The organism is Bradyrhizobium sp. USDA 3311, assembly GCF_054062495.1.
In genome coordinates this window covers 7,273,117-7,386,897 of the sequence record NZ_JBSSFI010000001.1, presented here as the reverse complement: position 1 = coordinate 7,386,897, position 113,781 = coordinate 7,273,117, and the positions used below count along the sequence as shown (strand labels likewise).

Annotated in this window: 106 protein-coding genes (2 of these 106 cut by a window edge); 60 read left to right on the top strand and 46 right to left on the bottom strand. The window is 64.7% G+C overall.

The genetic code is table 11. The annotated features are described in order from the left end of the window. The 7 genes from ACVWW6_RS35445 to ACVWW6_RS35415 form a co-directional block, all read left to right on the top strand. A protein-coding gene (locus tag ACVWW6_RS35445; RefSeq protein WP_456682348.1) for a xanthine dehydrogenase family Fe-S subunit crosses the window boundary here: on the top strand, positions 1-667 show its 3' portion. It extends 539 nt beyond the left edge of the window; only the last 667 of its 1,206 coding nucleotides appear in the window; its start codon lies beyond the left edge, outside the window; its stop codon occupies positions 665-667. A gap of 75 nt (positions 668-742) precedes the next feature. After that, a complete protein-coding gene (locus tag ACVWW6_RS35440; RefSeq protein WP_456682347.1) occupies positions 743-1,897 on the top strand; it encodes an ABC transporter substrate-binding protein in 1,155 nt (384 codons plus the stop codon). A gap of 69 nt (positions 1,898-1,966) precedes the next feature. After that, complete coding sequence (locus ACVWW6_RS35435) at positions 1,967-2,839, top strand: branched-chain amino acid ABC transporter permease (RefSeq protein WP_456682346.1); 873 nt, start codon at positions 1,967-1,969, stop codon at positions 2,837-2,839. After that, positions 2,836-3,882 (top strand): branched-chain amino acid ABC transporter permease, encoded by a 1,047-nt coding sequence (locus tag ACVWW6_RS35430; protein ID WP_456682345.1) that lies wholly within the window; start codon positions 2,836-2,838, stop codon positions 3,880-3,882. The genes ACVWW6_RS35435 and ACVWW6_RS35430 overlap by 4 nt, the downstream gene beginning before the upstream one ends. Next, positions 3,882-4,664 (top strand): ABC transporter ATP-binding protein, encoded by a 783-nt coding sequence (locus ACVWW6_RS35425; RefSeq protein WP_456682344.1) that lies wholly within the window; start codon positions 3,882-3,884, stop codon positions 4,662-4,664. The genes ACVWW6_RS35430 and ACVWW6_RS35425 overlap by 1 nt, the downstream gene beginning before the upstream one ends. Beyond that, entirely contained in the window at positions 4,657-5,361 is a 705-nt protein-coding gene (locus tag ACVWW6_RS35420) for an ABC transporter ATP-binding protein (RefSeq protein WP_028172051.1), read from the top strand. The genes ACVWW6_RS35425 and ACVWW6_RS35420 overlap by 8 nt, the downstream gene beginning before the upstream one ends. Next, on the top strand, positions 5,354-5,704 hold the full coding sequence (locus ACVWW6_RS35415; RefSeq protein WP_456682343.1) for a Rieske (2Fe-2S) protein: 351 nt from the start codon (positions 5,354-5,356) through the stop codon (positions 5,702-5,704). Before ACVWW6_RS35420 ends, ACVWW6_RS35415 begins: the two co-directional genes overlap by 8 nt. A gap of 106 nt (positions 5,705-5,810) precedes the next feature. On the opposite strand, the gene ACVWW6_RS35410 is transcribed toward ACVWW6_RS35415, so the two are convergent. The 3 genes from ACVWW6_RS35410 to ACVWW6_RS35400 form a co-directional block, all read right to left on the bottom strand. Then, positions 5,811-6,671 (bottom strand): alpha/beta hydrolase, encoded by an 861-nt coding sequence (locus tag ACVWW6_RS35410; protein WP_456682342.1) that lies wholly within the window; start codon positions 6,669-6,671, stop codon positions 5,811-5,813. A 123-nt stretch (positions 6,672-6,794) separates the two neighbouring features. Continuing rightward, a complete protein-coding gene (locus ACVWW6_RS35405; protein WP_456682341.1) occupies positions 6,795-8,330 on the bottom strand; it encodes a glucosamine inositolphosphorylceramide transferase family protein in 1,536 nt (511 codons plus the stop codon). Positions 8,331-8,359: 29 nt separating this feature from the next. Beyond that, entirely contained in the window at positions 8,360-9,550 is a 1,191-nt protein-coding gene (locus ACVWW6_RS35400; RefSeq protein WP_456682340.1) for a glycosyltransferase family 4 protein, read from the bottom strand. A gap of 278 nt (positions 9,551-9,828) precedes the next feature. Here ACVWW6_RS35400 and ACVWW6_RS35395 point away from each other — a divergent pair, with 278 nt between their 5' ends. Then, complete coding sequence (locus tag ACVWW6_RS35395; protein WP_271556071.1) at positions 9,829-11,925, top strand: GumC family protein; 2,097 nt, start codon at positions 9,829-9,831, stop codon at positions 11,923-11,925. A gap of 7 nt (positions 11,926-11,932) precedes the next feature. On the opposite strand, the gene ACVWW6_RS35390 is transcribed toward ACVWW6_RS35395, so the two are convergent. Further along, the gene (locus ACVWW6_RS35390; protein WP_028172046.1) at positions 11,933-13,279 is read right to left on the bottom strand and encodes a lipopolysaccharide biosynthesis protein; all 1,347 of its coding nucleotides are present in this window, start codon (positions 13,277-13,279) and stop codon (positions 11,933-11,935) included. Positions 13,280-13,712: 433 nt separating this feature from the next. Here ACVWW6_RS35390 and ACVWW6_RS35385 point away from each other — a divergent pair, with 433 nt between their 5' ends. Continuing rightward, entirely contained in the window at positions 13,713-14,936 is a 1,224-nt protein-coding gene (locus tag ACVWW6_RS35385) for an FAD-dependent oxidoreductase (RefSeq protein ID WP_404523003.1), read from the top strand. A gap of 30 nt (positions 14,937-14,966) precedes the next feature. Here the strand turns inward: ACVWW6_RS35385 and ACVWW6_RS35380 are convergent, their stop codons facing one another. Then, positions 14,967-16,103 carry a GNAT family N-acetyltransferase gene (locus ACVWW6_RS35380; protein ID WP_404523000.1) on the bottom strand — a complete coding sequence of 379 codons (1,137 nt, stop codon included), beginning with the start codon at positions 16,101-16,103 and terminating at the stop codon, positions 14,967-14,969. Positions 16,104-16,325: 222 nt separating this feature from the next. Here ACVWW6_RS35380 and ACVWW6_RS35375 point away from each other — a divergent pair, with 222 nt between their 5' ends. Together ACVWW6_RS35375 and ACVWW6_RS35370 are read left to right on the top strand one after the other, a co-directional pair. Next, complete coding sequence (locus ACVWW6_RS35375; RefSeq protein WP_456682339.1) at positions 16,326-17,612, top strand: O-antigen ligase family protein; 1,287 nt, start codon at positions 16,326-16,328, stop codon at positions 17,610-17,612. 20 nt (positions 17,613-17,632) lie between these two features. Beyond that, the gene (locus tag ACVWW6_RS35370; protein ID WP_456683218.1) at positions 17,633-18,655 is read left to right on the top strand and encodes a glycoside hydrolase family 5 protein; all 1,023 of its coding nucleotides are present in this window, start codon (positions 17,633-17,635) and stop codon (positions 18,653-18,655) included. A 103-nt stretch (positions 18,656-18,758) separates the two neighbouring features. Here ACVWW6_RS35370 and ACVWW6_RS35365 read toward each other — a convergent pair whose 3' ends face one another. The 21 genes from ACVWW6_RS35365 to ACVWW6_RS35265 form a co-directional block, all read right to left on the bottom strand. Then, positions 18,759-19,385: an FMN-dependent NADH-azoreductase gene (locus ACVWW6_RS35365; RefSeq protein WP_456682338.1), complete on the bottom strand. Its 627-nt coding sequence runs from the start codon at positions 19,383-19,385 to the stop codon at positions 18,759-18,761. A 3-nt stretch (positions 19,386-19,388) separates the two neighbouring features. Further along, positions 19,389-20,963, bottom strand: coding sequence for an isochorismatase family protein (locus ACVWW6_RS35360; RefSeq protein WP_456682337.1), 1,575 nt, complete (start codon positions 20,961-20,963; stop codon positions 19,389-19,391). Positions 20,964-20,983: 20 nt separating this feature from the next. Continuing rightward, on the bottom strand, positions 20,984-21,832 hold the full coding sequence (locus tag ACVWW6_RS35355; RefSeq protein ID WP_456682336.1) for an N-acyl homoserine lactonase family protein: 849 nt from the start codon (positions 21,830-21,832) through the stop codon (positions 20,984-20,986). 31 nt (positions 21,833-21,863) lie between these two features. After that, positions 21,864-22,748 (bottom strand): amidohydrolase family protein, encoded by an 885-nt coding sequence (locus tag ACVWW6_RS35350; RefSeq protein WP_456682335.1) that lies wholly within the window; start codon positions 22,746-22,748, stop codon positions 21,864-21,866. Beyond that, positions 22,745-23,866, bottom strand: a complete 1,122-nt coding sequence (locus tag ACVWW6_RS35345) for a vWA domain-containing protein (protein WP_456682334.1) — start codon at positions 23,864-23,866, stop codon at positions 22,745-22,747. Before ACVWW6_RS35345 ends, ACVWW6_RS35350 begins: the two co-directional genes overlap by 4 nt. Beyond that, positions 23,863-24,744, bottom strand: a complete 882-nt coding sequence (locus ACVWW6_RS35340; protein WP_011086157.1) for an AAA family ATPase — start codon at positions 24,742-24,744, stop codon at positions 23,863-23,865. The genes ACVWW6_RS35345 and ACVWW6_RS35340 overlap by 4 nt, the downstream gene beginning before the upstream one ends. 10 nt (positions 24,745-24,754) lie before the next feature. Continuing rightward, complete coding sequence (locus ACVWW6_RS35335) at positions 24,755-25,777, bottom strand: xanthine dehydrogenase family protein molybdopterin-binding subunit (protein WP_456682333.1); 1,023 nt, start codon at positions 25,775-25,777, stop codon at positions 24,755-24,757. Next, entirely contained in the window at positions 25,778-27,364 is a 1,587-nt protein-coding gene (locus tag ACVWW6_RS35330) for a xanthine dehydrogenase family protein molybdopterin-binding subunit (protein WP_456682332.1), read from the bottom strand. A gap of 11 nt (positions 27,365-27,375) precedes the next feature. Continuing rightward, a complete protein-coding gene (locus ACVWW6_RS35325; RefSeq protein WP_456682331.1) occupies positions 27,376-27,852 on the bottom strand; it encodes a (2Fe-2S)-binding protein in 477 nt (158 codons plus the stop codon). A gap of 17 nt (positions 27,853-27,869) precedes the next feature. Next, positions 27,870-28,688 carry an FAD binding domain-containing protein gene (locus ACVWW6_RS35320; RefSeq protein ID WP_456682330.1) on the bottom strand — a complete coding sequence of 273 codons (819 nt, stop codon included), beginning with the start codon at positions 28,686-28,688 and terminating at the stop codon, positions 27,870-27,872. Continuing rightward, on the bottom strand, positions 28,679-29,134 hold the full coding sequence (locus tag ACVWW6_RS35315; RefSeq protein WP_456682329.1) for an SRPBCC family protein: 456 nt from the start codon (positions 29,132-29,134) through the stop codon (positions 28,679-28,681). The genes ACVWW6_RS35320 and ACVWW6_RS35315 overlap by 10 nt, the downstream gene beginning before the upstream one ends. A 5-nt stretch (positions 29,135-29,139) precedes the next feature. Further along, positions 29,140-29,577, bottom strand: coding sequence for an SRPBCC family protein (locus tag ACVWW6_RS35310; RefSeq protein ID WP_011086163.1), 438 nt, complete (start codon positions 29,575-29,577; stop codon positions 29,140-29,142). Positions 29,578-29,588: 11 nt separating this feature from the next. After that, positions 29,589-32,489 (bottom strand): flotillin domain-containing protein, encoded by a 2,901-nt coding sequence (locus ACVWW6_RS35305; RefSeq protein ID WP_456682328.1) that lies wholly within the window; start codon positions 32,487-32,489, stop codon positions 29,589-29,591. Positions 32,490-32,516: 27 nt separating this feature from the next. Beyond that, complete coding sequence (locus ACVWW6_RS35300; protein WP_456682327.1) at positions 32,517-33,350, bottom strand: phosphoenolpyruvate hydrolase family protein; 834 nt, start codon at positions 33,348-33,350, stop codon at positions 32,517-32,519. Positions 33,351-33,353: 3 nt separating this feature from the next. Further along, positions 33,354-35,570, bottom strand: a complete 2,217-nt coding sequence (locus ACVWW6_RS35295) for a Tm-1-like ATP-binding domain-containing protein (protein ID WP_456682326.1) — start codon at positions 35,568-35,570, stop codon at positions 33,354-33,356. Continuing rightward, the gene (locus ACVWW6_RS35290) at positions 35,563-36,345 is read right to left on the bottom strand and encodes an ABC transporter ATP-binding protein (RefSeq protein WP_456682325.1); all 783 of its coding nucleotides are present in this window, start codon (positions 36,343-36,345) and stop codon (positions 35,563-35,565) included. Before ACVWW6_RS35290 ends, ACVWW6_RS35295 begins: the two co-directional genes overlap by 8 nt. Further along, positions 36,338-37,420, bottom strand: coding sequence for a branched-chain amino acid ABC transporter permease (locus tag ACVWW6_RS35285; protein WP_456682324.1), 1,083 nt, complete (start codon positions 37,418-37,420; stop codon positions 36,338-36,340). Before ACVWW6_RS35285 ends, ACVWW6_RS35290 begins: the two co-directional genes overlap by 8 nt. 1 nt (position 37,421) lies before the next feature. After that, complete coding sequence (locus tag ACVWW6_RS35280) at positions 37,422-38,432, bottom strand: branched-chain amino acid ABC transporter permease (protein WP_011086169.1); 1,011 nt, start codon at positions 38,430-38,432, stop codon at positions 37,422-37,424. A gap of 190 nt (positions 38,433-38,622) precedes the next feature. After that, positions 38,623-39,450 carry a helix-turn-helix domain-containing protein gene (locus ACVWW6_RS35275; protein WP_011086170.1) on the bottom strand — a complete coding sequence of 276 codons (828 nt, stop codon included), beginning with the start codon at positions 39,448-39,450 and terminating at the stop codon, positions 38,623-38,625. A gap of 123 nt (positions 39,451-39,573) precedes the next feature. Beyond that, positions 39,574-40,824 carry an ABC transporter substrate-binding protein gene (locus ACVWW6_RS35270; RefSeq protein WP_011086171.1) on the bottom strand — a complete coding sequence of 417 codons (1,251 nt, stop codon included), beginning with the start codon at positions 40,822-40,824 and terminating at the stop codon, positions 39,574-39,576. Between the two features lie 237 nt (positions 40,825-41,061). Next, on the bottom strand, positions 41,062-41,820 hold the full coding sequence (locus ACVWW6_RS35265) for an SDR family NAD(P)-dependent oxidoreductase (protein WP_456682323.1): 759 nt from the start codon (positions 41,818-41,820) through the stop codon (positions 41,062-41,064). 168 nt (positions 41,821-41,988) lie between these two features. Between ACVWW6_RS35265 and ACVWW6_RS35260 the strand changes: the two genes are divergently transcribed. From ACVWW6_RS35260 to ACVWW6_RS35235, 6 genes are read left to right on the top strand one after another with little or no spacing between them, the layout of a single operon-like run. Further along, positions 41,989-43,248: an extracellular solute-binding protein gene (locus ACVWW6_RS35260; RefSeq protein WP_456682322.1), complete on the top strand. Its 1,260-nt coding sequence runs from the start codon at positions 41,989-41,991 to the stop codon at positions 43,246-43,248. A 2-nt stretch (positions 43,249-43,250) separates the two neighbouring features. After that, positions 43,251-44,192 carry a carbohydrate ABC transporter permease gene (locus ACVWW6_RS35255; RefSeq protein WP_011086174.1) on the top strand — a complete coding sequence of 314 codons (942 nt, stop codon included), beginning with the start codon at positions 43,251-43,253 and terminating at the stop codon, positions 44,190-44,192. Beyond that, a complete protein-coding gene (locus ACVWW6_RS35250; protein WP_028172026.1) occupies positions 44,185-45,033 on the top strand; it encodes a carbohydrate ABC transporter permease in 849 nt (282 codons plus the stop codon). Before ACVWW6_RS35255 ends, ACVWW6_RS35250 begins: the two co-directional genes overlap by 8 nt. Positions 45,034-45,055: 22 nt before the next feature. Next, positions 45,056-46,153 (top strand): Gfo/Idh/MocA family protein, encoded by a 1,098-nt coding sequence (locus tag ACVWW6_RS35245; protein ID WP_161535570.1) that lies wholly within the window; start codon positions 45,056-45,058, stop codon positions 46,151-46,153. A 10-nt stretch (positions 46,154-46,163) separates the two neighbouring features. After that, the gene (locus ACVWW6_RS35240; protein WP_018643025.1) at positions 46,164-46,808 is read left to right on the top strand and encodes a ThuA domain-containing protein; all 645 of its coding nucleotides are present in this window, start codon (positions 46,164-46,166) and stop codon (positions 46,806-46,808) included. Next, the gene (locus tag ACVWW6_RS35235) at positions 46,805-47,854 is read left to right on the top strand and encodes a LacI family DNA-binding transcriptional regulator (protein WP_011086178.1); all 1,050 of its coding nucleotides are present in this window, start codon (positions 46,805-46,807) and stop codon (positions 47,852-47,854) included. The genes ACVWW6_RS35240 and ACVWW6_RS35235 overlap by 4 nt, the downstream gene beginning before the upstream one ends. A gap of 56 nt (positions 47,855-47,910) precedes the next feature. Here ACVWW6_RS35235 and ACVWW6_RS35230 read toward each other — a convergent pair whose 3' ends face one another. Beyond that, positions 47,911-48,789, bottom strand: a complete 879-nt coding sequence (locus tag ACVWW6_RS35230) for an IclR family transcriptional regulator (protein WP_049832418.1) — start codon at positions 48,787-48,789, stop codon at positions 47,911-47,913. A gap of 173 nt (positions 48,790-48,962) precedes the next feature. Here ACVWW6_RS35230 and ACVWW6_RS35225 point away from each other — a divergent pair, with 173 nt between their 5' ends. From ACVWW6_RS35225 to ACVWW6_RS35170, 12 genes are all read left to right on the top strand, one after another. Then, on the top strand, positions 48,963-50,597 hold the full coding sequence (locus ACVWW6_RS35225) for an MFS transporter (protein ID WP_456682321.1): 1,635 nt from the start codon (positions 48,963-48,965) through the stop codon (positions 50,595-50,597). A gap of 60 nt (positions 50,598-50,657) precedes the next feature. Beyond that, positions 50,658-51,623 carry a nitrilase gene (locus tag ACVWW6_RS35220; protein WP_456682320.1) on the top strand — a complete coding sequence of 322 codons (966 nt, stop codon included), beginning with the start codon at positions 50,658-50,660 and terminating at the stop codon, positions 51,621-51,623. Between the two features lie 7 nt (positions 51,624-51,630). Continuing rightward, entirely contained in the window at positions 51,631-52,248 is a 618-nt protein-coding gene (locus ACVWW6_RS35215) for a flavin reductase family protein (protein ID WP_456682319.1), read from the top strand. A gap of 118 nt (positions 52,249-52,366) precedes the next feature. Continuing rightward, a complete protein-coding gene (locus tag ACVWW6_RS35210) occupies positions 52,367-53,317 on the top strand; it encodes a PDR/VanB family oxidoreductase (protein WP_456682318.1) in 951 nt (316 codons plus the stop codon). Between the two features lie 17 nt (positions 53,318-53,334). Beyond that, complete coding sequence (locus ACVWW6_RS35205; RefSeq protein WP_456682317.1) at positions 53,335-54,675, top strand: Rieske 2Fe-2S domain-containing protein; 1,341 nt, start codon at positions 53,335-53,337, stop codon at positions 54,673-54,675. Then, positions 54,672-55,148, top strand: coding sequence for an aromatic-ring-hydroxylating dioxygenase subunit beta (locus ACVWW6_RS35200; protein ID WP_028172018.1), 477 nt, complete (start codon positions 54,672-54,674; stop codon positions 55,146-55,148). Before ACVWW6_RS35205 ends, ACVWW6_RS35200 begins: the two co-directional genes overlap by 4 nt. A gap of 7 nt (positions 55,149-55,155) precedes the next feature. After that, entirely contained in the window at positions 55,156-56,772 is a 1,617-nt protein-coding gene (locus ACVWW6_RS35195) for an ATP-dependent acyl-CoA ligase (RefSeq protein WP_456682316.1), read from the top strand. Between the two features lie 20 nt (positions 56,773-56,792). Continuing rightward, positions 56,793-57,521, top strand: a complete 729-nt coding sequence (locus ACVWW6_RS35190; RefSeq protein ID WP_011086187.1) for an SDR family NAD(P)-dependent oxidoreductase — start codon at positions 56,793-56,795, stop codon at positions 57,519-57,521. 746 nt (positions 57,522-58,267) lie between these two features. Continuing rightward, positions 58,268-58,924 carry an antibiotic biosynthesis monooxygenase family protein gene (locus tag ACVWW6_RS35185; protein WP_271613344.1) on the top strand — a complete coding sequence of 219 codons (657 nt, stop codon included), beginning with the start codon at positions 58,268-58,270 and terminating at the stop codon, positions 58,922-58,924. A gap of 17 nt (positions 58,925-58,941) precedes the next feature. Next, a complete protein-coding gene (locus tag ACVWW6_RS35180) occupies positions 58,942-60,051 on the top strand; it encodes a D-alanine--D-alanine ligase family protein (protein WP_456682315.1) in 1,110 nt (369 codons plus the stop codon). Between the two features lie 167 nt (positions 60,052-60,218). Next, entirely contained in the window at positions 60,219-60,701 is a 483-nt protein-coding gene (locus ACVWW6_RS35175) for a GNAT family N-acetyltransferase (protein WP_271613342.1), read from the top strand. Between the two features lie 128 nt (positions 60,702-60,829). Further along, on the top strand, positions 60,830-61,711 hold the full coding sequence (locus ACVWW6_RS35170) for a DMT family transporter (protein WP_456682314.1): 882 nt from the start codon (positions 60,830-60,832) through the stop codon (positions 61,709-61,711). Between the two features lie 137 nt (positions 61,712-61,848). Here the strand turns inward: ACVWW6_RS35170 and ACVWW6_RS35165 are convergent, their stop codons facing one another. The 4 genes from ACVWW6_RS35165 to ACVWW6_RS35150 form a co-directional block, all read right to left on the bottom strand. Then, a complete protein-coding gene (locus tag ACVWW6_RS35165) occupies positions 61,849-62,331 on the bottom strand; it encodes a MarR family winged helix-turn-helix transcriptional regulator (protein ID WP_011086192.1) in 483 nt (160 codons plus the stop codon). Beyond that, complete coding sequence (locus tag ACVWW6_RS35160; protein ID WP_161535558.1) at positions 62,331-62,825, bottom strand: MarR family winged helix-turn-helix transcriptional regulator; 495 nt, start codon at positions 62,823-62,825, stop codon at positions 62,331-62,333. Before ACVWW6_RS35160 ends, ACVWW6_RS35165 begins: the two co-directional genes overlap by 1 nt. A gap of 155 nt (positions 62,826-62,980) precedes the next feature. Further along, positions 62,981-64,546 (bottom strand): indolepyruvate oxidoreductase subunit beta family protein, encoded by a 1,566-nt coding sequence (locus ACVWW6_RS35155; protein WP_456682313.1) that lies wholly within the window; start codon positions 64,544-64,546, stop codon positions 62,981-62,983. Further along, positions 64,543-66,702, bottom strand: a complete 2,160-nt coding sequence (locus ACVWW6_RS35150) for a thiamine pyrophosphate-dependent enzyme (protein WP_456682312.1) — start codon at positions 66,700-66,702, stop codon at positions 64,543-64,545. The genes ACVWW6_RS35155 and ACVWW6_RS35150 overlap by 4 nt, the downstream gene beginning before the upstream one ends. Positions 66,703-67,066: 364 nt before the next feature. On the opposite strand from ACVWW6_RS35150, the gene ACVWW6_RS35145 reads away from it, so the two are divergent. The 4 genes from ACVWW6_RS35145 to ACVWW6_RS35130 are packed head-to-tail and all read left to right on the top strand — an operon-like array spanning position 67,067 to position 70,288. Beyond that, positions 67,067-68,173: a cupin domain-containing protein gene (locus tag ACVWW6_RS35145; RefSeq protein WP_456682311.1), complete on the top strand. Its 1,107-nt coding sequence runs from the start codon at positions 67,067-67,069 to the stop codon at positions 68,171-68,173. A 44-nt stretch (positions 68,174-68,217) separates the two neighbouring features. Beyond that, a complete protein-coding gene (locus ACVWW6_RS35140) occupies positions 68,218-69,126 on the top strand; it encodes a fumarylacetoacetate hydrolase family protein (RefSeq protein ID WP_456682310.1) in 909 nt (302 codons plus the stop codon). Then, entirely contained in the window at positions 69,126-69,569 is a 444-nt protein-coding gene (locus ACVWW6_RS35135; RefSeq protein WP_456682309.1) for an acyl-CoA thioesterase, read from the top strand. Before ACVWW6_RS35140 ends, ACVWW6_RS35135 begins: the two co-directional genes overlap by 1 nt. Further along, entirely contained in the window at positions 69,566-70,288 is a 723-nt protein-coding gene (locus tag ACVWW6_RS35130) for a hypothetical protein (protein WP_011086199.1), read from the top strand. Before ACVWW6_RS35135 ends, ACVWW6_RS35130 begins: the two co-directional genes overlap by 4 nt. A gap of 2 nt (positions 70,289-70,290) precedes the next feature. On the opposite strand, the gene ACVWW6_RS35125 is transcribed toward ACVWW6_RS35130, so the two are convergent. The 4 genes from ACVWW6_RS35125 to ACVWW6_RS35110 form a co-directional block, all read right to left on the bottom strand. Further along, positions 70,291-71,178: an alpha/beta fold hydrolase gene (locus tag ACVWW6_RS35125; RefSeq protein WP_456682308.1), complete on the bottom strand. Its 888-nt coding sequence runs from the start codon at positions 71,176-71,178 to the stop codon at positions 70,291-70,293. Between the two features lie 101 nt (positions 71,179-71,279). Then, the gene (locus tag ACVWW6_RS35120; protein ID WP_456682307.1) at positions 71,280-71,735 is read right to left on the bottom strand and encodes a carboxymuconolactone decarboxylase family protein; all 456 of its coding nucleotides are present in this window, start codon (positions 71,733-71,735) and stop codon (positions 71,280-71,282) included. A gap of 76 nt (positions 71,736-71,811) precedes the next feature. Continuing rightward, complete coding sequence (locus tag ACVWW6_RS35115) at positions 71,812-73,146, bottom strand: epoxide hydrolase family protein (protein WP_456682306.1); 1,335 nt, start codon at positions 73,144-73,146, stop codon at positions 71,812-71,814. Between the two features lie 47 nt (positions 73,147-73,193). Beyond that, on the bottom strand, positions 73,194-73,871 hold the full coding sequence (locus tag ACVWW6_RS35110) for a VOC family protein (RefSeq protein WP_028172004.1): 678 nt from the start codon (positions 73,869-73,871) through the stop codon (positions 73,194-73,196). 149 nt (positions 73,872-74,020) lie between these two features. Here ACVWW6_RS35110 and ACVWW6_RS35105 point away from each other — a divergent pair, with 149 nt between their 5' ends. Then, positions 74,021-74,527: a MarR family winged helix-turn-helix transcriptional regulator gene (locus ACVWW6_RS35105; protein ID WP_231166677.1), complete on the top strand. Its 507-nt coding sequence runs from the start codon at positions 74,021-74,023 to the stop codon at positions 74,525-74,527. A gap of 54 nt (positions 74,528-74,581) precedes the next feature. Here the strand turns inward: ACVWW6_RS35105 and ACVWW6_RS35100 are convergent, their stop codons facing one another. Continuing rightward, a complete protein-coding gene (locus ACVWW6_RS35100) occupies positions 74,582-75,088 on the bottom strand; it encodes a peptidoglycan-binding domain-containing protein (RefSeq protein WP_304552235.1) in 507 nt (168 codons plus the stop codon). A gap of 482 nt (positions 75,089-75,570) precedes the next feature. On the opposite strand from ACVWW6_RS35100, the gene ACVWW6_RS35095 reads away from it, so the two are divergent. After that, positions 75,571-75,813 (top strand): hypothetical protein, encoded by a 243-nt coding sequence (locus ACVWW6_RS35095; protein ID WP_028172001.1) that lies wholly within the window; start codon positions 75,571-75,573, stop codon positions 75,811-75,813. A 397-nt stretch (positions 75,814-76,210) separates the two neighbouring features. Here ACVWW6_RS35095 and ACVWW6_RS35090 read toward each other — a convergent pair whose 3' ends face one another. The 4 genes from ACVWW6_RS35090 to ACVWW6_RS35075 are packed head-to-tail and all read right to left on the bottom strand — an operon-like array spanning position 76,211 to position 80,921. Further along, positions 76,211-76,924 (bottom strand): ABC transporter ATP-binding protein, encoded by a 714-nt coding sequence (locus ACVWW6_RS35090; protein WP_011086207.1) that lies wholly within the window; start codon positions 76,922-76,924, stop codon positions 76,211-76,213. Continuing rightward, positions 76,921-78,690, bottom strand: a complete 1,770-nt coding sequence (locus ACVWW6_RS35085; RefSeq protein ID WP_456682305.1) for a branched-chain amino acid ABC transporter ATP-binding protein/permease — start codon at positions 78,688-78,690, stop codon at positions 76,921-76,923. The genes ACVWW6_RS35090 and ACVWW6_RS35085 overlap by 4 nt, the downstream gene beginning before the upstream one ends. Then, positions 78,687-79,730, bottom strand: coding sequence for a branched-chain amino acid ABC transporter permease (locus ACVWW6_RS35080; protein ID WP_161535551.1), 1,044 nt, complete (start codon positions 79,728-79,730; stop codon positions 78,687-78,689). Before ACVWW6_RS35080 ends, ACVWW6_RS35085 begins: the two co-directional genes overlap by 4 nt. Positions 79,731-79,772: 42 nt before the next feature. Next, on the bottom strand, positions 79,773-80,921 hold the full coding sequence (locus ACVWW6_RS35075) for an ABC transporter substrate-binding protein (RefSeq protein ID WP_060911386.1): 1,149 nt from the start codon (positions 80,919-80,921) through the stop codon (positions 79,773-79,775). 631 nt (positions 80,922-81,552) lie between these two features. Between ACVWW6_RS35075 and ACVWW6_RS35070 the strand changes: the two genes are divergently transcribed. The 8 genes from ACVWW6_RS35070 to ACVWW6_RS35035 are packed head-to-tail and all read left to right on the top strand — an operon-like array spanning position 81,553 to position 88,943. After that, positions 81,553-82,344 carry an aspartate/glutamate racemase family protein gene (locus ACVWW6_RS35070; protein ID WP_456682304.1) on the top strand — a complete coding sequence of 264 codons (792 nt, stop codon included), beginning with the start codon at positions 81,553-81,555 and terminating at the stop codon, positions 82,342-82,344. Positions 82,345-82,365: 21 nt separating this feature from the next. Beyond that, positions 82,366-82,794, top strand: coding sequence for an organic hydroperoxide resistance protein (locus tag ACVWW6_RS35065; RefSeq protein ID WP_456682303.1), 429 nt, complete (start codon positions 82,366-82,368; stop codon positions 82,792-82,794). Between the two features lie 25 nt (positions 82,795-82,819). Then, complete coding sequence (locus tag ACVWW6_RS35060; RefSeq protein WP_456682302.1) at positions 82,820-83,998, top strand: thiolase family protein; 1,179 nt, start codon at positions 82,820-82,822, stop codon at positions 83,996-83,998. Then, positions 83,995-85,236 (top strand): SDR family NAD(P)-dependent oxidoreductase, encoded by a 1,242-nt coding sequence (locus ACVWW6_RS35055; RefSeq protein ID WP_456682301.1) that lies wholly within the window; start codon positions 83,995-83,997, stop codon positions 85,234-85,236. Before ACVWW6_RS35060 ends, ACVWW6_RS35055 begins: the two co-directional genes overlap by 4 nt. Positions 85,237-85,270: 34 nt before the next feature. After that, complete coding sequence (locus ACVWW6_RS35050; RefSeq protein ID WP_161535548.1) at positions 85,271-86,053, top strand: cyclase family protein; 783 nt, start codon at positions 85,271-85,273, stop codon at positions 86,051-86,053. Positions 86,054-86,110: 57 nt separating this feature from the next. Next, the gene (locus tag ACVWW6_RS35045; protein ID WP_028171993.1) at positions 86,111-87,268 is read left to right on the top strand and encodes an ABC transporter substrate-binding protein; all 1,158 of its coding nucleotides are present in this window, start codon (positions 86,111-86,113) and stop codon (positions 87,266-87,268) included. A gap of 9 nt (positions 87,269-87,277) precedes the next feature. Then, a complete protein-coding gene (locus tag ACVWW6_RS35040) occupies positions 87,278-88,561 on the top strand; it encodes an AMP-binding protein (protein WP_456682300.1) in 1,284 nt (427 codons plus the stop codon). A 25-nt stretch (positions 88,562-88,586) separates the two neighbouring features. Further along, on the top strand, positions 88,587-88,943 hold the full coding sequence (locus ACVWW6_RS35035; RefSeq protein ID WP_456682299.1) for an AMP-binding enzyme: 357 nt from the start codon (positions 88,587-88,589) through the stop codon (positions 88,941-88,943). 13 nt (positions 88,944-88,956) lie between these two features. On the opposite strand, the gene ACVWW6_RS35030 is transcribed toward ACVWW6_RS35035, so the two are convergent. After that, entirely contained in the window at positions 88,957-89,463 is a 507-nt protein-coding gene (locus ACVWW6_RS35030) for a MarR family winged helix-turn-helix transcriptional regulator (protein WP_011086218.1), read from the bottom strand. A gap of 291 nt (positions 89,464-89,754) precedes the next feature. Here ACVWW6_RS35030 and ACVWW6_RS35025 point away from each other — a divergent pair, with 291 nt between their 5' ends. From ACVWW6_RS35025 to ACVWW6_RS35015, 3 genes are read left to right on the top strand one after another with little or no spacing between them, the layout of a single operon-like run. Continuing rightward, a complete protein-coding gene (locus ACVWW6_RS35025) occupies positions 89,755-92,073 on the top strand; it encodes a bifunctional salicylyl-CoA 5-hydroxylase/oxidoreductase (RefSeq protein ID WP_456682298.1) in 2,319 nt (772 codons plus the stop codon). A 16-nt stretch (positions 92,074-92,089) separates the two neighbouring features. After that, a complete protein-coding gene (locus tag ACVWW6_RS35020; RefSeq protein WP_456682297.1) occupies positions 92,090-93,268 on the top strand; it encodes an acyl-CoA dehydrogenase family protein in 1,179 nt (392 codons plus the stop codon). Positions 93,269-93,286: 18 nt separating this feature from the next. After that, positions 93,287-93,727, top strand: coding sequence for a RidA family protein (locus tag ACVWW6_RS35015; protein ID WP_456682296.1), 441 nt, complete (start codon positions 93,287-93,289; stop codon positions 93,725-93,727). Positions 93,728-93,738: 11 nt separating this feature from the next. On the opposite strand, the gene ACVWW6_RS35010 is transcribed toward ACVWW6_RS35015, so the two are convergent. From ACVWW6_RS35010 to ACVWW6_RS35000, 3 genes are all read right to left on the bottom strand, one after another. Beyond that, positions 93,739-94,038, bottom strand: coding sequence for a hypothetical protein (locus ACVWW6_RS35010; RefSeq protein ID WP_456682295.1), 300 nt, complete (start codon positions 94,036-94,038; stop codon positions 93,739-93,741). A gap of 68 nt (positions 94,039-94,106) precedes the next feature. Beyond that, a complete protein-coding gene (locus tag ACVWW6_RS35005; protein WP_456682294.1) occupies positions 94,107-94,601 on the bottom strand; it encodes a flavin reductase family protein in 495 nt (164 codons plus the stop codon). A 55-nt stretch (positions 94,602-94,656) separates the two neighbouring features. Beyond that, positions 94,657-95,739, bottom strand: coding sequence for an LLM class flavin-dependent oxidoreductase (locus ACVWW6_RS35000; RefSeq protein ID WP_456682293.1), 1,083 nt, complete (start codon positions 95,737-95,739; stop codon positions 94,657-94,659). A gap of 123 nt (positions 95,740-95,862) precedes the next feature. Between ACVWW6_RS35000 and ACVWW6_RS34995 the strand changes: the two genes are divergently transcribed. Continuing rightward, entirely contained in the window at positions 95,863-96,780 is a 918-nt protein-coding gene (locus ACVWW6_RS34995; RefSeq protein ID WP_456682292.1) for a LysR family transcriptional regulator, read from the top strand. Between the two features lie 12 nt (positions 96,781-96,792). On the opposite strand, the gene ACVWW6_RS34990 is transcribed toward ACVWW6_RS34995, so the two are convergent. After that, positions 96,793-97,677: an SMP-30/gluconolactonase/LRE family protein gene (locus ACVWW6_RS34990; protein ID WP_456682291.1), complete on the bottom strand. Its 885-nt coding sequence runs from the start codon at positions 97,675-97,677 to the stop codon at positions 96,793-96,795. A 109-nt stretch (positions 97,678-97,786) separates the two neighbouring features. Here ACVWW6_RS34990 and ACVWW6_RS34985 point away from each other — a divergent pair, with 109 nt between their 5' ends. Then, entirely contained in the window at positions 97,787-98,461 is a 675-nt protein-coding gene (locus ACVWW6_RS34985; protein ID WP_011086227.1) for a TetR/AcrR family transcriptional regulator, read from the top strand. 26 nt (positions 98,462-98,487) lie between these two features. Here ACVWW6_RS34985 and ACVWW6_RS34980 read toward each other — a convergent pair whose 3' ends face one another. Continuing rightward, the gene (locus ACVWW6_RS34980) at positions 98,488-99,465 is read right to left on the bottom strand and encodes a tripartite tricarboxylate transporter substrate binding protein (RefSeq protein ID WP_456682290.1); all 978 of its coding nucleotides are present in this window, start codon (positions 99,463-99,465) and stop codon (positions 98,488-98,490) included. Between the two features lie 188 nt (positions 99,466-99,653). Between ACVWW6_RS34980 and ACVWW6_RS34975 the strand changes: the two genes are divergently transcribed. From ACVWW6_RS34975 to ACVWW6_RS34920, 12 genes are all read left to right on the top strand, one after another. Continuing rightward, positions 99,654-100,424 carry an enoyl-CoA hydratase/isomerase family protein gene (locus tag ACVWW6_RS34975; RefSeq protein ID WP_271613332.1) on the top strand — a complete coding sequence of 257 codons (771 nt, stop codon included), beginning with the start codon at positions 99,654-99,656 and terminating at the stop codon, positions 100,422-100,424. Position 100,425: 1 nt separating this feature from the next. Then, positions 100,426-102,558 (top strand): acetate--CoA ligase family protein, encoded by a 2,133-nt coding sequence (locus tag ACVWW6_RS34970; protein ID WP_456682289.1) that lies wholly within the window; start codon positions 100,426-100,428, stop codon positions 102,556-102,558. A 62-nt stretch (positions 102,559-102,620) separates the two neighbouring features. After that, the gene (locus tag ACVWW6_RS34965) at positions 102,621-103,835 is read left to right on the top strand and encodes an ABC transporter substrate-binding protein (protein ID WP_456682288.1); all 1,215 of its coding nucleotides are present in this window, start codon (positions 102,621-102,623) and stop codon (positions 103,833-103,835) included. 57 nt (positions 103,836-103,892) lie between these two features. Next, positions 103,893-105,104: an acyl-CoA dehydrogenase gene (locus ACVWW6_RS34960; protein WP_456682287.1), complete on the top strand. Its 1,212-nt coding sequence runs from the start codon at positions 103,893-103,895 to the stop codon at positions 105,102-105,104. Positions 105,105-105,150: 46 nt separating this feature from the next. Then, complete coding sequence (locus ACVWW6_RS34955) at positions 105,151-105,921, top strand: SDR family NAD(P)-dependent oxidoreductase (protein ID WP_456682286.1); 771 nt, start codon at positions 105,151-105,153, stop codon at positions 105,919-105,921. 39 nt (positions 105,922-105,960) lie between these two features. Beyond that, a complete protein-coding gene (locus tag ACVWW6_RS34950) occupies positions 105,961-106,986 on the top strand; it encodes an acyl-CoA dehydrogenase family protein (RefSeq protein WP_456682285.1) in 1,026 nt (341 codons plus the stop codon). 11 nt (positions 106,987-106,997) lie between these two features. After that, a complete protein-coding gene (locus ACVWW6_RS34945) occupies positions 106,998-107,771 on the top strand; it encodes an SDR family NAD(P)-dependent oxidoreductase (RefSeq protein ID WP_011086235.1) in 774 nt (257 codons plus the stop codon). Positions 107,772-107,784: 13 nt separating this feature from the next. Beyond that, positions 107,785-108,600 carry a carboxymuconolactone decarboxylase family protein gene (locus tag ACVWW6_RS34940; protein ID WP_456682284.1) on the top strand — a complete coding sequence of 272 codons (816 nt, stop codon included), beginning with the start codon at positions 107,785-107,787 and terminating at the stop codon, positions 108,598-108,600. Next, a complete protein-coding gene (locus tag ACVWW6_RS34935) occupies positions 108,597-109,064 on the top strand; it encodes a tripartite tricarboxylate transporter TctB family protein (RefSeq protein ID WP_456682283.1) in 468 nt (155 codons plus the stop codon). Before ACVWW6_RS34940 ends, ACVWW6_RS34935 begins: the two co-directional genes overlap by 4 nt. A gap of 12 nt (positions 109,065-109,076) precedes the next feature. Beyond that, a complete protein-coding gene (locus tag ACVWW6_RS34930; RefSeq protein ID WP_456682282.1) occupies positions 109,077-110,576 on the top strand; it encodes a tripartite tricarboxylate transporter permease in 1,500 nt (499 codons plus the stop codon). A 152-nt stretch (positions 110,577-110,728) separates the two neighbouring features. Continuing rightward, the gene (locus ACVWW6_RS34925; protein ID WP_028171974.1) at positions 110,729-111,820 is read left to right on the top strand and encodes an AI-2E family transporter; all 1,092 of its coding nucleotides are present in this window, start codon (positions 110,729-110,731) and stop codon (positions 111,818-111,820) included. A gap of 64 nt (positions 111,821-111,884) precedes the next feature. Further along, positions 111,885-113,781, top strand: partial view of a TerB family tellurite resistance protein gene (locus ACVWW6_RS34920; protein WP_304552271.1) — the 5' portion only. 323 nt of this gene lie beyond the right edge of the window; only the first 1,897 of its 2,220 coding nucleotides appear in the window; the start codon lies at positions 111,885-111,887; its stop codon lies off the right edge, out of view.

Genomic DNA, 113,781 nt, shown 5'->3' with positions numbered 1-113,781 from the left:
TCAAGACCAGCAGTCGCTGCAGCCTATGCGACAGGCGTTAGCGTCGGGCTCAGGGAGCGCCGCACCGGGCACAATCCCGGATTTCACCCCGGCGACCGTTCTCGATCAGCGCTTCACGCTGCCGCACGCGCCGGCAAAGGTGTTTGCGATGTTCGATGACATCGCGGGCATCGCAGCCTGCCTTCCCGGCGTATCGCTCGCGGCGCCGCCAAGGCCCGAGCGTGTCGAAGGCGTGATCCGCGTCAGGCTCGGGCCGATCGCAGCAAGCTTCGAGGGGGCCGCGCGCGTCGAACGCGATCCCGCGACGCTCTCCGGCCGCATCGTCGGCATCGGCACCGACCAGCGCAGCCATTCGGCGACGCAAGGCGAAATCCGCTATCGCCTGATCCCGCTCGATGGCGGCGCGGCGACCGCGGTCGACCTGTCGATCGGCTACACGCTCACGGGCATGCTGGCGCAGGTCGGCCGGCCGGGCCTCGTGCGCGATCTCGCCAGACGCCTGGTCGCTGAGTTCGCGGGAAATCTCGACCGCCACATGTCGGGCGCGCCGTCGGGGGCGGCGGCCCCGGCGGAGCTCAGCTTCTGGTCGCTTGCATCGGACGTTTTGCGTGCTCGGCTCGCGCGCATGTTTGGCCGCGTCTTCACTGGAAAAGGTGGCGCGGAATGATCGGCGCGCTCGCGCCGCGGAGTGACGAAGGCTGGACTGCCTAGAGATCAACAGCGTTGGATTTGGAGAGACAACATGAAACGAGCACTCGGACTGGTTCGGACAATCGCGCTGGCGACGGCCTTGTTCGGCGGCGCGGCAGGGGCGCAGACCATCAAGATCGGCGTCAACGAGCCTCTTACCGGCGCCTTCGCGGCCTCCGGCACCTACGTCGTCAACGGCGCCAAGATCGCCGCCGACGAGATCAACGCCAAGGGCGGCATTTTGGGCAAGAAGATCGAACTGGTGATCGAGGACAACAAGAGCAACCCGACGGAAGCCGCCGCCGTCGCGGAGAAGCTCATCACCAGCGACAAGGTGCCGGTGCTGATGGGCGCCTGGGGCTCGAGCCTGACGCTCGCGGTGATGCCGAAGCTGATGGAATACGAGACGCCGATGGTGGTGGAGACCTCGTCCTCGGGCAAGATCACGACGACCGGAAATCCCTTCATCTTCCGCATCTCGCCGCCCTCGGCGGTCGAGGCCGCGGCGTTCAAGGGCATCGTCGACAAGCTCGCCCTGAAGAAGGTCGACTTCCTCGTCATCAACAATGACTGGGGCCGCGGCACCGCCGAGGACTTCAGCAAGATGATGAAGGACAAGGGCATCAGCATCGGCTTGGTCGAAACCATGGACCAGGGTGCGCAGGACATGAGCGCCCAGCTCTCCAAGATCAAGAGCTCGGATTCCGAGACGGTCATCGTCACGACCGCCGTCGACCAGTTGACGCTGATCTTCAAGCAGGCCGCTGCGCTCGGCCTGAAGAAGCGCATCATCACCACCGGGGGCTCGCAGAACCCCGACCAGATCATCGCCCAGGCGGGAGCCGCCGCCAACGGAACCATGCATCTGACGACCTTCCTGCCGTGGTTCCCGGACAAGACGCCGAACCCCGAGGCAACCAACTACTTCATCACGGAATGGAAGAAACGCGGCTTCGAGTTCGCCGGCTGCACCGAAAGCTTCCGCGGCTATGACGGCATCCGCACCGCGGCGGCCGCGATCGAGAAGGCGGGCAAGGCCGAGCCGGCAGCGATCAAGGCTGCGTTCTGGGACATCAATATCAAGGGGCTCAACGGCGACATCGTGTTCCGCAAGTCCGGCCCTGAGGGCAAGGAGAGCGGGCAGAGCCAGCCGAACGTCTATCTCATCGAGATCAACGACGGCAAGGTCGAGATGAAGACACTCTAACGCGTTCATTCGGGGGCGAGGGCGGCGCACCGCCGCTCTCGCCGCATTGCGGGTCATACGAGAACGGCTTTGAGCGAGTTTCTCCAGCATCTGATCAACATGCTCGTGCTCGGCGGCACCTATGCGCTGCTTGGCATCGGGCTGACGTTGATCTTCGGCATCATGAACGTGGTGAATTTCACGCATGGCGTGCTCTACACGTTCGGCGCCTACATCATGTTCATCGTGGTGCAGCAGGTCGGGCTGAACTTCTTTCTGGCGTTGCCCGTCGCCGTGCTGGCCGGATGGCTATTGGGGGCGGCTATCGAGCTGACATTGCTGCGGCCGCTGCGCGGCTCCGACATCGACACCACGATGCTGGTGATGATCGGCGCCTGGATCGCGATGCAATCCGGCGCGCTGTGGATCTGGGGCGGCGTTGCCAAATCGGTGGCGACGCCGTTTCCCGAGGCACCGCTGGTGCTCGGACCTGTCTCGGTGTCCTGGCTGCGGCTGTTCGTGCTTGCCGCCGCGGCATTGCTGATCCTGGTGACGTATCTCCTGATCAACAGGACGAGCCTCGGCCGCGCGATGCGGGCGACGTTCCAGGACCACGACACGGCCTCGCTGATGGGCGTCAATGTCGACATGATCTACACCTCGACCTTCGCGATCGGCTCCAGCCTTGCCGCCGCGGCGGGGGCTCTGCTCGGGCCGGTCTACGTGATCTTCCCGCAAATGGGTGATCTCGCCGCCGTCAAGGCCTTCGCCATCGTCATCCTCGGCGGTCTTGGCAACATCACGGGTGCGGTGATCGGCGGCTTCATCCTGGCGCTCGCCGAGGAGCTCGGCGCGGGCTACGTCTCATCAGGCTATCGGGACGCGATGGGCTTCGTGATCATCATCGCGGTTCTCATCTTCAAGCCGACCGGCCTGTTCGCGCGCGCGGAGCGCGTCGGATGAGAATAGCCCTCACCATTCTCGCCGTCGCGGTCCTTGCCTCGGTGCCGCTTTGGCTGCGCGATCCCTATCTCCTGAATGCGCTGATCACGACCGGAATCTTCGTCATCGGCGCGATGAGCCTCAATCTTCTGCTCGGCTTCACCGGTCAGCTCAGCCTCGGCCACATCGCCTTCTTCGGCATCGGCGCCTATGTCAGCGCGCTGACATCGCTCGGTTTCGACATCGGCCTGCCCGGGGACCTGCGTCTGGTTCACGCGCCCTGGCCGCCCATCGCGGGCTTCGTGCTCGCGATCCTGGTTGCCGGGCTGTGCGGTTATTTCGTCGGACTGCTCTCGTTCCGCGTTCGCGGCGCCTATTTCGTCATTGTCACGATCTCCTTCGCCGAAGTCGTGCGGCTGGTCGCGCTGAACTGGGTCGAACTGACGCAAGGCCCTCTGGCGCTGACCAATATTCCCTCCATCGCACTGCCGTTGCCCGGCCTCGGCGAGCTGACGCTGCGCACCAAGTTGCAAAACTACTATCTCGTGCTGGGCGTGGCTCTCATCGCCTATCTGCTGATCGCGCGTCTCGTTCATTCCCATTTCGGCCGCGCGATGCGCGGATTGATGGAGAATGAGACGCTCGCGGTCTCCGTCGGTATCGACGTGACGAAGACGCTGACGCTGGCGGCGGTGATCTCGGCCGCGATCGCTGGCGCCGCCGGCAGCCTCTATGCACACTACATCCGGATCATCGATCCCGAAGTGTTTGCCTTCATCAACACCGTCACCATGGTCATCATGGTCATCAGCGGCGGCAAGGGCTCGCTGGCCGGTCCCGTCGTCGGCGGCCTGATCTTCGGGCTGCTGCCGGTCGCGCTGCGTCCGGTCATGGCGCCGGAGGCGCAGTGGATCGCCTATGGCGGCGTGCTGATCGCCATCCTGTTCGTGCTGCCGCGCGGCATCGTCCCCTCGCTCGCGCAGCGATTTCGCAGGAGACGGAACGGCACGACGGCGCTGGCGCCGGTGGCGCTCACAGAAACCGCCGTCAAGGAGCGGGCGTGATGACGGCACGCAGCGTTGCCATGACGATCGAGCAGGTCGCTGTCCGTTTCGGCGGGCTCGTCGCCATCTCCGACATGAGCTTCACCGTGGGCGAGGGCGAAATCGTCAGCCTGATCGGACCGAATGGCGCCGGCAAGACCACGGCCTTCAACATCATGACCGGTTTCCTGACGCCGAGCGCAGGCCGTGTCACCTATCAGGGCACGACGCTTACCGGATTGAAGCCGCACGAGATCGCCGATCTCGGCCTGATCCGCACCTTCCAGCGCACCAGTGTGTTTCCCAACGACACCGTCTACGACAATCTCCTGATCGGCCTGCATCGTCAGGGCCGGGTCCGGCTGCTCGACGCCATCCTCGGGCTGCCGGGCGCGCGCGCCTCGGAGCGCAGACTGCGGCAGCGGGCAAGCGAGCTGATCGAATGGGTCGGTCTCGAACGCCGTGCCCACGATGCGGCCGGCTCGCTCTCCTACGGCGAGCAGCGCCTGGTCGGCGTTGCGCTGGCGCTCGCGGCGGAGCCAACGATGCTGCTGCTCGACGAACCCGTCTCCGGCATGAATGCCTCGGAAACCCACCGGTTCGTCGAGCTCATTCGCGACATCCGCGGTCGCGGCATCACGATCCTTCTGGTCGAGCACGACATGCCGATGGTGATGACCGTCTCGGACCGCATCGTGGTGCTCAACTACGGCCGCATCATCGCCGAGGGGACGCCGGACGTGATCCGCAACGATCCCGCCGTGATCGAGGCCTATCTCGGACATGGAGCGGCGCGTGCTTGAGATCCGCGACATGGTGTGCGGCTATGGCGGCGTCACCGCGCTGCGCGGCATTTCGCTCGACGTGAAGGCCGGGCAACTGGTGGCGCTGATCGGGGCCAACGGCGCCGGCAAGAGCACGACGCTGCGCGCGATTTCCGGACTCGTGCCGCCGCGCGCAGGGCAGATGCGGTTCGAGGGCATCGACATCACCGGGGCGAGGCCGCCGCGCGTGCTGGCGAGCGGGATCGCGCATTGTCCGGAAGGGCGGCGCGTGTTTCCGCACATGAGCGTCGAGGAAAATCTCGACATGGGGGCTTACCTCCGTCGCGGTTCAGGCGAGATCGCAGCCGATCGCGATCGCATCTATACGGAATTTCCGCGGCTCGCCGAGCGGCGCCGGCAGGCGGCGGGCACGCTGTCCGGTGGCGAGCAGCAGATGCTCGCGATCGGGCGTGCGCTGATGTCGCGGCCGCGGCTGATCATGTTCGACGAGCCTTCGCTCGGCCTTGCCCCCAACATCGTCGAGCGCACCTTTGCGATCATCCGCGGCATTCGCGATGCCGGCACCACGGTACTGCTGGTCGAGCAGAACGCGTTCGCCGCGCTCGAGATGTGCGACCACGCCTATCTGCTCGAGAACGGCCGCATCGTGTTGTCCGGCGCCGGCACGGAGCTGATCGAGAACGAGCATGTGCGGAAGGCCTATCTCGGTGGATGACGAGGCTGTCCATTCGGACGAGCCGGCGTGGATTCCGGTCTGTGACCTCAGCCGCCTGAAGGCAGAGATCATCGTCCGCGTTGCCGGGCGCGATATGCTTGTGATCTGGAACGAGGGCGATGTCGTCGCGTGCGACCGTGCCTGCCCCCACGAACAGGCCGATCTTGGTCTTGGACAGGTGACAGCGGGGCGGCTGCAGTGCCCGCGCCATGCCGCATCATTCGATTTGCGCGACGGGGCGATTACAGCGGGCTGGCCAGGTCCGCCATTGCGGCTCTATCCGGTCAAGGTCACGGGAGAGCAAATCTGGGTTGAAGAGCCTGAGCGGCGATCGGGGCGATGATGTCATCATGCCCCTGTTTTGCCCGACGAGTCAAAGCGAGGCGCGCCGTAGATTTTGCCTTTGGAAACAACGGCGTTCTACTGTGCATGGGGTTGTTTTCGCGTTTTTAGTCCAGCAACCGGCGTGCAGCCGCCACCAGAACGCCGTCAGGGCGACGCAGCGCCTCGAGAATGGTGAAATGGTCGGCGCCTGCGACCGGAATGAGCTTGCCGGGCGCCTGCGCGGCCGCACGCTTCTCATGAAGGTTGATTGAATCCAGCACCAGGGCGGGGAGTTCGTTGCTGCCATAGGCGATGTCGAGCCGCTTCTGTGTCACGGGCAGGCGAAGCGGCGAGAGCTTGGCGATTTCTTCGTCCGTCAGCTTCAGCGCGCTGTTGAGGCCGGTATCGCGGATCGGCGCCAGATCGTAGACGCCTGATATCGCAAGCCCCGCATGGACGCGCGGATGGTCCAGCGCCATCGCCACGAGATGGGCGCCGGCGGACCAGCCCGACAGCACGACCGGCCCGCCGATGCCATAGGATGCGCCATGCGCGGCCAGCCAGTCGAGCGAACGCGGGATTTCGGCGACGATGTCGGTGAGGGACACTTCAGGCGCCAGCGAATAGCCGGGAATCGCAACCGACCAGCCATGGGCGGCAACGCCTTCGACCAGCATGGCGAACAGTTCACGCGAATTGCGCTGCCAATAGCCGCCATGCACGAACACCAAGCAGGGCGCATCGGGCTTTGCGGCGGGGTAGAGATCGATCTTGTTGTTCGCCCGCTCGCCGTAAGGCAAATCGAGATGGGACTTCAGCGTACCGCGCAGCCGGCTGGAAGCTTCGTTGCGCTCCGCGATCAGGGCAGGGCTGTTCTTGACCGCCGCATTGTTGTCATAGGCGGCGCTGCGTTCCGCCTGGGACAGTTCGGCCCATTTGCTGCGGGGATCGAGCGGCCGATGTGTCGAGCTTGTGTTGTTGACCATGGAGTCTCCGAGCGGCCGATCGTGGCAATGACCGGCGTCGCTCGCTCCTGTCTGCCACGAATCCCGCTCGAATTGCAGATCGCTCGTGCTCAGACGAGGGATGCGCCGATCGCGGAACTTGTTTCAGCTGGCGATGGATGGACGGGTCCGGGGCGGCAAAGCCGGCGATGGAAATTGACGCGCAAAGGCGCTGGTCTTCGGCTGAACACGCGATCCGTCGATCACCTCCAGCCGGCCGCAGCGGTTCAGGGTGTGCAGCTTTCGGCCGGGCCATGCGGGTCCCGGCTTCAGAGAGTGGCGGACGATCTGCTTGAATGTCGTGGGCGACAGTTCGATGACCTCCGCCAGGGCGAGCGCCGCGCCGTATCCGTCGGCACAATTCTGGACCGGGCGCCACAGTCTTTCGTTGATGGTGACGAAATTCCCGGCCGGTCGCGTACTCGCGCGATCGATCAGGACCGGGTTGCTGGCATGAGGCAGCCAGGGGCCGAGCAGGTGGTCGGCGTAGTAGATCGCAAGCGAATCCGAATAGCCGCCGGCTCCGTCGCGCCAGGCGCCAAACAGGTAGTTCAGGCCGTTGTGCCGCGTGATCGTCGCGTCGGCGAGCTCCAGGCCCGAAAGCAGCGTCGCATGCCGCTCCCATTGGTCCGGAAACCGAACGCATTTGTAGAGGGCGACGTCCCCGTTGATCGAGCTCTCCGGGATCATCCACAACTCGCCGTCGCCCTCGATCAGGAACGGATAGGAAAGGTGCCAGGGCTCTTCCAGCACGGGCATGACGTCGCCGACTGGACCGGTGTCACCGAACTCGATCGCTGAAATGATTCCCTTGCCGACCCGGTGATCGAGATCTTCAAAAAAGACGAACGTTCGTCCACGCCAGGTGACGGGAAAGGGATCGGCGTAGAAGTGGTTTCCGGGATCTCCCAGAACGTTCCAGCGAGGCCCGGATAGATCTCCGGTCTGCCAGACGCCTGCGCCGTCATTGAAGCGCCATCCGATATGCCAATGCGGGGCGTAGCAGCAGAGGCGATAGATCTCCTTGGCGATCGAGACGGCGAGGCCGCGCACGACGTAGCCAACAGGTCCACGTCGGTTCGTGGCGCCGGCAGGACGCGACAGCTGTGGCAGAATGCGCGGCCGTCCCGACAGGATTGCCGCCACCATGGTCAGGGTTCGCGCCATGACCGTTTCGAGCGCGCCGCTCAGGCCGGCTGCAGTTTCTCCCGACGGGTGGCCGCGATCGAGGACGGCGCCGTCGATCTCGTTGACGATGTCGATCACCGGCATGTCGCCGGCAAGAATGGCGGCGAGCGCGGCGTTTTCTCCTGCAGTTCCGTTGAACAGCGGGCGCAGATACAGCGAAGCCGAGCAGTCCCGATCGCGCGCGCCGCCTGTGAAATCGACGATCACGTCGGCCGTGCCGGTGCGAGCTAGCGTCCGCTCGGGAATGATCTTCAGCCCGTCGGCACCGCCGGGTTTGCCCTTGTGCAACACCATGCGTTCGAGCGCGAACAGCGCGTCGAGACCCGCAGGCCGTGACTCCGCCGTCGCCGTCCAGGCGATCTGGACCGGAACGTCCCGCCCGTCGACCGACAGCGTCTCGCGGTGCATCCACCGCCGCGCATGCTCACGTTCACAGCGAAACTCGATGATCATGTCGAGCCAATCTATTCCAGCGGATCAGGTCAAATGACTTGGCCGAGAATTCGAACGTATTCCTCAACCATGGAGTCCACCGAATACCGCAACCTCAGGCCTTTGGCGTTTTGTCGCAGTTCGTCGCGCAGGGTTTGGTCGGTCAGGAGCTTCGAGACGGCGGCCGACAGCTTCGCATGATCGGAGGCATCCACGAACAGTGCTGTCGGTTTGCCTTCGAAGGACAGCACCTCGCGCAGGACGGGAAGATCGGTGACGACGGAGGGAACGCCGGCGTTTGCGGCTTCGACCGCGGCAAGGCCGAAAGTCTCGGCTTGTGTCGGAAATACGAACACGTCCAGGCAGGCGAGAAAGTCGGCCATCTGGCGCGGGGTGATTTCCCCGAGCAGATGCAGTCTGTCCGAGACTTTCAAATCATCCGCCAGCTGCCTTAGCCGAACCTCGTCGGCACCCTGGCCGGCCAGTGCGAGATGCCAGGACGGTTGATCCGGCAGCAGGCGTATCGCTGCATCGAGCCGCTTGTGCGGGTGCAGCCTGGCTGCGCAGCCAAGCAATATGCGGTCCGGCGGAAGATTGAACTTCTGTCGCGCAGCTTCCTTCGGCAGGGTGAGGGCCTTGTCGTCGAAGCCGTGCGGGACATGCACCATGCGCGACCGGTAGGCCGCAGGGTAGCGCGAATATTCGCGCTGCATGTCCAGCGAGTTCAGCGTGATGCAGTCGAAGAAGCCGAGGCTGCCCATGACGATGTCGGCCGTGCGGATCGGCCAGCTCATCGACAGTGCGGACGACACCTGATTGGCGATGACGGGCGCGCGGCAGACGAGGCGAGACACGCCCGCGCCGATGACGTTGCCGAAATGCTGAAAGGTCAGAACGGCGTCGGGCCTGGTGGTCCTGATATGACGGCCGAGCGTCCACAGCATTTGCAGCAGGGCCAGTGGATGTCCCGGCCGGCGCGATGCGCAGTAGAGCGTATCGGGCGGCTCGTCGAATGAATCCGATTTGCGGAAGAAGAACAGATTGGTGACCCGATAGCCGCGCGCGGTCAGGCCGGCGCCGAGTAGCCTGGAAATCTCCTGGGCGCCCGCATTCTCGGCTTGCGTCTGGACGAGAAGCACGTGCGGCTTCGGTCGGCCGCTGCCCCGACTTGCGAGTGCTGCCGCGGTCGACGGCAGCTTCGGTGCCTCGCCCAGTTCTGCGCCTGGCTGGTAATGCAGCACGGATCCCGACCCGCTAATGAAACGTTCACCTTCTTAACGCCGTACCTATCATGCGAGCGTCGCGCGGACACCGGCTAGCAACAAACGGAGTTAATGCCCTGTCCGCCGGAACGGCATCGTTCACAGGAGAATGGCAGCGGTTTGCGGACGGTGCGAAGCGAGCGCGTTAACCAATTGGTCATCTTCGCGCGGAGGCGGGTAACCGCGGATTAACCATAGATATTTACGGTGGCGCAGGCCACTGAACAGTGCTTGCCAGTTGAATCCGAGTAAAGTCCATGACGTTCGGTCGCCGCGCAGACCCGACAAGTTCCGGATCGACCGGTGTCTCCGCGTCGTGGCAGACTCAAGATGCGTCGAACGGTGAGGCTGGCGGAGCCGCAGCCCGCCTTGGCGGTGTGCTCACTGCCGCAGGCGCGCTCTCCTTCATTCGGGACAATGCTCGCCGTATCCTGGCGCTCGCTCTTGCGATCTTCGCCCTCGGCGTCATCGTTCTGCTGGTGATCCCGGTTCGATTTGCGGCGACCGCGCTGGTCGTCGTCGATCCCCGCGAACAACGCGTGACCGCGGATCAGGACGTTCTGCCGGGCATAGGGCAGGATAGCGCCGCGCTGCAAAGCCTGGTCGAAGTGGCGAAGTCCGACGGCTTTCTCAAGCCGCTGATCGAGCAGCTCAAGATTCGGGATGACGAGGACATTTCCGGGGGACATACCGACCCCGCGCGCCTGCTCGAGAGGTTCCGCAACCGTCTCGACATTTCCCGCCGCGGGCTCACTTACGTCATCGCCATCCGCTTCACGTCGAACCGGCCGGAGCGGGCGGCCTATTATGCGAACGCGATAGCCGAGGCGTTCGTCGCGAGCCAGAGTCGCAACCGCACCGATGCGACCGACGAGGCGGCCGACTGGCTCAGTGGCCGGCTCAAGACATTGAACGACCGGTTGAGGGCGTCAGAGGACGCCGTGGCCACGTTCAAGCTCGAGCACAGGATCGTCAACGCCGGCAAGGATTCCACGACCCAGCAATTGCGCGTGACCGAGCTGTCGCAGCAGGTCGCCGCCGCGCGCGCCCGGGCCGAAGAGGCCAAAGCCCGCTACGAGCAGGCGCAGCGCGACGTCAAGGCGAATGTCGAGGGTCCGGCCAAGCAGGATCTCCTGAGCGCGCTGCGCGCGCAGCGGTCGGCGCTCAATGATCAAATCGCGCAGAAGCGCGCGGTGTTCGGCGATCGCCATCCCGACCTCGTCATGTCCTACAGCCAGCTGAACGATCTCAACAGGCAGATCGAGGTCGAGCGGGCCAAGAGCATCGACACAGCAAAGTCGGAGTACGAGGCCCAGCGCGAACAGCAGAAGGCCCTCGAAGGCCAGATGAAGGCGGCTGAATCGCAGCTCCTGGTCGACGGTCAGGCTCTGGTCAGGCTCCAGGAGTTGCAGCGCGACGCCGAGGCGAACAGAAACATCTACGAACAATTCCTGTCGCGCTCGAAGACGACGAACGAGCAGCGTCTCCTGCAGAGCTCCCAGACCAAGATTGCGTCGTCCGCCATTCCGCCGCTTCGCTCGACCCTTCCGCCGCTGCCCTTGCTGCTTGCCGCGCTCGCGATCGGCTCGCTGCTGACATCGACGGCGGTCGTTGCCGCTACGGGACGCCGATCGGACAAGCCCGTCGAAGACGTTCGTGCCCCCGATCCGGCTCCGCGCCAGCCCGCGTCGTGGCCACGCCCGCCCGTGTGGGCCCGCATTCCCGACTTGCTGCCGGGCGATGTGCCCCGAAACATCTGGCAAGGTCCGGTCTCAGCGACGGCTGCGCTCGATCTCAGTCCACATTTGCGCCCGCTGCTCGACCGGCTGGAGAAATTGCCGGGAGCCCGGGGCAAGGTCGCGCTCGTGATGTCAGTCGGCAAGCGGGCCGGCGGCAACACCGTCGCGCGGTCGCTGAACCGGTGGGCGGTGAACAAGGGGAAGTTGAGCGTCCTGATCCGGGTCGAGCCGGACCTCGGTGGTGCCGCGGTTAGCCTCGTCAAGGAGCAGGCGGACGGCATGACCACGGCGGACTTTCGCAGCGTCGACGCGCTTCTGGGCGCCGGCAAGCGGCCCGAGGCGTCGCCCGCGGATGACATTCGTTCGGAGTTCGATCTGATCGTCGTCCACGCCACCTCGCTGGCCTTGCAGCCGGAGGCGGCGGCGCTCGCCGCTCACGCTGATCTGGTCGTCCTGGTCGCTTGCGAAGACGCGGTCGATTCCGCTGCAATGCGCAGGGCAATGGCGGCGCTGTCCCGCTTTGGCAGCGTGCCGACCGGGCTCGTCATCAATCGTGTCCCGCCCGATCCGTCGGCGGCGCGTCGTCGGGGCGAAGTGTTGGGCCTGGCCGGTTGATCGACGCCTAATCGCCGGAGTCGGCACCGCGGACCGCAAAGGCGCCGCGTTTCGATGCCGAGAAGCGCAGAAGCACGAGAATTGAAGGGTCGACTCCGGTTCGCCGGCGACAGAGGATGTTGAGCGCGATGGTCGCGAACGCCAGCGACACGGTCGCCGAGATCGCCGCGCCAAGCACGCCGAGCCAGGGAATCAGGACGAGAAATCCGACCAGCCGCAGTGCGACGTTCGCCGCGACGACGGGGACATAGATGCGCTCATGGCCGGTCAGCTGCAGGATCGCGGCGGATGGACCGCCCGCCGCCTGGAAAGCGGTGCCGATCGCGAGCACGATCAGGACCCAGTGCTGTGCGGCGAAATGAGGCCCGAACAGGTTGAGAAGATGGGGGCCGCCGATCCAGATCAGGAGAAGTCCGCTGGCCACGCAAAGTGCGGTCACTTCCGCCATGAGCCGCAACGTTCGCCCGAACTCCTGGTGGTTCTTGCTGAAGTACAGCGAAGGAAGCCGACGCGCCCCGAAACTGTACAGCGCCGCCGACAGCATGGCGAAGATGTTGGCCAGGCGCGAGGCGGCGAAATAGATTCCAGCGGTCGCCGGATCCAGCATCCAGTAGACCAGGATGACGTCGAAATACTGGTTGGCCGCTTCCAGGATGGAAGCAACCCAGAAATGGAGCGCGCTGGCTCTCCAGCGAGAGGTCTCGTAACGCGCCGCCGTGCTGCGCAAGTCCGGCAGGGCTCGCGCAATGGCAACGACCTGCGCGACAAGGCCGACCGACATGGCGATCGTCATCACGGCGAACAACTCGGCGGGATCGAGCTGCCGATGGCCGAACAACATGGCAAGCAGAAACAGGACGACGATGACCCGCCAGAAGAGCTCCCGGTTTCCTTCGCCCATGAGAATGCTGACCAGCGAGCGGGCGATCTGGCTGCCGAGCATCAGTCCGGCATTCACCGCCGTGTAGGCCGAGAGAGCAAGGATCAGCAGCCACCAATCGCCCCTCAAGCTCGCGGCCAACGCGACCGCGGCGATCGCGATCAGCATCGCGACGGAGGTCATCTTGAAGCTCGACAGGAGGACCCCTTTGGTGAGGTCGGGCCTGTCTTCGACCTGATACTCGTTCAAAAATCGCACCAGAAGCGACTCCTGGCCGACCAGCCCCACGACCGCTGCGATCTGGGCAACGGAAAGCCAGGTCGCAAAGATGCCGAATCCATCAGGCGACATCGTTCGCGCCGCCAGCGAGAACAACGCAAACGCAAGCGCGCCGCTGCCAACCTTGAGGAGGATGGTCCCGACAACACCGCGCGTCACGTCGCGCCGCAGGAACTGGACGATGGATTCGATCATGGACGTTGAGGGACGACTTTCCCCTGGAGATACGCGCTGCGATGGCGGTGACAGCCTAGCATGGTGAAAAACCGCGAGTGTTAATGGGGCCTCTGGAGTCCTGTTGGTTGCGGCCGATGTCGGCGAAACATCCGCTGCGTCACGGTGGGACACCTTCGTTCCGGCTGTCCCAGTTAGAGCGCAGGCCGGCTTCGTCGAAAAGCGACGTGATGTCGCTCTGACGAGAAGCAGCCATGCGTTCCGCCGTGGCGTCGCCGAACACCGGTTCTTGTCGAACATCCCGAGCAAGACGCGTGCCGAAACATCGTCCGGCCAGATCGAGTCTTCGGTTCGTTAACCTCGATCGACGGAAATGATCGCGTTCGGTCCTGCGATGCGACATCAGGCGGGATAATTGCACATGGAACCACCGTTAACCGTGGGAGCCTGGACCATGACGGCGGATAGCACCGTGACTGAGCCGATCGCCGCAGCTGCGACCACGACGATCGTTGCGGACGTCGCGATTGTCGGAGGTGGCCTTGCAGGTTCGCTCGCGGCTGCTGTCCTTGCGCGGGCAGGGCATCGCGTCGCGCTGGTGGACAAGCGCGCGGTCTATCCGGACGAGTTTCGGGTCGAGAAGATCGGAGGCCCGCAGCTGGAGATGTTCCGCAGGCTGGGCTTCATCCGCGGCCTCGCGAGCGTCGCTTGTCCATACGATCAGGTGCTCAATGTCAGGGAAGGCAAGGTGGTCGATGTCAGCGTCGGCCAGGCTTACGGGCTTCCCTATGCCGGTCTCGTTGCCATGGCGCGCGGCCAGATACCCGATCCGTCCAGCCTCATCGTCGACGAGGTCACCGCAGTCACCTGTAGCGACGACGTCCAGCATCTGGAGCTTGCCTCCGGGCGCCGCCTCAATGCGCGTCTTGTCGTTCTGGCGACGGGCATGGCCGGAGCCCTCGGCTACAAGCTGGGCATCAGGCGGCGCGTGCTGGCCGCAGGCCACTCGGTCTCGTTCGGCTTCACGATCGCGCGCCGGGACGGCACGCCGTTCGATTTCAAGGCGCTGACCTGTTACGGCGAGCGCATTTCCGACGGCGTCGATTATCTCAGCCTGTTTCCGGTACCCGCCGGCATGCGGGCCAATCTCTTCATGTTCCGCGACCCGACCGATCCGGTCATGCGTGATCTGCGTCGCGACACGGAAGCGACGCTCCTGCGGCTGCTGCCGGGATTGCAGCCCTATCTCGGCGATTTTGGCGTGACGGACCGGGTCCAGAACTGGGTGATGGATCTGTCCGTCGTCGAAGGACACCTCCAGCCCGGCGTCGTGCTGATCGGCGATGCGTTTCAGACCAACTGTCCCGCCGCCGGAACGGGCGTAGCCCGCCTGCTGGTGGACGTCGAGCGTCTCTGCACCGAATATGCGCCGCGGTGGCTTGCGACCGAAGGCATGGGCAAGGAGAAGATATCGGAGTTCTATTCCGATCGCGACAAGATCGCCGCGGACCAGCAGTCACTGAAGATGGCGCGCTTTCGCCAGGCGCTGACGTCCCGCAACGATATCAGTTGGGACGTGCGGCGACGGTTGCACTTCCTGCGGCGAAGCATCACCCATCGGGTCGATCAGATGCGGCCGGGCTGGCTCGCGCAGGTCCGCAGCGCGCTGCGCGCCTGAGGGCCGCGGCCCTCCAGGGCCTCACGCCGGTCACTGCGTGGGCGTCGAGGTGCGGGTCGGCGAGAGCCTGAACTCCGAAATTCGCTTGGCGGCAAGTTTGAGCCAGGGCGCCTGCTTCAGCGCGAACAGGGATATCGCGCCTGTGGTGCTGCCGGCCTGCGTGACCGCCCACATCGGCGAGGCCTGCGCGCCGAACGATTTCTTGTATGGCTCGTCACCAATGGTGAAGTCGAGCATCTGATCCCCGCGCTCGATGCAGTCCTTCGCCACCTGCTCGAACATCAGCGCACCCAGGGACTGGCTCTTGTATCCGGCAATGTCGAAGGCACTCATGATGACGAGAAAGCTGTCGCGGTGCTGCAAGCCGAGCACGGCGGCGATCACCTCGCCATCCATCTTCATGGCATAGAGCCGCGCAAGGGAGCCGAGACCGCGGACCGCGACGTCGGAATAGAAGTCGTAGTATTCGGGGCGCTGGAGCAGGTCTCCGTCGCCCTGCGACTGGAACCGCGGACCGCGAAATTTCCTCATTACGTCCAGCGCCTCGAGGACGGCGGCGCCGTCGCTGCAGCACGAGAAGCTCAGCGCGCCCTTCTTCTGGAGCTGCCGATACTTCTTTGCGAGCTCCTTCTGATAGGAACGATCCATCGCACTGGCCCGCCATTGCTCGAATGGGGCGACGAGAACGGTCGCGTAGGCACTCGTGTCCATCGCGACGCGGCGGGGCGCGGCCAGAAGGTTCTCGATCGGCAGCCGCCCGTCCGGCAGCTTGGTCATGCGGAGCAGGTCGAAAGGGCGAACGAGGCGGCGAATCTCGGCGCATGCCTCCGCATCCCCAAGCAGTTCGGAAAACACCGTCGGACTGCAAACCGGCGCCAGATAGTCGGAGACGCGGAGATCTGCGAATTCGACGGTCCGTATCGGACCGCGCCGGATCCGGAGCAGGGGCAGCACCATCGCAAGGGCGCCCGTCGCGCGGTAGCGAACCACGACAACCAGAGGAGTTGCTCCCGCATGAGATGCAAGCCTGCTGTAGAGGGTGTGCAGCCAGAGCGGATGCTGGAACGCGGTGGCGGCCGAGTGGTCGAACAGCTCTGCATAGTCCGCCGACAGGAAGTCGAATGCCGGCTCGACGGCGATATCGAACGTGTTGCCAGGCGTGTTCATGCGTAACCAGGGAGGCCAGGGAATTCGGGAGTGCTCGATCGAGCTGAGGGCTTATAGCAGGGGAGTGACGGTCGAGATACCGAGGTGGTACGATTTGCATCAAATGGACTGAGCCGGGTTCGTATCGTTACCGAAGTCTTAAGGTTTCGCGGCCGCGGAGGCTGCGATGTGGAGACCTGGCCGCGCTAGCAAATAATTAACCGCGTTTAAGGAAGGTCAATCATGGCTAGCCTACAGACCGAGGTGGACTCCGGGGCTCCCGGGAGCGCGATCTGGAAGACGCGCAGCGTTGGCGTTGAGAAGATTGCCAGGGCCGCGATTGGCTGTTCGATCACCATCAACGTCGTCGCGTCGATGGGCACCTTCAACACCGGGCTGTTGCCGGCGGAGCTGACCTATCTGCAGCAGGCTGTCGCGGTCCTGATGTGGGGCGTCCTGATCTACGCCAGCGCATTCGTGCGTCCGCGGCTGCGTTTGCAGTTCAATCCCGATCTGATCGTGCTGGTCGCATTCTACGCCTTCGCCGTCATCTCCGTGTTCTGGACCAGCCTGAATGCTGCCGCGATCATGAAGAGCCTGGCGCTCGCGATGACGACCTTCGGTGCCTTCTGTCTCATCACGCGCATCGATATGGACGAGGTTGTCAGGGCCACGGCGTTGGGCCTTTTCATATTGGTCGCCGCGTCGGCCTTCGTTGCGCTCGCCGTACCCGATATCGGGGTAGACCACAGCTGGATGCATAACGGTCAATGGCAAGGCGTCTATGAATCGAAGCAGACCCTCGGTTTCGTCGGCGCGTATCTGATGTTCTTCGCCTGCTATCTGAAGATGAAGGGGCAGGGGTGGCCGGCTTTCCTCCTGACCTTCGTTCTGGCGTCCACATGTGTCCTCGCGTCGGAATCGCGGGGCGCCGGTGCCGTTGCCCTGGCCGCATGCGCATTGCTGTTGACCTCGATGTGGTCGGTCATCTGCATGAGACTCTATGCAGTCCTGCCGTTCGTCATGTGTTTGCTGGCCGGCGCGCTGATCTTCTATTTTTACGCGACGGAGTATGACGCGATCCATGTCGGCGACGCGTCCATCGATCTGACCGAACGGACGTTCATCTGGCACTACGCTATCAGCCATTTCGACGACGCGCCGCTGCTCGGCTTCGGGATCAACGGCTTCTGGACCATCCCGTCGATATACGACTATTTCGAGCAGAACCATGGCTGGGTGCTCGACAATTATCACAGCGGCTATATCGCGATCCTGATGGAGACGGGGTTTCTCGGCTACACGCTCTTCGCCGCGAGCATCCTGCTGTTTTCGAGCAAGGTTCTCCATCTGATTTCGGCCCGCGCGATCGACCGGTCGCATTGCGCGCTCATCATCGGATTTGTCGTTCTCAGCTTTCAGACCAATTTTACCGAGACGACGTTCCTTCGTTCGACGATGTTCACGTCGGTGCTGCTGGTAGCGTTCTTCTTTGCGACGTGCAGGCCTGTGCCGCAGACCGATCTCTAGTTTCAACGAATGGAAGCAAGATGAGAGCTATCCGCGCTCGCTGGACGAGAAGCTTCAATCTTGCGGCAACGGCAGTTTTCCTTGCGTCGTCTTGCTTCCATGCCCATGGGGCCGGGCAGGCTTCCCGTGACCTGCCGAAATTGGGGCGCGGAATCAATATTCTCGGCTATGACGGGATCTGGGAAGGCGGCCGGAACGCGCCATTCCGCCTGGACAATCTGACGGCAATCAGGAAGGCCGGATTTTCGCACGTCAGGATCAACTTTTTCGGCTTCAAGTTCATGGGCCCGGGGAACGTGCTGGACGAGATCGTTCTGAGGCGGCTCGATGCCGTCATCGAGGACGTCCTTGCAAGAAACCTCATTCCGATCGTTGACGAGCACGACACCCATATCTGCCAACGCGACGTTTCCGAATGCGGCGAGAAGCTCAGGGCATTCTGGCGGCAGATCGCCGAGCGCTATGCCGGAAAATATCCCGCGCTGGTCTTCGAGGTCCTGAACGAGCCTGGCGGGCAAATGACGTCCGGCGACTGGAATTCGCTCCTCAACGAATGTCTTGAAATCATCCGCCGCACCAATCCGGCGCGGCCGGTCATTGCCGCGGTTCTCAATACGGACGACATCCCCGTCGACGACCTGGCTCTGCCGGCCGACGACAGGAACCTGATTGTCACGTTTCACTATTACGCGCCGATACGATTCACGCATCAGGGCGCACCGTGGTCCCCGACGTTTTCGCGGATCGGGCCGCTGGATTGGGGCAGTCCCGACGACGAAGCCAAGGCTGCTGCTGACTTCGGGAAGATGAATCTCTGGGCGGAGAAGGAGAAGCGCCCCGTCTATCTCGGCGAATTCGGGGTGTACGAGCGCGCGCCATCCGACAGCCGCGCGAGATATTTGTCGTTCATGGCGAGAAGCGCCGACAGGCTTGGCTGGTCATGGGCCTATTGGCAATTCGACCATGATTTCGCGGCCTTCGACAGCGCGCGTCAGGCCTGGAAGCCGGACATCCTGCGTGCGCTGATTCCGCCGCAGCGTTGAAGCGGAAGTCGCGATTACGCTGCACGGTCCTGTCGGCCGTCGCCGCGAAATCTGCAGCGCTCTCGCCGTTCGCAATCGCCTAGCGTGGCGCGTCACCAGTCGATCAAAACCATGTGGCGATCTCCCGGAGGCGTCGATACGCCGTCTCGCGCGCGGTGAGGATCGGGTCCGCCGGGCCGGTGGTCGGCCCGATCGGCACGAAGCGCACGTCGCTGATGCCAATGAAGCGCAGCGCCTCGCGCAAATAGGGTGTCGCCATGTCGGTGCGGCCGCGGTTCATGCCGGTGACGAAGTCGCTGCCGCTGGCGAGAATGACGAGGGTCGGCCGGTCCTTGAGCAGCGGGAGGTATCCCGACGCCGGGTCGTACCGGAAGGTAAGCCCGGGCTGGACGATGATGTCGAACCACTGCTTGAGCTTGTAGGGGATGCCGAAATTCCACATCGGCGTCGAGATCAGCACGCGTTCGGCGAGCGACAGGCGCGTCGCAATGCGCTCGGCCTCGGCAAAGCTGTCGCGCTGGGCGTCGTCGAAGGCCTGGGCCTTCATCCGCGCATATTTGGCCTCGACAATCGGCCCCGCGAACTCCGGCATCCGCTCCCGCCAGAGATCCATGACGTCGATGTCCCAGTCGGGACGCGCCTTGTGAAATCCGTCAAGGAAGACGCGCGCGCCGGCGCTCGACTCCGAGTCGGGGCGCGGCGAGCAGGAGAGGTGCAGGAGCTTTGCCACCGCTCATCCCAGCGCTCTGATGACGGCATCCGCCCGCGTGACGATGGCGACGTTCTGCATGGCAAAATTGATCGAGGCCGAGTGCCAGTCGGCATTCATGGTCGAGCAGCAATCCTCCGGCACGATCATGAAATAGCCCTTGTCGGCGCCGGTGCGCGCGGTGTGCTCGACCGACATGTTGGTCCAGGCGCCGGTGTTGATGATCATGTCGCGGCCGGTGGCCTTCAGGATCGTCTCCAGCCGCGTGCCCTCCCAGGCACTCATCCGCATCTTCTCGACGACGAAATCGCCGGGCCGGGGCTCCAGGCCCGAGACCGGTGCCGCGCCCCAGCTGCCGCGTACCATCGCCTTGCTGTCGACCAGACCCTCGAACAGCGGCGCGTTCAGCGTCACGCCGGGGGCGCCGGGCTCGACCACGAACCAGACATGGATGATGGCGACGCCGCGCGCCCGCGCGGCCTCGGCAAGACGCCGGACATTCTCGACCACATGCTGCTGCTTCGCGTGAGCGGGCGCGCCAGACCCGTCGAATGCGCCGCCATCCATGATGACGTCGTTCTGAAGATCCTGGATGATCATGGCGCAGCGCTTCGGATCGAGCCGCATCTCGCCGTCGGTGAGGATGGGCGCTGCGGCCGCGGGGCCGGCGCTTGCGCCTCCGCCGCCGCGCCTGCCGCTCATATAGGGCTCGTGGCGCGGTCCCACCTTGGTCGGGATGGCATAGACCGAATACGTCGAGGTCAGATAGAGCGTGCGGAAATCCGGCCCGCCCCAGGCGAGGTTGGCGACGAGTTCGGGTACACGAACCTTGCCGAGCAGTTCGCCGCGTGGCGAGTAGACCCAAACGCCGCCGGGTGCGGTGACCCAGACATTGCCGTGCTGGTCGCACTTCATGCCGTCGGGCAGGCCAGGCTCGAGCTCGGACTTGATGCTACTTGCGAACACCCGCGCATTCGAGAGCGTGCCGTCGGCATTGACGTCGAATACGCGGATCAGCGCCTGCACGGTGTCGTTGACATAGAGCAGCCGTTCGTCGGGCGAGAAGCACAGTCCGTTCGGCTGGTCGAACAGATTGCGATCGACGACGAGCTTCGGCTCGCCGCCGGGCATGACGCGATAGACGCCCTGGAAGCCGAGCTGCCGCGGCCGCTCGACGCCATAGACCGGCATACGTCCGTACCAGGGATCCGAGAAATAGATTCCGCCCGAGGAGTGCACGCACACGTCGTTGGGGCTGTTGAGCTCCTGGCCCCCGAAATGCGAGGCCAGCACCTCGCGCCGGCCGTCCGGCCGCTCGCGGATCAGCGACGAGGTGGCGTGCTCGCAGACGATCAGATTGAGCTCGGCGTCGTACGTCATGCCGTTGCATTTGTTCGACGGGCGCTTGACCTCGGCCACGCCGCGCCGTGCGTCCCAACGCCGCCGAACGTCGCCAGGCATGTCCGAGAACAGGAGGTAGTGATCGATCGGATGCCAGATCGGGCCCTCCGTGAAGTCAAAGCCCGTTCCGACCTGCGCGACCGGCGCATAGGGATCGATCAAGGTCTCGAATTCGCTTCGCAAGGTGACATGCGTCATCGGTCGATCCTTCGAGCGCGTCAGGCCGGGAACCAGTTGCGCGGGGGCAGCGACTGCACGATCGGGCCGGGGACCTGGTCGTGCAGACGGCCGACGACCATGCCGCCCTCGATCTTGGCCGGCCTGTCGTGTACCGGCAGCAAATAGCGCGAATTGCTCAGCAGCTTCTTGATCGAGGCCTTCTCCGCCCGCTTGCTGGTGCCGTGGTTGCCGGTCGTCCGCGGCTCCCAGTCGTGAATCTCGTTGAACGGCGTGACGATCTGGTCGTTGAAATCGTAGATCACGTCCCCGCAGATGGTGGCGATCCCGTCGGCGGTCTCGACGATGACGTTCATGGAGCCCTCGGTGTGGGCGTTGGCGGCGTCGCAATAGACGCCGGGCATCAGCTCGATCGGCCCGGTGATCTCCAGATCGAGGAAACGCAGCGCGCTCTTGGTGTGCAGGCGGTCGATCAGGTGCTTGATGTCGGGCGCCGGATATTGCGGATGCATCAGGCCGGAGACCGAATATTCCAGCTCCTTGCGGTTGAGGACGACGGTCGTGTTCATCGGAAACAGATCGTCCTTGCCGGCGTGGTCGATGTGCAGATGGGTGTGACAGACAAAGCGCACGTCGCCCATGCGCACGCCATGGCGGGCAAGCTGGTTCTCGATCATGTGCTCGTGGTACTGCAGCCCGCGCATGCCCAGCGTCTCCATGATCTGGTTGGAGCGGTAGCCCGTGTCGACCACGACCGGATATTTGCCGCCGAGGATCAAAAAGCCGAGCGTGAGGACGCGGCGGGTGCGGCCGCAGTCGCGGCCGAGAACCAGAAAGCTCGATTCCAGCTCGATATCGCCATAGTCCAGGATCTTGATCTCCAGCGCCATCCGTGTCTCTCCCTGTCTCGTTTCTTGTCTGTCAAAGCCGGTAGACGCGCGCTGCGGTGGTCCTGAAGATCGCGTCCTGTTGCCCGGTACTCAGCGGAGCGGCCGCCGCGCGAAACGCGTCGACGAGCTCGCGATAGCTGGTCCACAATTTCTCGATAGGGAAATTCGATCCGAACAGGCAACGCTCGGCGCCGAAGATCGCGACCGTGTCGGTCAGTACCGCGGCGATATGCGCGGGATCGTTGCGGTGGATGAACGTGCCGAGCCCGGACAGCTTCGACACCACGTTCGGGCATGCGGCGAGGCGCGCCATTCCCGCGCGCCAGGCGGCGCGGCCTGCCGGCGAAAGATCCTCCAGCATCCCGGCGTGCTGGAGGATGAAGGTCACCTTCGGGCAGGCCTCGGCCATATGCGCGGCATCCGGCATCTGCGGTGTGAACACCTGAAGATCAAAACTCCAGCCGTAGTCGGCGAGGTATCCGACGTTGCTGCGGATCAGGGGGTCGAGACAGAGATCAGGCCGGGTGGCAAACCGATAAAGCGGGTTCTCGTGCCAGTGCAGCTGCATCCGCACGCCACGCACGAGCGGGTAACGCTTGAGGCGGTCGAGCTGCGGGCGGACGTCGTCGACGGCGAAATTGGCATAGGCGACGATGGCGTGGGGCCAGCCTTGCTCGTCCGCGGTCTGCTGCACCCAGGCGGCCTCGTCCTCGAAACGATCGTTGGCCCAGTTGGTCTGGACGTAGACGGAGCGATTGACGCCGGTGCCCTTGAGATCGCCGAGATATTCCTGGATCGGATAGTCGCGCCGGATCGGCTCGTAGGGTCCGAAGATGCGGGGCTGCATGGGGCCGATCAGCCAGGGCAGGTCCGCCTGCCGCCAGATGTGATGATGGCCGTCGACAATCTCGGTCACGCAACTCTCCTTCGTCCCAGTGCCAGGACATGCGCGACGATCGATGCGCTCGACCCGCCGTCGACGAGATCGTCAACGAAGCGTTCGATGGCGACGAGCGCTTCGGTCTGGGGGCGAAAGCCCGGACCCGTTGCGAGCGGCGTCAGCCAGCTCATGCGCCAGGCCCGCCGCGACAGTCTTGCCACGGCGTCGCGCAGCGCGTCGGGTGGGCCGCGCTCCAGCCCGTCCGAGACGACGATAACCGCCGCCCCGCGCGCATAGCCGCCGAACCGCGGCACCGCGAGAAAGGCTTGCAAGGCATCGCCGATCCGGGTGCCGCCGTCCCAGTCGCTGACGAGATGAGCGGCCGCGCTCAGCGCCTGTTCGCGCCGCTTGAGCCGCAGCGCGCGGGTGACACGGGTCAGGCGCGTGCCGAAGGTGAAGACCTCGACATTGGGCGCTGCCTGCACCAGCGCGTGGGCGAGCTTCATGTTCTCCTCGGTGCGGCTCTTCATCGAGCCGGAGACGTCGATCAGCAGCAGAATTTTTCGCGGGCGCTGCCTGCGCTTCAGGTGGCCGAGACGCAGGACCTCGCCGTCGCTGCGCACGGAATCGCGCAAGGTCCGGCGAAGATCGGCGAACGGACCGCGCCGGGCCTGCATGCGCCGGTGGCCGCGTCGCCTGGGCAGACGCCGCGGCGCTTCGCGGGTTAGGCGGCGCAGCGCATCGCCGGGAGAGAGTTGCGCAAAGCGGCGGTCGACCAGCGCCTCGGTACGGGTCGCGGTGAGGCCGGATTCGTTGGCGTCGTCGGAGAGCAGAGGCTCCTCCTCGCCGCGGCCTTCTTCCTGAAGCCGGACGGTCTCGTCGTCCTCGCCGTCGTCATCGCGCGTGACGGCCTCGCTGCCGCGGAAATGGAGGTCGAACAGCCGGTCGAAGGTCGCGCGGCGTTCGGGCGGCGGGGCGAGGGTGGCCAGCGCCGCCTGACGGATATCGCCGAGGTGGCGCGGGCCGAGCAGCTCGATCGCGGTGAGGAACGCGGTGGTCTGCTCCGGGGCGACGGCAAAGCCGTTGGCGCGCAGCAGTGCGACGAAGGAGACGAACACGCGCGCCGCCTGCGGCAGTTGCAGTTCGGGACTCATGCGGTTGCCTCCGCAAGCATCGCATCGAGCCGGGGTGAGATGAAGTGCAGGTCCTCCTCGTCCTTGAGCGCCACGCCGATCGAGCGCCTGAAGGCATCGGGCCAGCGCGCGCCGCCCTTGTGCAGCAAGGTCGCCGCCTCGGCCCAGTCGACGGCTTCAGCGATGCCCGGGGCCTTGCTGAGCGGCTCGCGTCTGAGCTTGCCGACGGCGGCAACGACGGCGCGTGCGGTTGCCTCCGCAACGCTGGAGGCGCGCAGCATCACGATGCGCGCCTCGCGCTCTTCGGTGGGATAGTCGATCCAGTGATAGACGCAGCGGCGGCGCAGGGCCTCGTGCAGGTCGCGCGTCCGGTTCGAGGTCAACACCACGACGGGACGCTCCGCCGCGCGGACCGTGCCGCGCTCGGGGATCGAGATCTGGAAGTCGGACAGGAATTCGAGCAGGAAGGCCTCGAACTCCTGATCGGCGCGGTCGATTTCGTCGATCAGCAGCACGGTGGAATCGGGCGCACGCAGTGTGGCGAGCATCGGCCGTTCGATCAGGAACGTCTCGCCATAGATGTCGATGCTCTCGTCGCCGGCCTGGCGGATCGCGAGCATCTGGCGCGGGTAGTTCCACTCGTAGAGCGCCGCGGACGAATCGATGCCCTCATAACATTGCAGCCGGATCAAACGCCGCCCCAGCACGGCGGCGATGGCCTTCGCCGCCTCGGTCTTGCCGACGCCCGGCGCGCCTTCGAGCAGCAGGGGCTTGCCGAGGGCGAGGCCGAGATAGGCTGCGGTCGCGAGTCCCTCGTCGGCGAGGTAATAGGCCGCGCGCAGCGCCTTCTCCAGCGCTTCGGGGCTGTCGATGCCGACGATGTTGCTGCGAACCGCCATTCCAGGACCTCTAGCGCCGTGCCTGCGGTCGCGCGCCGCCCTGGGATTTGATGGCGCGCAGCACCTTTTCCGGGGTGATCGGCAGATCGTCGATGCGGACGCCGACCGCGTTGAAGATCGCATTGGCAACCGCCGGCAGCACCGGATTGGCGCACATCTCGCCGGGGCCTTTGGCGCCGAACGGGCCATCCGGCGCAGGGCGCTCCAGCACGGCGACGTCGTGCGGGCAGATATCGCCGGGGCCGGGCATCAGATATTCGACGAAATCGCGGGGGCCGTGAACGGGATCGGGATAGTAGGGCTCAGGCGTCTCGTAGAGCGCGTGGCTGACGCCCATCCAGGCGCCGCCGACCAGCTGCTGCTCGACCAGGCGCGGATTGAGCGCGCGGCCGAGCTCATAGGCGGAGTCCATGCGCACCATCGCGACCTCGCCGGTCTCGTCGTCCACCTCGACCTCGGCGACAAGGCAGGCATGGGCGTAGCAGGTTGCCGGCGACATCTCGCCGGTTTCCGGATCGACGTTGGAAAGAGGGACGAGGAAGATGCCGCGGCCGGAGATGGTCTTGCCCTGCTTGAACTGCGCGGCGATCGCGACGTCCTTGGTCGAGATCGACCGGTGCGGCGCGCCCTTGACGTGGATGTTGCCGCGCCCGTCGGTCTCGAGATCGGCGGCATTGACCTCCAGCTCCTCGGCGGCGGCCTCCATCATCACGCCGCGCGCCTCGCGGGCGGCGGCCATCACGGCGTTGCCGACGCGGTGGGTGCCGCGCGAGGCGAACGAGCCCATGCAGTGCGGGCCGGTGTCGGAGTCGGCCGTGTCGACATAGACGTCCTCGACCGGCACGCCCAGCGTCTCCGCGCAGATCTGCCGTGTCACCGACTTCATGCCCTGGCCGAGGTCGATCGACGACAGCGCGACGGTGAACTTGCCGCTCGGATTGGAGTGCACCAGCGCCTGGCTGGGATCGCCGCCGAGATTCATGCCGATGGGATAGTTGATCGACGCCATGCCGCGTCCGCGATGCCGGGTCATCTAGCGCCTCCTGGTGCCGAAAACGGAGGAGAAACGGGTCGCGCCATGCGAGGGCGCAGCGGGCCGCGGGGGAGGCGGCGCCGGTGGTGCCGGCTCGCGCGGCGGCTCGCGGGTGACCGTCGGTGGAAGCCGGTCATAGGTCGTGCGCTGCTGCGCGGCCACAGCCGGCCTTGGGTGCGAATCCGTCGGTGTCGGCGGAATCACGGCGCGGCTGCCGCCGCCGTCCTTGCGCGAGGACGCGCGCTTGAACTCGTCGCGGATCGGCCATTTGGCCTTTTCGGCCGCGACCTGGACGCACTCGATCAGCGCGGTGTTCTTGGCTTCGCGCCTGTGCGCCTTCATGTCGCCGTCGCGATAGGCGTTCAGGATGCGGAACTCCATCGGGTCCATGCCGACGAGGTTTGCCAGCTTGTCCATCTGACACTCGATGGCAAAATCCATCGCGGTGACGCCGAAGCCGCGCATGGCGGTTGCAGGCGTCCGGTTGGTGAAGACGCAATAGACGTCGCCATAGACGTTCGGGATGGTGTAGGGGCCGGGCAGGTGGGCGGCGCATTTCACGGCGGCGTAGCTGGACAGCCGCGTATAGGCGCCGCTGTCGAAATAGGCGCGGATCTTGCGCGCGACGATGCGGCCGTCGCGCATCACGCCATCCTTGATGTAGATGCGCTCGGCGCCGCGCGGCGGGCCGTATTGCATCTCCTCCTCGCGGCCGAACACGTAGCGCACGGGCCGCCCGGTCAGCATCGCCCCCAGGATCGCGAGCGGTTCTGTCAGCGTGTCCACCTTGCCGCCAAAGCCGCCGCCGACGGTGCCGCCGATGAAGTGGAAGGTGTTGGAGGGCACGTCCAAAATCTTGGCGCAGGTGTCGACCGAGAAGAACAGCGCCTGCGTCGAGGTGTAGACGACGTAGCGGCCGTTGGTGTCGGGCGCGGCGATCGCGCCGTTGGTCTCGGTCGGCGCGTGCTCGATCGGCGACATCTGGTAGCGCTGCTCCAGCACGTGATCGGCGGTCGCGAGCGCCGCATCGGCGTCGCCGAATCGCAAGCGCTGGTGATCGTAGACCTCGTGATAGGTGAATGTGTTCTTTGGGTAGGTCTCGTTGACCACGGGCGCGCCGGGCTTGAGCGCGTCCTCGACGTCGAACACCGCCGGCAGCACCTCGTAGTCGACCTTGACCTTGGCAATCGCCTCGAACGCCTCGCGCTCGCTGTCGGCGACGATGGCGACGATCGGCTCGCCCTTGTAGCGGACCTTGTCGACCGCCAGCGACGGCTCGTCGTCCTTGCCGAAATTGATCAGGCTCAGCAGCGTGTTGAGATTGACCGGCACATCAGTGCCGCGGATGATCCGGCGCACGCCGGCCGAGCGCTCGGCCTCGGTGGTGTCGATACGGCGCAGTCTCGCATGCGCCTCGGTCGAGCGGACGACCTTCAGGTGCAGCATGCCCTGAAGTTTGTGGTCGTTGAAATAGCTCGACGTGCCCGTGACGTGGCCGAGCATGTCCTGGCGCTGCGTCCCCTTGCCGATCTCTTTCAAATTATCGTCGCGCTCGTCGGCGAAGATGTCCTTGCGCAGTTCCAGCATGATGGGGATCCTCAGGCACTCGCTCGGCTGCCGGAAGCAGCGAGGATGGCGTCGACGATGGGCTCGTAGCCGGTGCAGCGGCAGATATTGCCGGAGATCGCCTCGACGACCTCGGCGCGGCTCGGGGCGGGGTTGCGGTCGAGCAGGGCCTTTGCGGCCATCAGCATGCCCGGCGTGCAATAGCCGCACTGGGCGGCAAAATGGTCGGCAAAGGCGCGCTGGAGCGGATGCAAATTCGGGCCCTGCTTCATGCCGTCGAGCGTCTCGACCGCGCGGCCCGCGACGGTCTCGGCCAGCGTCAGGCACGAGAGGTGCAATTCACCGTCGATCAGCACGCTGCACGTACCGCAGCCACCCTGGCCGCAGCCGAATTTCGGCGTCATGTCGCCGATCAACTCGCGCAGCGCCACCAGCAGATTGGTGCCGCCGTCGACGAAGATCGCGACGTCGCGGCCGTTGTGACGAAATTGCAGGGGTATCTTGGACATGACGACCTATTCCCTGTCTATTCCTGGCCGGACAGCAGACGCCGCAGATGGACGCCGACGATTTCGCGGCGATACCAGGCGCTGCCGAGCGCGTTGTCGGATGGCGATGTTCCTTCGGTTGCTGCGGATGCGGCGGCCGCGATCGTCGCGGCATCGAGCGAGCGGCCCTCGAGCGCTCGCTCGGCGGCGCGGGCGCGGATCTGCGTCGGCGCCATCGAGCCCAGCGCGATGCGGGCGCCCGCGATCCGGCCGCCGCTGACCGGCAGATGCGCGGCAAGGGTGATGACCGAGCCGCCCTTCGGCTTGATGCGCGCGATCTTGCGATAGCGGAAGGCCTCGCTGCTGGCCGGCCGGGTGCAGGACACCGACAGCACCAGCGTCCCGGCCTGGCGGTCGCGCGTCTGCAAGAACTCTTCGATCGGGACGTCGCGCGCGCCAAAGCCGCCCTGCACGGCGACGGTGGCGTCAAGCGCCAGCAGCGCGACGGTGAAATCGCCATAGGGATTGGGGGCAAAGAGGTTGCCGCCGACGGTGCCCATGTTGCGCACGGCGGGACCGCCGATCGAGCGGGCAGGGGCATGCAGGAAGGCGAGGTCCCGTTCGGCGAGGATTCGCGCGAAGGTGACGCCGGCCCCGAGCGTCACGCGCGGGCCGGATGCGTCGATGCGGGTCAGCGCCTGGTCGTGGGCGCGAACGACGGTCGAGATCGTCACATCGCCCTCGTTCAGCGCGCGCATCACCAGTGTGCCGCCGCCGAGATAGCGCGCGCTGCGGTCCGAGGACAGCGCCCCGGCCGCCTCGCTGGCGCTGGTGAACGTCTTCACTGTCACGGCCATGATGATGCGGCCTCCTTCAGATGCCGGCGGATCGCCTCGAACCCGGCCTGATAAATGTCTTCGGCGACCATGTGGGTGATGCGATCCCTGTCTTCCGGCCTGGTCGTGAAGCGCGACTCCCAGTGCCAGAAGGTGCGGTCGCCGTCGGTGACCGGCAGTAGCCGGACATGGGCGACGTAGTTGAACATCGGCACCGGCGTATCGAGCAGGCAGTAGCTGAAGGACTGTTCCAGATCGGACAGCGCCAGAAGCTGCTCCCGCAGCTCGGAGCCGTCCTTCAGCTTGAAGCGCCTGACACAGCCGATCTTGTCGGAGGGCTGCGCACGCTCGATCGTGGAGGTCGCAACCGCCGGGTGCCAGCGGTCGTGCCCGTTGAAATCGCGCAGCACGGACCACGCCGTATCGGTCGGCGCGTCCAAAATCGTGCTTTTGACGATATGCGGCACGGGTGTCAGCCTCCGAACACGCGCTTCAGCGCGTCAAACCCGCCCTGGAACACGCCGCCGCCGATATTGTTGACGAGCTCCGTCTCGCGCTCCGGCGCGCAGTCGAACTCGGCGGTCCATTCCATGAACGTCTGGTCGCCGTCGGTGACGGGCGTGAGCCGCAGGGTGGCGACGTAGTTCTCCACGCCCATTGGCGATTCCAGGATCGAATAGGTGCAGAACATGTCGTAGTCGGAGAGGCCGAGCAGCTTCTCGCGGATGCGGTCGCCGTTGCGCAGGCGAAAATCCCTGACGCAGCCGATCTTGTCCGAGGGCTCGCCGCCCTCGATCCGGCTCTCCGCGATCGCCGGGTGCCAATTCGGCAGGCCGTTGAAATCGCGCACCCGCGCCCAGACGCGGTCGTTGCGGGCGTTGACGACGGTGGAGACGTAGACGCGGGCCATGAACGCGATCCTCAGCTCTTCTTCCGCGGCCCGCGCTCGGCCGGCGGTTCACCGCCGCCCTCAGTCGCAGGCGGGGAGGCGGCTGGCTTGTCGCCGCCGCCCTTGCGCGCTGACTCCTTGATGCCCTGCATGTCACGGGCTTCGCGGATCAGGCCCGGCATCTTGGCGAGGCTGCCGCCCTCGACGCCGATGTCGGCGAGGATCGAATCGATCAGCGGCGCCTGGACGCGGTAGCGCAGCGCCGAGTCGATCACCTCGTCGGTGGCGCTGCGGCCGCCATTGCCGCCATGGCCATTGCCGTTGAGCCCGTCGACCTGGAGGATGCGGATGCCCTCGATCTTCTCCATCGGCTTGACGCTCTCGCGCACGATGCCTTCGATGCGGTCGAGCAGCTTTCGTCGGAACAGCGAGTAGCGCGCCTGATCCGTGAGGACGTTCTCGGCCTCGTTGAGCATCCGCTGCGCTTCGGCCTCGACGGTGGCGCGGACACGCTCGGCGTCGGCCGCGATCCGGGTTTCCTCGGCCTGCTTCTCGGCGAGCAGCACCTCGACCGTCTTGCGTCGCCTTGCGATCTCGCTCTCGCGCGCGGTGATGACGCGCTCGGTGGCTTCCGTCGCATGGATGCGGGCTTCCTCCGCAGCAGCACGCGCTGCGGATTCTTCCAGCGACTTCTGATGAATCGCGATGGCCTTCTCCATCAGCACCGTCTCGACGTCCTTTTCGCGGTTGACCTCGAGCTTGCGCAGCTCGCGCTCGCGGCCGATGCGCGCCTCATCGAGGCCGCGGTCGGACGCGATCCGCGCGCGCTCCACCTCTTCGCGCGCGGCAATCTCGGCTTCCTGCAGCGACTGGACGCGGGCGACCTCGAGCTGCTCGATGGCGCGGCGGCGCTCGATCCGCGCCGCTTCCAGCGCCTGCTCGCGCGACACGTCGGTGGTCTCGACGTCCTTGCGCGCGACGATCTCGGCCTGCTTGACCTGGCGATCGGCGTCGATCCGTTCCGAGCGCTTGGTGGAGAGCGCGATGACGCGGTCTTCGTCCGCGATCTCGATCGCCTTCTTCTGCTCGATATTCAGCACTTCGCGCTTCTTGGACGAGTTGATTCGCTCCGCCTCGAGCGCGAGATCGACCCCGATGCGCTGGCGCTCGATCGCGTCGCGCCGCTTCAGCTCGGCCGCCTCCAGGACGCCGGTGCGCTCGATTTCGAGCGCGCGGGTTTCGCGCTCGGCCTGGATGCGCTCGGCCGCAACGGTCTTCTCCTGCGCGATCCTGGCGGCCTCGATCGCTTCGCGCGAGGCGATGTCGGCCTCCTCGACGGCGCGGTTGCGGGCGATCTCCAGCGAGCGCACCCGTTCCTCCTGCGCGATGCGGGAGGCTTCGGTCGCCTCGCGCGCGGCAATTCCCGCGACATCGAGGGTCTGGTTGCGCTCGATCTCGAGCTGCCGCGTGTTCTGCTCGGCGGCTATGCGCTCGGCGGCCAGTGTCCGTTCGCGGGCGATGCGGGCGGCCTCTACCGCGCGCTGCGCCTCGATCTCGGCCTCCTGGATGGTGCGGACCTGCTGGATTTCCAGGGCGCGGGTCCGCTCGTCCGAGGAGATGCGCTCGACATTGACCGTCATGGTCTGGGCGATGCGCGCCTTCTCGGTGGCTTCGCGTGCGGCGATCTCGGCCTCGTCGACGGCGCGGGTGCGCTCGATCTCGCGGCGCCGCGTCTCCTCCTCGTTGGCGATGCGGGCATCGGTGACGGCGCGGTCCTGCTGGATGCGGGCCTTCTCGATCGATTCGCGTGCGGCGATCTCGGCCTCCTCGACGGTGCGCATGCGCTCGATCTCGCGCTGGCGCACCTCGCGCTCCGAGGCAATGCGGGTGGTGTCGATCGAGCGCTGGTTGGCGATCCGGGTCTTCTCGATTTCCTCGCGCGCCAGCAGCTCCTTTTCCTCGATGGTGCGGGTCCGCTCGATCTCCTTCTGGCGGGTCTCGCGCTCCGAGGCGATGCGGGCCTCGGCAATGGCCTGGTCATTGGCAATCCGCGCGCGCTCGATGGACTCGCGGGCGGAGATCTGGGCCTGTTCGGCCTCGGTCTCGCGCAGTGCGCGTTCGCGGGCGACTTCGGTGCGCTGGAGCGCGCGGCGCATCTCGATGTCGCGTTCCTGCTCCAGCCGCGCCGTCTCGCTCTCGCGCTCGATCTCCAGCGCCTGCCGTTCGGCCTCGAGATTGCGGGAGCGGATCTTGATCATCGAGTCCTGCTCGATGTCGTTGCGCAGCTTGCGCTTGGCCTCGATGTCCTCCATCAGGCGGGTCAGACCTTCGGCGTCGAACCGGTTCGACGGGTTGAAGAATTCGAGATCGGTCTGATCGAGATCGGTGATCGCGACGGACTCGAGCTCGAGTCCGTTCTGGGCAAGTGCCTCCGCCGCATTGGTCTTGACGCGCACGACATAGTCGCCGCGCCGCTCGTGCATCTCCTCCAGGGTCATTTCGGACGCGACCGACCGGATTGCGGAAATGAACTTGCCGGCCAGCAGCGCGTGGAGCCGTTCGGGTTCCATGGTGCGGCGGCCGAGTGTGGCAGCCGCGATCGAGACCGCCTCCTTGGTGGCCTGGACCCGGACGTAGAAGTCGGCCTCGATATCCACGCGCATGCGGTCGCGGGTGATCACGGCGTCCTGGCGGGAGCGGACGATGCCCATCGGCAGCACGTTCATGTTGACCGGCGTGTAGTCGTGGATGAACGGCAGCACGAAGGCGCCGCCGTTGATCACCACGCGCTCGCCGAGGAAGCCGGTCCGGACGAACGACGTCTCCTTGGAGGAGCGATGGTAGAGCCAGTTCACGATGTAGACGGCCACGACGATCACGATGATCGCGACGATCAGCCAGAGGATCAACTCGCCGACCAATATCCCTGACATCTTGTCCTCCCTCGAACCTTAAAGGCGTTATCGCGCGCCGATCGCCTTGAATTGACGTACCTGTTCGGTCAGGGCCCGCTCCACGGGCAGTCGCTCCATCGAGGACGCGCCGTAGAAGCCGTGACAGTGGCGGGTGTTCTTCATGATGAAATCGGCGTCGGCGGGATCGGCGATCGGCCCGCCATGCGCGAGCACCAGAATCTCCGGATTGACGCTGAGCGCGGCCGAGGCCCAGGTGTCGATGCGCGCCGGGCAGTCCTGCAATTTCGGCGCGGTCTGCGCCCCGATCGTGCCGCCGGTGGTGAGCCCGAGATGGCAGACGATGATGTCGGCCCCGGCTATCGCCATCGCGGCGGCTTCCTTCTCGCTGAAGACGTAGGGCGTGGTCAGCAGGTCCTTCTCGCGCGCCTTCGCGATCATGTCGATCTCGAGCGCGTAGGACATCCCGGTCTCTTCGAGATTGGCGCGGAACACGCCGTCGATCAGGCCGACGGTCGGGAAGTTCTGCACGCCGGCAAAGCCGAGCGCCTTCAACTGGTCGAGGAACACGTCCATGTCGCGGAACGGATCGGTGCCGTTGACGCCGGCGAGCACCGGCGTCTTGCTGACGACGGGCAGCACTTCGCCGGCCATCTCCAGCACGATGGCGTTGGCATCGCCGTACGGCATGAGCCCCGCGAGCGAGCCGCGGCCAGCCATGCGGTAGCGGCCGGAGTTGTAGATGACGATGAGATCGACGCCGCCGGCCTCCTCGCATTTGGCCGAAAGCCCGGTGCCGGCGCCGCCGCCGACGATCGGCTCGCCCCGCTTGGCCATGCCGCGAAACCGCCTCAGGAGTGCTGCGCGCTCAAACCTGGCCATCGGTCACCTCGCTAGTCTCCGGCGCGCCCCGGTGCGGCCGAACAGCGTTCGGAACGCAGCTGCGATGGTCGAGGCGAACTCGGGATCGTTGATGTTTCTGGGGACGCGAATGAGCTGACGGTTGCCAGTCTGCCGCACGGTGCGTTCCAGGGTGCGGAACAGCGCGGCGTCGGCATCCGGATCCCAGAACGGCTGACCACGGGTATCGAGCGCGGAGACGCCGCCCTCGGGCAGGAAGAAGCGCACGGGCCCGTCAATCTGGTTCAGCTTTTCGCCGATCCAGCGGCCGATGCGCTCGTTCTCCTCGGCGGTGGTCCGCATCAAGGTCACCTGCGGATTGTGAACGTGGAACTTGCGGCCCCGGTAACGCTCCGGGATGGTGTCGGGCGCGCCGAAATTGACCATGTCGAGTGCGCCGACCGAGCCGACATAGGGCGCGCGCGTGCGGATGATCGCACCGAAACGATCCTCGGTCGCGGGAAACACGCCGCCCATCAGGAGGTCGCAGACTTCGGTCGTGGTCAGGTCTATGACGCCGGCGAGCTGGCCGGTCTCGACCAGCTTCTCCATCGAGCGGCCGCCGACGCCGGTGGCGTGGAAGACGAGGCACTCGAAATCCTCGCGCAGATCGGCGGCGATTCTCTGCACGGCCGGCGTCGTCACACCGAACATGGTGATGCCGATCGACGGCAGGCTGGCGGCGGTCGCGCGCTCCCTGGCTTCGCGCTGATCGAGGCGCGCCTTCACCATGCCGGCGATGGCATTCGCACCGTTCGAGAGCACCGCGCGCGAGATCGCGTTGAGCCCCTGCACGTCGGTGACCGAATACATCATGGTGATGTCGGCGGGCCCGACATAGGGCCCGACATCGCCGGAGGCGACGGAGGAGATGATCAGCTTCGGCACGCCGACGGGGAGGGTACGCATGCCCGGCGCAACGAGCGATGCCGCACCCGAGCCCCCGGCCGTGATCACGCCGGCGATATTGCCTTGCCGCCGCAGCCAGTTGGCGAACGCATCCGCCATCGCGGTGACGGCGGCGCCGCGGTCCGGGCCGAACACGGCCGAGCCGCCGCGTCCGTGGTTCAGCGCGATCTCCTGCGCGGAGACATCGCAGCTCGCGTGCCTGCCGCTGGTGGAGACGTCGACCAGGCGTGTGCGCAGGCCGCTTCCCGTGATGATGTCGCGGATGAAGCGCAGCTCGGCGCCCTTGGTGTCGAGCGTGCCGACGACCAGCACCACCGGCGGTCCGGATGCCTGCGCGGTCGCCGGCTCGCGCTTGCGCCGCGCGGTCTCGTCGAGACGCGAAACCTGCGTCGAAAGCGTGCGTGCGGCCGCTTCGATCCGCGCGATCGGGACCGGCTGCGACCAGCGTGTCGGCAAGGTGGGGTTGGAGATGTAGATCCGGATCGGCCCGCTCGGGCGCGAGGGCTGCGGGGCCGGCCTCGGCTCACTGCCGGCAGCGGCCGCGTCGACATCCGGCTCGAGGGCCGCATGCAGTCCGACACCGAGCAGGCGCTGCTGGAGCTCGCGATCGGCGGCAAGCCGTGCCGAATCGATGATGCGGTTGATGCGGCCGTTGACCATGATCGCGACATTGCGCGAGATCGCGGTGGCGACGCCGATGTTCTGCTCGATCACCAGCACGGCCATGTCGCCGTCCTCGCCGAGCCGCAGCAGCATTTCCTCGACCTGCGCCACGATGACGGGCGCAAGCCCCTCGGTCGGCTCGTCCATGATCAACAGATGCGGATTGGTGAGCACTGCGCGCGAGATCGCGAGCATCTGCTGCTCGCCGCCGGAGAGCTGGCCGCCGCCATGGTCCTTGCGCTCGGCGAGGCGCGGGAAGGTGTCGTAGATGCGCTCGACGGTCCAGGCACCGGATCGCATGCTGGCGGCGAGCCGCAGGTGCTCGTCGACGCTGAGCGAGCGCCAGAGGCGGCGGCCCTGCGGCACATAGCCGACGCCGAGGCGGGCGATGTGGGCCGGCGAGCGCCGCGTGATGTCCTCGCCGCGGATGCGGATCGACCCGCCGCTGACCGGCACCAGTCCCATGATCGCCTTGCACAGCGTGGTCTTGCCCATGCCGTTGCGGCCGACGACGGAGAACACGCCGCTCTCCAGCGCGAGGTCGACGCCTTGCAGCGCGTGCGAGTGGCCGTAGTAGACGTCGAGGCCGTGGACCTCGAGCGCGGCGGCTGTGCGGCGGGCCTCATTCATGGCCGCCTCCGAGGTAAAGCTCCTGCACCTCGGGATCGGACTCGATCTCCTGCGGCAGGCCTTCCTTGAAGACGCGGCCGTTGTGCATCATCGTGACGCTCTCGACGACGCGCAAGGCGACGTCCATGTCGTGCTCGATGATGATGTAGCCGATATGGGCGGGCAGTGAGGTCAGGATCTCGATCAGCTCCTGCCGTTCGGTCGGCGACAGGCCCGCGGCCGGTTCGTCGAACAGCACGAAGCGCGGGGCGCCGGCGAGCGCGAGCGCGATCTCGAGCTGGCGCTGCTGGCCATGCGCGAGCTCGGCGACGCGCTGGTCCTTCACCGCGGTCAGGTGCACGGCCTGCACCAGGTCGTCGGCTGCGTGCATCAGGGCGTCGTTCTGTCCCGGGCGCAGGAACGAGAAACGTCCGCGCGAGATGCCGCGGCAGGCGAGATAGACGTTGTCCTGCACGGTGAGGCCGGGGAACAGCGCCGAGATCTGGTAGGTCCGGCGCAGCCCGCGGCGGATGCGTTCATAGGGCGGGAAGTGCGTGACGTCCTCGCCGAAGAAGCGGATGGTGCCGGAGGAGGGCGGGAAGTCGCCGGTGATGCAGTTGAACAGCGTGGTCTTGCCGGCGCCGTTCGAGCCGAGCACGGCGCGCCGCTCGCCGGGACGCACGGTGATGGTGACGTCGGTCAGCGCCGCCAGCGCGCCGAACAGGCGCGTCACGCCGCGCAGCTCGAGCGCGGCGCCGGCGCCGACGGCGGAGAGGCGCTGGGCGACGCTATCCATGGCCGCTTGCTCCGCCCGAACGGCCCGTCGTGGGGCGATGGCTCTGGCGCCAGCGCTGCCACAGGCCGATCACGCCGTCCGAGGACCAGAACACGATGGCGAGGAAGCCGAGCCCGATCAGCAGCCGGAAGCGGTTGCCGTCGAGCCCGAACTTGATCAGGACATCGAGCGCGAAGGTGCGCAGCAGCACGAAGATCAGCGCACCGATGAAGGGACCGATCGGGCGCGTGATACCGCCGACCACGGCGATGATCAGCACGTCGATGCAGGCGCCGACGCTGACCGAACCCGGCGAGATCTGGCGGTAGTTCCAGACCTGGAGTACGCCGGCGAGCGCGGCGACGAAGGACGCGAAGGCGTAAGCCGCGACGCGATGCGCATTGACGTTGAAGCCGAGCGCGGCCATGCGGCGGGGATTGTCGCGCACGCCTTGCAGCGCCAGGCCGAACGGTGCGCGGGAGATGTAGTCGACGGCGAAGTAGCACAGCGCGGCGACCGCGAGCACGATGTAGTAGAAGGGAATGTCGGCGCGCCAGTTGACGCCCCAGAAATGCGGCGTCGCGACGGTGTTGATGCCGGTGTGGCCGTTGAAGATCGCCCAGTTCTGGTTGGTGAAATAGTAGAAGGCCGCGCCGATCGCGAGCGTGATCATGATGGTGTAGATGCCTTCGGTGCGGACGGCCAGCGCGCCGCCGAGCGTGCCGAAGACGGTCGCGAGCGCGAGCGCCATCGGGACCGCGAGCCACCACGGCCAGCCGAGGCTGATATTGGTGTTGGCGCTGACGCCGAACACGGCGACCATGTAGGCCGCAAAGCCGGCGATGGTGAGCTGCATCAGGCTGACCATGCCGCCGTAGCCGGCCAGGAACATCAGGCTCAGCGCCATGGTGCCGAGGATCAGCGTGGTGGCGAAGATCTCGATCAGGAAGAAGCCGTTGGCGATCAGCGGCATGATCAGGAGGAGGACCGCGACGATCCAGGCGGCGGGATTGTCGATCTCCGGCCATGCCCGCGCGGAACGCTCCGCCACGGCGGCGGGGCGGACGGTAACGCGGGCGTCGTGGGCGAGGGACATGTCAGCGCCTCGCCAGGAGGCCCTGCGGCCGGATTGCCAGCACCAGCACCATGATCAGGAAGGTCACGACGATGGCGTAGGTCGGGATGTAGACCGAGCCGAGCTGCTCGGCGAGGCCGATGATGAGCGCGCCGAGCGCCGCACCGGGGATCGATCCCATGCCGCCGACGATCACCACCACCAGCGAGGCCAGCAGGAAACGGATGTCCTCACCGGGGGACAGCGACTGGAACGTGCCGCCGACGACCCCGGCGATGCCGGCAAGCCCTGCGCCGAACGCGAACACCAGCACGAAGACGAGCTGGATGCGCACGCCGGTGGCGGCCAGCATGTCGCGATCGTCGACGCCGGCGCGGATGATCATGCCGATCCGGGTGCGGTTGAGCGCGAGCCACATGCCGACGCCGATCACGACGGACGCCGCGAAGATCACCAGCCGCACCACCGGATATCGGAGATAGACCGGCTCGCCCGAGGATTTCACCGCCGTGATCAGCGGCAGGTCCACGGGCCCGATCAGCCAGCTCGGGGTCTGGATCTGGTAAAAGTCGCCGCCGCAGGCCCAGAGCATCAGGTCGGCAAACACGATCGAGAGCCCGATCGTCACCATGGTCTGCCTGAGGTCCTGGCCTTCCATGCGCCGGAACACGATCACCTGAAGCAGCACGCCGACCAGCGCGGTCAGGACGAAGGCAACGATGAAGCTGAGGAGCCAGGAGCCGGTGGCTGTGCTGATGGCGTAGCCGACATAGCCGCCGAACAGATAGAGAGAGCCGTGCGCCAGGTTGACGTTGCGCATCAGGCCGAAGATCAGCGTGAAGCCGCTTGCGACGAGGAAGTAGAGCCCGCCGAGCGTGATGCCGTTGAAGACGGCGTTGAGGAAGACGCGCTTGCGGCCGATCGCCTCTTCGAGGCCCGGCGGCCAGACCGCGAAGATCAGCCAGAGCGCGATGGCGATCGCGATGATCGAGATCAGCGCCCAGGCGGGATGGCGTTCGATGAAACGGCTCATGTGCGCCGCCCGCTTGTCCAGGCGGCGCGCCGAAGCTCCACCGAATGCAGGTCAGACAGCCTTGCAGCGGCTGCTCGCCTCGCCATGAACGTGCGCTCCCGTCGTCGCGACCATCTGGGGGTCGCGTTGCGCTCATCCTAGCCGGGCTTTAAGTGCGACATTTGATCGTGAGTATCTTTTCGCGCGGCGGTCAGGCGCGCAAGACCTTGGCGGCGCGACGATAGTCGGTCGGAGCCATCCCCACATTGGCGGCGAAGAAGCGGGTGAAGCCGCTCTGCGAGGAGAAGCCGAGATCGAAGCCGATATCGGCGATCGGTGCCTCGCTGGCGACCAGCGCTTCGAGCGCCTGTTCCATGATCAGCGTGTTGAGATAGAGGTTCGGCGTGACGCCGGTCTGGACGCGGAACAGCCGGTAGAAGTGAGGTCGCGACAGGCCGGACTCGCGCGCGATGGTGTCGAGCTCCATCTCCGCCCCCGGACTCTCGGACATCAGCTTGATGCATTTGCGCACGCGGAAGTCGGTCACGGCGCCGCTCGCCCGCGCATCGCGTACGGTCTCCGCCTGTTGCCAGCTTTCATCGTAGCAAATGTCGATCAGCCGCCGGAGCTCGGAATCGAGGCTGGAGAGCGATGGTGCGCCGCACACCAAGGCGGCTGTTCGCCGGATGTGCTTGTCGAGCGCGACAGTGCGCTTGAACTGCGTGCGGCCGAAGCGCAGCCGGTCGGTGCCCGATGCATCGGGCGCAAACCATTCGGGATTGACATAGAGCACGAAGAAGATCGCGCCGCCGTCGAGGTCGGTCGGCAGAAAATTGTGCGGCTCCCAGGGATTGACGGCAACGACCGAGGTTTCGTTGAGATCGTAGTGGCCGGCGGAGACATCGATGCATGCGGGCATGCCGCCGACATGGAAGATCAGATGACCTTCACGATGCGCGTGGATATTGAAAGGGCGGTTCAACTGATAAACCGTCGCCCGACCGAACCGGCCGTGGAAGACGGCGAGCGCACGGCTCATGCCTTCCCTCCCGAATGTTCTTGTCTTTTCAGCCAGCGTTCAACAACGCCGCCGAGATTGCAAGAGCGGAGAGCGCCCGCGTCAGCAAGTCGCTCCCCGCTCGTCTGCTGCCGATGTGATGCGTCAGTATTTCTTACATTCCGGCACGGTGCGGCTCGGCAGCCCGATCTTCGAGAACACGGCCGGGTCGTAGCCGAGCGTCTGGTTCACGTTCGGGATCACCTTCACGACCTTGCTGAACAGCGCGCCCTTGCCATCATCGACGACTTCGGTGACGAAGTTGGTGCCGATCGCCTGACGATTGGAGTCGAGCTTGATCTTGCCGTTCGGCGCGTCGAGCTCGATCTTCGCGAGCGCAGTCCTGAACTTCGATTGGTTGTCGCTGAGATCGCCATTGACCTCGCGCAGCGCCAGGATCAGGGCCATTGTCGAGCCATAGTAATTGGTCGCGAGCAGTGACGGGCTTGGAAAACGCTTGTTGGGCGGGAAGGCGTCCTGATAGGCCTTCACGAACTTCTGCCAGCCCGGATCCTCCCAGGTATCGGCCTGGCCGCTCGCAGCGATGGTGCCGATCAGCGCGTTCTTGGCATTCCCCTTTGACGACAGGATGGTCTGGTCGATCATGATGGAGCCTCCCATCAGATGCGCCTTGCCGCCGGCCTGCTGATACTGATTGAGGAAGTTGACGGCGTCCGCCCCGCCAAGCCCGAGATAGATGGCATCGACGTCGTCGGGCAGCGCGGCGATGACGGAGGCAAAGTCCTTGGTGCCGAGCGGAACCCATTGCCGGTTGGTGACCTGGCCTCCGGCGCCGCAGAACTCGAGCACGAGGCCGAACACCTGGGTGTAGATGAAGGAGTAGTCTTCGCCGACGGTCGCGATCTTGCGATACTTCTTGTCGTCATAGGCGTATTTGCCGAGGCCGACCTGCCACTGCGCGCCGTCCATGTTGTAGCGGAAGAAGTTCGGGGCAGGATCGACATAGGTCGTTTCCTGGGCGCCGGATGCCGCATTGATGAAGGTCAGCTCGGGATGGGTCTTTGCAAAGTTCTTCACCGCGATACCCTCGTCGCCGGAGAGCGGCGACAGCAGGATCTGCACCTTGTCCTGCTCGATCAGCTTGCGGACGGCGCGCACTGCCGAATCCGGCGTCGCGTCGGTCGATGCGACGATGAACTCAAGCTCCTTGTCGCCGATTTTCTTGCCCAGCACGTTGAGTGCCGTCTGGTGGCCGCGCATGCCGTCCTCGCCCAGCACCGTGTAGGTGCCTTCGAGGGTTGCGGTCACGCCCACCTTGATCTTTTCCTGGGCGATCGCCGCGCTCGAAAGAAACAGGCTGCTCAGCGCAAGCAGTCCCACACCGCATTTCGACATTGTGCTCCTCCCTGTGTCGTCGCTTTGTTGCCGCGCCGAACCGGGCGCGACGCCCGTGGCTCTCGAACGGCCCCGCGGCTTTGGAGGGAAGCTAGCTGAAGTCGAATGCGGTGCCTGCGTGGGCGCCTCGTCCGGTTTGACGGGCAGTCTCATTTTTGAATGTTGCGGCGCAAGTGATTTTGCAGTGCAATCGGCGGCTGTGCCGCGCCCTGATGCGCCCGCCAACCCTAGGGCATCTCACACCCAGCCGCCATCCACGACGTAGTGCTGCGCGGTGCAGGCGGAGGCCTCGTCGGAGGCGAGGAAGACAGTGAATTTCGCGACCTCGTCCGGCACCAGCCGGCGCTTCAGGCACTGTCGCTGCTGCAGTTCGATCTCGCCCGCCGGCGTCATCCATTTCTCGAGCTGGCGCTCGGTCATGATCCAGCCCGGCGCGATCGCGTTCACCCGAATATTGTAGGGACCGTAGTCGCGCGCGAGGGAGCGCGTGAGGCCGACGACGCCGGACTTGCTGGCCGTGTACGCCGCCATGCCGCCTTGTCCGGCCATCCACGACACCGAGCCGAAATTGATGATGGCGCCGGCCTTCGCCGCCTTCATGTCCGGCAGCACGGCTTGCGCCGCAAAGAACTGGTGCTTCAGGTTCACCGCGATGCGGTCGTCCCAATATTCCGGCGTCATCTCCTCGGTGTTGTGCCGTTCGTCATGTGCGGCATTGTTGACGAGGATGTTGATCGCGCCGTGGGCGTTGCGCGCCTCCGCGACGCCGGCGCGCAACGCAGCGATATCGGTCAGGTCGACGCGCTGGAAATGCGCAGCCAGATCCTGATCCGACAGCTCGCGTGCCAGGCGTTGGCCCTCGTCGGCCTTGATGTCGAAGAACACGACATTGGATTTCTGCTGCGCGAAGCGCCGCACGATTGCAGCGCCAATCCCCGATGCGCCACCGGTGACGAGAACGACCTTGCCGGCAAGGTCGGAATAAACGGCGGCCATGGGCACCTCTTTTTCTTGTGTTGCGGGCGGTGCAAGGCACCGCCCGGTTGTCCCGCCAACCTTAGCCGCTTCCGCCGTGAGGTCCATAGATCAGAATTTCAGTTGCGTACCTCAAAAATCGAAGGCAGGATTGCAGCCAAAGAATAAGAGCCGATCGGGAGGGATGTGATGAGACTGCTCGGGAAGCTGGGACTCGCCGCTGCCGCATGCCTGCTTTGGGCCAACTCTGCCGCAGCCGACACGACGGTGAAATGGCTCCACATCGAGGCCAATCCGGCCCAGGTGAAGATCTGGGAGGAGGTTGCGCGCGCCTATGAGGCGTCGCATCCGGGCGTCAAGGTCGAGATGCAGTTCCTCGAGAACGAGGCCTACAAGGCCAAGCTGCCGACCATCCTGCAATCCAAGGATCGGCCCAACATCATCTACAGCTGGGCCGGTGGCGTCCTGAAGGCGCAGATCGAAGCCGGCGTCCTCGACGACATCACCGATTCCGTGAAGGGTTACAGCGACAGCCTGACGCCGGCAGCGCTCGCTGCCTTCACCAGCAATGGCCGCGTCTATGGACTTCCGACCGCGCTGTCGCAGGTCGGCTTCCTCTGCAACAGGGAGCTGATGGCCAAGGCGAAGGTCGATCCCGCGGGGATCAAGAGCTGGGATGACCTGCTTGCCGCCGTCAAGACGTTGAAGGCCGCAGGCGTGACGCCGATCGTGGTCGGCGGCGCCGACAAATGGCCGTTGCACTTCTATTGGACGCATCTTGCCGTGCGCATCGGCGGCAAGCCGGCCTTCGACGCGGCGCTGCGCGGCGAGAACGGCGGCTTCGCCGGCGAAACCTTCCAGAAGTCCGGCGAGCTATTCAAGCAGCTCGTCGATCTTCAGCCGTTCCAGAACGGTTTCCTGGGCTTCAAGAATCCGCAAGCGGTCGGTTATTTCGGCGACGGCAAGGCCGCAATGACGCTCGCCATCAGCACCGTCTATCATCTGCAGCGCGCGCTCGCCGCCGACAAGGTGGGCCTCTCCGAGGACAAGATCTGCTGGTTCGACTTCCCGGTCGTCTCGGGCGGCAAGGGCGCGCCGACCGACACGCTCGGCGGCATCACCGGCTGGCTGATCACCAAGGGCTCGCCGAAGGAGGCGGTCGACTTCCTGAAATACTTCGTCTCCAAGGACGTGCAGACGCGGCTTGCGGCGGGCAATTTCATCATCCCGGTGGCGCAGGGCGCGGATGCCGGCCTCAACAATTCCTTCATGAAGCTGATCGCGGCCAATCTGGCGAAGTCGAACTATCACCAGAACTTCTACGACCAGAGCCTCGGTCCCTCGGTCGGTCGCGTCGTCAATGACGTTACTGCCGAAATCGCCGGCGGCAGCATGAGCCCGCAGGACGCCGCGAAAGCGATCGAGGCGGCCTGGAAGCAGGGTAACTGACGGTGGCGCGACCGATCGCGAGCGCGCCGGCGATGAGCGTTGCGCAGACATCGGTCTCGCCGACGGCGGTGCGCGGTCCCGGCTGGGACGGCCGCTTCACGGTGCTGATCCTGTTCCTGCCGCCGGCGCTGCTGTTGTTCACGCTGTTCGTGGTGGTGCCGATCGGCGAGGCGGCCTGGTACTCGGCCTTCAACTGGAACGGCTTTGGCCGGCCGACCAACTGGATCGGCTTCGACAATTACCGCTTCGTGCTGGAGACGCGCGCCTTCTGGCTCGCGCTGCGCAACAACGGGCTGATCATCGCGGTCTCGCTGCTGATACAGCTGCCGCTGGCGCTCACGCTCGCCTTGATGCTCGCCGAGCGCTTTCGCGGGGCGGTGGCGCTGCGCATGCTGTTCTTCATGCCCTATATCCTGGCCGAGATCGCAACCGGGCTGATCTTCTCGTTCGTCTACGACGGCGACTACGGCCTGGTCGCCTCGATCTGGCGCACCTTCGGCGCCGAGCCGCCGCATCTGCTGGCCTCGACCGACACGGCGATGCTGGCGGTGCTGATCGTCATCGTATGGAAGTATTTCGGCTTCCACATGATGCTGTTCATCGCCGCGCTTCAGGGCCTCGACAAGAGCCTGGTCGAGGCGGCCACCATCGACGGGGCGACGCGGTCGCAGACGCTCCGCCATGTCGTCATCCCGTTGCTCTATCCGACCATCCGCCTCTCGGTGTTCTTCGCCATCATCGGCTCGCTCCAGCTATTCGACCTGGTGATGCCGCTGACGCGCGGGGGACCTGCGGATTCCTCCAACACGATGGTGAGCTTCCTCTACAACAACGGCATCTCCCGCATGCGCGTCGGCTATGGCAGCGCCATCGGCGTCATCCTGTTCGTGATCTGCGTGACCTTTGCCTTCACCTACAAGCGATGGTTCATGCGCGATGAGTAACACTGAGACCACCCGTACCGCGTTCGATCCCACCGTGCTGTTCAAGGCGCTGTTCCTCGCCGTGATCGCCGTCTTCGTGCTGGTGCCGCTGCTCGCGACCCTGCTCGGCGGCTTCAAGTCGCTCGGCGAGCTGCGCGTCAATCCGTTTGGCCTGCCAAGGCACTGGGAATGGCAGAACTATGCCGACATCCTGTTCTCGGCGCGCTACTGGCAGCTGCTCCGCAACTCGCTGGTCATCTCGACGCTCGCGGTGGCGCTGACCCTGATCGTGGCCTCGATGGCCGCGTTCACCTTCGCTCACGTCAGGTTCTACGGCTCATCGATGCTGCTGAGCTACCTGACGCTCGGCCTGCTGTTTCCCGCCGCGACAGCGGTGTTGCCGCTCTTCATCAAGGTGCGCGATCTCGGGCTGCTCGATACCTATTTCGGCGTCGCACTGCCGCAGGTCGCATTCAGCCTGGCCATGAGCGTGCTGCTGCTGCGGCGCTTCTTCAAGGACATTCCGTATGAACTGCTCGAAGCCGCGCTGGTGGACGGCTGCAGCTACATCAAGTTCTTTCGCTACGTGACGCTGCCGCTGTCACGGCCGATCCTTGCCACCGTCGGCACCATCACCTTCGTCAACAGCTGGAACGCCTATCTGCTGCCACTGGTGATGCTCAACACCGATGCGCTCTATCCCTGGCCGCTCGGCATCATGGTTTATCAAGGCGAGTATTCGTCCGAGTGGCACCTGATCCTTGCCTTCATCACGCTGACCATCCTGCCGACGGTCATTCTCTTCCTTCTGGCGCAGAAGCACATCGTCGCCGGCCTCACCGCGGGCGCGGTCAAGGGATGAACGGAATCTCACGGAGATCACAATGAGAAGAATAGGCGTCGGAATCATCGGCTGCGGCAACATCAGCACCGCCTATCTGAAGGCGGCCCAGCGCTTCCCGGTCATGGAGGTCAAGGCGCTCGCCGACATGCGCAGCGATGCCGCGGAGCGCCAGGGCGCGGCCTTCGGCCTGCCGGGGATGCGGGTCGATCAGTTGCTGAGGCGCGACGACGTCGAGATCGTCATCAATCTCACGGTGCCGCTCGCCCACACCGACGTCAGCCTCGCCGTGCTCAATGCCGGCAAGCATGTCCATTCCGAGAAGCCGCTCGGCATCAACGTCGCGGAGGCGCGCAAGGTGATCGATCTCGCGGCGCAGAAGAACCTTCGCGTCGGCTGCGCGCCGGATACGTTCCTGGGCGGTGGACACCAGACCGCGCGCAAGCTGATCGACGACGGCGCGATCGGCACGCCGGTTGCGGGCAGCGCCTTCTTCGGCTGTCCCGGCCACGAGCGCTGGCATCCGGCGCCAGGCTTCTATTACCTGCGCGGCGGCGGGCCGATGCTGGACATGGGGCCATATTACATCACCGATCTCGTCCAGCTGCTCGGCCCGGTCGCGAGCGTGATGGGCTCGACCGCGCGTCCGAAATCCGAACGCGTGGTGACCAGCCAGCCGATGAACGGCACGCTGATTCCGGTCGAGGTCTCGACCCATGTGGCGGGCACGCTCGAATTCGAGAGCGGGGCGGTCGTCTCGATCGCCATGAGCTTCGATGTGCCGAAGCACCGGCACGCGCCGATCGAGATCTATGGCGACAAGGGCAGCATGCTGGTGCCGGACCCGAACCGCTTCGGCGGCGAGGTGCAGGTCGCGAGGACCGGCGGTGAATGGGAGACGGTGCCGCCGACGCACGGCCATGTCGACGGTGAGTTCCGCTCGATCGGCGTCGCCGACATGGCTGCCGCGATCCTGAACAACCGGCCGCACCGCGCCAGCGGGGCGCTCGCCTTCCACGTGCTGGAGGTGATGGAGGCGTTCCAGACCTCCGCCGACGACGGGCGGCGCGTCAAGATCGAGAGCCGCGTCGAGCGGCCGGCGATGCTGCCGGCCGGACGCGAAACCGGACAGATCGACTGAGGACAGAAACATGCGCAAGGCAATGATAGTTTGGGGCGGCTGGCCGGGACACGATCCGGATCTCTGTGCCTCGATGATCCGCGGCTGGCTGAAGGCGGAAGGCTTCGAGGTGCGGATCGAAACCACGACGGCGGCGTTCGCCGATCCCGCGATTCACGATCTGTCGTTGATCATCCCGATCTACACCATGTCGAAGATCGAGAAGGCGGAAGCGCTCAATCTCTGCGCGGCGGTGCGCAGCGGCGTCGGGCTCGCCGGCCATCATGGCGGGATGTGCGACGCGTTCCGTGATTCGGTCGACTACCAGTTCCTGTGCGGCGGGCAGTGGGTTGCGCATCCCGGCAACATCATCGACTACAAGGTCGACTTGACGAAGCCGGACGACCCCATCATGAAGGGCCTGAAGAGTTTCGAGCATCGTTCAGAGCAGTATTACATGCATGTCGACCCCGCCAACGAGGTGTTGGCGACGACGACCTTCACCGGCGAGCACGCGCCCTGGATCGAGGGCGTGGTCATGCCCGTGGTGTGGAAGAAGCGCTACGGCGCGGGCAGGGTGTTCTACTCCTCGCTCGGCCACCGTGCCTACGAGCTCGACGTGCCGGAGATCCGAACGCTGATGACCCGCGGCATGCTGTGGGCGGCGCGCGAATGACAGCCGGCGCGGCGCAGCCGGTGCTTCGCGCGACGCTCGAGGATGTCGCGCGCGCGGCGGGCGTTTCGCTCGCCACCGTCGACCGCGTCGTCAACCGGCGCGAGGGCGTGCGCGCCAAGACGGTTGCGCGTGTCGAGGCCGCGGTGGCAAAACTCGGCTATCGTGCCGACGTCGCGGCCGCGCGGCTTGCCCGCGGCCAGACGTTCCGTTTCGCGTTCGTGCTGCCGACCGGCAGCAACAGCTTCATGACCAACCTGACCGAGCAGGTCCAGCGCACCGCGGACTGGCTCGCCGGCCAGCGCGGCTTCATCGATATTCTCCATGTCGACGTGTTCGATCCGGACGTGCTGGCCAGCGCGCTGGAAAACCTGTCGCCGGCCTATCAGGGCGTCGCCGTCATCGCGCTCGACCATCCGAGGGTACGCGCCGCGATCGACGAGCTCGCAGGCCGCGGGGTCGCCGTGGTGACCCTGGTGTCGGACGCGCCGAGCTCGCGCCGCCTGCACTATGTCGGTATCGACAACCCGGCCGCGGGGCGGACCGCGGCCACGCTGATGGGACGCTTCCTCGCCGGCAACGAGGGGACGGTCGCGGTGATCGCGGGATCGTTGTCGCTGCGCGATCACACCGAGCGGCAGTTCGGCTTCCACCAGATCCTGTCCAGCGAGTATCCGGATTTGCGCGCGCTCCCGGTCATCGAGGGCCGCGACGACAGCGACCGAACGCGGAAGCTCACGGCCGCGCTGCTGGCGCGCCATGCCGATCTCCGCGGCATCTATTGCTGCGGCGCCGGGAACCGTGGCATTGCTGATGCGCTCGAGGCCTCGGGACGGGCGCGCGAGGTGGTCTGGATCACCCATGAGCTGACTCAGTATACGCGGCGCTTCCTGGTTCGCGGCACGCTCGACGCCATCATCAACCAGGACCCCGGCCACGAGGCGCGGTCCGCAGCGCGCGTCCTGCTCGCGCATTGCTCGGGTGAGCCCATCAGCCCCGACCAGGAACGCATCCGCATCGACATTTTTCTGCGGGACAATCTGCCGTAACTGCGAGCTCTGATGCGCGGCCGCTGCTCTCGCCCGATCGAGCCGGCGAGGGCGGTTCAGCCTCCGCCTTGCCAGCCGGCGGTCGCGGAGAGGGCGCGCGCGTGGGCGCTCAGGGCCGTCGCTGTCGGACCTTTCAGGTCATCGTCGAGAATACCGATGGGTCCCATCATCGTGATGGCCGCGATCATGAACCCGCCCTGGTCGAAGATCGGCGCGGATAAGGAGGTGAAGTTCGGCAGCAGCGCGTCACGACAACGGCTGATGCCGTCGCGCCGGATCGTGTCCATCATCTCCTCCACCTCGGCCTTGGTGGTTGGCGCGTCATCGACCCGCGTCTCGCGCGAGCGTTCCTCCTTGAGCTCCTGATCCAGCATCTCGCCCGTCAGCGAGCGCGGCAAATGTGCAAGAAAGTTTCGCCCCAGCGCGGACCGCAGCAGGCTCAGGACGCTTCCGACGCGCAGCTCGATGATGGGCCGGCTGGCTCCGCCCTCGACGCGATAGATGATGGTCGGTCCGCGATTGCCCCACACGCCGAGAAATACGGTGTGGCCGATCGTCGTTGCGAGTTCGGTCATGGCCGGCCGCGCGACGGCGAAGACGTCGAATTGCTCGATGGCCGCCATGCCGAGCTTCAATGCGTAGGGGCCGAGGGCATAGCAGCCGGTGTCGCTCTCCTGTCGGACGATGCCCACCGCCTGAAAGCTCACGAGATAATAGTGGACGTTGGCCGCGGACATTCCGGTGTTGGCGGCGATCATCTTCAGCGGCACGGGCCGCATTTCGGTCCTGAGGTAGTCGAGGATCTTGAAGCCGATCTCGATCGACTGAATGCCGCGCCGTCCGGGCCGTTCCGCCTTGGTGATCTTGCCGGGTTTGGCTCCTCGTGCGGATGCGGGCGCCGGATCCGGCGGACGGGGTCGGCGCGGCTTCTTCACTGAAAATCCTTATAGATCAGGGTGTTATGGCGGGTGTCGTGCTGGCGCATTATTGGGCGCGTCGCGCCGGATATTCAAGCTTGCTGTATTTGACGACATCATATGTATATGACTAAATAAAATTACTTGAAGCGGGGCTGGGTTTGGCCGCGGGCGCAAACAGGGGAATGACGATGGATGCACGAGCGACGGCGGTACCCGCCGACCAGAATCTGACGCGCAGCGAGGAGCGGCAGGTCGTTCTCGCCTCGACCCTCGGCACCGTGTTCGAGTGGTACGACTTCTTCATCTACGGCTCGCTGGCCGTGTTCATGAGTTCGGTATTGTTTCCGCCGGACAACCCGACCGCCGCCGTGCTTGCGTCGCTCGGTGCTCTTGCGGCAGGCTTCGTGATCCGGCCGATCGGCGCAGTGGTCTTCGGCCGCATCGGCGATCTGGTCGGTCGAAAATATACCTTCCTCATCACCATCGTGATGATGGGCGGCGGCACGGCCTTGATCGGCTTCCTGCCCACCTATGCCAGCGTGGGTCATGCCGCATGGATCTCGCTGGTCATGCTGCGATTAATCCAGGGCCTCGCGGTCGGCGGCGAATATGGCGGTGCCGTCATCTACGTTGCGGAGCATTCGCGTCCGGACCGGCGCGGGCTTCTGACCGGCTGGATCCAGATCACATCGTCGGTCGGGCTGGCGCTCTCCATCGCGGTCATCATCGGCACGCAGAGCGTCATGAGCGAGGCCGATTTCAAGGCCTGGGGATGGCGCGCTCCCTTCATCATCTCGATCGCGATGCTGGCGTTCTCGATCTACGTCCGAGCCAGGCTGCATGAATCGCCCGTCTTCACGCGTCTCAAGGCCGAGCGTCGCCTGTCCAGGAGCCCGGTCAGAGACACGTTCGCCCGGTGGTCCAGCCTTCGCCTGGTGTTGATCGCGCTGTTCGGTGTGACCGCGGGGATGGGGTCAACCTACTTCACCGGCCAGTTCTACGTGATGATCTTCATGCAGCAGATCGCAAGGATCGACCTGCAGACATCCTATACCCTGATGGCCATCGGCCTCGTCATCGGTGCGCCGGCTTTCGTTTTCTTCGGCTGGCTGTCCGATCGGGTCGGACGCAAATGGCTGATGATGACGGGTCTCGTACTTTCGGCGCTGTGCTACCGGCCGATGTTTTCGTCGCTGCTGGAGGCAGCAAACCCGCAGCTCGTGGCTGCGACGCGCAGCGCGCCGGTGACGGTGCACGCCGACACCACCAGCGAAGCATGCCGGTTCGGCCTTGCGGCCGCATTGCTGAGCTCGCATGGTGATCACGGCAAGCCTTGCGTCCAGGCCAAGAAGCTGTTGATCGGAAGCGGCATCAACTTCAGCTATGCCGCCCCGGTCGACGGCCAGGCCGTAGCCATGACGGTCAACGGCAAAACGATTGCCGGATACGATGCGGCGGCTTACCGCAAGGCCTTGTCCGAGGCGGGTTACCCCGCCAAGGCGGATCCCGCGAAGGTGTCGTCAGCCTACATCGTCTTTCTGCTGGTCGTCATGACCGTCATCGTCGCGATGGTCTATGGGCCGGTGGCGTCGTTCCTGGTCGAGGTGTTTCCGGCCAACATCCGATACACGGCACTTTCGTTTCCCTACCACATCGGCGCCGGCATCTTCGGTGGCTTCCTGCCGTTCTTTGCAACCTATCTTTCGCTCGCGGTCGGCGACGTGTTTGCGGGGCTCTGGTATCCGGTCGTCATTTGCACGGTCGTCGCCGTGATCGGATCGATCATGCTGCCGAACAGGCCGCAAATCGAGACGGATCACTGAGTATGACATGCCGGCGGGCCGCAGCAGCGGCCCGCTCTCCGTTTCCGTGCCCGGGATGACATGATGGATAGCAACCGACCGAACACCTACAAGGCGGCCGTCGTTCAGGCCGCGTCAGATCCGACAAGCTCGCTGGTGTCGGCGCAAAAGGCTGCAGCCCTGATCGAGAAGGCCGCTGGTGCCGGCGCCAGGCTGGTCGTTTTCCCCGAAGCCTTCATTGGCGGCTATCCCAAGGGAAATTCGTTCGGCGCTCCCGTCGGCATGCGCAAGCCCGAAGGACGCGAGGCGTTCCGTTCGTATTGGGAGGCGGCCATCGATCTCGATGGCGTGGAGGTCGAGACGATCGCCGCGGCGGCGGCCGCAACCGGTGCCTTTACAGTCATCGGCTGCATCGAGCGAGAGCAGGGCACGCTCTACTGCACGGCCCTGTTCTTCGACGGGGCGCGTGGGCTCGTCGGCAAGCACCGCAAGCTGATGCCGACTGCGGGCGAGCGGCTGATCTGGGGGTTCGGCGACGGCTCGACCATGCCGGTGTTCGAGACCTCGCTTGGCAATATCGGCGCCGTGATCTGCTGGGAAAACTACATGCCGATGCTGCGCATGCACATGTACAGCCAGGGCATCAGCATCTACTGCGCTCCAACCGCGGATGATCGCGATACCTGGCTTCCGACCATGCAGCATATCGCCCTGGAGGGACGCTGCTTCGTCCTGACGGCCTGTCAGCATCTCAAGCGCGGCGCCTTCCCGGCGGACTACGAGTGCGCGCTGGGTGCCGATCCCGAGACCGTGCTCATGCGCGGCGGCAGCGCCATCGTCAATCCGCTCGGCAAGGTGCTGGCGGGCCCATGCTTCGAGGGGGAGACCATCCTGTATGCCGACATTGCGCTCGACGAGGTGACGCGCGGCAAGTTTGATTTCGACGCCGCGGGGCACTATTCCCGTCCGGACGTTTTCCAGCTCGTCGTCGACGATCGACCGAAGCGGGCAGTATCAACCGTCAGCGCCGTTTGCGCGCGCAATTGAGGGACCGATGCTCTTCGATATGGGCCACCTTCCGGCGGATGTCCGCTACAAGATTCTCACCGCGACCGTTACGCCGCGCCCCATCGCGTGGGTGACGACCCGCTCCCGAGACGGCGCCGCCAATGCCGCGCCCTTCAGCTTCTTCAACGTCCTCGGGCATGAACCGCCGACGGTCGTGCTCGGCCTGCTGCGCCATCCGAACAAGGGCTTGAAAGACACGGCGCAGAATATCGTCGAGACGGGCGAGTTCGTCGCTCACCTGGTGTCGCACCAGATGGCTGAAGCCATGAACGCGACGGCCGTCGATGCTCCGGCGGGTGTCGACGAGATGGAGATCGCGGGACTTCAAACATGTCCTTCGCAGATGGTTGCGCCTCCGCTCATCGAGGGGTGCCCGGTGGCGTTCGAATGTCGCTCCCTCTCGGTTCACGAGACCGGGCCCCGGCAGATCGCGGCGATCGGCGAGATCGTCTGTGCTCATGTGGCCGAGCAGTTCGTGATCGATGCACAGAGAGGCTATATTGATACGGTCGGCCTCGATCTCATTGCCCGCATGCACGGGTCGGGCTGGTATGCGAGGCCCCGCGATCTCTTCCAGCTGGTGCGGCCGGCGCCGATCGAATAGGCGGCCGGCGCCGGGGCCTCCGGCCATGCCCGCCCATGGCGCCCCCTTGCGGCCGATTGACATCCAATTATTACATGTCTAAAAATATGCAAATTCATATAATTCGTGAGATGCCTGAATGGACGCGCATCCGCTCAAGCTCAGGGTCAGGTCGTATGCCGCGGAGACGCCGTTCGTACGGAGCCTTGTGCTTGGCGTGGAGGACGGCCCCGTGCCGCCATGGCGGGCAGGCGCACATATCCGCGTGTCGCTCCCGAACGGAGGGGACCGTCCGTACTCGCTGATGGCCCTGCCGGGTCTTGCCGAGGATGCGCTGGCGCTCGGGGTGCTGCGCGAGGAGGCCTCGACCGGCGGCTCGCAGTTCATGCATGCGCTGAAGATCGGCGATGTCGTCAAGGCAAGCGCGCCGGTGAACAATTTTCATCTGCACGAGGGGCCGGCGCCCGCGCTGCTGTTTGCCGGCGGCATCGGTGTCACGCCGATCCTGTCGATGGCGGCAGAGCTCACCGCCCGCGCAAGTCCGTTTCGCCTGCATTACGCCGGCCGCACGAAAGGACTTCTGGCGTTCCTGCCGCATCTGCGGGAGGTCTGCGCCGATGGCCTGTCCGTTCATTACGACAACGGCGAGTCCCGTCTGGATCTTGCCGTGGCGCTCAGGGGAGCAGCCGCGAACGCCCACATCTACGTCTGCGGTCCGGCGGGAATGATCGACGCCGTGAAGGCGGCCGCGCTTGCCGAGGGCGTCCCGGCGGACCGCATTCACTACGAACTCTTCAAGTCGGAGCAGCCGTCTTCACTCGACCTGCCGTTCGAGGTCGAGATCAGATCGACCGGACAGGTCGTCGGCGTCGCAGCCGGCCAGACCATTATCCAGGCGCTGGAGGCGGCGGGGCTCGACGTGCTCTACGATTGCCGGCGCGGCGATTGCGGCATCTGCCAGTGCGGCGTGGTCGCGGGGGTGCCCGACCATCGCGACGTCATCCTGAGCGACGACGAGAAGGCCTCCAACAAGGTCATGCAGATCTGCGTGTCGCGCGCGAAGTCGGAACGTCTGGTGCTGGATTTGTGAGGGAGGCGAGGGACGCCATGGCGAAATACGGAAGGGATGCCCACGCGATTGCCGCGCTGGTGCGCGAGGCCGAGGTTCATCGCGACGTCTATGTCGACCCCGAGATCTTCGAGCTCGAGATGGAGCATCTGTTCCCGAACAGCTGGGTCTATGTCGGGCATGCCAGCCAGTTGGCGAAGCCTGGCGATTTCATCACCGCCACGATCGGCCGCCAGCCGGTGCTGGCGAGCCGCCATACCGACGGCTCCATCCATGTGTTCTACAATCGCTGTCCGCACAAGGGCGTGAAGATCGCCTCCGAGCCCTGCGGCAACACCGGAAAGTTCTTCCGCTGCCCCTATCACGCCTGGTCCTTCAAGACCGACGGCTCGCTGCTCGCGATCCCACTGAAGAAGGGCTATGAGGGCACCGGCTTCGGCGACACCCAGGCGAATGAGGGGCTGTCCAGGGTCAAGAACGTCGTGATCCATCGCGACTTCATCTTCGCACGGCTCAGCGAAAGCGGCGTTTCCTTCGAGGACTATTTCGGCGAGAGCCTTTCGACCATCGACAACATGGTCGACCGCTCGCCAGAGGGCAAGCTCGCCGTCATGGCGACGCCGATCCGCTACATGCACACCTGCAACTGGAAGATGTTGGTCGAGAACCAGACCGACACCTGCCATCCGATGGTGGCGCATGAAAGCTCGGCCGGCACTGCGGTCAAGGTCTGGAAGCGCGAGCAGGGCGATTCCACGGAAACGCCGATGGCGGTGCAGCTCTACGGTCCCTTCATGAGCCCGTACGAATTCTACGAGCAGAGCGGCATCAGGATCTGGCCGAACGGCCACGGCCATACCGGCGTCGCCAACTCCATCCATTCGAACTACTCGGATGTCCCGGGCTATCTCGACCAGATGGTCGCGGCCTACGGCGAGAAGCGGGCGCACGAGATCCTCGGCGAGGTCAGGCACAACACCGTCTATTTCCCCAACATCATGGTCAAGGGTGCCGTCCAGATCCTGCGCAACTTCATCCCGATCGCGGTCGACAAGACCCTGGTCGAGAGCTGGGTCTATCGCCTGGTCGGCGCGCCCGACAAGCTCTACGAGCGGGCGCTGATGTACAACCGCTTCATCAACGCGCCGACCTCAATCGTCGGACACGACGACCTCGAAATGTACGAGCGGGCGCAGGAAGGCCTGAAATCCAACGGCAATCAATGGGTCAATCTGCGGCGGCTCTACGAGAGCCATGAAGAGCAGGACGTCACGGCGGTGATCAACGGCACCTCCGAGCGGCAGATGCGCAACCAGTTCCACGCCTGGGCGAAATTCATGACCATGGATATGGACAAGCGTGTCGAGGCCGCCGAATGATCACCGAGAAGACGATCACGGACTTCATCTATCGCGAGGCCGAGCTGCTCGACACGATGCAGTGGCAGGCCTGGCTCGATCTGTTTCACCCCGAGGGGCGCTACTGGATGCCGCTCGAATGGCAGCAGCAGGATCCGGTGCTTCAGCCGTCGCTGATGTATGAGGACCTGCTGCTCCTGAAGGTGCGGGTCGAGCGTCTGGCCGGCGAGCGCACCTTCAGCCAGAAGCCGAAGAGCCGTTGCCATCATCTTTTGCAGGCGCCGCAGATCGTGGCGTGCGACACGGCTGCCGGCGTGTTCAAGGCGCGGACGTCCTACATCTACACCGAGACGCGCGGCGACATGCTGGAGCGCTATTCGGGATGGGCCTCGCACGATCTCGTCCAGGTCGGCGATGCCCTGAAGATCAAGCTCAAGCGCGTCGATCTCGTCAATTTCGACGCGCCGTTCGGCAACATCCAGCTCTTCATGTGAGACGAATTTGACCGCTGCGACCACAGTCTACGCCCGCTTTCGCGAGACCGCGCTTCGCCGCGGCGAGGCGGGCTTCCTCAACGTGCTGCCGGAGACGGCCGCCATCTACGGCATCGCGGCGGGCGAGATCACCTATCGCGCCATGCTCGAACGGGTCGAGCGCTGGCGCGCCGCGTTCGCGGGCCGCGGCTACGGCGAAGGCCACAGGGTCGGGCTGCTGCTCCAGAACAGGCCGGTGTTCGTCGAGCTGTGGTTCGCGCTCAACGCGCTCGGCGTCTCCGTGGTGCCGATCAATCCGGATTTGCGGCTGAGCGAGCTGGAATACATCATCGCGCATTCCGAGATGAACGCCGCGTTCGTGCTTGTCGAGCGGCGCGACGAGGTCGAGACGGCGGCGCGCCAGGCCGGTCGGCCGATCCCCGTCGTGACCAGCGAGGACGACGTGCCCGCGCCATTCGGCGGCGTGCGGCCGGCGAGCACGGGTGACGGCTCGACCGAATGCGCGCTGCTCTATACGTCGGGGACGACAGGTCAGCCCAAGGGCTGCGTGCTCACCAACACCTATTTCCTGCATTCCGGAAACTGGTATCGCGACGTCGGCGGGCTGATCGCGCTCAAGCCCGACGGCGAGCGCATGATCACGCCGCTGCCGCTGTTCCACATGAACGCGATGGCGGTGTCGCTGATGGCGATGCTGTCGGTCGGCGGCAGCCTGACCATGCTCGATCGCTTCCATCCGCGCAGTTGGTGGGCTTCCGTGCGCGACAGCCGCGCGACCTGCCTGCATTATCTCGGCGTCATGCCCTCGATGCTGATGAGCGCGCCGCCGTCGGAGCAGGACCGCGCGCACACCGTTCGCTTCGGCTTCGGTGCCGGCGTCGACAAGCTGCTGCACGCGCCGTTCGAGGACCGCTTCGGCTTTCCGCTGCTGGAGGCCTGGGCGATGACCGAGACGGGCAGCGGCGGCGTCATCGCCGCCAACGTCGAGCCGCGCAAGATCGGCACCAGCTGCTTCGGGCGACCCGCACCCGAAGTTGACGTTCGTATCGTTGATGACAGCGGCAATGACGCCCCAATTGAGACGCCGGGCGAGCTCCTGGTGCGGCGGGCAGGCGCCGACCCGCGCTACGGCTTCTTCCGCGAATATCTGAAAAACCCGGAGGCGACCGCCGAGGCGTGGGAGGGCGGCTGGCTGCATACCGGCGATATCGTGTCGCGCGATGTGGATGGCGATCTCCATTTCGTCGATCGCAAGAAGAACGTGATCCGCCGTTCCGGCGAGAACATTGCCGCGGTCGAGGTCGAGTCCGTCCTCAACCGCCACCCCGCGATCCGGCAGGCCGCGGTTGCGGCGACGCCCGATCAGGTGCGCGGCGACGAGGTTGCCGCCGTCATCATCGCCGAGGAGGCCGGCGCCGGCCGCGCGCTCGCCGAAGACATCGTCCGCTGGAGCCTGGAGCAGATGGCCTATTACAAGGCGCCGGGCTGGATCTGCTTCACCGACAGCCTGCCGCTGACCGCAACCGAGAAGATCCAGCGCGGCGGGCTGAAGGATTTTGTCGCAAGGTTGATGCGCGATGGCGCTTTCTTCGACCTCCGCGACCTCAAGCGGCGTCAGGTCTGACGCGGGGTAGGGAATCGATCATGAGCGAGATCCGCACCACACTCATCACCGGCGGCAATTCGGGGATCGGCGAGGCGCTGGCGAGAAAGCTCGTCGAGAAGGGGCAGCGCGTGGTCTCGGTCGGGCTGGAGAAGCCTGATTGGACCCATGATCTGCTCGCGGCCTATCGCGCCGATCTGACCGACATCGCGGAGACGCGCGCGATCGCGCAGGAGATCGGCCGGAATCACGCCATCGACTGCCTCGTGCACAATGCGGGCGTCATCCTGCCGAATCTGCTGCCCGACGCGAAGCCGGAAGACATTCTGATGCTGGCGCAGTTGCACCTCGGCGCGCCGATGCTGCTGACCCAGGCGGCGCTGGAAGGGATGCTGTCGCGTCGCTTCGGGCGCATCGTGTTCGTCTCTTCGCGGGCGGCGATGGGCGCGGTGACGCGCTCGGCCTATTCGGCGACCAAGGCCGGCGTGCATGGCATGGCGCGGACCTGGGCGCTGGAGCTCGCCGCGAGCGGCATCACCGTGAACGTGGTCGCGCCGGGGCCGATCCTGACCGACAATTTCTGGGGCGTCATTCCCAAGGGCTCCGAGCAGCAGGCGCGGATGGCGCGCAACGTCCCGGTCGGGCGGCTCGGCTCGCGCGAGGACGTGGCGCACGCCATCACCTTCTTCCTCGACGAACGTTCCGATTTCGTCACCGGCCAGGTGCTCTACGTCTGCGGCGGTACCAGCCTCGTGGGCCTGGGGCCGTAAGCGCTATTCGGCGGGCAAAATTGGACGCCGCCGATTGACGGTCATCTAGCGGGAGCTATCCGGCCGACACTCCGCGCTGCATGACGGCCCCGCATTGTGCACGTCAACGGATTATCCGGTCGACAACCCGTGTGGCACGGTCGATCTCCCTCTCATTCCATGCCGCAAATCCAAGAAACAATCCTCGCTCTTTTGATTTGTGAAACAGCTTGCCCGACAACCGGCGATATTGCGCCAGCCTCGAAGAGTTGTGCCGTAAGTTTCCCCGGCTTGAAGGGCGTGGACGCCATCGGCGGCCAAGCTGCGCGGCACATGGAGGCGTTGGCCGGTGGTCGGGCGTCCGCTCGTAATAAGCGTCCTCACCCCCCAGACAGTTGCAGCAACAAGGTCTGCTCACTCCCGGCGACAAGAGCAGCGTCCCCTCCAGCAAGAGCATCTTTCTGGCTCTCTGTATTTTTTGGAACTGGCCCTTTTCATAGAGCCACCTGAAACCTTATGCAAAATGCAAATTTGGTCGCGCTATTTGAGCGGAATGTCCCAGGGTTTACTTGCGATTCCAGACGTTGGCATCATGAGCACCGCCATCAGCCTCAATGACCCCCTTGAGCCATCGTAGTTTCTGGCAATGGGCCTAATCATCGGCGGGATCGCTCTTGGCGCATCAAGAACGGAACTCAGAGTGATGATATGCGGTCCCACCTCCAACCGCGCGGTGCATGCAGACCCGACAATCTAGTGGAGCGGATATGATTGGATTGTTCTTCGAAGTTATGCCGCGACCAGGACACGAGCAGGCCTATTTCGATATTGCCGCCGGTCTACGACCCGAATTGGACAAGAATCCCGGCCTTCTGTTCATTGACCGCTTCAAAAGCGTCGGTCGGCCAGGCATCGTGCTTTCGCACTCTCACTGGCGCGATGAGGCAAGCCTTGCCGGATGGCGTACCCACGCAAAGCATCATGCCGCGCAAATCGCGGGAAGAAAGCTGCACTTCGAGGACTATCGCCTGCGCATCGGCCAGCTCGTCTGCGAGTGGACTCCTCAAGCCGGCGCTCCGCGTCAATTCGAAACCACCAACAGCTACAACGACCCGGTTCTGCGGCCAGAACGATTCATGATCGTTTCTACCGCCAACTCGCCCATCCAAGCGGGCGTTGAAGGTGACATTCTGGCGAGCATTTCTCGCGAGCGAGAATACATCGTCCTGGCCCTGGCATCGTCGCTTGCAGACGGGCTTCGAATGGCAGAGGAATTCTTGTTGGCAGGCGTCGTGACATCGATCCGATTGTATCTCGTGTCTCGCGACTACGGCATGTTCGATCGAAAGGAGGCGCCTCAATATTATCCGCCCGTGACCCAGGTTCAAGAGCTTGGCTCGAAGCCGACTGATGCTGGTTTGTGACAGCATACGGTGGAGAGATGACGAAAGAGCGACGTAAGATTACTGTCGGGCTGCTGTTTGGAGGGCGCTCGGCTGAGCACGAAGTCTCCAGGGCATCCGCTGCCAATATCCTTCGAGCTCTGAACAGCGATCGCTATGACGTTTATCTCATAGGCATATCGCGAGATGGTCGCTGGTTTGCCTGCGATTCAGGGAATGGCGCGGGAACGGGTTCTAAGGCGCTCACAATTTCGGACGAGGCACCGGAGATCGGCCTTGTGCCGGGCGGGCGAGGCCGCCTCGTTCATTGCGACGGACCAACAGGAAGTGACGCGGGGAGTATCGACGTTGCATTTCCGATCTTGCACGGGCCGAACGGAGAAGATGGGACGGTGCAGGGAGCACTGGAATTAGCCGACGTGTCGTTCGTCGGTTCGTCGGTGACGGGTTCTGCCGTGGCGATGGACAAGGAAGTTTCCAAGCGGCTGATGCGCGACGCTGGCCTTCCCGTGGTGCCGTTCCTAACAACGACTGCCTCGTCCCGAATCGAATACGCTGCGGCAGTTGCCGCGCTCGGGACGCCGGATTTGTTCGTAAAGCCCGCCAATCTGGGATCATCGGTCGGCGTCTCCCGCGCGCGGTCCGAGGAGGAATTCGCAGCGTCGTGCGCTCTCGCGTTCCGCTACGACCGCAAGATCCTGGTCGAGCAAGCTCTGAACGGAGCGCGGGAGATCGAGTGTTCTGTCCTGGAGGAATCGACAGGTGAAATTCGAGCGTCTGGGCTCGGCGAGATTGTTCCCGCGAGCGAGCACGGCTTCTATTCGTATCAGGCAAAATATATCGACGCCGATGGCGCCGCTCTGCACATCCCGGCAGACCTTCCCCTGCTACAGGCTCGCCGTCTTCAGGAACTTGCCGTTGAAGTCTTCAACGTGCTCTGCTGCGAAGGTTTGGCCAGAGTCGACTTCTTTGTCCAAGGCGATGAAGTCTTTGTCAACGAGGCGAACACGTTGCCAGGGTTCACATCGAGCAGCATGTACCCCAAGCTTTGGGAAGCAAGCGGCTTGTCTCAAACCGACCTCATGGACAAGCTAATCGCGCACGCGTTTGCGCGCCACGAGCGACGTCGTGCCTTAAGCTTCGGTTGACAAGAATGCGGCGGATAGGACCCAACCAAGGAGCCCTCTGATCTCGCCGCGGAACCAGAGCGACGCGTTACATCTGCATCCGCGTGTTGCCGGCTGGGGAGTCACGCCGAGGGGAAATATGAGGAAGACGGTGTGACGCACGATCTATTTGAAGGCATGGACCGATGATGAACCTTAAGATCGAGCGCGCGTTCAAGACGGATTTGCCATTCGTGATGATGACCGAACGGTCGGAAGGATACCATACACTCGTCGGCCGGTGGGACGAGGCGCGGCATCTGGCGGCTATCGATGACAATCACTATGCCTATTTCATTGCCAGGGATTGCGCGGCTTCTGTTGGATTCGCCATTGTCCGGGATTGGGGGGCTCCGGAGAGAGTGACCTGTCTGAAACGGATAGCGGTGTCGAACCCTGGCAAGGGGCTAGGGAGGCGGCTTGTTCGCGCGGTTGTTGGCACCGTCTTTCGGGAAACCGAAGCTCACCGTGTTTGGCTAAGCGTTTTTCCAGAAAATGAACGAGCCCGCAGAGCGTATGAAGCTGTGGGCTTCAAGGCAGAAGGCATCGCACGTGGCAGCGCCTATTTTGGAGGAATCCATCGCGATGAATTGATAATGGCCGTCCTCAGAACGGAGTGGACTGCGGTTTAGGCAGGCGACGTAGCCCCATGATCGACTTGCCGGGGGATCTCCATACTCATTTCAAACGCAAAGAAACGCTGATCGAGAATGGGTAATCGTCATCTTGGCCTGCAGCCCGGCCCCCCGAGGTTTCTGCAATGACCACAGCGAAAACCCGCCTTGCATACATGGGCGCCGGCGTCGCCGTCGTGATCTGGGGAGCTACTCCTGCAGCAACCGCCATCGTTGCCCGCGAATTGTCACCTGGGTTGATCGGGTTGGCGCGGCTATTGTTATCGGCCACCATTCTCATCTCCATCGCCGTCTCATTGAAGCCAGAACTCCCGAGCGACCGGGGTGGTTGGATCGCGCTGCTGATCAGCGCCCTGGTCGGGTTCGCCGGATCATTCGTCCTGCAGGGCGTCGGCATTGCACGCACCAGCACCTCGCACGCCGCCCTCGTCCTTGCCTTGGCTCCGATCTTCACGGCGACCGTCCATTTCCTGCTTTCCCGCTGCTGGCCAAGGCCGCTCTGGTGGCTTGGAAGCGCGATCGCGCTCATGGGCGTGGCAATTCTCATTCCCGGCCGCAACCCTGCCGGAAGCGTGGCAGCGCCGACGCTCTTCGGCGACCTTCTTGTTCTTGCCGGTACGGTCACGGTCAGCGTTGGCTATGTCGCAGGCGCACGGCTCTCAGCGCGGATCGGCCTGTTCGCGGCGACCTGCTGGTCGCTTCTTCTCGCTGGGTTGATCACTCTTCCCGCATTTCCGGCCTTGGCTTCCGCTCTTGGTCAACTCTCGTTCGCCGTCTGGGGCGCGCTTGGTTTCCTGGCCGTCTTCTGCACGCTCATCGGTTTTGCAGTGTGGTTTTGGGCGCTTGAGCACGGTGGCGTCACCTCGATCGCCCCGCTTCAGTTTGGCCAGCCGCTGGTGAGCCTCGTGATCGCCGTAGCTTTCCTGTCCGAGGATATTTTCCCGGCGACCTTGTTGGCGTTGAGCCTGGTCATCCTCGGCGTCCATTTATCACGTCGAGCTGCTTGATCCTGCTCCACTTTCTGGAGAGGAAGGCTGTCAAAACGAAGCTGGATGTATCCATCAGGGAAACCGCGTCCCCAACCGCTGGCTTTCCCCGCGACAAACGCGGAACGCGATTGCGCGGAGATGCTCAAGCAACAACGTCAGATCTGGTTCTGGCGGATGTTCTCGACCATCTTGGCCAGCACCCGCGCGCAGACCTCGATGTCGTCAGGGGCGATGCCTTCGATCAGCTTGTCGTAGTTGTTCGCCATGACCGGCCAGATCTTGCGCAGCAGCGCTTCGCCGTCAGGCGTCAGACCCACGACGCGGCGGCGCTGGTCCTCCTCCGCGATCTCGCGCTTGACGAGGCCCGACGTCACCATGGATTCGACCATGCGGCTCGCCGTCGACTGCTCGGTCACCGCGAGAACGGCGATCTCGTTGACGGTGAGGGTCTTGTAGATGAACAGCACCGACAGCGTCCGGAACACGACATTGTTGACGCCGTGCTCGCTCAGGTCGCGGTTCTGGTCGAGATTCCAGCGATTGGCGAGCCGGTTGAACAGATACGGGATGTAGGTCTGCAGCTGGTCCCTGGTCCTCGGCGGACCCGACTTCCATCTGCTCTTGGATTCTCTGGCCATTATCTCTTGCGACTTTGCTTCTTGCTGTCGGTGTGGAGTTTTGAAGAAAGGGACTTCAGCACGGACAGCGCGGTATCCAGCTCCTGGGCCGAAACGTTCTCGAGCCGTTTGCCGAGATGCTTCTTGTGGATTTCGGCTGCCTTCCTGAACAGCGCTTCGCCTTTCGGCGTCAGGCGCACGATGAAGGACCGCCGGTCCTCGCTCGACATCTCCCTGCTGATGAGGTCGTCGGCGAGAAGACGCTGCACGAGGCCCGACACATTGCCGCCGGTCACTTTCAGGTTTTGCGACAACTGACCGAGCGCAAGCCCATCCCGGTAGCGATCGAGCTGGGCCAGCACGTCGAATTTTGCGAGCGACAGGCCGAACTCGGAGTTCAGCATCGAATTCAGCGAGGCGAACAGCTCGCCATGCAGCGACAGCAATTGGAGCCAGAGCCGGGTTTCAATCTGCCCGGGGACGGGAACAATGTTCTCTTTGAGTGCTGCCGGCATCGCATGACCATCGAGGACAAGGTGTCTCGTCAATTGGAGGGATTATCGCGGGTCTTTCGCTCCGATTAGCAACCTGAGAATCGCAGTCAAGCCGTTTGATCCTGACGTTCTCCGGTCCGAACGGCAATCCAATCCTGTGCTGGGCTCGACCCGCATCACGCAAAAGTCTTGATGGTCTGGATCACGCCGTCGAGCTCCTTGCCGGCGCTGTCCTTCAGCGCAGCCTCGCGCAGGCGCCGCGCCCAGTCGGCGGCATCCTCGCGTCGCTCGACCAGCTTGATCGCCGCCAGCGTCTTGTCGAATTTCGACAGCCCCCGGCTGTGAGTATCGGAATAGCCTTTCACGAGGCGGCGGCATTGCAGGATCTCGACACCGAGCTGGTAGTTGGTGCCGACCGCGTCGGTGGCGGCCTTGAGCCATCCGTCCCGGTGCGCCGTCTCGATGGCGTGCCGCAGCGAGCGGCGGCGCAGGCCGCGTAGGCCGCCCACGAGATAAAGCGCCAGGAACCAGGGCAGCGAGTAGGTCCGCACCCGGCGCCCCCGGTTGACGCGGCGATCGAGCCAGCCGAGCAAGCGCGGCCTTTCGCCAAGCCAGCGACCGAAGCCCGCGGGAAGCACGCCCATGACCTCCTCCATGCGGGGATGCATGAACTCGGTGGTCTGGAGCACCTGGCCTTCCGACATCTCGAGCTCGCTCTCGATGCGCGCGCGGCGGCCGGCGCGCGTCTTGAGGTCGGCGACGCGGATGACGTCGTCATAGCTCATGGCGTTGGCGAGGTACTTTGCCGCGGCTTCCGTGAAGGCATAGGTCCGGGCCGCACCGCCGGCGCTGCGGTCGGCCGCGTGCAGCGTCCTGAGAATGTCGAGATACTCGGTGCCATAGGCGACGTCCTGGAAGTCGACCACCTTCTTCAGGCCGGCGCGGGCCATGGTGAGCGCGGGCTCGGGCAGCTCCTGCGTCAGCCTTGCGACAAGCCCGGCGAGATCCGGATCGGGCGTTGCGGGAGAGGGGATATTGCCGGCCTGTTTCGGTTGCGGCGGCGCCACAACGTCGGGTGAGCCGGTCTTGACCCGGTCGAAGGCGGCCTCGAAAGTCCCGATGCTGGCCTTCGCGCCTTTCCCACCCGCGCGGATGACGTCGAGATAGCTGTCGCGGCTGAAGGGCAGCACACCGGCCGCCGCGAGCGCGCCGAACATCGCGGCCGAGATGACGCTGCCATGCGCGATCGCCAGCGCGTTCAGGTCGAAGATGATCTCCGTCTTGGCGGCGATCCCGATGGCGCCGGTGACGGCGCCGCCGTCGGCGATGCCGTTGCCCGGCGCGATCTTCTCGCCGATCGCAAAGGACCGGTGGTTGGATGCGATCAGCGTGGTGCGGTCCGGCGTCACAAGGCCGCGCAGGATCGATCGGCCGGCCTCCATGAATTCCGCCGCCATCACCACGTCGACGTCGCCGGGCGTCGGCATCAGCGACAGGATCGGCTTGCGGCCGTCGAGCGGCGGCATCGTCTCGATATAGTAGATCGTGGCGCCGGTGCGCTGCGCGACGCCGGGCACCGAGGTCGACTGCGCGACCCAGCCGTGGTTCTCGGCAAGCTGGACGATCCAGTCGGTCAGGACGCCGCCGCCCTGACCGCCCATCGCGACAATCGCGATCGAGATCGGCCGCTCAGTTGCCTCGCCCGCGGCGGGGAGGGCCAGCCGGATCGTCTCGTCCCTCATGCCAGTGCCTCGAGCGCCGGACGCCGGCGATCGCGCCGCCGTTGCAGCCAGCCGATCACGGCCATCGCGACTTTGGATTTGAACATGTCCCAGCGGGTCGGATTATGGATGACGTCGGCGCGGTAGAACGAGGGGCAGAGCACGGCGGCCTCGGAGACCTCGCCGCAATTGCCGCAGCCGACGCAGGAATTGTCGATCGCCGCGACCGGATCATCGCGCAAGGGATCGTCGAGCTGCTTCACCGACAGCGACGGGCAGCCGGAGAGCCGGATGCAGGCGTGGTCGCCGGTGCACACGTCCTCGTCGACGCCGAAGCGCTCCTTGACGGTGCGCACCCCGTCCTTGATCGCCTTGTTGATCTGCGGCTTCACGCGGCGCTGCTTGTTCAGCATGCATTCGGAGGACGCGACGATGACCTTGGGACCTTCGTCCTTGGTCGTCAGCGCTTCCTTCAGCGTGTCGCGCATCTTGCCGACGTCATAGGTGCGGTCGATCTGACGCACCCATTGGCCGCCGATGCCCTTCACGGCCTGCACGATCGAATTGTTGGTCTTGCGCCGCTTGTTGGTCGCGCGCGACGACAGGATGTCCTGACCGCCGGTCGCCGAGGTGTAGAAATTGTCGACGATGACGAACACGCCGTCATGCTTGTTGAACACGGCATTGCCGATGCCGCTGGTCAGTCCGTTGTGCCAGAAGCCGCCGTCGCCCATCACCGCGATCGAGCGCTTGTCGGCCTTGACGTTGAAGGCCGAGGTCGAGGCCGGGCCGAGGCCGAAGCCCATGGTGGTCGCGCCGATATTGAAGGGCGGCAGGATCGAGAACAAATGGCAGCCGATGTCGGCGGAGACGTGGTGCTGGCCGAGCTCTTCCTCGACCAGCTTCATGGCGGCGAAGATCGGCCGCTCCGGGCAGCCGGTGCAGAGCCCGGGCGGGCGCGCCGGCACGACCTGCTTGAGCTTCTCGACCGCGGGGTGATTGAGCACGGGCGCGGCATCCGGCGCCGGCGGCCGGTTGCCGAGCAGCCGCGGCTCGGTCTTCTCCAGGAATTCCCTGACGCCGCCGAGCAGGACCTGCGCGGTGTAGTCGCCGCCCATCGGCAGCACGTCCTTGCCATGGATGCGCGCCTGGATGTCCCTGCGGCGCAGCACCGTGTTGATCGCCTGCTCCAGATATTCCGGCTGGCCCTCCTCGACGATGAGCACGGCATCCTTGTCGACGCAGAACTCCGCGACCTCGGTGTCGATCACGGGGTAGGTGACGTTCATGACGTAGAGCGGGACCTGCGTGCTGCCATAGGCATCCGACAGCCCGAGATATTGCAGCGCGCGGATCACGTTGTTGTACATGCCGCCCTGCATGATGATGCCGACCTTGCCGTGCTTCGGTCCCATCCACTCGTTCAGCTTGTTGTCCCGGATGAAGCCGACAGCCGCGGGCATCCGCGTCTTGATCTTCTCCTGCTCATGCTCATAGGCCGCCGGCGGCAGCACGATGCGGTTGACGTCGCGCCTGGGATTGTTGAGCGCGTCCTTGATGGTATGCGCCGGCTTGACGTTGTCCTTGCAGGCGAAGGTGCCGTGCATGTGACAGGCGCGGACGCGAACCTCGAGCATCACGGGGGTGTTCGAGACCTCGGAAAGCTCAAAGCCCTTCTCGATCAAATTGACGATGCATTCATGGTCGGGGCGAGGGTCGAGCAGCCACATCTGCGACTTCATCGCGAAGGCGTGGGTGCGCTCCTGCATGATGGAGGAGCCTTCGCCGTAGTCCTCGCCGACGATGATCATGGTGCCGCCGGTGACGCCGCCCGAGGCCAGATTGGCCAGCGCGTCGGAGGCGACGTTGGTGCCGACGGTCGACTTCCACGCAACCGCGCCGCGCAGGGGATACATCACCGAGGCCGAGAGCATCGCCGCCGCGGCCGCCTCGTTGGCGGAGCTCTGGAACACGACGCCGAGATCGTCGAGCACGTCCTTGGCGTCGGCGAGCACGTCCATCAGGTGCGAGATCGGCGAGCCCTGGTAGCCGCCGACATAGGCGACGCCGGATTGCAGCAGCGCCTTGGTGATGGCGAGGATGCCTTCGCCGCGGAACGTATCGCCGTCGCCGAGCCGGAGATCCTCGACTTCGCGAGCAAAAGACCGTTCAGCCATTGCACCCTCCAGAAATATGCGATAGCATACGTTTACATGTGAAGTAAGTCAACGCCGCGCCATGCTATCACGCTTGCGGATCTTCTCTCCGGCAAGGTGGTCATGAGCCAGCGACAGGGTAGGGCCGATGCTGAAGCTGCCTCGCTTTAGAGCTGCCGCCGTCCAGGCTTCACCCGTCTATCTCAACGCCGGCGCGACAGCGACGAGGCGGCTTCACCGGTCTGTGAAGCCGCCGCGAATGCACGACATCGTCGATCTGCGGGTCAATCGGCGTCCGCTGGCGCCGCTTGGCGCGCGCAAACCGGAATGACAGTTCGGGACGCGTCGCACCGACGACGCCACGAGACAGGACTTGGAGGATAGGATGCGCGAAAACACCATCGGCCGGGCCAATGTCGAGGACACCCCCGAGCTCAAGGCCTACTACAAGGATCTCGAAAAGTACGAAGCCGGCGCGCTGTGGACGGTCGCCAACAAGATCGAGCCATGGGCCCCGCAATCGGCCTCCGTTCCCGTGCTCTGGCGCTACAGCGATCTGCGCGAGCACGTGCTGCGTTCGGTCGAGCTGGTCTCGCCGGAGAAGGCGGGACGACGGGTGATCTACCTCAACAATCCCGGCCGCCGCGACGTCTCGGCCGCGGTCGGCTGGCTCTATTCGGGATTGCAGGTGATGCACCCCGGCGAGGTCGCATCGGCCCACGCGCACTCGGCCTCTGCCCTGCGCTTCATCATGGAAGGGGCGGGCGCCTACACCATCGTCGATGGTCATAAGATGACGTTGGGGGCGCGGGATTTCGTGCTGACGCCGAATGGCACCTGGCACGAGCATGGCGTTGAAGCCAACGGCTCGGTCTGCATCTGGCAGGACGGCCTGGACATCCCGCTCGTCAATGCGCTGGAGGCGAACTTTTTCGCGGTCCATCCGAAGGTGCAACAGGAAGACTCCGGCTATCCCGTGGACGACATGACCAAGACCTGGGGCAATCCCGGGCTGCGGCCGGCGGATTCGAAATGGTCGAAGGGCTATTCCCCGATGTTCAAATACGAGTGGGAGCCGACCTACGAGTCGTTGCGGAAATACGCCGCCGCGACCGACGGCTCGCCCTATGACGGCATTCTCATGAACTACGTCAATCCGGTCACCGGTGGGCACGTGATGCAGACGATCGGCGCGAGCATGCAGCTGCTCCGGCCGGGCGAGAAGACGAAGTCGCATCGGCATACCGGCAGCTTCATCTATCAGGTCGCCAAGGGCCGTGGTTATTCGATCATCGGCGGCAAGCGTTTCGCGTGGGAGGAGCGCGACATCTTCTGCGTTCCCTCCTGGGCCTGGCACGAGCACGGCAATGCGTCAGAGAGCGAGGACGCCTGCCTGTTCTGCTTCAACGACCTGCCTGTCATCGAAGGTCTCGGCTTCTATCGCGAAGAGGCCTATGGCGACAATGCCGGCCACCAGCCAGTGGCTGTCTGACATTCCCCCGCAGAATTCAACCGAAAGAGCCGGATAAAGATTCGATGCGCCTTGTTACCTACACTTTGGGCTCCAGCGGTGCCCGCCTCGGGGTCCTCGTTGACGGATTGGTCGTGGACGTCGAGCACCTCGGTGCGTCGCAAGGCTTTGCATGGCCGAGCGACATGCTGTCGTTCATCGACAACAGCGTGACGCTGCTGCCGGCGCTCAGGGAATGCCTGGACAATACCAATGGACGCCTGCCGGCCGGCTCCGCTGTTCCGGTCGAGGATGTGAAGCTGCAGGCGCCGATCCCGCGTCCGCGAAAGAACATCTTCGGCATCGGGCTGAACTACCGGGCGCATGTGGCGGAATCCGCCAAGAGCCTGGATACCGACAAGGACCTGCCGAAGCAGCCGGTCGTCTTCTCCAAGCCGCCGACTTCCGTGATCGGCCCGGGCGCGGCGATCCAGCACAACGCGAAGATGACGCAGCAGCTCGACTGGGAGGTCGAGCTCGCCGTCATCATCGGCAAGACCGCGACGCGCATCGTGACCGAGAATGCGATGGAGCACGTCTTCGGCTATTCGGTGATGATCGACATCTCCGCGCGCGACAATCGCCGCGCCGGCCAGTGGATCTTTTCCAAGGGCATGGACACCTATGCACCGTTCGGCCCGTGCATCGTCACCGCGGACGAAATTCCCGATCCGCATGACCTGCGGCTCTGGCTGACCAAGAACGGGGTCATGAAGCAGGATTCCAACACCAAATACATGATCTTCGACATCCCGGTGCTGATATCGGACATTTCGTCGGGCATGACGCTCGAGCCGGGCGACATCATCGCGACCGGAACGCCGGAGGGCGTCGGGGCCGGCATGAGCCCGCAGGAATGGCTGTGGCCGGGCGATGTGGTGGAAGCGGGGGTCGACGGCGTCGGTGTCATCAGGCACCCCGTTGTTGCGATCTGATGACGACGTTCTCGTTCGATCGCGAGCTGAGGTTCGGCGATTGCGATCCCTCAGGCATCGCGTACTTTCCGTCCTATCTGAACATCCTCAACGGCGTCGTCGAAGAGTTTTGGGCGGGAATCGGTTTTCCCTGGCCGGAATTGATCACGGTCCGGAAGATCGGAACGCCCACGGTGCATCTGACTTGCGACTTTTCCCGACCTTCGATGTTCGGCGATCGCCTGACGTTCGGATTGCGCATCGATCGGGTGGGCGGATCGTCGCTCCATCTGGAGCATGTCGTCTCGGGCGCGAATGGCATGCGCTGGCGCGCCCGCCAGGTCGTTGCCGCGACCTCGCTGCTGGATCACCATGCGATCCCATGGCCCGATGACATTCGCGCCGCGCTCATGGCGCACCTGAGCGTGGGCGAGGGCGAGGGCGCTGAGGCAACGCCGGCATGATCTCGCTCTTCATGACGTTCTCCGATCCTTCTGGTGAACGGTGGATTCGTTCCGACGAGGTTGCCGCCGTCGCTGAGCTGGTCGGATCGATCCCTGGGATGACCGAGGGCCTGCTGTTCACGCCGCTGCAACAGTCGGTCGATCATCCCTACAAAGCCGATGGCTCGGGCCCTGTGCTTGCGCTTCAACTGCGCTTTCCCGACCTGCTCATATGCGAAGCGGCGATGGATCGCGGCGGCGTCTTGGCCAGCTTGGCGACAGGTGCCGGATTGTCAGGCCTCGCCGGATTGTACGTCACGCATCAGGTGATGGTGACGCGGTCATTCCCCGTCGATGTCGCCGAACATCCGGCAGGAACGACAACTCCGTGCAGTTACCTCGTGCACTATCCCGGCCCGGCCGAGGACATGAACGCCTGGAACCTGCATTATCTGGAGCACCACCCGGCGATCATGCGGACCTTCCCTGATGTCCGCCAGATCGAGATCTACACCCGCATCGATTGGGTCGACCGGCTGCCGTCGCAGCGGGTCGAGCACATGCAGCGCAACAAGCTGGTGTTCGACAGCCCGCAATCCCTCGCGCACGCGCTCGGCTCCGACGTGATCAAGCGCATGCGCGCGGACTTCGTGAAATTCCCGCCATTCGCTGGCGGCAACAAGCATTTTCCGATGCTGACGCGGGCCGTGCGGCCCCCGCGAGATCCGAGAGCACGGTGAGATCAAGTTGACGTGCCGCGTAGCGAGGCGCGAACCTCGTCGACGGTGCGCTTCGGGTCCTGGAGGTGAGGGTAGTGCCCGATGCCGGGAAGAAGCGCCAACTCGGCGTCGATCCTTGCGGCGAGCTCTATTCCCATCTCCTTCTTGATGTAGAGGTCCTTCTCGCCCCAAACCACCTTCACCGGGGTTTTGAGCCGGGCCAGTTGCGATTCGAAGTGGTCTTGGTCTCGCGTGAAGTGCGAGTAGTAGTGGGAGAACGCGTCTACGGTCGTCATCGCGCCGTGGCTCCATCCGTGGGACATGTCGTCCCTAAACTGCTGCGAAACTTCGAACTGCGCTTCCTTGGGCAAGCCTCTTGTGAAGATGTTTTCCAGGATCTCGTCGCGGTTGCTGTTCATGTTGGCGCGGACCTGCTCCATGGCAGGCCCCGCCTTCAGATTTTGCAGCTTCTCGGACATGAACTGCGGCCTGTTGAACGGGGCGAAGTCGCCAACGATGATTGTCCTTGCGATATCGGGTTTTTCCACCGCCAGCAGGAGTGCCGGCAGGGCCCCGATGTCCGTTGCGTAAATCGTGAGGCTCGACGTGTCGATGCCTGCTTTCACGATGTACTGATCCAGAACATGCGCGTAGTCCTTCGGCGCATAGGAGAACCTGTCCACCATTGGCCTCGATGAAAGACCGTAACCCGGCCAATCGAAAGCGTGGACTTCGTAGTCGTCGGCGAGGGCCTCGGCAATGTCCTTCCAGGCGTACAGGGTCTCCGGAAAGCCGTGCAGAAAGAGAACGGTCCCCTTCGGTCTCGGGTTACGCAGAACCACTCTTCTGAGCGTGATGTCTTCGTTGATCTCGAAGAAATCGATTGTTGTGTTGTTGATCCGGTATGACATGATCAGCGTCCTTTCGTCCCGTTATCCGATCAGCGTGCAGGCCAAGTTGATCTGGAGTCTGAAAGAAGCTCGGCAGAGAACTTCCCGGCGCCTCCTGGGGCTTACGTCCCGAGTGCTGCCTGTGGCGTGTTCCGAAAGCTGATCGCCATGCGATTGTAGGCGTTCATCAGGCCAATCGCGATCGTGAGGTCCACGAGTTCTCGCTCGTCGAACACGGCGCGAGCGTCCTGATAGGCTTCATCCGGCACGCCGGTATCCGCGACGCGCGTCACCGTTTCGGCCCACGCAAGGGCGGCGCGTTCACGCTCGTCGAAGAGGGCGCCGGCTTCCTTCCACGCCTGCACCAGCGCGATCTTTTCGATCTTCACTCCCTTCTTGAGCAGGTCACGGGTGTGCGTATCGAGGCAGTACGCGCAATTGTTAATCTGGGAAATTCGCAGGTAGACCAGCTCGACCAGCGCAGGGGAAAGGCCGCTCTGCATGACGTAGCCACGGACACCGCCCAGCGCTTTCACGCCTGCCGGTGCAATCTGATTGTAGTCGAGACGCTGACTCATGTTTTGTTCCTTGGTGATGAATTCTGCTCGATGGAGATCATTTCGTGCTCTCTTGGTTTGGGCAGAATGTTCAGATCTATTTGCGCAGCGGCCGGAAGCCTGCGCGAACCTCTTGCGTGAAAAGCTGCGGCTGTTCCCAGGCCGCAAAGTGTCCGCCTTTGTCGACCTTGTTGTAGTGGATGAGCTTGTGGTAGGCGCGCTCGGTCCAACTGCGCGGAGCCTGGTAGAGTTCGCCGGGAAAGACGCTCACGGCGGTGGGAATCGAGATGTTGACCGCGTTCAGCGCGCTCATTCCCTTGTTTTCCCAGTAGAAGCGGGCCGCCGAGATCGCGGTGTTCGTCAGCCAGTAGAGCGTGATGTCGTCGAGGACGTCGTCGCGGGTCACGGCGCCGGCTGGATGCCCGTTGATGGTGTGTCCGAGCACGGCCGAAGTGATCGCCGCCGCCGGCTGCGCGTCACCGTCGCCGTGATCGAGAATCCACGCGGCCAGGCCGACCGGCGAATCCGCCAATCCGTAGAGTGTCTGCGGCCGGGTCGCCATCATGGCGGCGTAGGCAAAATGCTTGGCGCGGAAATCCTTCACCTGGTCGAAGGCGTGTTGCTCGTCGGCCGAGAGACCGGCGGGTGCCTCACCGCTCTGCAGCGCCTTGGTGATCTCCGGCGGAATCGTGCCGGGGAAGTTGGTGTGGATGCCCAGCAGTTCCGGCGGCGCCTGCTCAGCCATCGCATTGGAAATGAGGGCGCCGATGTCGCCGCCCTGCGCGACAAAGCGTGCGTAGCCAAGGCGCTTCATCAGCGCGACCCAGGCGCGCGCGACGCGGGCAGGGCCCCAGCCGCTGGTGGTTGGCTTGCCCGAAAACCCGTAACCGGGAACTGACGGGATCACGACATGGAAGGCGTCCGATGCGCTCGCGCCGTACGCCGTGGGATTGGTGAGGGGATCGATGATCTTCAATTGCTCGATGATCGAGCCTGGCCATCCATGCGTGACGATGAGCGGCAGCGCATCTTCGTGCTTCGAACGAACGTGAATGAAATGAATGTCCAGCCCGTCGATCTCTGTGATGAACTGCGGCAGGGCGTTCAGCTTTACCTCGATCTTTCGCCAGTCGTAGTCCGTCGCCCAATAGCGCGCGAGGTCCCGGAGGATCGCAAGCTGCACGCCCTGCGATTCGTCGGCGACTGTTTCCTGCTCCGGCCACCTCGTCGCGTTGATGCGTCTGCGCAGATCGATCAGCGCCTCTTCTGGAACGTCGATCCGGAAGGGGCGGATTTCGTCAGCTGTGGCCGCCGGCGCCGGGTGCGCGGGGAAAAGGCTCGCGGCGGCCGCCGCGGCCATTCCCACCGCGGCGGAACGCAAGAGCTGGCGCCGGTCCGGGTTGATGACTTCAGAAACTGATTGCGCACGCATTGGGACTCTCCCTCACTCTTTCGGTTGGGTGACGTCGCAGCCGCGGCTCAGACCGGGAGCGGCTGGCCGGCCTGCTCACGGGCGATGTAGTCGGCATACCAGTCCGGCCAGTTCGCATCGTACTGACCGCCGTTCCGCTTCTCGTGCTCGCCGTGTGCCGCGGACGCACGCCGGAGCGCGCTCGCAAGCTCGGTCGAGGAGGTGAATGTCGTGTCTGCTGCCTCGACGCGTCCCGGCAATCGCGTGGTCACCTCCTGGAACAGCCAGCCGTTGCCGTCGGGATCGTGGAACGAAACGTACGAACGATAGCTGCGGTGCGCGGGCTCCGCACCACCAATCCGACGTCGCCCGAACAGATAGGGTTCGTCCGGGCCGGTGTGCACGTCGCCTCCGGCGTGGAAGACCTCGCTGACCTCGACGCCGCGATCGCGCAGATCGTTTCGCGCAGCTTCGATGTCGGAGACGACCAGGTACAGGCCCTGGGCGGAGCCGGGTGCCGCCGCGGTGACGTTCTTGCCGAAAATGACCGAGGAGGGGGAGCCGGGCGGCGTGAACTGGATCACGCGGTAATCATCAGGCCCCGCGAAATCGGCATCGAGCCTCCATCCGAGGTTTGCATAGAACTCCTTGGCACGATCGACGTCGGAAACGGGGATCACGACGACTTCGAGCTTCATGTCGATCGTTGGTGCTCTGGTGGTCTTGTTTGCATTTGTGACTGGCATGGTTCTCTCCTGATTTGGCGCGTATACGATATAATCGGGTGCGAGTCATAAAGTGCCGCCAGGCTCTGATGTCAACCCTTTCGATTTAATCGGATGCGATATATATGCATGCGAGACTTCACATGTCCGTGTCTGAAAGGGCGTCCACAATGAGCCTTACGAACGGTCTCAGAGCCGATTCCAGAGATAATTCAATAGACAATCAGAACCAGGAACCGGCCGCGGGCGACCGGAGCCTCGCTGATTTCCTGTGCTTCGCGATCTATTCGGCCAACCTCGCCTACGGGCGGGCCTACCGGCAGGGCCTCGAGGAGCTCGGCCTGACCTACCCGCAATGGATCGCCATCGTGGCGCTGTGGGAGCAAGATGACCAGACCGTGAGTGAACTCGGCGACAGGATGTTCCTGGAATCCAACACCCTGACGCCGATACTAAAAAAGCTCGAGGCGATGGGCTATTTGCGCCGCGAGCGCGATCCCGCCGACGAGCGGCAGGTGCGCGTCAGCCTCACCGACGCCGGCCGACGCCTGCGCGAGAAGGGCATGCACATGAATCTCGTGAAGTCGAGCGGGCTCAAGCAGGATGATTTCGCGCGGCTGCAGAAAAGCGTCGTCACGCTCCGCGACAATTTGATCAAGGCGACGAAGGACGAGTGACAGGCCCTCTCCCTGTGAATCGGTCAGGGATGTGGACGTCAAGCGGGCAGGGCGTCACCTGCGTCCGAACAGTCCTCCCAGCACGCCGCCGATCAGTCCACCGGGACCGCCCCCACTGTGCTGATGGTGCGCACCCGCGCGACGGCGGGCCGAACGGTCGTCATCGGATTTATCGCTGCCGCTGAAGCTGGCATGCGCCGCCGAGGCGGACTCGGTCAGTAGCGCCTGATGTTGCAGCGGGTTCAGGAAGCCAGTCCTGGGATAGCCGCGTGCCGCCTGCCAGCGCGTGATGACGGCGCGGGTCGACACGTCGAACCGTCCGTTGACCTTGGTGTCGAAACCGAGACCGGTCAGCCGGCGCTGCACGTCGCGACGCTTTCCCTTGTTGAGGCCGATCTGATCTTCGGTTTCCTGAGTTGCCTCACCGGCAACGATCGCCGGATCGATGGATGCGATCAGTTCGCGGTCGGTCGTGCTCGGACCGGCTGCGGCAGCATTTGCACCGAGGAGAACTCCCAAGAAAATTCCCAAGACTGATAACGCGAGGATGAAGACGCGCAATGGCATATCCTTCGCTGATCTTGAGTCTCGCAATGATTTCGCGTTGAACACCTGTATCGGTTCAAATGCACCGCTGTGACACTCGAATTTCGGGTGGTGTCTAAATCAAAGGTCAACTCCGGGTTCCGTCGCTGGCAACTGTTACAGGAGGCACTTGTTCCTTGGCGGGCGTAGCTTGTTACACGGAATTGCGTCGGGACTGCCCGACAGGCGCTTGGCTAACGACCTCGGCACGTTGGGATGCGCACAGGCGGTCATCCGTTCTGGCGCACATTTCGGACCCACGTCGACATCGCGGCACTTCCGGAAAGAGTCCAACAGCGGATGCTCGGGATTTGGGCTGCCGCCAAGTCGCGCCTGCTTGCGAGAGTTCGCGGTCAATTTCGTCCGCCGGTTGCACGGATGGTCGATCTGGTATAGTTTTGTGTTAATTCGAGCTTTTGCTTTTTTACCTGTGACTTTTTGCTTACCGGATATCGGTAATGATTTACCAGAACGTCGACAGAATTGCTGTCGGTATGCGTTTCAGGATGAGCAAGCTTGGTGCTGCTCGATGCCCGGAGCTTGCTGACCGGAGCGGCATCGTCATTGACGTGAGCCGTCGTACCACGGGCCTCACCGTGCTGTTCGATGGCGCCCGAAGACCAACTTGCCTGCACAGAGATTTCATATCGCCCATCTCGGATGGGGAGGTCGCCGCACCTTCCATCGCTTCAGACGAATGAGGGTCCGTGAAGTTTTCAAAACCGCGCGAATGGTCTAGGCACGACGCGCAGCGATTGAAGGCTCTTGCGCGTCAGAAAACCTGCGCCGGAGACATAGCCCGGGAGCTTGATCGCCATGTCACTTCAGTAAGAAAGAAGGCACGCGAACTCGGCTTGCTACTCCCGAAGCGGGCCGTCGTCTCGCAAGTACGTGGGAAGTGAAATCATTCAATGTGGCGCATCGCGCGCCACCGCCGGGATGATGGCATCATGCCCCTGTCTTGCCCGACGGGTCAAACGATTTCGAAAGAACAGCAGTCCCTGCACCGGGCCATCAAGCCATTGATATCGCTGTCCCCGGCTACTGTGCATGGGGTTGTTTTTCGACTTTTTGTTGTGCGGCCTGCAAGAGCCGGCCCTAGTGTCCGCCGAGATAGGCCGTGATCAGCCGGGGGTCGTGGATGAGATCCTTGGCGGGGCCTGACTGCACCACCTCGCCGGTTTCGAGAACGTAGCCGTAGTCGGCCGTCTCCAGCGCGGCGCGCGCGTTCTGCTCGACCAGCAGGATCGACACGCCGAGGTCGCGCAGCGACGCGATGGTGCGGAAGATCTCGCGCACGATCAGCGGCGCAAGGCCGAGGCTGGGCTCGTCCAGCATGAGAAGCTTCGGCTTGGCCATCAGTGCACGGCCGAGCGCGAGCATCTGGCGCTCGCCGCCGGAGAGTGTGCCGGCGGCCTGGCGCTGCCGCTCCTTCAGCCGGGGGAAGCGATCATAGACCTCGTCCAGCGTCTTCTGGACGCCCGAGCGGTCGCGCAGGCTGTAGGAGCCGAGGAGCAGATTGTCGGCGACCGACATGTCGGAGAACAGCTCGCGCTTTTCCGGGACGAGGCACAGCCGGCGCTCGACGCGGTCCTCGACGGACATCCTCCCGATATCGTTGCCCTGAAACACCAGGCGGCCGCGCGATGCGAGCAGCCCGATGGCGGCCATCAGCAGCGTGGTCTTGCCGGCGCCATTCGGGCCGATGACGGTGACGATCTGCCCTTCCTCGACCGACAGCGAGACGTTGCGGACCGCTTCGACATTGTCGTAGCAGACGGTCACGTCGGTCATCGAAAACATCTCGCTCACGCGACGCCTCCAAGATAGGCCTCTTGAACCCGCTCGTCGCTGCGGATCGCCGCTGGAGCGCCTTCGCAGAGCTTTGAGCCGAAATCGAGCACCACGATGCGGTCGACCAGCGACATCACGAACTCCATGTCGTGTTCGACGATCAGGATGGTCAGGTGGTCCGACCGCAGCGACCTGAGCAGCTCCGCAAGCCGCAGCTTCTCCTGGCGGCGAAGGCCGGCCGCCGGCTCGTCCAGCACCAGCAGCGCCGGGTCCGCGGCGAGCGCACGGGCGATCTCCAGGATGCGCTGATTGCCGAGCGGCAGATTGCCCGCGAGCTCGAACGGCTTTTCGCCGAGCCCGACGCGCTCGAGCTGCATCAGGGCCTCGTGCCGCGCGCTGGCCTCCTCGCGCTGGTTGAGGCGGAAGGCGCTGGCGAACAGGCCGGTGCTGGTGCGGGCGTAGGTGCCGAGCATCACGTTTTCGAGCAGGCTCATGCGCGGCCGCAGCTTCACATGCTGGAAGGTCCGCGCGATCCCGGCCTTGGCGATGCGGGATTGCGCGTCGCGCGTGATGGGGCGTCCCGCAAAGACGATCTCGCCCTTGTTGACCCGGAGCGCGCCGGTCAGGCAGTTGAACATCGTGCTCTTGCCGGCGCCGTTCGGGCCGATGACGGCGAGGATCTCGCCGGACCGCACCTCGAAGCTGACATTGTTGACGGCGACGAGGCCGCCGAACCGCCGCTCGGCGCCATCGACCTTCAGAAGCAGTTCGCCCGGGGTCGGCTGCGCGCGGCGGGGCAGGGGCGGCGCCGGCAGCGGCCGATCGCGCCGGACCTTCGGCAGAAAGCGCGCAACGAACGGCACGATGCCCTGCCGCGCCCATTGCAGGAACAGGATGAACAATGCGGAGAAGGCGACGATCTCGAGCTGACCGGAGGCGCCCTTGGCGATCAGCGGCAGATAGTCCTGCACGCTGTTCTTGAGCAAGGTGACGACGGCGGCACCGACGACGCCGCCGAGAAGGCTGCCGGCGCCGCCGACCATCGACATCATCAGATATTCGATGCCCATGCCGGCATCGAACGGGCCAGGGCTGATGAAGCGGCTCATATGGGCGTAGAGCCACCCTGAGAGCGAGGCCACGAAGGCCGCGATCACGAAGGTCACGAGCTTGATCTGGAAGGCGTTGATGCCGAGGCTCTCGACCAGCGTGTTGCCGCCGCGGAGCGCGCGCATGGCGCGGCCGAGCCGGGAGTCCAGCAAATTATATCCGAGCAGCAGGACGGCGGCGACGATGCCCCAGATCAGGAAATAGATCTGCGCGCTCGAGACCAGCGCGATCGATCCGATGCTGATCGGCGGGATCGACGAGATGCCATTGAAGCGGCCGAGCCCCTCGACATTGCCGAACAGGAAGCCGATCGCGAGGCCCCATGCGACGGTCGAGAGCGAGAGGAAATGGCCCTGAAGCCGCAAGGTGACGACGCCGAGGATGGACGCCACCGAGCAGGTCAGCGCCACGCCGAACAGGAGGCCGAGCCACGGGGAGTACCCGTTCAGCGCGGAGACCCAGGCCGTTGCATAGGCCGCGACGCCGACGAACGCGGCCTGTCCGAACGACACGATGCCGCCGACACCGGTGAGCAGGGCAAGGCCAATAGCGACCAGCGAATAGATGCCGATGTAGTTCATCAGCGTGATGCTGAACGGACTGAGCACGAAGGGGGCCACCGCCAGACACGCCAGCGCCGCGATTGCCGCAAGCTGAATTTGGAAGCGCGTCATTCCTCGATCTCCTCCTCGGAATGCAGCGAGGCGAGCGATCGCCAGATCAGGATCGGGATCAGTAGCGAGAACACGATGACGTCCTTCAGCGCGCTGCTCTCGAAGGATGCGAAGCTTTCGAGAATACCGACGCCGACGGCGCCGATCGCCGCGCCGGGATAGCTGGTCATGCCCCCGACGATGGCGCCGACGAAGGCCTTGAGGCCGATCAGGAAGCCGGAATCGTAGAACACGGTGTTGACCGGTGCGATCAGGATGCCCGATACGCCGGCCATCAGCGAGCCCAGCAGATAGGCGATCGTGCCGGCGCGGGCGGGCCGTATTCCCATCAGGCGGGAGCCGGTCCGGTTCACGGCGGTGGCACGCAGCGATTTTCCGACCAGCGTGAAGTCGAAGAAGAGAAAGAGCAGGCCACTGAAGACGAGGGCTGCGATCACGATCAGCATGGTCTGGCCCGAGACCAGCACGCCGGCGAACTCGGCCGACAACGACGTCAGCGGTTCGGTTCTGACGCCTTCAGGTCCGAAGAACAGCAGCCCCAGGCCCACCAGCGCGAAATGCAGCGCGACCGAGACCGTCAGGAGCAACAACACCGTTCCGTCCGCGATGGGGCGGAAGACGATCCGATCCAGCAGCGGAGCGATCGGCGTGATCAGCATCAAGGCAAGCACGAGCCTGACGGCGAGCGGAGGATCGGCGCGCATCGTCAGCCAGGCGAGGCCAACCACGGCCACCGGAAGCGCGAGGTAGAACAAGAGCGCGCGCGGCAGCAGCCGGGTTTCGCCGGCGCGTACCAGCGAGATGATCTCGATCAGGGTCGCAAGGCAGGCCAGGATGACCACCAGCGCCCCCGTGCCCGGAAAGCGCTTCGCATCGAGGGCCGCCAGCGTCAGCGCGGTGAACGCGGCGATGTCGCCGAAGGGAATGAAGATGACCCTGGTCACCGTGAAGATGAGGACGGTCCCGATCGCCACCAGCGCATAGACTGCGCCGGTGGCGATCCCGTCGATCGCAAGAATGGCTGCGATGTCACTCGTCATTGAGACGTCGTTCCCCCGTTCTGACTGTCTGCCGCCTTCCGACTACGGCGCGTACTTCCAGGCACCGCCGGTCAGCCGCACCACGACGAGCGCGCGTTCGTCGACGCCGGTCACCGCACCGGGCTTGAAGTTGTAGACGGCATGCACGCCCGGCAGCTCCTTGGTGCTGAGGATCGCGTCCCGCAACGCAGCGCGGAATTCCGCCGTTCCGGGCTTGGCGGTCTTGAGCGCGCGCTCGGCGGCGTTGGCGAAGATCAGCCAGGCGTCGAAGGAGTAGGCGGAGAAGCCGTCCGTGGTCGGGATGTTATGGGTCTTCTGGTAGACGCTGCGGAAATCCAGCGCGATCTTCTTGGCAAAGTGCTCGTCGGGAAGCTGCTCGGCGACGATCACGGGACCCGCGGAGACCTGAATGCCGTCGGCCGCCTTGCCGCCGACGTTGACGAAGTCCGGATTGACCAGCGCGACGGTACCGTAGGTGTTTCCCTTGAAGCCGCGTTCGGCGAGGCTGAGCAGAGGCAGCGCGCCCTGGGTGCCCGAGCCGCCGTCCAGCACGGCGTCCGGCCGCGCCGCAAGCACCTTCAGGGTTTGCGCGGTGACCGAGGTGTCGGTGCGGGCATAGCGCTCGTTGGTCTGGACCTTGATGTCGCCGGCGGCTTCGGCGGCCTTGGCGCCGTTGTAGACGAGGTCGCCCCACGCGTCGGAGAAGCCGATATAGCCGATGTTCTTCATGCCGTCGCGCTTCATGCGGTCGGCGACGATCTTGACGAGGAGTGAAGCCGGCTGCGGCACCGACACCACCCACTGCTCCGGCGTATCAGGCAATTTGGCGATCGGCGAGACCGCGATCATCGGCACCTTCAGCTCGCTCGCCACGGCCGCCATGGCGATGGTCGAGGGGGCCGTCGCGGTGCCGATCAGGAGGTCGACTTTCTCTTCCTCCACCAGCTTGCGCGCATTGCGGGTCGCGGCCGACGGGTCGGAGCCGTCGTCGAGCTGGATCAGGCGAATGGTCTCGCCGTTGATGGTCTTCTTGTATTCATAGGCGGCGTTGATGCCCCGCCCATAGGGGATTCCGATCGACGAGCCGTTGCCGCTGAGCGAGGTGACGAAGCCGATCGTGATGTCGGCCTGCGCAGCCGGGGCTGCGAAGACGCCGGCGACAAGTGCAAGTAGGCTCAGAGTCTTGCGCATTTGCGTTCTCCTCCGTTGATGCTGGATAGGAATGCCTTGATGCCGCCGCGCGGGGAGCCCGAACGACGAACGAACCGATTGAAAGCATTGCTGCAGCGCCAAATTCCGGGCGCGGCCGAAGAGAGTTTGCTCGGGCGGGCGTCAGCAGCCATGGCCCTGGTTGCCGTTCGAACAACGAGCCCATCGGCGAATGCGGGCGGGCTTTTTCTGAAGCAATGAAAGGTCGTTGGCCCTGCCGCGATGCGCGACCGGCGGTGCTGCTGCTGCCGGCTGTTCGAGCACGGCGACTGTCCACACGATCGAGTCTCTCAAAATCGGTGCCCTGCAACATCATTGTCATGGCCACCGGTCCTTGACCGGCGAGGAATTACTTAAAGCCTAAAGTATTATCGGTAGGGCCGTCAACACGTGTCACGGTGCTGTCAGAAAAAAATGTCGTTGCATACAATTTCGCCAGAGCGCGGCGCTTCTTTGCCATTCGATTGGACGAAAAGGCCGTGCCTGCCTTGCCGTAGCGGTGGCCGTCGCCGGCGCCGCGGCGTGCATTTGACGCGCGAATTAGTTTATGATTGAAATATATTCATCGGCAGCCGACGACCGATCCTCCGATCACCGCTTGAGGAGAAGGACGATGCGCATCTTCTGGCAGAGCTTCGTTGATGCGAGCGTGAACGCGCCCTACATGGCGCGGCTGTCGGAGTACCTCAACAACATCGCCGCATCCGGCACGACAGTTCATGTCGAGGGCATTACGCCGCCGGACCGCGAGTTCGGGCGGCTTGCGGAATTGCGCTGTGCCGTCCAGGCGATCGACAACGGCATCGCGGCCGAGGAGGGCGGGTTCGACGCCTTCGTCATGGGGCACTTCCAGGATCCGGGTCTCTACGAGCTGCGCTCGACGCTCGACATTCCCGTGATCGGGACCGGCGAGGCGACGTTGCTGGCGGCCTCGCAGCTCGGCCGGCGATTAGGCCTTGTGACGCTCGATCCTGTCTTCGAGGTCTGGCATTACGAGCAGGCCGAGCGCTACGGCCTCGGCGATCGCGTGGTCCACGTGACGGGCCTTGGCTGCAAGCCGGCGGATTTCGCCGATGCGTTCGCCGGAGATCAGGCCGCGCAAGCCCGCATGATCGAGGATTTTGTCGCCTGCGCACGTCCGCTGGTCGAGCGCGGCGCCGACGTCGTGATCCCCGCCGGTGTGCTGCCGGGCCTCCTGATCGGCAGGGAGCATGGCCTGAAGGTCGGCCACGCGCCCGTGGTCAACTGCGCGGCCGTGGCCCTGAAGAGTGCGGAGATGTGGGTGCAGCTCCGGAAGCTCAATGGCACCGAGCCCAGCCGCGGGCCGAGCTTCAAGCGGGCCAGCGCACAGGCGCGCGACGATTTTCGCGCACTTCTCGCCCGCAACAGCGGCCAGTCCCGGTGAACCAGCCTTGGAGAACCAGCCATGATGACTCCCGAAAAGATCCTGTACGAGACCGAGGTGACGGCGACCGGAGGTCGGGATGGCAAGGCCGCCAGCACTGACGATCGGCTGTCGGTCTTGCTGTCCGTGCCGAAATCGCTGGGCGGCCCCGGCGGCGAGGGCACCAATCCCGAGCAGCTCTTTGCGGCCGGCTATGCCGCGTGCTTTCTCGGTGCGGTCGAGCTGGTCGCGCGCACCCGCAAGGTCGCGCCATCCGCCGAGCCCTCGGTGACCGCGAAGGTTGCAATGGGGCCGGTCCCCGTCGGATATGCGCTCGCCGTTGAACTGAAAGTCAACCTGCCGGGTGTCGAGAAATCTGTGGCCGAAGAGGTCGTCGCCGGCGCGCACGAGCGTTGCCCCTATTCGAACGCAACCCGCGGCAATATTGCCGTGAAACTGACGGTGGTCTGAGGCGGATGAACGAGGCGGGCGCTCGGTGACCAATTCCTTACGCACACCGTACGGCGGCGTCGTGATTGCGGCTCCCGTCACGATTCCCTATGTGCGCTACTCCATCGAAAGCGCGCAGTGGTGGATCGGCCGTGCGCTCAGCGCGCTCGTCGCGCAGGCCGGCATCAAAGCCTCCGACATCGACGGTCTGTGCGTCTCCAGCTTCACCATGGGGACTGACAGCGGGATCGGATTGACGCAGCATTTCGGGCTTTGCGTGCGATGGCTGGATACGATCCCGCTCGGCGGCGCCAGCGCCGTCGCAGGATTGCGAAAGGCGGCGCGTGCGGTTCAGGCTCATGACGCCGACATCGTGGCGTGCGTGGCGGGTGACACCAACCACGTCGATTCCTTCCGGCTGACGCTCGAGAACTTCTCGCGCTTCAACCAGGATGCCGTCTATCCCTATGGCGCGGGCGGCGCCAATGCGAGCTTCGCGCTGATCGCGCGCAACTATATGCGCACCTTCGGCGTCACGCGGGAGGATGTCGGCAGGATCGCGGTCGCCCAGCGCGCCAATGCGCTGCGCAACCCGCACGCGTTGATGAAGGCACCGTTGACGCTCGAACAGTATCTCGCGGCCCGACCGATCTCCGATCCCATCCATCTGTTCGACTGCGTGATGCCCTGCGCCGGCGCGGAAGCGTTCCTCGTCATGCGCGAAGATACTGCGGCGTCGCTGGGGCTGCCTGCGGCGCGACTGCTGTCGACGATCGAGCGGCACAATGCCTTCGCCGACGATCCGATGCAGGTGCGTGGCGGCTGGGCGATGGATATCGGCGAACTCTATGCGATGGCCGGCGTGAAGCCTGATGATCTCGATGTCGTGCAGACCTATGACGACTATCCCGTCATCACGATGATGCAGTTCGAGGATCTCGGCTTCTGCAAGAAGGGGGAGGGGGCCGAGTTCGTGCGCCAGCACGATCTCACCATCGATGGCGACTTTCCGCACAACACCTCGGGCGGACAACTCTCGGCCGGGCAGGCCGGCGCGGCCGGCGCCTATCTCGGCCTCGTCGAAGGGCTGCGGCAGGTTCTGGGGACTGCAGGCTCCACCCAGGTCAGGAATGCGAACCTCGCCTTGGCCTCGGGGTTCGGTATGATCAATTACGACCGCGGTCTCGCCTCGGGCGCCGCGATCTTTGCAGGGCCGTCGCGATGATAGAGCCGATCAATCCGCCCCGGCGCAAGAACCCGCTGCTGCGGACGCGGCTGCCTGCTTCGCCACCGCGACCGCGCAGCAGGACGTCGCATGGGTTCACGCGGGCAGCCGCCGAAGGCCGCTTCATGCTGCAGCAGTGTGATGCCTGCGGTGCCTTCGCCTATCCCGCGCGGGAGGCTTGTCCGTCTTGCCTGTCGGCCAACCTCGCGTTCGCCGATGCGCCACGACGAGGCGTCCTTCTCGCGGAAACGACGGCACGCGTGCCGAGCGACGTCTATTTCCGCGAACGGGCGCCCTGGCGCATCGGCCTCGTCAAGATGGACTGCGGTCCGACGATCGTCGCACATCTCCATGCCGACGCCGCGGAGGGCGCGCCCGTCCGCATGTCGTTTCAACTCGACAAGAGCGGCCAGGCGGTGGCTTTTGCCCATCCCGAGGGGGAGACTCCCAACATGGCAGACGACAAGCAGTGGCGGGAAATGACGGCCGATCCGAAATTCCGGCGCGTGCTCGTGACCAACGGCCGCAGCGTGATCGGCCAGGAAGCCGTCGCCGCATTGAAGGCGGCAGGCGCCAAGACGGTCTTCGTCGGTGTTGCCGAACCATGGCGGCCTTTCGCCGGCGAGAATCTGCTGCGCGGTCAGGACGGGATCGAAATCGTGACCCTTGATGCGGCCGACGAGAAATCCGCAGCTGATCTCGCCGCCGACATCGGCGGCAAGGTCGATATCCTCGTCAACACGACGGAATATGTGCGGCCGGGCGGCCTGCTCGACCGCAGGGGCACGAGCATCGCACGGGACGAGATCGACCAGGCCTATCTCGGCTTCATCAACCTCGCGCAGGCCTTTGGCCCCGGCATGCGGATGCGGGGAGCCGATGGCATCAATAACAGCGCCGCGTGGGTCAACATTCTCTCGGTCTATGCGCTGGCGAACTGGCCTGCCTTTGGCGCCTACTCTGCCTCGCAAGCGGCGTGCCTGTCGCTCTCGCACTGCCTTCGTGCCGAGCTCAGGCCCGGCGGCGTCAAGGTGATGAATCTGTTCACCGGGCCTGTCGACACCGAATGGTTTCAGACCGTGCCGCCGCCGAAGGTCGCGCCGCGCGCCATCGCGCAGGCGATCGTATCGGGGCTGAGAGGCGGGCTCGAGGAGATGTATGTCGGAGATGTCGCCGAAGAGATACGGCAACGTCTCGCGGCCAATCCGAAAGCGCTCGAGCGCGAGCTCGACAGGTGACATCGAGATTTCAACCAAGCCGGAGGACGTGACGATGCAAAGCAACAATCTCCTGGAGCTGGCGGGTGCGATTTCTTCCGGCGCGGTGCGCGTCGTCGATCTGACTTTCACGCTCAGTCCGGACTTTCCGGTCATCGTGCTGCCGCCGGAGTTCGGCCAGGCGGCGCCGGTCCGCATCCAGGAAATCTCGCGATACGACGGTCGCGGCCCGGCCTGGTATTGGAACAATGTCACGTTCGGCGAGCACACCGGCACGCATTTCGACGCGCCGATTCACTGGTTCACCGGCAAGAGCCTGCCGAACAATGCCGTCGACACGATGCCGGCCAAGGACATGATCGCGCCGGCCTGCGTCATCGACTGCTCCGCGCAGGCGGCGCAGGATCCCGATTTCCTGCTGACCGTCCCGCTCGTGGAAGCCTGGGAAGCCAAGCACGGCCGGATCCCCGAGCGGAACTGGGCGCTGCTGCGGACCGACTGGTCGAAGAAGGGCTGGCGCGACTATTCCAATCTCAGGGATGACGGCGCGCACACGCCGGGCCCGAACCCTGATGTCATGAAGTGGCTGGTGGAGGAGCGCGGCGTCATCGGATTTGGCACCGAGACCATCGGCACGGATGCAGGGCAGGCCGGCCATTTCGAGCCGCCTTATCCGGCGCATCACTTCCTGCACGGCGCGGGTCGCTACGGCCTGCAATGCCTGTGCAACCTGGATCAGCTTCCCGCCACCGGGGCTGTCATCGTCGCCTCGCCGCTGAAGATCCAGAATGGCTCCGGCAGTCCGCTTCGCGTCATCGCGCTGGTTTCGTCAACCTGAACTGAATCCATGGCGCTTGCCAATCGGAACAAGACATTCTCACGAAGGACAGGTGCCATGAACTTGATCAAGAGTCTGCTGGCCTCCACTGCGTTGCTTCTTGCCGTCCCGCACATTGCGCAAGCCGATATTCTCGTCGGCTTCGTCACCGGTCTCAGCGGGCCGGTGTCGTCGATTGGGATTCCGAACGCGAAGGGGATCGCGGCGGGCCAGGCCTATATCGGCGAGATCGGCGGCGAGAAGATTCGGGTCATCCAGCTCGATGACGGCTCCGATCCGACGTCGTCGGCGCGCAATGCCCGCAAACTCGTCGAGCAGGAAAAAGTCGATGTCCTCATTGGCACGTCCGGTGCGCCCCAGACGCTCGCAATGGCGACTGCGGCTATCGAGATGAAGATTCCGATGATCGCGGTGTCCCCGATCGCGCCGGTGCCGCCGGGCGAGGGCGGTCCCTGGGTCGTGCAGACGCCGCAACCGACGCCGCTGCTGTTGCAGGGCATCGTCGACAACATGAAGGCGAAGGGATTGAAGAGCGTCGCCTTCATCGGCTTCTCCGACGCGTTAGGTGACCTCTTCTACGATTCCCTGGTGCAGGCCGCCAAGTCGGCGGACATCAAGGTGATCGCCAATGAGCGCTACGCGCGTTCGGACTCTTCGGTCACGGCCCAGGTGCTGCGCGCGATCGCCGCGCGTCCCGATGCGATCATGCTGGGTGGAACGGGAACGCCCGGTGCGCTGCCGGTCATCGCGCTGTCCGAGCGCGGCTACAAGGGGCCGCTCTACGGCAATCACGGCATGATCAGTGCCGATTTCCTCCGTCTTGCCGGCAAGGCCGCCAACGGCATCATCTGTCCGACCGGACCGGTGACCGCGGCGGAGCAGCTTCCTGCCAGCAATCCGATTCAGAAGGTTGCGCTGGATTTCCGTGCGGCCTTCGAGAAGGCCAACGGCGAGGCGCCGACGGATTCATTCTCGTCCTATTCCTTCGACGGCTGGCTGGTGTTCGCCGATGCCGCCAAGCGTGCGATGGCAACCGGCGCCAAGCCCGGCTCGCCGGAATTTCGGACCGCGCTTCGTCAGGCGCTGTTCACGACCAAGGAGGTCGTGGGGACGCAGGGCGTCTACACCTACACGCCGGCTGATCGGCATGGCGTCGACGATCGCTCGCGCATCCTGGTCCAGATCGAGGACGGCAAATACAAGCTGTTGCCCTGAGGCGGACGCATGATCGTGGCGGAAAACGAGGGGCCGGCGAACGCCGGCGCAGCGGCCGGACGGGAGAACGCGACGCCGGCCTGGGCGCGCGCGGTGACGTCGTTTCCACCGTCGGAGCGGATCCTTTCCACCATCCTCACGCGGCAGGCGGAACGCTATGGCGATCGCGTCCTGCTGGTCGCGGGCGAGACGCGCTGGACCTTTGCGCAGACCGCGGCGATCGCGGCCGCGGCGGCCCAGGCGCTCGTCGATGCGGGGATCAAGCCGGGCGATCGGGTCGCGCTGATGTGTTCGAACCGTCCGGAATTTTTACAGGTCTACCTTGGCTGTGCGTGGCTCGGGGCCATCGCGGTCCCGATCAATACAGCGCTCCGCGGCTTCCAGCTCTCCCACATCTTCCGCAACTCGCGTCCCGCGCTCCTTGTCGTCGAGGCTCAGTTCGTTGCCGCGATCGAGAGTGTCGAGGCAGGTGTCGAGCTGCCGCCTCGGACCTGGATCGTCGGAGCTGCCAGCGGGGCGGTCGATGCCGGGCTTTCCGCGTTGCCATTGCCGGCTCTCGGAGCCGCGGCCCCGGCGGGCGCCGTGCGCCCCGGCGACACCGTTGCGATCCTCTACACATCGGGCACGACGGGGCCTGCAAAGGGTGTGTGCTGCCCGCAGGCGCAACTGTTCTGGTGGGGCATCTATTCGGCGCGGGCGCTTGGCGTTCGCGAGGGCGATGTGCTGTTCACGACGCTGCCCTTGTTTCACACCAACGCGCTGAATGCGTTCTACCAGGCGCTCCTGAACGGATGCACCTACGTGCTGGAGCCGAAGTTCTCCGCCTCCGGCTTCTGGGCCGCCGCGCAACGGCACAATGCGACGGTCGGCTATCTGCTCGGTGCGATGGCGTCGATGCTTCTGGCGCAGCCGAAGAATCCGAACGATTCGGCGCATCGTCTTCGCGTTGCGCTTGGCGGCGGCGTGCCGCCGCAAATCCACGCGCCGTTCCTCGAGCGATTTGGCGTGCCGCTGGTCGACGGCTATGGCTCGACCGAGACCAATTTCGTGTTTGCAGGAACGATCCCATCCGATCGTCCAGGGACGATGGGCTATCTCGCCAACGGGATCGAGGCGCGGATCGTCGACGAAAATGATTCAGCGCTTGCTGACGGACAGGCCGGGGAGCTGCTGCTTCGCGCAAAAGAGCCCTTTGCTTTCGCCACCGGCTATTTCGGCATGCCGGAGAAAAACGGTCGAGGCGTGGCGAAATCTGTGGTTTCACTCGGGCGATCGGGTCGTCCGGGATGCTGACGGACACTATCGCTTCATTGACCGCATGAAGGATTCGATCCGCAGGCGTGGCGAGAACGTATCTTCGTGGGAGGTCGAGCAGACCATCCAGTCCCATCCCGCGGTCGCCGCTTGCGCGATCTACCCGCTGCCGTCGGAATTGGGAGAGGACGAGGTTGCGGCTGCGATCCTGCTGGAGCCGGGCCAATCGCTGGAGCCCGTCGACATCGTCGGGCATTGCGAAGGGCAGATCGCCTATTTCGCCATCCCGCGCTATGTGCGCATTCTGAGCCAGATGCCGCTGACGGAGAACGGCAAGATCAAGAAGGGCGTGCTGCGTGACGCCGGCGTCACCGCGGATACGTGGGATCGCGAGGCGGCCGGAGTAAGATTGCGACGCTGACCGTCGCGTCCGCTCAGGGTTTTTGCAGCGCGTCCCTGACGGCGCCCTTGAGGTCGTCGAGCTCGCCGATCAATCCGTCGAACCGGTCCGCCGGGAAATCCGCCAGCAGCTCGGCGAGCCATGCGCCGTGGCTCTTGGCCATTCGCCTGAAGGTCTTGCGGCCTTCGACCGTCATACAGACGATCTGCACGCGGCGGTCGAGGTTCGACGCCGTGCGGGTGATGTATCCATCCGCGACCAGGCGGTCCACGATCGGCGTGAGGTTCCCGGCCGAGACCATCAGGCGCTTGGGCAGCTCTCCCAGCACGAGTCCGCTCGGCTCGCGGTCGAGCTGGGCGAGAACATCGAAGCGGGGCATGGTAAAATCGAACTCTTCACGGAACCGGCGCCGCAGCTCCCCCTCGATCAGGGTCGTGCAGGCGAGCAGCCGGAGCCAGACTCGCGTTTGAGCCCTGTACTCGGCCTCCTGATCCGCTCCATTCCTGGCTGAAACAGGCGTGGACTCCTTCGCGAGCGCCAATCGAATCTCCCGGGCTTGGTGGCCTGATGAAAGCTGGTGCAGCTCTCGTGGATGCCCGCAAGATAGTTCGTGCCAAAAGTAAATTCAAGGCTGAGCCCGGGTGCCTCGGACTCGGCTCTGCCGTGTCCACTTTGCATTGTTTCTCAAGATCGGCGCGGTGGCGCCGGGCGCGTCGCCCAGGCTCCTTGCAGAACCCACCTTGACAAGGCCCATGTCGACAAAATACTTTATGCTTAAAATAATTCGAGCGAGAGCTCAGGCACACGGCGCGGCGCGCGAAAGCGAGGGATCATGCGCATAGTCTGTATCGGCGGCGGCCCGGCGGGTCTCTATCTGGGCCTGCTGATGAAGCGCCGGCATCCGGAGCACGTCATCACGGTCGTCGAGCGCAACAAGCCCTACGATACGTTCGGCTGGGGAGTCGTGTTCTCCGATGCCATGATGACCGCGATGCGCCTTGCCGACCCCGAGAGCGCGACCGAGATCGAGGACGCCTTCAATCACTGGGACGATATCGAGCTCGTCTTCAAGGGCACGCGCCAGCGCACGACCGGCCATGGCTTCATCGGCATCGGGCGCAAGCATCTGCTCAATATTCTTCAGAGGCGCTGCGAGGCGCTGGGTGTCGAGCTCGTCTTCGAGCGCGACGTCGAGTCCGATCTCGAATTTCCCGAGGCCGACCTGATCGTCGCCTGCGACGGCGTCAATTCCAGAATCCGCGCGCGCTATGCCGAGCAATTCCAGCCCGACATGGTGATCCGGCCGAACCGCTACATCTGGCTCGGCACCAAGAAGGCGTTCGACGCCTTCACGTTCGATTTTCAGAGGACCGAGCACGGCTGGTTCCAGGCGCACATCTACAAGTTTGACGCGGAGACCTCGACCTTCATCGTCGAGACCACGGAAGAAGCCTACAATGCCCACGGGCTTGGCGAGCTCGATCAGCAGGCCTCGATCGATTTCTGCGAAAAGATCTTCGCCGAGACGCTCGATGGCGCGAAGCTCCTGACCAACGCCCGCCATCTGCGCGGCTCGGCCTGGCTCAATTTCAGCCGCCTGATCTGCGGCAAATGGAGCGTGTTCAACGGCAAGTCTCATGTCGTGCTGATGGGAGACGCCGCGCACACCGCGCATTTCGCGATCGGGTCGGGCACCAAGCTCGCGCTCGACGACGCCATCGAGCTCGCCAATCAGTTCGATCGCCACGGTCACGGCCGCGCCGGCATCGAAGCCGTGCTGGAAGCGTATGAGGAGGTGCGCCGCGTCGACGTGGCGCGCATCCAGAACGCGGCGCGCAACGCCATGGAATGGTTTGAGGTGGTCGGCCGGCGCTATGCCGATACGCTCGAGCCGCCGCAATTCTTCTATTCGATGCTGACGCGCTCCCAGCGCATCAGCCACGAAAACCTTCGTTTGCGCGACCGCACCTGGCTGGAAGGTTTTGAGCGCTGGTTCGCCGCGCGCTCGGGCATCGCCGTCAAGGACGGCGAGCGGGTGCTGCCGCCGATGCTGACGCCGCACCGCGTGCGCGGCCTTTCGCTCGCGAACCGCATCATGGTGTCGCCAATGGCGATGTATTCGGCTGAGGACGGGCTCATCAACGACTTCCACATCGCCCATCTCGGCGCGCGCGCCATGGGTGGCGCTGCGCTGATCTTTGCCGAGATGACCTGCGTTTCGCCGGATGCGCGGATCACGCCGGGCTGCCTCGGGCTCTGGAACGATGCGCAAGAGGCGCAGTGGCGCCGACTGGTTGGCCTGATCCACAGCCTGGGACACGCCAAGGTCGGAATCCAGCTCGGCCATGCCGGGCGCAAGGGCGCGACCAGAGTGCCATGGGAAGGGATCGATCAACCCCTTGAATCCGGTGAATGGCCTCTGATCTCCGCGTCGGCGTTGCCGTATCTGCCCCACAGCCAGTTGCCGCGCGCTATGGACCGCAGCGACATGGACCGCGTGCGCGACGATTTCGTCGCGGCGACACATCGTGCGGCGTCGGCCGGCGTCGAGTGGCTCGAGCTCCATTGCGCCCACGGCTATCTGCTGTCGAGCTTCCTGTCGCCGCTGACCAACCGGCGCATGGATGAATACGGCGGCAGCCACGAGAACCGTGCGCGCTTTCCGCTCGAGGTGTTCAAGGCGATGCGCGCGGCGTGGCCGTCCGATCGGCCCATGTCGGTGCGCCTGTCCTGCCATGACTGGACCGAAGGCGGCAACACTCCGGCCGATGCGGCGATCTTCGCCGCGATGTTCAAGGAGGCGGGGGCGGACGTGATCGATTGTTCGTCGGGGCAGGTCTGGAAGGAGGAGCGGCCGATCTATGGACGCCTGTTCCAGACGCCGTTCGCCGACCTGATCCGCAACGAAGTCGGCATCGAGACCATTGCAGTCGGCGCGATCTCCGAGGCCGATCACGCCAACTCGATCCTCGCGGCCGGCCGCGCCGACCTCTGCGCCATTGCGCGGCCGCATCTGGCCGACCCGGCCTGGACGCTGCACGAAGCCGCGCGCATCGGCATCACGTCGGTCAATTGGCCGAAGCAGTATCTGTCCGCCAAGGGGCAATACGAAAGCAATCTGGCGCGCGCCGCGGCAGCTAGCGCGCAGTGAGCGGAGGAGGGATCAGATGAGCGCCGTGGCAAAGGTCATCAAGCGCGACTGGCTGGACTGGCCGTTCTTCGAACCGCGCCATCACACGATCGGCGAGCGGCTCGACCGCTTCGTGCAGTCGGGGGCGCTCGAGACAATCGATCATCGCGATGTCGATGGCGCCTGCCGCAAGCTCGTGCGCGCGATGGGCGAGGCGGGCCTGCTCGATTGCGCGGTCGCGGCGCCCGACGGCGATGCGACGACGATCGATTCCCGCTCGATCTGCCTGTCGCGCGAGTCGCTCGCCTATGCCGACGGCCTTGCCGATTTCGCCTTCGCCATGCAGGGGCTCGGCTCCGGTGCGATCGCGCTCGGCGGTTCGGCCGAGCTGCGCAAGGCCGTGCTGCCGAAGGTTCGCTCCGGCGAATGGCTTGCGGCCTTCGCGCTGTCCGAGAAGGAGGCGGGATCGGATGTCGCGGCGATGTCCTGCGCGGCGCGCGCCGACGGCGACGACTACGTCATCGACGGCGAGAAGACCTGGATCTCCAACGGCGGCATTGCCGACGTCTACACGCTGTTCGCCCGAACGGGCGAGGCGCCGGGCGCCCGCGGCATCTCGGCTTTCGTCGTCTTTCCCGATGATCCTGGTTTCGGTATCGCCGACCGCATCGACGTCATCGCGCCGCATCCGCTGGCGACGTTGCGCTTTGCCAATTGCCGGATCCCGGCGCGCCGTCGCCTCGGCGCGCCGGGCGGCGGGTTCAAGCTGGCGATGCAGACGCTGGACATTTTTCGCGCGTCGGTCGCGGCCGCTGCCCTCGGCTTCGCCCGGCGGGCGCTCGACGAGGCGCTGTCGCACGCGCGCAGCCGACGCATGTTCGGCGCGACGCTGGGAGATCTCCAATTGACCCAGGCCGCGCTCGGCGACATGGCAACCGACACCGACGCTGCCGCGCTCCTGACCTATCGCGCAGCCTGGCGCCGCGATGTCCAGAAGCTTCCGACGACGCGCGAAGCGGCCATGGCGAAGCTGACGGCGACCGAGACCGCACAGCGCGTCATCGACCGCGCGGTCCAGATGTTCGGCGGACGCGGCGTGCGCAAGGGTGAGGTCGTCGAAAGCCTCTACCGCGAAATCCGGGCGTTGCGCATCTACGAGGGCGCGACCGAGGTCCAGAAACTGATTGTGGCGCGCGATTTACTGAAATCGCGCTGAGACGATAGAGAGAAACCGATGAGTGTGACGAGACAGCGGGGCGCGGCAATGCCAGACATGGCGAACGGTTTGCAGGTGCTCCAGCCCGGTGGCTGGCCGCAGCCAAAGGGATATGCGAACGGCATGATGGCCGATGGGCGCCTCGTCGTGACCGGCGGCGTCGTCGGCTGGGACGTTTCAGGCCGGTTTGGCGAAGGATTTGTTGCGCAGGTCCGCCAGGCGCTCGAAAACATCGTCGCGATCCTGGCCGAAGGCGGCGCGAGGCCGGATCATCTGGTTCGTCTGACCTGGTATGTCGTGGACATGGACGAATACGTCTCCAATCTCAAGGCGCTCGGCAAAGCCTATCGCGAAGTGATCGGCACCCACTATCCGAGCATGGCGCTCGTTCAGGTCGTGCGTCTTGTCGAGCCGGCAGCGCGCGTCGAGATTGAAGCGACGGCTGTCGTTCCGCGCTGAAGGATTGCGGCCTACAGGGCTGGTTCGACGTGGGCCCGGATCGCATTTCGCGGGATATCGATCCAGCCATGCTCGCGGGCCTTGGCCACCATCTCGGCATATTGCCGATCCCAGCTTGCATCGTCGGGGCGGCCCCCGAGGGTAGGGACCAGGTCAATTGAGACGAGCGCATCGCGATCATCAAGAAGCGTGATCCCGGTCCGGGCCAGCGCTTCCGGCGATGCGCCGGCATGCAACACCAGCTTGAACTTGCGGAAGTCGAGCGGTTCGGCCAGTCGGACGCTGCCGCCGGCGAAGCATTCGATGATCACGGTGCCGCTCCTTTGATGCTGGCGCGCCGGGACGCGGTGGTACCGGCCGCGGCAGGGCTGAAGTCCATTTAGCCCTGCGGCAACGCGCGCAGCGCGCCCTGAAAATTGACCAAGGGATCGCCGTTCCCGCCGCGGGTGGCGACGATCCTGCCGATGAACAGGCCGTGCGTGCCGACCATCTGGTGATGGTGCAGCACGCATTCCAGCGCGCCGATCGCCGGCTCGAGCAATGGCACGTCAAGCACTCCTTGCTCCCACGGCGCCGTCGCGAAGCGGTCGATGCCCTTGGCGCCACCGGCGAAACGCAGCGCCAGATCTTCCTGCCCGCTGCCGAGGAGACTGATCCCGAAGCGGCCGTTGGCGAGGATGGCGGCGTGCGTTTCGGAGCTCGAATTGACGCCGACGAGCAGGCAGGGCGGGTCCATGCACAGCGAGGTCACGGAGCTGACCGTCAGCCCGCGCCGCGCCGTCTCTGTTCCCGTCGCCACGATTGCGACGCCGCTCGCGAGGTTACGCATGGCCAGCCGAAACTCCGCGGCTTCGACTGAGCGGAAATCGGTCATTTGAGACATCTGACATCCCATGACATACCTCCGGGCTCGCTTCTCGCCGGTTGCGTTACGCCGAAACGGCTTCGCCTGCGACCGTGCCACGGCCGGATTTCAGCTCTTTCCGGATCGCGGGAATGATCCTGCTGCCCCATAGCTCGATCTGGCGCAGCATCGTGCGCTGGTCGAAATCGCCGAGCTGGGTCTGAAGCGCGATGTGGGTCGGTCTGAGAATGCTGATCTCTTCCAGCATGCGGTCGATCACCTGGTTGACGCTGCCGACGGGCAGGTTGTCCCGCATCGTCTCCAGGCTCATGTCGTTCGGCCCGGCCTCTTCCTTGATCAGATAGCCGTCGTCGCTCTGGGCGCGTCGGAACTTCAGGCTTTCGGAGAGCCGGCGCTGGAAGCGCGCATTGTCCAGGTACGACTGGATCTCGCTGTCATTGTCGCTTGCATAGGCGCAGCGCAGGAAGCCGAAGCGCGTGTCGTCGATGGAGCGGCCTTCGTTGGCGGCGATCCCCTCGAGGCGTTCGCGCAGGGCCTTGATGGCATCGAGGCCGTTCAGCAGCGCAGTGACGAACAGATTGTGGTTGTCGCGAATGGCGCGGCCGAGCGTCTCGCCGTGGCCGGACGTGACCCAGATCGGTGGCATCGGCTTCTGCACCGTGCGCACCGCGATGGCGGTCGGCGGCATCTTCAGGTGCTCGCCGGAATAGGAGAAGATGCGCTGCTGCATGCCCGCGTGGAGCACGTCGTAGAATTCCGCGAACAGCGAGTGCGAATGTTCGAGGTCCACGCCAAAGCGGTCGAACTCGAACTTCTGGTAGCCCGAGCCGATGCCGAGATCGAGACGCCCGTTCGAGACCGTGTCGGCAAAGCCGATTTCGCCGAGCAGCCGCGCCGGGTGATACAGCGGCAACACGCAGACGGCGGTGCCGAGCCGGATGCGCTTGGTCAGGCCGGCGCAGTGCGCGACCATCATCAGCGGCGAAGGGCAGAGGCTGTAATTGTTGAAATGGTGCTCGGCATACCAGGCCGTATCGAAGCCGGCCTGCTCGGCGGCTACGGTCTGCTCGACGGCGTTGTTGATGACCTGCTGCGAGCTCTGATGATAGCCGCGCTGCTGCGCCAGAATGAATACGCCGAATTCCATCAGTTGCTTCCTCCACCTGATCGTGGTCGCTCTTGCGATCCGTTCTCAGCAAGCTACGGGCTTGAGCGTTTTCGAACAATTGACGTATTCTGAGCATGTCCTTTGCAGAATCTGAAAAGATCGATGAATCGCCTCCAGGCCATGGAATTGTTCGTCAGTGCCGTCCGTGAGGGCAGCTTTTCCGCGGCCGGGCGCCGTGTCGGGCTCTCCCCGGCGTCCGTGTCGCGCTACATCGGCGAGCTCGAGGCGCAGCTCGGCGTGCAGCTCCTGAACCGCAGCACGCGCCATCTCGGATTGACCGACGCCGGCAAGATCTTCTTCCAGCGGACCGAGCAGGTCCTGCACGGTATCGAGGATGCCGAAGCCGCAGCGCTTTCGTTGCAGACCGCGCCGCGCGGAACGCTACGGGTGCACTCGCGGACGCTGTTCGGCATCAGGGTGCTCTCGCCGCTGATCCCGGGCTTTCAGAAGCTCTATCCGGAACTGAAGGTGGAGCTGCGCCTGTCGGAGCGCCGTCCCCAGCTTCGCGAAGATGAATTCGACGTCGATTTCCAGATCCAGGCGGCGAAAGATCCAGGCCTCATGCAGCGAAGGCTGCTGCGGAGCGAGCGGATTCTCGTGGCCTCGCCGAACTACGTCGGCCGGATGCCGAAATTGCGTGAGCCGGAGGACATCACCCGCCACAATTGCCTGACCTACTGGATGGGCCCTGATGACGTCGTCTGGAAGTTCATGCGCAGGAACAGGCTGCGCGAGATTGTCGTGCCGTCGTCCTTCGGCAGCAACAATGGTGTGGTGCTGTGCGATCTCGCCGTTGCCGGCCACGGCATCGCCCTGTTGGACGACTATACCGTGGCGGAACAGCTGAAGAGCGGGCGCCTGGTCCGCCTGTTGCCGGGCTTCCGGGTGACGAACTCCACCTTCGACGAAGGAATCTACGCCACCTTCCTCCAGAGCAGCTATCTGCCGGAGAAGATCAGGGTCTTCGTGGACTACATGGCCGAGAACGTGCCAAGGCAGGTCAAGAGATCGGCGCAGTAGCGGAGGGGCCGCTCAGGCCGGGCCAAACCGGTGCGCCGGCAGTCCGCGAACGCCAAGGCCTTCGACGGCGAACAAGCCGCCGGCATCCGGGCGGTCATCGCCGAGAGCGTGGCTGCGCGAGATCGATGTCACGTACAGAATATCGAGATCGGTTCCCCCGAACGTCACGCTGGTCGGATGGCGGATCGGCATGTCGATCGTCCGCACGATCGTCCCGTCAGGCGAAAACCGCGCGATCTTGCCGATGCGCACGAGGACCGACCAGATATACCCCTCCGCATCGATCGTCGCGCCATCGCAACCGGAGTCTTGCGCCTCCGTGTTGACGAAGACGCGCTTGTTCGCGAGGGGGCCATCCTGGCTGTAGTCATAGGCCCAGATGATCCGTCTTGCGCTGTCGGCGAGATAGAACGTCCGTCCGTCGGGGCTGAAGCACGGTCCGTTGCTCACGGCGAGGTCCGTCTCCAGAAGTTCCAGCGCGCCCGATGCGTCCAGGCGGTAGAGGCCGCCGAGCGGCGCCTCATCCGGGGGGCGGTCGCCGTGCATCGTGCCTGCCACGAACCGTCCATGGGGATCGGCCTTTCCGTCGTTCAGCCGCACCTTCGGGTGGTCGAGCCCGATCGACGGACCTTCGGTCAGCACGCGCATGTCGAAGTCGTAGTGCGCAAATCCGTGGCGTAGTGCGAGGACAGCGCCGCCGTCACGCCGCAACGCCAGCGACCCGATCGGCGCGGGCGCGCCGAATTGCTCGGTCGCGCCGGTGACGGGGTCGAGGGCGTGGATCAATCCAGCCAGCGCGTCGATCCAGAAGAGGCGCTGTCGGCGCTCATCCCAGACCGGGCTTTCGCCGAGCTGGTCCTTCGTCGTGCCGATTCGCGTGATCCGGACCACGCTCATGGTTCCTCGCGCAGGGATCGCCGGGCTTGACCGATCGGTCCGTGAAAACCTAGTTTCATTCTAAAGACCCTCATGTTGGCGCCAGGCTGACGAACGGATTGCGGAGTTCATGACCGAACTGTCAACGATGAAGGATGGCGTTGCGAACCAGGCCGAGGCCTCGGACCGCGTGCTTCAGATCCTCGCCGAGGCCGGGCGGCTGTTCGCCAGCAAGGGATTTGAGGGGACTTCGATGCGCGACATCGCGCTCGCCTGCGGCATCTCCAAGTCGCTCCTGTACCATCATTTCTCCAACAAGGACGAGATCTACGCGCGGGTGGCGGTCGGCTCGACGCTCGAACTCTACCTTTTCGTGCGCGACCGCATTCCCGACGGGCCGCCGTCGCAGAAGATTCGTGCTTTCATGGTCGCCACGGCGGAATACTTCCGGCGCTATCGCTGGGCCTGGATCGCCTCCACGACCGCCTTCTGGAACGATCCCGACCGACGGCGGCACAAGGAGAGGCTGACGCGCCGCGACCGTTTCGAGAACTTTCTGCGCGGCCTGATCCAGGAAGCCATCGACGCCGGCGAAATCCGCAAGGTCGACGTTCCCATGACCGGCCGGCTGATCCTCTCTTCGCTCAATTGGATGCATCGCTGGTACAATCCCAACAAATCCGCAACCCCGGAACAGATCGCGGAGATATTCTTCGACATGCTGTTCAACGGGCTGCGGAGCGGGGAGTTGATCGAACTTCCCGGCGCCGAGCCGCCTCGCGCCGGCCGGCGAAAATCACGCTGACCGGTGGCGGCACCGCGTGCAACGCCTCATTCCAGGGCGATGTTCTGCGCCTTGATCACCGGCCCCCAGAGCGCGGCGTCCTTGGTCAATTGGGCGTCGAGCCGCTCCGGTGCGCCGGTATCGACGATCAGGCCATCGGTTTCGAGCTGCTTTGCGATCTCGGGCTTCTGCATCGCGGCGTTGGCTGCTGCGTTCAGCCGCGCGATGACATCGCGCGGCGTGCCCGCCGGAGCGTGGAGCGCGGTCCAGAACGATGCCGTGAGGTCGGGATAGCCGGATTCGGCGAGCGTCGGTATCTCGGGCAAGCTCGTCATGCGCTTGTCCGAGGAAACCGCGAGGATGCGAAGCTGGCCGCCGCGCGCATGCTCGATCACGGCGGCGGGCGTTGCGAAGTTGAGATCGCATTCTCCTGACAGTGTCTCCATGATGGAGGCCGGATTGTTGCGATAGGCAACCTCGGTGACGGCAAATCCCATCGACTTGCCCATCATGATCCCGAACAAATGCGTGACGCTGCCCGGACCGAGCGTGGCGTAGAACAGCGGCTTGTCGCGCCCCTTGGCGTAGGTGACGAAGCTCTTCACGTCGGCGGCCGGCGTCCGTGCGTTCACGGTCAGCGACAGCGGCCCGTTGCAGAGCATGGCGACCGAGGCGAAGTCCTCGAGCTTGTAGGGCAAGTTCTTGCGGAGCAGCACGTTCAGCGAAATCGGCCCGGTGCCGCCGGCCAGCAGGACCGATCCGTCCTTCGGCGCGCGCGCGACATATTGCGATCCGACGATGCCGTTGGCGCCCGGCTTGTTGTCGACGAGAACGGGCTGGTCCAAGGTTTCCGCCATGGCCTTCGCGATCGAGCGCATCAGGCTGTCGATGGAGCCGCCGGGCGCATAGGGCACGATGATGAAGATCTGCGACGCGCGGGCCCTCACGATTGCAGGCGCGCCAAGCGGGGCGACGAGGGCGCCGGCGATGAGAGTTGTCGCCTGGCGTCGGCTGATCCTGGGCATGGGAGTCCTCCTCACGGTCGTTCTTGCTTGTCGCGAAATCTAATAACTGACCGATCGGTCGGTCAATAGGACATCGATAGGATATTGCAAGTCACCGCGCTTGATGTTATCAGCGCAAAAAGCTGACCGATCGGTCAGGAATAGCAAGCAAGACAAACACAAGACAAGCAGAAGCCCAGGAGGAAGCCATGTCAGGAGATATCGTCACCCTCGAAGTGTCCGATCACATCGCGCTGGTGACGCTGAACCGTCCTCCCGTGAACGCGCTCGATCGTGCCATGCGCGACCGCATCGTGAGCGTGTTCGACGAGATTTCCGAGCGAAGCGACGTCAGGGTCGCGATCCTGACCGGCGCCGGAAAGGTGTTCTGCAGCGGTGCGGATCTGAAGGATCGTCCGGATCCGGCAAAGATCGGCGCGTTTCACAGCCACAACCGGATCACGCGCGAGACCGGCAATTGCATTCGCGAATGTTCGAAGCCGGTCATCGCGGCGATCAACGGCGTCGCGCTGGGCGCCGGTGTGGGCCTGATGGCCTCCTGCGACATCTTCTACGCCTGCGAGGAGGCGGTGTTCGGCATGCCCGAGATCAATGTCGGGTTGGCCGGCGGTGCCGCCATGCTGAACACGTTGTTCGGTCGCTCCCTGATGCGCCGCATGTTCTTCACCGGCTATCGCGTGCCCGCCGCCGAACTCTATCGCCTCGGCATCATCGAGGCTTGCACGACCAAGGAGAACCTGATCCCCGAGGTGATGAAGCTCGCCCGCGAGATCGCCTCGAAGAGCCCGATCGCGATGGAATATGCCAAGAACGCGGCGAACATGGTCGAGCTCATGCCGCCGCGCGATGCCTACCGCTTCGAGCAGAACATCACGATGGCTCTCTCCAAGACCGAAGACGCCAAGGAAGCGCGGATGGCGTTCCTGGAGAAGCGCACGCCGGTGTTCAAGGGGCGCTGAGATGCGGCCGGGAGAAGGTCTCGACGCGCTGATGTCGCCGCGCTCGATCGCGATCATCGGCGCCTCGCAGGAGGCGACCAAGATCGGCGGTCGGCCGGTCGACCTGTTGCGCCGCCACGGCTATGCAGGCCGCATCTATCCGGTCAACCCGAAGGCTGTGACGGTGCAGGGACTGAAGGCCTATGCTTCCGTCGCCGAAGTGCCGGAGGCGCCGGATCTCGCCATCATCGCGGTCGATGCGGAGCGCGCCGGCGAGGCCGTGGAACAATGCGCGGCCCGCGGCGTCCGCAGTGTCGTCGTGTTCTCGTCGGGCTTTGCCGAGCTCGGCGAGCAGGGCCGCGCGATGCAGGACCGGCTGCGCCTGGCCGCGCGCAACAGCGGCATGCGCTTGCTGGGGCCGAACTGTCTTGGCGCGGTCAGCGTCGCCGAGAAGAGCATCGCGACGTTCTCGATCGTGCTCGAGCACAGCATGCCGGCTGCCGGCTCGCTCGGCATCGTGTCGCAGAGCGGCAATCTCGGCAGCTACACCATGCGGCTCGCCAGCGAGCGCGGCGTCGGCGTCAGCCGCTTCATCACCACAGGTAACGAGTGCGACGTCGATATCGCCGACGGTATCGCCTGGATGGCGCGCGATCCGGCCACCAAGGTGATCCTGTGCTGCCTCGAGGCGTGCCGCGATGCCGGCCGCCTGATCTCCGCACTTGAAGAGGCGCGCGATGCCGGCAAGCCCGTCATCGTCATGAAGATCGGCACGTCCGCGGCAGGCCAGGCCGCTGCGGCTTCGCACACCGGGGCGATGGCGGGATCGGACGCGGTGTTCGACGCGCTGTTTGCCCGCTGTGGCGCGGTGCGCGTGCGCAGCATCGACGAACTCATCGATCTCGGCCACGTTGCATCGATCCTGCTGCCGGACCGGCTGCCGAAGGGGCCGGGCGTGGCAATTCTCACGGCGTCGGGCGGCTTCGGTGTGCTGCTCGCGGACGCCGCGCAGTCGGTCGGGCTGACATTGCCGGAGCTCGGCCAGGAGACGCAGCGCCAGATTCTTGAGCTGGTGCCCTTTGCATCGGCCCGCAACCCGGTCGACGCCACGGCGCAGATGTCGAGCCGCCCAGATCTTCTGGAGAAGATCATGACGGCCGTCGTGGCGGACGATCGGGCCGATACGGTGATCCTGCCGCTGCCGTTCTCGCTGCATCTGCCGCGCTTGCGCTCCATCTATATGGACACGCTGCGCAACATCCGCGCGCAGTTCCCCCAGCGTCCGATCGTCCTTTGCGTCGATGGCCCGGAGGACGCGCTGACCGAGCTGCACGCGCTGGGCTTTCCGACGGTGGAAAGCTTCGATGGCTGCTGCGCAACTATCGCTGCCTTGGTGCGGCTGCAGGGGGTGTCGAAACGTCCGCAGGACGTGCCAGCTGCGATCGAGCAGGCGGGGCCGCTGGCAGCCGATGCATTCCGCCACGAGCTCGGCGCCAAGCGCGCACTTGCCGAGGCCGGTGTGCCGGTGCTGGCCGAGCGTCTGGTACAGGATGCGGATGCAGCGGCGCGCGCTGCCACCGAGATCGGTTATCCCGTGGTGCTAAAGATCGCCTCGCCCGACCTGCCGCACAAGACGGAGGTCGGCGGCGTGGTCGTCGGCGTTGGCTCGGAAGCCGAAGTCCGGCGCGCTTTTGCCAAGATGCTCGACCGCGTCGCCACCAAGGCGCCCAACGCGACAATCGACGGTGTGATCGTGGCGCCGATGGCCAAGGGGGTCGCCGAGCTCATCCTCGGCAGCCGCATCGATCCGGTGTTCGGGCCGGTGGTGATGGTCGGTCTCGGCGGCATCTTCGCGGAGATCCTCCAGGATTCCGCCGTGCAGATGGCGCCGGTCAGCGAGACGCAGGCCATGGCGATGCTGAAATCGCTTAGGGCGTTCGCGGTGCTCGACGGCGCGCGTGGCCGGCCGCGCGCCGACCTCGATGCCGCGGCCCGGGCCGTTGCCGCGTTGTCGCGCTTTGCTGCCGCGCATACCGACACGATCGCGGAGATCGACGTCAACCCGTTGCTCTTACGCGCCAAAGGCGAGGGAGCCGTGGCGCTCGACGCGCTGCTGATCCCGCACGGCGAAGGGCCAAGCCAGGATCGACACTGAACTCTAAGACAAGAGGCCGCAGAAGCGGTCCAGAGGAAACGCAGGAAGCAGGAGGATAAGTGATGAGATCGACGATTGCCGCGCTGGGCATGATTGCCTTGCTGCTGACGCATGCGCCGGTGTCCGCGCAGGGCATATCGGGCGATGTGGTCAAGATTGGTATCATGAATGACCAGAACGGTCCCTATGCCGACAATTGCGGCCTCGGATCGGTCGCGGCCGCCAAACTCGCGGTCGGCGATTTCGGTGGAGCGGTCAATGGCAAGAAGATCGAGCTCGTGATCGCCGACGACCAGAACAAGCCAGATGTCGGCGTCGCCATTGCGCTGCGGTGGGTCGACAATGAAGGTGTCGATGCCATCGTCGGCTGCTCGGCGTCGTCGATCGCGCTTGCGGTGCAAGACATCATGAAGAACCGCAAGAAGCCTTACCTGCTGGCCGGCACGGCGGGATCGTTCTTCACCAACGACAAATGCTCGCCCATGACCACGCAGTGGGTGGTCGATACCTATGCCCAGCCGAAAGCCACGGTGAAGGCCCTGCTCGCACAGGGCATCGACTCCTGGTTCTTCCTGACGGTCGATTATGCCTTCGGCAAGGCCTGGCAGGCGGACGCGACGAAGTTCATCCAGGCGGGTGGCGGCAAGGTGGTGGGCTCGGTGCTGCATCCGCTCAACTCGTCGGATCTCTCCTCATTCCTGCTGACGGCACAGGCCAGCGGCGCCAAGGCAATTGCGCTCGCCAATTCGGGGGCGGATTTCGCCAATGCGATCAAGCAGGCCCAGGAGTTCGGGCTGACCAGGACGCAACTCCTCGTTCCCCTCGGCCTCATGATCAGCCAGACGCATGGCATCGGGCTCAAGGACCTCCAGAACGTGCGGCTGACGACGCCGTTCTACTGGGACATGACGCCGGAGAGCCGGGCGTTTGCCAAACGTTATGCCGAGGCGACGAACGGTCAGCTTCTCAACGAGGGCAAGGCGGCCACCTACAGCGCCATCACGCATTATCTGAAGGCGGTGGCCGCCGCCGGCTCCGACGACGGCGATGCCGTGATGCGGCAGATGAAGAACACGCCGATCAACGATTTCGAGATGAACAACGTCAGCATCAGGGCTGACGGCCAGGTGATGCGTCCGCTCTATGTCGCGCGGATCAAGGCTCCGTCGGAGTCCAAATACACCTACGATTATTACGAGATCACCGGCACGATCGCGCCGGAGGATGCGTGGCGGCCGGCCTCGGAGAGCGCCTGCGATCTGCTCAAGTCGCAGTGAAGAACGGACAGGCGGCCCAGACATGACGGCACGTATGGCGAAGGCGGGAAGCAGGCGATGAGTGTAGTTGAAGCGGTGTCGACGTATCCGGTCGCGAGCGAGAGCCTGGCGGGCGCGGCCTATCGCGATGCGGTGCATCGCTGGCTGCATGCCAATCTGCCCGCCAGCTTCCGCGGCGACAGTGCCGCATTCGCGCCGCCCACGCTCCAGCAGTCCGTGACGTGGGAGGCGGCGATGTACCGCGCCGGCCTGACCGGCATTACGTGGCCCCAGGCCTATGGCGGGCACGGCCGCTCCTTGCGCGAACATCTCATCGCAAATCAGGAGATCGGCGCGCTGGCGATGCCGGAGAGCGTCAACTCGATCGGCAAGGAACTCGCCGGTCCGATCATCCTGGCCGTCGGCAGCGAGGAGCAGAAACGGCGGTTCCTGCCCGCCATCCTCGAGATGCGCAACATCTGGTGTCAGGGATTTTCCGAGCCCGAAGCGGGGTCCGACCTTGCCGGGCTTCGCACTCGCGCCACGCGAAATGGCAACGACTGGCAGATCACCGGCCAGAAGATCTGGACCAGCGGCGCGTACCGGGCGCAACGCTGTCTCGTGCTCGCCCGCACCGGTCCGCTGGAGGATCGTCATCGCGGCCTTGCCATGTTCGCGGTGCCGCTCGATGCCGACGGCGTGCGCGTGCGCACCATCAAATCGATCGACGGACGCGAGAGCTTCTGCGAGGTCTTCTTCGACGACGTCGAAGTGGCCCAGGCCGATGCGATCGGCGCGCCGGACGAGGGCTGGGCCGCAGCCATCCGCGTGCTGGAGATCGAGCGGGCGACCAACCGCATGTACCGCGCCTGGCGCTTCGAGAACGAACTGCGCCACCTGATTTCGGCTTGCAAGACGGACCCGGCGCTGTCGGCAATGGTCGCGGACCGGCATTACGCCGTCAGGCTCGGCGAGGTCGCCGTCGAGATCGAGGTGCTGAAGGCGCATGTCGAGACGGCCGTCGAGGCGCTCGTCAACGGCGACAAGATCGGAGCGCGCGGCAGCCTTGCGAAGCTCTATTGGAGCGAAACGCATCAGCGCTTTGCGGCGCTTGCGATTGAACTGCTCTCGCAGGCATCGCTGCCGCAGAACCCGGCGATCACGGTGGCGCGGCGCCGGTTCGAAGCCATCTACCTTCAGGCGCGCGCCGAGACGATTTATGCCGGCACGACCGAGATCCAGCTCGGCATCATCGCCGATCGCATCCTCCAGCTGTCGCGAGGCAAGTGATGGTCTTCCCGCGCATTGCCTCGTCGCGAACAACAGGGAGCCGGTGATGTCCGACGGACGGGGGCAGGCGGGCTTGTTGAAGGATCGTCTCGTCGTGGTGACGGGAGCGGGCCAAGGGATCGGGCGCGCCACCGCGTTGGGCGCGGCAGCTGCCGGGGCGAGGGTCGTCGTGACCGATCTGCGGCAGGATCGGGCAGACTCCGTTGCGCGCGAGATCGGGGACGGAGGCAAGGAGGCAACCGCCTGTTCGCTCGACGTGACTGATGCTTTGGCCTGCGGCGAGGTGGCCAAGCGGGTCGACGAGGAGCTTGGCCTCGTCGACGTCGTCGTCAACAATGCCGGGATCATCATCCGCGAGCCGATCGACAGCCCGCGGGCGCACGAGAATTGGCGCCAGGTGTTCGACGTCAACGTCAACGGCACCTTCAACGTGGTTCATGCGTTCATTCCCGCGCTGCGCAAATCGCGGGGAACCATCATCAACGTTGCCTCGGTCGCGGCCTTCGACGGCATGGGTGGTACGCTCGGCTATTCATCGTCCAAGGGTGCGGTGAGGCTGTTCACGCAGGCGCTTGCCCGCGATCTCGCGCCCGATGGCATCCGGGTCAACGCCGTCGCGCCCGGCATCATCGCGACCGAAATGAGCGAGAGCACCCGTGGGAATCCGGCGCGGCTGTCCGGCCTGATGGCGCGCACGCCGTTGAAGCGCGTGGGACAGCCCGAAGAGATCGCAGCGCCCGTGATCTTTCTGGCCTCGGCGATGGCGTCCTATGTTAACGGCGTCATCCTGCCCGTCGACGGCGGGTATCTTGCCTAGTGAGCAATTGTAGTCGCGCAGTTTTCGAAGAGGACAATGATGACCATGGCCGAAGGACTTCAGCCCGACGAGTTCGCGGCAACCGCGGCACGCGCCGTGACCGCATGTGCAGGCCTGGCTGTACGCGAACAGGCGCAAAATCTCGCCGGTGACGGTCTGCTCGGTGTCATCGCGGATGAGGAGGTCGGGGGGCTGGCCCTGCCACTCGGCTTTGCGGTGCCGGTGATCGCGGCCGCTCATGCTGGACTGCTCGGATTTCCGCTCCTGGAGACCATCCTCGTCGGTCGCCTGCTGCAGTCGTCGCTGACGCGTCTTGCCGCTGCGATCGTTTCCGGCGAGACATTGGCGACGGTCGCCTGGCAGGGTGAGGCCTTCGCCGAACGGGAAGGTGGGTTGCAGGTGCTGAGCGGCACGGTCGCGCGCGCGGCCTGCGCGGCGAAGGTCGACTACATCCTGGTACGGATGAACGCGGGCACCGCTGCATTGATCCCGACTGATGCCGAAGGCGTTCTGGTGGAGGAAGCGGCCGGCCTCGATCTGACCGTGCCGGAGCATGTGGTGCGGCTCCAGAAAGTTGAAGTCCCGATCGGCTCCGTCCTGCCAGCTGGCACATGGGATTTGCTCAACTCGGACGCCAACGTGCTCCGCGCCGCCGCTATCCTGGGATCGGCCGAAGCATGCCTGGCGCTCGCGCAGGAACATGCGTCGACGCGCCGCCAGTTCGGCCACGCCCTGTCCTACAATCAGGCCATCCGCCATGCCTTGGCGCGCCAGAAGCTCGGGCTCGAAAGCATCCGTCATGCGATCACGCGCAGCCTGTCCGAGGGCGGCGGTCCGGTCCAGCGCGATGCGGCGTTCCTGGCTGCAGCGACCTATGGCAGCTCGATCAGCGAGGGCGCGCTACAGATTCACGGCGGCATGGGCTTCACATGGGATGTGCCGGTGCATCGCCATCTGCGCCGCATCCGTACGCTTCAGGCCCAGGGCGATGCCAGCGGTCTGATCAGCACGTTCGGCCGCCGTTACGTATCGGAAATTGCACCGTTCGCCGAGGCGGAAGCATGAAGGAGACGACCATGACCGAGACCAGGGATCAGACGCTCGCGGGGCGCGTCGCACTTGTCACCGGCGCCGGAAACGGCATCGGCCGTGCGACTGCGCTTCGGCTCGCCGGACGCGGTGCGATCGTCGGTGTCAACGACCTGAAGCCGGAATTCGTCGATGGCACGGTGGACGCGATCAAGGCGGCCGGCGGCAAGGCCGTAGCCGTCACGCAGGACGTGTCGAGCCGCGACGGCATGCGGCAGGCGGTGCTTGGATTGGCGGAGCAGCAGGGGCGTTTCGACATCCTCGTCAACAACGCGGCCTGGGTCCGCTATCAGTCGGTCGCGGACATCGCGCCGGAGACTGTCGAACGCATGCTCAACATCGGCTTCAAGGCGGTGATGTGGGGTATCCAGGCCGCCGCCGAGGTCATGGATGCGGAACGCGGCGGCGCGATCGTCAACGTCGCTTCGGTGGCCGGCCTGATCTCGGCGAAGAACAGCATCGTCTACAGCGGCATCAAGGCCGGCGTCATGGGCATCACGCGCGCTGCCGCAGCCGAGCTCGGTGCGCGCAACATCCGCGTCAACGCCGTGGCGCCCTCGGCGATTCCGACCGAAGGAACGATGCGCAATCGCAACGCCGAACTCGATGCACGCCGCGTCGCGAGAACGCCGCTGGGGCGGCTCGGCACGGTCGACGATATCGCCAAGGCCATCTGCTTCCTCGCCGGTGACGAGAGCGGCTTCATCTCGGCGCAGGTGCTCACCGTCGACGGCGGCATCACCCTGACGAACATTGCCTGACGGGACCATTACGATGTCCAATCTGACGGCGGAACAGCAGGTACTGAAAAATGCCTACGTCAAGGCGCGGGGCTATTGGCGGCCCTGGACGGAGGGGCTGCTGCGGCTCGATCCGGCGTTTCTCGACGCCTACGGAAAATATGCGGGTTATGCCGCAGAGAACGGACCGCTGTCGCCCAAGATGCGCGAGCTGATCTACGTCGCGCTCGACGGATCGGCGACGCACCTGTTCCGATCCGGCCTCGCGCTGCATCTTCGCCTTGCACTTCAGGAGGGGGCGTCGGCGCGGGAGATCATCGACGTGTTTCGCCTCGCGACGGTTCAGGGGCTCGACGGCTGCAATCTCGGCATCGGCATCCTAGCCGAGGAATTGGCGAGCGCGGGGCTTCAGGTCGATCATCCCGAACTGACGCATGAGCAGACGGCGCTGCGGGATGCCTATGTGGCGCAATTCGGGGATTGGCCCGATTTCTGCGAGCAATGGCTGCGGAGCGATCCCGGCTATTTCGCCGTCTTGCTGGATCTCCTCGCGGGCGGGCAGACCGGGGATGGTCTCGACCAGTGCTCGCAATGTCTGATCTCGCTCGCATTGAACGCCTGCTTCACGGCACTCAATCCGCATGGACTGCGGGTGCAGATCAGGCGGGCTTTGCGGCTCGGCATCGGCCAGCGGGAGATCCTTCAGGTTCTCCAGATGACTGCCCATCTTGGCGTCCATGCCTGCGCGATCGGCGTACCGGTTCTGATGGAAGCCCTCGATGAGCGTTCCTCGAAGGCCGGTGCCGGCGAGGAGAGCAAGGGACCGGGTGAGGGAGGAGGACGGAAGTGAAGGGATTGGCGATCCGCAATCACAGGGCGTTCGCGTCCGGCGCTTTGTTCCTCGCATTTGCAGTCTTCTTCTTCGTGGCGGCGCTGAGCTATCCGGCGGGCACAGCCGCGCGAATGGGGCCGGGCTATTTCCCGCGCTTGCTCGCAATCGTGCTCGCGGCCATCGGTCTGGTCGTGATCCTCAGTGCCATGAAGCCGGCCGCGGACGGGCAGGCGCTGCGCAATTGGGATCTCAAGGGGCTCGCCTGGATCACCGGATCCGTGATCCTGTTCGGCGCCTTGCTGTTTCCGCTCGGTCTGGTCGGCGCCCTCTTCGTCCTGATCATGGTGTCGAGCCGGGCCAGCCCCGAGTTCACCTGTATGGGCGCGCTGACGAACGCTGCGGTGCTCATCGCGCTGTGTCTAGCCGTATTCGTCTACGGTCTCGGGCTGCAACTGCCCGTCTGGCCGTCTCTCCTCAACTGAACGAGCCGATCGATGGATCTCTTCCACAATCTGGCGATTGGCTTTGCGACGGCAGCCCAGCCCGCCAACCTGCTCTATGCCTTCTTCGGCTGCCTGCTCGGCACCTTGATCGGCGTGCTTCCCGGCCTCGGCCCGCTCGCGACCATCGCGATGCTGCTGCCGATCACCTATGCGCTGCAACCGGACGCCGCGCTGATCATGCTCGCCGGGATCTATTACGGCGCGCAGTATGGCGGCTCGACCACGGCGATCGTGGTCAATCTGCCTGGGGAGTCTTCGTCGGTCGTGACCACGATCGACGGCTACCAGATGGCGAAGCAGGGGCGCGCCGGCGTGGCGCTCGCGACCGCTGCCATCGGCTCGTTCTTCGCCGGATGCGTGGCGACGCTCGCCTTGGCGGCCCTTGCGGGCCCGCTGACCGCGACCGCCTTGCTGTTCGGCCCGAAGGAATTCTTCGCGCTCATGATCCTGGGGCTGATCCTCGCCTCGGTGCTGTCGAGCGGGCCGTTCATCGAGGGCATCGGCATGGTCGTGCTCGGCATGCTCTTGAGCCTCGTCGGCACCGACCTGAACAGCGGCAGCCAGCGTTTTGCCTTCGGCGTTCCCCAGCTCTTCGACGGTCTCGATTTCGTGCCGCTGGCGATGGGCATCTTCGGCTTCGCCGAGATCGTCAAGAATCTCGAGCAGGACGACAAGCTGTCGCTGGTCACCCAGAAGATCACAAATCTGTTTCCGACCCGCGACGACTTCCGTCGGATGGTGCCGGCGATGCTGCGCGGCACGGCGCTGGGCACGCTGCTGGGAGTCCTGCCCGGCGGCGGCGCCGTGCTCTCGTCCTTCGCGTCCTATACGCTGGAGAAGAAGCTGTCGCGACATCCCGAGCAGTTCGGCAAGGGCGCCATCGAGGGCGTTGCAGGCCCGGAGTCCGCGAACAACGCCGGCGCCCAGACCTCGTTCATTCCGCTGCTGACGCTCGGGGTTCCCTCCAATGTCGTGATGGCCCTGATGGTGGGCGCCATGAACATTCACAACATCCACCCGGGTCCGGAGGTGATGACGAAGAATCCGACCCTGTTCTGGGGCCTGATCGTCTCGATGTGGGTCGGCAATCTGATGCTGCTGATCCTCAATCTTCCGCTCGTCGGGCTGTGGGTGAAGCTGCTCACCATTCCCTACCGCTATCTGTTTCCCGCGATCATGGTGTTCTGCTCGATCGGCGTCTATTCCATCAACAGCGGAACGTTCGAGGTCTACGAGGCGGCCGTGTTCTGCGTGTTCGGTTACGTCCTGATCAAGCTGCAACTTCCGGCGGCGCCGCTGCTGTTGGGCCTGGTTCTGGGCCCGGCCATCGAGGAGAATTTCCGCCGCGCCATGGTGCTCTCGCGCGGCGACGCCACCGTGCTGCTGACTTCGCCGCTCTCGGCGAGCCTGCTGGCCGCGGCCGCCATCGCGATCCTCCTGATCATGTTGCCGACGATCCGGGCGCGGCGAGAGGAAGCGCTCCAGGATTGATACACCGCGATTCCCATGCAGGCAGGTTCGCCCTGATCATGCCCGACGTCAGCCGATCAGATCGCCGTATCCGCTCAGGTACTTGATCCAGATCAAGATCGCAACGTCAAAGCGCCGACTACGCTGCCTTTGGACTAGATCTGGACACGGCCTTGAAGACACTTCGCCAGCTTCTCACCGGAGAGGACGTGATCCAGCTCGTGATCAGGCTCGGATTGCTCGCTCTGTTGATCTTCTGGACTTTGTATCTGATCCGCCCGTTCGTTACGATTCTGGTCTGGGCCCTCGTGCTCGCAGTTGCGTTCAATCCGATCTTTCTCGTGCTCGCCAAAATCCTGGGAGGCAGGGCGAAACTCGCAGCGGGGCTTCTCACCGCGATTAATCTCGCCATTGTCATCGGGCCGGCGGCTTGGCTAGGTCTCGGTGCGGTGGACGGGATCAGGGACTTCGCCGGTGAGCTGGCCGCGGGCGATCTGGTCATCCCTTCACCGCCCGCAGCGATCAAGACCTGGCCGCTGATCGGAACGCCGCTCTACGAGTTCTGGGATCAAGCCTCGACCAATCTCCGTTCGGTCGTGCAACGGATTGCGCCGTATCTGAAGCCGTTCGCGGGTACGCTCCTTGGCATCGCGGGCGATGCCGGTGTGGGCACTATCAAGTTCCTGCTGTCCGTCGTCGTCGCCGGCTGCCTGTTTCCCTATGGACCGCAGCTCGTGGCGGCGGGCAGGAGCTTCCTGTCGCGGATCGTGCCCGAGCAGAGCGAGCACTTCCTGGATCTCGCGGGCGCGACGATCCGTGCGGTAGCCCAAGGTGTGATCGGCATCGCCGTCGTTCAGGCACTGCTGGCCGGTATCGGCTTCAAGTTGGCGGGCATTCCGATCGCCGGCTTGCTTGCGCTCCTGGTGCTGTTGCTCTCCATCGTGCAGATCGGCGGAGCCATCATCATGCTCCCCGTGATGATCTGGATCTGGACCGACAAGGATGTCACTGTCGCAGTGCTGCTGACATTGTTCCTCGGAATCGTCAGCATTCTCGACAACATACTGAAACCGTTGGTGATGGGACGCGGCCTGACGACGCCGGCGCTCGTCATCCTGATCGGCGTGATCGGCGGAACGCTGGGCCACGGAATAGTCGGCCTTTTCATCGGACCTATTGTCCTGTCGGTGGCTTGGGAGCTCACCGTGGCCTGGATCAGGACCGATCGCGCCAGCGCGGCGTCGCAGGCGACCATCGACCGTTGACCTAAATCAATGTCGGACGCCTCGGAGCGCCTTGGATGACGTCGGGCGACGACGAGGTCGGAACATGTCAATGGAAAATCCCAACCTGCCGGGCGGCCCCTTGTCCGGACTTGTGGCTTCGGCCGTGGAATACATGGTCGACGCGAGCCAGCGGAGTGTGCTGTTCCTGGACATCATGCGCCAGCGCGGCGATCAATACCGGGAGCACGTTGCACAGACGGCGCCGCATGTCCTGCAATACGCTGCGGAACTGATTATGGACGGCCGCAAGCTGGACGAGCCGGTCAACTACGCGCTGGTCCGTATCATCCCGCCCAAGGACGTGGAGATTGATCTCAAGCGACGGCCGTTTGTCGTGATCGATCCGCGCGCGGGCCATGGCCCGGGCATCGGCGGCTTCAAGGCCGATAGCGAGATCGGCGTCGCGATGAAGGCCGGGCATCCCTGTTACTTCATCGGCTTCCTGCCGGAGCCGATGCCCGGTCAGACCATCGAACGCATCGCGCGCGCCGAAGCCATTTTCATCGAAAAGGTCATCAGCCGTCATCCGGACGCGGACGGAAAGCCTTGCGTGATCGGCAATTGTCAGGCCGGCTGGGCCGTCATGATCCTGGCGTCACTGCGGCCGGAACTGTTCGGGCCGCTGATCGTCGCGGGGGCGCCGCTTGCCTATTGGGCGGGCGTGCACGGCAAGTATCCGATGCGTTATTCCGGCGGCCTTTTGGGTGGAAGCTGGCTCACCGCGCTGACCAGCGATCTCGGCGCCGGAAAGTTCGACGGTGCCTGGCTGGTGCAGAACTTCGAGAACCAGAATCCATCGAACACCCTGTGGACCAAGCAGTACAACGTCTATTCCAAGGTCGATACCGAGGCGAACCGCTATCTCGAGTTCGAGCGATGGTGGGGCGGGCATGTCAACCTGAATGCCGAGGAAATCCAGTTCATCGTCGACGAGCTCTTCATCGGCAATAATCTCGCCGCCGGCAAGATCGAGATGTCCGACGGCCGCAGGGTGGATTTGCGCAATATTCAGTCGCCGATCGTGGTGTTCTGCTCGGAGGGCGACAACGTCACGCCGCCGCAACAGGCGCTGGACTGGATTCTGGATTGCTATGCGGACGTCGATGAGATCAGGGCCTATGGGCAGACGATCGTCTATACCGTCCACAAGAGCATTGGGCATCTCGGTATCTTCGTGTCCGGCGGCGTCGCCAAGAAAGAGCACGCTGAGTTCTCGAGTAACATCGACCTGATCGACGTGCTGCCGCCGGGGCTCTATGAGGCGACATTCGAGGCCAAGGGCGAGGAGACAACGAGTTCCGATCTCGTGGTCGGCCAGTGGGTGATGCGCTGCGAGGCGCGGACGCTCGACGACATCCGCGCCATGGGTGGCAATTCGCCCGAGGACGAGCGACGCTTCGCTGCCGCCAAACGCGTCTCGGAGCTTAACCTTGCAGCCTACCAGAAGTTCGTGCAGCCCTGGATCAAGACGCTGGTCACGCCGCAGATGGCAGAGACGATGCGCAACCTGCATCCCCTGCGGCTGCAGTACGAGGCGCTCAGCAGCCAAAATCCGTGGATGACGGCGGTGAAGTCGGCCGCGGAGGACATCGAGGACAATCGCAAGCCGGTCGCCCAAGACAATCCGTTCCTTGCGTTTCAGGAGCAGATGTCCAAGCAGATCGTTCACGCACTCGACAGCTGGCGTGACGCACAGGAGGCATTGAGCGAAGCGATCTTTCTCAACCTCTATGGCTCGCCGGCGGTGCAGACTGCGCTCGGGATCGATCCGAAGTCCGAGCCGTCGCGCCGGCGCGAAATGTCAGCCGAGCATCGCGCCATGCTGGAGAAGCGGGTCGCGCAGCTGAAATCCGGGATCGGCGAGGGCGGCCTGCGCGAGGCGGCCATTCGCAGTCTGCTTTACATCGGGTCGGCGCGGGGAATGGTTGACGAGCGTAGCA

Coding starts and splice junctions, on each gene's coding strand:
- ACVWW6_RS35440 (WP_456682347.1), top strand. CDS start 743: ATGAAACGAGCACTCGGACTGGTTCGGACAATCGCGCTGGCGACGGCC.
- ACVWW6_RS35430 (WP_456682345.1), top strand. CDS start 2,836: ATGAGAATAGCCCTCACCATTCTCGCCGTCGCGGTCCTTGCCTCGGTG.
- ACVWW6_RS35425 (WP_456682344.1), top strand. CDS start 3,882: ATGACGGCACGCAGCGTTGCCATGACGATCGAGCAGGTCGCTGTCCGT.
- ACVWW6_RS35410 (WP_456682342.1), bottom strand. CDS start 6,671: ATGGTCAACAACACAAGCTCGACACATCGGCCGCTCGATCCCCGCAGC.
- ACVWW6_RS35405 (WP_456682341.1), bottom strand. CDS start 8,330: ATGATCATCGAGTTTCGCTGTGAACGTGAGCATGCGCGGCGGTGGATG.
- ACVWW6_RS35395 (WP_271556071.1), top strand. CDS start 9,829: ATGACGTTCGGTCGCCGCGCAGACCCGACAAGTTCCGGATCGACCGGT.
- ACVWW6_RS35390 (WP_028172046.1), bottom strand. CDS start 13,279: ATGATCGAATCCATCGTCCAGTTCCTGCGGCGCGACGTGACGCGCGGT.
- ACVWW6_RS35385 (WP_404523003.1), top strand. CDS start 13,713: ATGACGGCGGATAGCACCGTGACTGAGCCGATCGCCGCAGCTGCGACC.
- ACVWW6_RS35380 (WP_404523000.1), bottom strand. CDS start 16,103: ATGAACACGCCTGGCAACACGTTCGATATCGCCGTCGAGCCGGCATTC.
- ACVWW6_RS35375 (WP_456682339.1), top strand. CDS start 16,326: ATGGCTAGCCTACAGACCGAGGTGGACTCCGGGGCTCCCGGGAGCGCG.
- ACVWW6_RS35370 (WP_456683218.1), top strand. CDS start 17,633: ATGAGAGCTATCCGCGCTCGCTGGACGAGAAGCTTCAATCTTGCGGCA.
- ACVWW6_RS35360 (WP_456682337.1), bottom strand. CDS start 20,963: ATGACGCATGTCACCTTGCGAAGCGAATTCGAGACCTTGATCGATCCC.
- ACVWW6_RS35355 (WP_456682336.1), bottom strand. CDS start 21,832: ATGGCGCTGGAGATCAAGATCCTGGACTATGGCGATATCGAGCTGGAA.
- ACVWW6_RS35345 (WP_456682334.1), bottom strand. CDS start 23,866: ATGAGTCCCGAACTGCAACTGCCGCAGGCGGCGCGCGTGTTCGTCTCC.
- ACVWW6_RS35340 (WP_011086157.1), bottom strand. CDS start 24,744: ATGGCGGTTCGCAGCAACATCGTCGGCATCGACAGCCCCGAAGCGCTG.
- ACVWW6_RS35335 (WP_456682333.1), bottom strand. CDS start 25,777: ATGACCCGGCATCGCGGACGCGGCATGGCGTCGATCAACTATCCCATC.
- ACVWW6_RS35330 (WP_456682332.1), bottom strand. CDS start 27,364: ATGCTGGAACTGCGCAAGGACATCTTCGCCGACGAGCGCGACGATAAT.
- ACVWW6_RS35325 (WP_456682331.1), bottom strand. CDS start 27,852: ATGTCCAAGATACCCCTGCAATTTCGTCACAACGGCCGCGACGTCGCG.
- ACVWW6_RS35320 (WP_456682330.1), bottom strand. CDS start 28,688: ATGGCCGTGACAGTGAAGACGTTCACCAGCGCCAGCGAGGCGGCCGGG.
- ACVWW6_RS35310 (WP_011086163.1), bottom strand. CDS start 29,577: ATGGCCCGCGTCTACGTCTCCACCGTCGTCAACGCCCGCAACGACCGC.
- ACVWW6_RS35305 (WP_456682328.1), bottom strand. CDS start 32,489: ATGTCAGGGATATTGGTCGGCGAGTTGATCCTCTGGCTGATCGTCGCG.
- ACVWW6_RS35300 (WP_456682327.1), bottom strand. CDS start 33,350: ATGGCCAGGTTTGAGCGCGCAGCACTCCTGAGGCGGTTTCGCGGCATG.
- ACVWW6_RS35295 (WP_456682326.1), bottom strand. CDS start 35,570: ATGAATGAGGCCCGCCGCACAGCCGCCGCGCTCGAGGTCCACGGCCTC.
- ACVWW6_RS35290 (WP_456682325.1), bottom strand. CDS start 36,345: ATGGATAGCGTCGCCCAGCGCCTCTCCGCCGTCGGCGCCGGCGCCGCG.
- ACVWW6_RS35285 (WP_456682324.1), bottom strand. CDS start 37,420: ATGTCCCTCGCCCACGACGCCCGCGTTACCGTCCGCCCCGCCGCCGTG.
- ACVWW6_RS35280 (WP_011086169.1), bottom strand. CDS start 38,432: ATGAGCCGTTTCATCGAACGCCATCCCGCCTGGGCGCTGATCTCGATC.
- ACVWW6_RS35275 (WP_011086170.1), bottom strand. CDS start 39,450: ATGAGCCGTGCGCTCGCCGTCTTCCACGGCCGGTTCGGTCGGGCGACG.
- ACVWW6_RS35270 (WP_011086171.1), bottom strand. CDS start 40,824: ATGTCGAAATGCGGTGTGGGACTGCTTGCGCTGAGCAGCCTGTTTCTT.
- ACVWW6_RS35265 (WP_456682323.1), bottom strand. CDS start 41,820: ATGGCCGCCGTTTATTCCGACCTTGCCGGCAAGGTCGTTCTCGTCACC.
- ACVWW6_RS35260 (WP_456682322.1), top strand. CDS start 41,989: ATGAGACTGCTCGGGAAGCTGGGACTCGCCGCTGCCGCATGCCTGCTT.
- ACVWW6_RS35250 (WP_028172026.1), top strand. CDS start 44,185: ATGAGTAACACTGAGACCACCCGTACCGCGTTCGATCCCACCGTGCTG.
- ACVWW6_RS35245 (WP_161535570.1), top strand. CDS start 45,056: ATGAGAAGAATAGGCGTCGGAATCATCGGCTGCGGCAACATCAGCACC.
- ACVWW6_RS35240 (WP_018643025.1), top strand. CDS start 46,164: ATGCGCAAGGCAATGATAGTTTGGGGCGGCTGGCCGGGACACGATCCG.
- ACVWW6_RS35235 (WP_011086178.1), top strand. CDS start 46,805: ATGACAGCCGGCGCGGCGCAGCCGGTGCTTCGCGCGACGCTCGAGGAT.
- ACVWW6_RS35225 (WP_456682321.1), top strand. CDS start 48,963: ATGGATGCACGAGCGACGGCGGTACCCGCCGACCAGAATCTGACGCGC.
- ACVWW6_RS35220 (WP_456682320.1), top strand. CDS start 50,658: ATGATGGATAGCAACCGACCGAACACCTACAAGGCGGCCGTCGTTCAG.
- ACVWW6_RS35215 (WP_456682319.1), top strand. CDS start 51,631: ATGCTCTTCGATATGGGCCACCTTCCGGCGGATGTCCGCTACAAGATT.
- ACVWW6_RS35210 (WP_456682318.1), top strand. CDS start 52,367: ATGGACGCGCATCCGCTCAAGCTCAGGGTCAGGTCGTATGCCGCGGAG.
- ACVWW6_RS35205 (WP_456682317.1), top strand. CDS start 53,335: ATGGCGAAATACGGAAGGGATGCCCACGCGATTGCCGCGCTGGTGCGC.
- ACVWW6_RS35200 (WP_028172018.1), top strand. CDS start 54,672: ATGATCACCGAGAAGACGATCACGGACTTCATCTATCGCGAGGCCGAG.
- ACVWW6_RS35190 (WP_011086187.1), top strand. CDS start 56,793: ATGAGCGAGATCCGCACCACACTCATCACCGGCGGCAATTCGGGGATC.
- ACVWW6_RS35185 (WP_271613344.1), top strand. CDS start 58,268: ATGATTGGATTGTTCTTCGAAGTTATGCCGCGACCAGGACACGAGCAG.
- ACVWW6_RS35180 (WP_456682315.1), top strand. CDS start 58,942: ATGACGAAAGAGCGACGTAAGATTACTGTCGGGCTGCTGTTTGGAGGG.
- ACVWW6_RS35175 (WP_271613342.1), top strand. CDS start 60,219: ATGAACCTTAAGATCGAGCGCGCGTTCAAGACGGATTTGCCATTCGTG.
- ACVWW6_RS35170 (WP_456682314.1), top strand. CDS start 60,830: ATGACCACAGCGAAAACCCGCCTTGCATACATGGGCGCCGGCGTCGCC.
- ACVWW6_RS35165 (WP_011086192.1), bottom strand. CDS start 62,331: ATGGCCAGAGAATCCAAGAGCAGATGGAAGTCGGGTCCGCCGAGGACC.
- ACVWW6_RS35160 (WP_161535558.1), bottom strand. CDS start 62,825: ATGCCGGCAGCACTCAAAGAGAACATTGTTCCCGTCCCCGGGCAGATT.
- ACVWW6_RS35155 (WP_456682313.1), bottom strand. CDS start 64,546: ATGAGGGACGAGACGATCCGGCTGGCCCTCCCCGCCGCGGGCGAGGCA.
- ACVWW6_RS35150 (WP_456682312.1), bottom strand. CDS start 66,702: ATGGCTGAACGGTCTTTTGCTCGCGAAGTCGAGGATCTCCGGCTCGGC.
- ACVWW6_RS35145 (WP_456682311.1), top strand. CDS start 67,067: ATGCGCGAAAACACCATCGGCCGGGCCAATGTCGAGGACACCCCCGAG.
- ACVWW6_RS35140 (WP_456682310.1), top strand. CDS start 68,218: ATGCGCCTTGTTACCTACACTTTGGGCTCCAGCGGTGCCCGCCTCGGG.
- ACVWW6_RS35135 (WP_456682309.1), top strand. CDS start 69,126: ATGACGACGTTCTCGTTCGATCGCGAGCTGAGGTTCGGCGATTGCGAT.
- ACVWW6_RS35130 (WP_011086199.1), top strand. CDS start 69,566: ATGATCTCGCTCTTCATGACGTTCTCCGATCCTTCTGGTGAACGGTGG.
- ACVWW6_RS35125 (WP_456682308.1), bottom strand. CDS start 71,178: ATGTCATACCGGATCAACAACACAACAATCGATTTCTTCGAGATCAAC.
- ACVWW6_RS35120 (WP_456682307.1), bottom strand. CDS start 71,735: ATGAGTCAGCGTCTCGACTACAATCAGATTGCACCGGCAGGCGTGAAA.
- ACVWW6_RS35115 (WP_456682306.1), bottom strand. CDS start 73,146: ATGCGTGCGCAATCAGTTTCTGAAGTCATCAACCCGGACCGGCGCCAG.
- ACVWW6_RS35110 (WP_028172004.1), bottom strand. CDS start 73,871: ATGCCAGTCACAAATGCAAACAAGACCACCAGAGCACCAACGATCGAC.
- ACVWW6_RS35105 (WP_231166677.1), top strand. CDS start 74,021: ATGAGCCTTACGAACGGTCTCAGAGCCGATTCCAGAGATAATTCAATA.
- ACVWW6_RS35095 (WP_028172001.1), top strand. CDS start 75,571: ATGATTTACCAGAACGTCGACAGAATTGCTGTCGGTATGCGTTTCAGG.
- ACVWW6_RS35085 (WP_456682305.1), bottom strand. CDS start 78,690: ATGACGCGCTTCCAAATTCAGCTTGCGGCAATCGCGGCGCTGGCGTGT.
- ACVWW6_RS35080 (WP_161535551.1), bottom strand. CDS start 79,730: ATGACGAGTGACATCGCAGCCATTCTTGCGATCGACGGGATCGCCACC.
- ACVWW6_RS35075 (WP_060911386.1), bottom strand. CDS start 80,921: ATGCGCAAGACTCTGAGCCTACTTGCACTTGTCGCCGGCGTCTTCGCA.
- ACVWW6_RS35070 (WP_456682304.1), top strand. CDS start 81,553: ATGCGCATCTTCTGGCAGAGCTTCGTTGATGCGAGCGTGAACGCGCCC.
- ACVWW6_RS35065 (WP_456682303.1), top strand. CDS start 82,366: ATGATGACTCCCGAAAAGATCCTGTACGAGACCGAGGTGACGGCGACC.
- ACVWW6_RS35055 (WP_456682301.1), top strand. CDS start 83,995: ATGATAGAGCCGATCAATCCGCCCCGGCGCAAGAACCCGCTGCTGCGG.
- ACVWW6_RS35050 (WP_161535548.1), top strand. CDS start 85,271: ATGCAAAGCAACAATCTCCTGGAGCTGGCGGGTGCGATTTCTTCCGGC.
- ACVWW6_RS35045 (WP_028171993.1), top strand. CDS start 86,111: ATGAACTTGATCAAGAGTCTGCTGGCCTCCACTGCGTTGCTTCTTGCC.
- ACVWW6_RS35040 (WP_456682300.1), top strand. CDS start 87,278: ATGATCGTGGCGGAAAACGAGGGGCCGGCGAACGCCGGCGCAGCGGCC.
- ACVWW6_RS35035 (WP_456682299.1), top strand. CDS start 88,587: ATGAAGGATTCGATCCGCAGGCGTGGCGAGAACGTATCTTCGTGGGAG.
- ACVWW6_RS35025 (WP_456682298.1), top strand. CDS start 89,755: ATGCGCATAGTCTGTATCGGCGGCGGCCCGGCGGGTCTCTATCTGGGC.
- ACVWW6_RS35020 (WP_456682297.1), top strand. CDS start 92,090: ATGAGCGCCGTGGCAAAGGTCATCAAGCGCGACTGGCTGGACTGGCCG.
- ACVWW6_RS35015 (WP_456682296.1), top strand. CDS start 93,287: ATGAGTGTGACGAGACAGCGGGGCGCGGCAATGCCAGACATGGCGAAC.
- ACVWW6_RS35005 (WP_456682294.1), bottom strand. CDS start 94,601: ATGACCGATTTCCGCTCAGTCGAAGCCGCGGAGTTTCGGCTGGCCATG.
- ACVWW6_RS35000 (WP_456682293.1), bottom strand. CDS start 95,739: ATGGAATTCGGCGTATTCATTCTGGCGCAGCAGCGCGGCTATCATCAG.
- ACVWW6_RS34995 (WP_456682292.1), top strand. CDS start 95,863: ATGAATCGCCTCCAGGCCATGGAATTGTTCGTCAGTGCCGTCCGTGAG.
- ACVWW6_RS34990 (WP_456682291.1), bottom strand. CDS start 97,677: ATGAGCGTGGTCCGGATCACGCGAATCGGCACGACGAAGGACCAGCTC.
- ACVWW6_RS34985 (WP_011086227.1), top strand. CDS start 97,787: ATGACCGAACTGTCAACGATGAAGGATGGCGTTGCGAACCAGGCCGAG.
- ACVWW6_RS34980 (WP_456682290.1), bottom strand. CDS start 99,465: ATGCCCAGGATCAGCCGACGCCAGGCGACAACTCTCATCGCCGGCGCC.
- ACVWW6_RS34975 (WP_271613332.1), top strand. CDS start 99,654: ATGTCAGGAGATATCGTCACCCTCGAAGTGTCCGATCACATCGCGCTG.
- ACVWW6_RS34970 (WP_456682289.1), top strand. CDS start 100,426: ATGCGGCCGGGAGAAGGTCTCGACGCGCTGATGTCGCCGCGCTCGATC.
- ACVWW6_RS34965 (WP_456682288.1), top strand. CDS start 102,621: ATGAGATCGACGATTGCCGCGCTGGGCATGATTGCCTTGCTGCTGACG.
- ACVWW6_RS34960 (WP_456682287.1), top strand. CDS start 103,893: ATGAGTGTAGTTGAAGCGGTGTCGACGTATCCGGTCGCGAGCGAGAGC.
- ACVWW6_RS34955 (WP_456682286.1), top strand. CDS start 105,151: ATGTCCGACGGACGGGGGCAGGCGGGCTTGTTGAAGGATCGTCTCGTC.
- ACVWW6_RS34950 (WP_456682285.1), top strand. CDS start 105,961: ATGACCATGGCCGAAGGACTTCAGCCCGACGAGTTCGCGGCAACCGCG.
- ACVWW6_RS34945 (WP_011086235.1), top strand. CDS start 106,998: ATGACCGAGACCAGGGATCAGACGCTCGCGGGGCGCGTCGCACTTGTC.
- ACVWW6_RS34940 (WP_456682284.1), top strand. CDS start 107,785: ATGTCCAATCTGACGGCGGAACAGCAGGTACTGAAAAATGCCTACGTC.
- ACVWW6_RS34930 (WP_456682282.1), top strand. CDS start 109,077: ATGGATCTCTTCCACAATCTGGCGATTGGCTTTGCGACGGCAGCCCAG.